This window comes from Glutamicibacter sp. NPDC087673 (assembly GCF_044743255.1).
Lineage (GTDB): Bacteria > Actinomycetota > Actinomycetes > Actinomycetales > Micrococcaceae > Glutamicibacter.
In genome coordinates this window covers 1-115,053 of record NZ_JBIUWB010000007.1, presented here as the reverse complement: position 1 = coordinate 115,053, position 115,053 = coordinate 1, and the positions used below count along the sequence as shown (strand labels likewise).

The 115,053-nt window shown below is 60.6% G+C and carries 96 protein-coding genes, 1 tRNA gene, 4 pseudogenes and 1 riboswitch (1 of these 102 only partly in view); of the genes and pseudogenes, 53 read left to right on the top strand and 48 right to left on the bottom strand.

What is annotated here, in order from left to right:
- Positions 1-54, bottom strand: partial view of an NUDIX domain-containing protein gene (locus tag ACIOTL_RS16230; RefSeq protein ID WP_105659133.1) — the beginning only. The gene continues 357 nt to the left of window position 1, outside the view; the window shows 54 of its 411 coding nt (coding positions 1-54); it begins with the start codon at positions 52-54; the stop codon falls past the left edge of the window.
- A gap of 187 nt (positions 55-241) precedes the next feature.
- Here ACIOTL_RS16230 and ACIOTL_RS16225 point away from each other — a divergent pair, with 187 nt between their 5' ends.
- Entirely contained in the window at positions 242-1,471 is a 1,230-nt protein-coding gene (locus tag ACIOTL_RS16225; RefSeq protein WP_105661599.1) for an ROK family transcriptional regulator, read from the top strand.
- A 121-nt stretch (positions 1,472-1,592) separates the two neighbouring features.
- Here the strand turns inward: ACIOTL_RS16225 and ACIOTL_RS16220 are convergent.
- Positions 1,593-1,666: transfer RNA gene (locus ACIOTL_RS16220), tRNA-Arg, on the bottom strand.
- A 67-nt stretch (positions 1,667-1,733) separates the two neighbouring features.
- On the bottom strand, positions 1,734-2,396 hold the full coding sequence (locus ACIOTL_RS16215) for a hypothetical protein (protein WP_133833228.1): 663 nt from the start codon (positions 2,394-2,396) through the stop codon (positions 1,734-1,736).
- Between the two features lie 83 nt (positions 2,397-2,479).
- On the opposite strand from ACIOTL_RS16215, the gene pcrA reads away from it, so the two are divergent.
- The 4 genes from pcrA to ACIOTL_RS16195 all read left to right on the top strand — a co-directional run bounded on the left by pcrA (position 2,480) and on the right by ACIOTL_RS16195 (position 7,973).
- Positions 2,480-4,858, top strand: a complete 2,379-nt coding sequence (pcrA, locus tag ACIOTL_RS16210; protein WP_105661600.1) for a DNA helicase PcrA — start codon at positions 2,480-2,482, stop codon at positions 4,856-4,858.
- Between the two features lie 242 nt (positions 4,859-5,100).
- Positions 5,101-6,273, top strand: a complete 1,173-nt coding sequence (gene sucC, locus ACIOTL_RS16205; protein ID WP_105659137.1) for an ADP-forming succinate--CoA ligase subunit beta — start codon at positions 5,101-5,103, stop codon at positions 6,271-6,273.
- A 16-nt stretch (positions 6,274-6,289) separates the two neighbouring features.
- Positions 6,290-7,192: a succinate--CoA ligase subunit alpha gene (gene sucD, locus ACIOTL_RS16200; protein ID WP_133833227.1), complete on the top strand. Its 903-nt coding sequence runs from the start codon at positions 6,290-6,292 to the stop codon at positions 7,190-7,192.
- Between the two features lie 391 nt (positions 7,193-7,583).
- Complete coding sequence (locus tag ACIOTL_RS16195; RefSeq protein WP_388024964.1) at positions 7,584-7,973, top strand: hypothetical protein; 390 nt, start codon at positions 7,584-7,586, stop codon at positions 7,971-7,973.
- Between the two features lie 78 nt (positions 7,974-8,051).
- On the opposite strand, the gene ACIOTL_RS16190 is transcribed toward ACIOTL_RS16195, so the two are convergent.
- The 3 genes from ACIOTL_RS16190 to ACIOTL_RS16180 form a co-directional block, all read right to left on the bottom strand.
- Positions 8,052-9,593 (bottom strand): MFS transporter, encoded by a 1,542-nt coding sequence (locus ACIOTL_RS16190; protein WP_388024966.1) that lies wholly within the window; start codon positions 9,591-9,593, stop codon positions 8,052-8,054.
- A 575-nt stretch (positions 9,594-10,168) separates the two neighbouring features.
- On the bottom strand, positions 10,169-10,453 hold the full coding sequence (locus tag ACIOTL_RS16185) for a hypothetical protein (RefSeq protein WP_146112257.1): 285 nt from the start codon (positions 10,451-10,453) through the stop codon (positions 10,169-10,171).
- A gap of 162 nt (positions 10,454-10,615) precedes the next feature.
- Positions 10,616-13,963 carry a DEAD/DEAH box helicase gene (locus ACIOTL_RS16180; RefSeq protein ID WP_105657314.1) on the bottom strand — a complete coding sequence of 1,116 codons (3,348 nt, stop codon included), beginning with the start codon at positions 13,961-13,963 and terminating at the stop codon, positions 10,616-10,618.
- 86 nt (positions 13,964-14,049) lie between these two features.
- On the opposite strand from ACIOTL_RS16180, the gene ACIOTL_RS16175 reads away from it, so the two are divergent.
- Positions 14,050-15,240, top strand: coding sequence for an LOG family protein (locus ACIOTL_RS16175; RefSeq protein ID WP_400343654.1), 1,191 nt, complete (start codon positions 14,050-14,052; stop codon positions 15,238-15,240).
- Between the two features lie 63 nt (positions 15,241-15,303).
- Here the strand turns inward: ACIOTL_RS16175 and ACIOTL_RS16170 are convergent, their stop codons facing one another.
- From ACIOTL_RS16170 to ACIOTL_RS16160, 3 genes are all read right to left on the bottom strand, one after another.
- A complete protein-coding gene (locus ACIOTL_RS16170) occupies positions 15,304-16,407 on the bottom strand; it encodes a VIT1/CCC1 transporter family protein (protein ID WP_388024969.1) in 1,104 nt (367 codons plus the stop codon).
- A gap of 55 nt (positions 16,408-16,462) precedes the next feature.
- Positions 16,463-16,729: a hypothetical protein gene (locus ACIOTL_RS16165; RefSeq protein WP_388024970.1), complete on the bottom strand. Its 267-nt coding sequence runs from the start codon at positions 16,727-16,729 to the stop codon at positions 16,463-16,465.
- Positions 16,730-16,745: 16 nt separating this feature from the next.
- A riboswitch (SAM riboswitch) is annotated at positions 16,746-16,859 on the bottom strand.
- A gap of 67 nt (positions 16,860-16,926) precedes the next feature.
- The gene (locus tag ACIOTL_RS16160; RefSeq protein WP_388024971.1) at positions 16,927-17,514 is read right to left on the bottom strand and encodes a DinB family protein; all 588 of its coding nucleotides are present in this window, start codon (positions 17,512-17,514) and stop codon (positions 16,927-16,929) included.
- 136 nt (positions 17,515-17,650) lie between these two features.
- On the opposite strand from ACIOTL_RS16160, the gene ACIOTL_RS16155 reads away from it, so the two are divergent.
- The 3 genes from ACIOTL_RS16155 to ACIOTL_RS16145 all read left to right on the top strand — a co-directional run bounded on the left by ACIOTL_RS16155 (position 17,651) and on the right by ACIOTL_RS16145 (position 20,407).
- The gene (locus ACIOTL_RS16155; protein WP_400343651.1) at positions 17,651-18,217 is read left to right on the top strand and encodes a helix-turn-helix domain-containing protein; all 567 of its coding nucleotides are present in this window, start codon (positions 17,651-17,653) and stop codon (positions 18,215-18,217) included.
- A gap of 137 nt (positions 18,218-18,354) precedes the next feature.
- Entirely contained in the window at positions 18,355-18,771 is a 417-nt protein-coding gene (locus ACIOTL_RS16150) for a hypothetical protein (RefSeq protein WP_400343649.1), read from the top strand.
- A 106-nt stretch (positions 18,772-18,877) separates the two neighbouring features.
- Positions 18,878-20,407, top strand: coding sequence for an APC family permease (locus ACIOTL_RS16145; RefSeq protein ID WP_400343646.1), 1,530 nt, complete (start codon positions 18,878-18,880; stop codon positions 20,405-20,407).
- Positions 20,408-20,462: 55 nt separating this feature from the next.
- Here ACIOTL_RS16145 and ACIOTL_RS16140 read toward each other — a convergent pair whose 3' ends face one another.
- The gene (locus tag ACIOTL_RS16140) at positions 20,463-21,998 is read right to left on the bottom strand and encodes a PucR family transcriptional regulator (protein ID WP_400343644.1); all 1,536 of its coding nucleotides are present in this window, start codon (positions 21,996-21,998) and stop codon (positions 20,463-20,465) included.
- Between the two features lie 81 nt (positions 21,999-22,079).
- Here ACIOTL_RS16140 and ACIOTL_RS16135 point away from each other — a divergent pair, with 81 nt between their 5' ends.
- From ACIOTL_RS16135 to ACIOTL_RS16125, 3 genes are all read left to right on the top strand, one after another.
- Positions 22,080-23,438, top strand: coding sequence for an aminotransferase class III-fold pyridoxal phosphate-dependent enzyme (locus tag ACIOTL_RS16135; RefSeq protein WP_400343641.1), 1,359 nt, complete (start codon positions 22,080-22,082; stop codon positions 23,436-23,438).
- A gap of 196 nt (positions 23,439-23,634) precedes the next feature.
- On the top strand, positions 23,635-24,621 hold the full coding sequence (gene speB / locus ACIOTL_RS16130) for an agmatinase (RefSeq protein ID WP_133833217.1): 987 nt from the start codon (positions 23,635-23,637) through the stop codon (positions 24,619-24,621).
- Positions 24,621-26,264 (top strand): thiamine pyrophosphate-binding protein, encoded by a 1,644-nt coding sequence (locus tag ACIOTL_RS16125; RefSeq protein ID WP_133833216.1) that lies wholly within the window; start codon positions 24,621-24,623, stop codon positions 26,262-26,264. The genes speB and ACIOTL_RS16125 overlap by 1 nt, the downstream gene beginning before the upstream one ends.
- A 92-nt stretch (positions 26,265-26,356) precedes the next feature.
- Here the strand turns inward: ACIOTL_RS16125 and ACIOTL_RS16120 are convergent, their stop codons facing one another.
- The gene (locus tag ACIOTL_RS16120) at positions 26,357-26,569 is read right to left on the bottom strand and encodes a hypothetical protein (RefSeq protein ID WP_133833215.1); all 213 of its coding nucleotides are present in this window, start codon (positions 26,567-26,569) and stop codon (positions 26,357-26,359) included.
- Between the two features lie 76 nt (positions 26,570-26,645).
- On the bottom strand, positions 26,646-27,506 hold the full coding sequence (locus ACIOTL_RS16115; RefSeq protein WP_133833214.1) for an inositol monophosphatase family protein: 861 nt from the start codon (positions 27,504-27,506) through the stop codon (positions 26,646-26,648).
- 100 nt (positions 27,507-27,606) lie between these two features.
- On the opposite strand from ACIOTL_RS16115, the gene ACIOTL_RS16110 reads away from it, so the two are divergent.
- The 7 genes from ACIOTL_RS16110 (at position 27,607) to ACIOTL_RS16080 (ending at position 35,313) form a co-directional block, all read left to right on the top strand.
- Positions 27,607-28,113 (top strand): MarR family winged helix-turn-helix transcriptional regulator, encoded by a 507-nt coding sequence (locus ACIOTL_RS16110; RefSeq protein ID WP_105661610.1) that lies wholly within the window; start codon positions 27,607-27,609, stop codon positions 28,111-28,113.
- Positions 28,106-29,665: an MFS transporter gene (locus tag ACIOTL_RS16105; protein WP_133833213.1), complete on the top strand. Its 1,560-nt coding sequence runs from the start codon at positions 28,106-28,108 to the stop codon at positions 29,663-29,665. The genes ACIOTL_RS16110 and ACIOTL_RS16105 overlap by 8 nt, the downstream gene beginning before the upstream one ends.
- 44 nt (positions 29,666-29,709) lie before the next feature.
- Entirely contained in the window at positions 29,710-30,429 is a 720-nt protein-coding gene (locus tag ACIOTL_RS16100) for a GntR family transcriptional regulator (protein ID WP_105657328.1), read from the top strand.
- Positions 30,430-30,562: 133 nt separating this feature from the next.
- Positions 30,563-31,708: a CaiB/BaiF CoA transferase family protein gene (locus ACIOTL_RS16095; RefSeq protein ID WP_400343638.1), complete on the top strand. Its 1,146-nt coding sequence runs from the start codon at positions 30,563-30,565 to the stop codon at positions 31,706-31,708.
- 27 nt (positions 31,709-31,735) lie between these two features.
- On the top strand, positions 31,736-32,914 hold the full coding sequence (locus tag ACIOTL_RS16090; protein WP_105657330.1) for an acyl-CoA dehydrogenase family protein: 1,179 nt from the start codon (positions 31,736-31,738) through the stop codon (positions 32,912-32,914).
- 35 nt (positions 32,915-32,949) lie between these two features.
- Positions 32,950-34,407 carry an aldehyde dehydrogenase family protein gene (locus ACIOTL_RS16085; protein WP_400343635.1) on the top strand — a complete coding sequence of 486 codons (1,458 nt, stop codon included), beginning with the start codon at positions 32,950-32,952 and terminating at the stop codon, positions 34,405-34,407.
- Between the two features lie 36 nt (positions 34,408-34,443).
- Positions 34,444-35,313, top strand: a complete 870-nt coding sequence (locus tag ACIOTL_RS16080) for a 3-hydroxyacyl-CoA dehydrogenase family protein (protein ID WP_400343632.1) — start codon at positions 34,444-34,446, stop codon at positions 35,311-35,313.
- A 72-nt stretch (positions 35,314-35,385) separates the two neighbouring features.
- Here ACIOTL_RS16080 and ACIOTL_RS16075 read toward each other — a convergent pair whose 3' ends face one another.
- Positions 35,386-35,820, bottom strand: a complete 435-nt coding sequence (locus ACIOTL_RS16075; protein ID WP_105657333.1) for a pyridoxamine 5'-phosphate oxidase family protein — start codon at positions 35,818-35,820, stop codon at positions 35,386-35,388.
- A gap of 96 nt (positions 35,821-35,916) precedes the next feature.
- Here ACIOTL_RS16075 and ACIOTL_RS16070 point away from each other — a divergent pair, with 96 nt between their 5' ends.
- From ACIOTL_RS16070 to ACIOTL_RS16060, 3 genes are all read left to right on the top strand, one after another.
- Entirely contained in the window at positions 35,917-37,002 is a 1,086-nt protein-coding gene (locus ACIOTL_RS16070) for an App1 family protein (RefSeq protein WP_105661617.1), read from the top strand.
- Between the two features lie 2 nt (positions 37,003-37,004).
- Positions 37,005-37,472: a thioesterase family protein gene (locus ACIOTL_RS16065; protein WP_105661618.1), complete on the top strand. Its 468-nt coding sequence runs from the start codon at positions 37,005-37,007 to the stop codon at positions 37,470-37,472.
- A gap of 63 nt (positions 37,473-37,535) precedes the next feature.
- A complete protein-coding gene (locus ACIOTL_RS16060; protein WP_105657336.1) occupies positions 37,536-38,390 on the top strand; it encodes a siderophore-interacting protein in 855 nt (284 codons plus the stop codon).
- A gap of 326 nt (positions 38,391-38,716) precedes the next feature.
- Here ACIOTL_RS16060 and ACIOTL_RS16055 read toward each other — a convergent pair whose 3' ends face one another.
- Both ACIOTL_RS16055 and ACIOTL_RS16050 read right to left on the bottom strand, forming a co-directional pair.
- Positions 38,717-39,562, bottom strand: coding sequence for a DNA-3-methyladenine glycosylase family protein (locus ACIOTL_RS16055; RefSeq protein ID WP_400343629.1), 846 nt, complete (start codon positions 39,560-39,562; stop codon positions 38,717-38,719).
- Positions 39,563-39,566: 4 nt separating this feature from the next.
- Complete coding sequence (locus ACIOTL_RS16050; RefSeq protein WP_105657338.1) at positions 39,567-40,160, bottom strand: DNA-3-methyladenine glycosylase I; 594 nt, start codon at positions 40,158-40,160, stop codon at positions 39,567-39,569.
- An 81-nt stretch (positions 40,161-40,241) separates the two neighbouring features.
- On the opposite strand from ACIOTL_RS16050, the gene ACIOTL_RS16045 reads away from it, so the two are divergent.
- The 5 genes from ACIOTL_RS16045 to ACIOTL_RS16025 all read left to right on the top strand — a co-directional run bounded on the left by ACIOTL_RS16045 (position 40,242) and on the right by ACIOTL_RS16025 (position 45,352).
- Positions 40,242-40,613: a helix-turn-helix transcriptional regulator gene (locus ACIOTL_RS16045; RefSeq protein ID WP_105657339.1), complete on the top strand. Its 372-nt coding sequence runs from the start codon at positions 40,242-40,244 to the stop codon at positions 40,611-40,613.
- 2 nt (positions 40,614-40,615) lie between these two features.
- Positions 40,616-41,542: a cation diffusion facilitator family transporter gene (locus tag ACIOTL_RS16040; protein WP_400343626.1), complete on the top strand. Its 927-nt coding sequence runs from the start codon at positions 40,616-40,618 to the stop codon at positions 41,540-41,542.
- A gap of 122 nt (positions 41,543-41,664) precedes the next feature.
- On the top strand, positions 41,665-42,414 hold the full coding sequence (locus ACIOTL_RS16035; protein WP_105657341.1) for an ABC transporter ATP-binding protein: 750 nt from the start codon (positions 41,665-41,667) through the stop codon (positions 42,412-42,414).
- Positions 42,415-42,417: 3 nt separating this feature from the next.
- Entirely contained in the window at positions 42,418-44,913 is a 2,496-nt protein-coding gene (locus ACIOTL_RS16030) for an ABC transporter permease (RefSeq protein ID WP_400343623.1), read from the top strand.
- Positions 44,914-45,007: 94 nt separating this feature from the next.
- A complete protein-coding gene (locus tag ACIOTL_RS16025; protein WP_400343621.1) occupies positions 45,008-45,352 on the top strand; it encodes a DUF6176 family protein in 345 nt (114 codons plus the stop codon).
- Between the two features lie 73 nt (positions 45,353-45,425).
- Here ACIOTL_RS16025 and ACIOTL_RS16020 read toward each other — a convergent pair whose 3' ends face one another.
- The 3 genes from ACIOTL_RS16020 to ACIOTL_RS16010 are packed head-to-tail and all read right to left on the bottom strand — an operon-like array spanning position 45,426 to position 50,899.
- The gene (locus tag ACIOTL_RS16020; RefSeq protein ID WP_400343618.1) at positions 45,426-48,752 is read right to left on the bottom strand and encodes an ATP-binding protein; all 3,327 of its coding nucleotides are present in this window, start codon (positions 48,750-48,752) and stop codon (positions 45,426-45,428) included.
- Between the two features lie 3 nt (positions 48,753-48,755).
- Positions 48,756-49,442 carry a DUF4194 domain-containing protein gene (locus ACIOTL_RS16015; RefSeq protein ID WP_400343615.1) on the bottom strand — a complete coding sequence of 229 codons (687 nt, stop codon included), beginning with the start codon at positions 49,440-49,442 and terminating at the stop codon, positions 48,756-48,758.
- Positions 49,439-50,899, bottom strand: coding sequence for a DUF3375 domain-containing protein (locus ACIOTL_RS16010; protein ID WP_400343612.1), 1,461 nt, complete (start codon positions 50,897-50,899; stop codon positions 49,439-49,441). The genes ACIOTL_RS16015 and ACIOTL_RS16010 overlap by 4 nt, the downstream gene beginning before the upstream one ends.
- 245 nt (positions 50,900-51,144) lie before the next feature.
- On the opposite strand from ACIOTL_RS16010, the gene ACIOTL_RS16005 reads away from it, so the two are divergent.
- Positions 51,145-52,383: a polysaccharide deacetylase family protein gene (locus ACIOTL_RS16005; protein WP_400343735.1), complete on the top strand. Its 1,239-nt coding sequence runs from the start codon at positions 51,145-51,147 to the stop codon at positions 52,381-52,383.
- 21 nt (positions 52,384-52,404) lie between these two features.
- Here the strand turns inward: ACIOTL_RS16005 and ACIOTL_RS16000 are convergent, their stop codons facing one another.
- Complete coding sequence (locus ACIOTL_RS16000; protein WP_400343609.1) at positions 52,405-55,860, bottom strand: TM0106 family RecB-like putative nuclease; 3,456 nt, start codon at positions 55,858-55,860, stop codon at positions 52,405-52,407.
- Between the two features lie 77 nt (positions 55,861-55,937).
- The gene (locus ACIOTL_RS15995) at positions 55,938-56,258 is read right to left on the bottom strand and encodes a hypothetical protein (protein WP_105661629.1); all 321 of its coding nucleotides are present in this window, start codon (positions 56,256-56,258) and stop codon (positions 55,938-55,940) included.
- A 157-nt stretch (positions 56,259-56,415) separates the two neighbouring features.
- On the opposite strand from ACIOTL_RS15995, the gene ACIOTL_RS15990 reads away from it, so the two are divergent.
- Complete coding sequence (locus ACIOTL_RS15990; RefSeq protein WP_105657350.1) at positions 56,416-57,135, top strand: M50 family metallopeptidase; 720 nt, start codon at positions 56,416-56,418, stop codon at positions 57,133-57,135.
- Here the strand turns inward: ACIOTL_RS15990 and ACIOTL_RS15985 are convergent.
- Positions 57,127-58,260 carry a YihY/virulence factor BrkB family protein gene (locus ACIOTL_RS15985; protein WP_166650682.1) on the bottom strand — a complete coding sequence of 378 codons (1,134 nt, stop codon included), beginning with the start codon at positions 58,258-58,260 and terminating at the stop codon, positions 57,127-57,129. The genes ACIOTL_RS15990 and ACIOTL_RS15985 overlap by 9 nt on opposite strands.
- Positions 58,261-58,923: 663 nt before the next feature.
- Here ACIOTL_RS15985 and ACIOTL_RS15980 point away from each other — a divergent pair.
- On the top strand, positions 58,924-59,667 hold the full coding sequence (locus ACIOTL_RS15980; RefSeq protein ID WP_105661631.1) for a transglycosylase family protein: 744 nt from the start codon (positions 58,924-58,926) through the stop codon (positions 59,665-59,667).
- Positions 59,668-60,263: 596 nt separating this feature from the next.
- Positions 60,264-61,148: a CoA transferase gene (locus ACIOTL_RS15975; protein WP_400343606.1), complete on the top strand. Its 885-nt coding sequence runs from the start codon at positions 60,264-60,266 to the stop codon at positions 61,146-61,148.
- On the opposite strand, the gene ACIOTL_RS15970 is transcribed toward ACIOTL_RS15975, so the two are convergent.
- Together ACIOTL_RS15970 and kynA are read right to left on the bottom strand one after the other, a co-directional pair.
- Positions 61,145-61,864, bottom strand: coding sequence for a PaaX family transcriptional regulator C-terminal domain-containing protein (locus ACIOTL_RS15970; RefSeq protein ID WP_400343605.1), 720 nt, complete (start codon positions 61,862-61,864; stop codon positions 61,145-61,147). The two genes, ACIOTL_RS15975 and ACIOTL_RS15970, sit on opposite strands and share 4 nt — an antisense overlap.
- Positions 61,865-61,973: 109 nt before the next feature.
- A complete protein-coding gene (kynA, locus tag ACIOTL_RS15965; protein WP_400343604.1) occupies positions 61,974-62,840 on the bottom strand; it encodes a tryptophan 2,3-dioxygenase in 867 nt (288 codons plus the stop codon).
- 152 nt (positions 62,841-62,992) lie between these two features.
- Between kynA and ACIOTL_RS15960 the strand changes: the two genes are divergently transcribed.
- The 4 genes from ACIOTL_RS15960 (at position 62,993) to ACIOTL_RS15945 (ending at position 66,886) form a co-directional block, all read left to right on the top strand.
- Positions 62,993-63,676, top strand: a complete 684-nt coding sequence (locus ACIOTL_RS15960) for a CE1759 family FMN reductase (RefSeq protein ID WP_400343602.1) — start codon at positions 62,993-62,995, stop codon at positions 63,674-63,676.
- A gap of 236 nt (positions 63,677-63,912) precedes the next feature.
- Positions 63,913-64,698 carry a 2-oxo-hept-4-ene-1,7-dioate hydratase gene (gene hpaH, locus ACIOTL_RS15955; RefSeq protein WP_105657357.1) on the top strand — a complete coding sequence of 262 codons (786 nt, stop codon included), beginning with the start codon at positions 63,913-63,915 and terminating at the stop codon, positions 64,696-64,698.
- On the top strand, positions 64,683-65,492 hold the full coding sequence (locus ACIOTL_RS15950) for an aldolase/citrate lyase family protein (RefSeq protein WP_105657358.1): 810 nt from the start codon (positions 64,683-64,685) through the stop codon (positions 65,490-65,492). The genes hpaH and ACIOTL_RS15950 overlap by 16 nt, the downstream gene beginning before the upstream one ends.
- A 62-nt stretch (positions 65,493-65,554) precedes the next feature.
- Positions 65,555-66,886 carry a DUF6350 family protein gene (locus tag ACIOTL_RS15945; RefSeq protein WP_286172070.1) on the top strand — a complete coding sequence of 444 codons (1,332 nt, stop codon included), beginning with the start codon at positions 65,555-65,557 and terminating at the stop codon, positions 66,884-66,886.
- A gap of 18 nt (positions 66,887-66,904) precedes the next feature.
- Here the strand turns inward: ACIOTL_RS15945 and ACIOTL_RS15940 are convergent, their stop codons facing one another.
- Complete coding sequence (locus ACIOTL_RS15940) at positions 66,905-67,543, bottom strand: hypothetical protein (protein ID WP_400343598.1); 639 nt, start codon at positions 67,541-67,543, stop codon at positions 66,905-66,907.
- 105 nt (positions 67,544-67,648) lie between these two features.
- Complete coding sequence (locus ACIOTL_RS15935) at positions 67,649-68,179, bottom strand: DinB family protein (protein ID WP_400343596.1); 531 nt, start codon at positions 68,177-68,179, stop codon at positions 67,649-67,651.
- Between the two features lie 146 nt (positions 68,180-68,325).
- Here ACIOTL_RS15935 and purN point away from each other — a divergent pair, with 146 nt between their 5' ends.
- The 3 genes and pseudogenes from purN to ACIOTL_RS15920 form a co-directional block, all read left to right on the top strand.
- A complete protein-coding gene (purN, locus tag ACIOTL_RS15930) occupies positions 68,326-68,895 on the top strand; it encodes a phosphoribosylglycinamide formyltransferase (RefSeq protein WP_133833195.1) in 570 nt (189 codons plus the stop codon).
- Positions 68,896-68,927: 32 nt separating this feature from the next.
- Positions 68,928-70,442, top strand: a complete 1,515-nt coding sequence (locus ACIOTL_RS15925) for an SDR family NAD(P)-dependent oxidoreductase (RefSeq protein ID WP_400343593.1) — start codon at positions 68,928-68,930, stop codon at positions 70,440-70,442.
- A gap of 30 nt (positions 70,443-70,472) precedes the next feature.
- A pseudogene (locus ACIOTL_RS15920) lies at positions 70,473-70,553 on the top strand (hypothetical protein); the annotation flags it as partial.
- Positions 70,554-70,638: 85 nt separating this feature from the next.
- Here ACIOTL_RS15920 and ACIOTL_RS15915 read toward each other — a convergent pair.
- Both ACIOTL_RS15915 and ACIOTL_RS15910 read right to left on the bottom strand, forming a co-directional pair.
- Positions 70,639-73,659 carry an alpha-mannosidase gene (locus ACIOTL_RS15915; RefSeq protein WP_400343590.1) on the bottom strand — a complete coding sequence of 1,007 codons (3,021 nt, stop codon included), beginning with the start codon at positions 73,657-73,659 and terminating at the stop codon, positions 70,639-70,641.
- A 109-nt stretch (positions 73,660-73,768) separates the two neighbouring features.
- Positions 73,769-74,437, bottom strand: coding sequence for a histidine phosphatase family protein (locus ACIOTL_RS15910; protein WP_400343588.1), 669 nt, complete (start codon positions 74,435-74,437; stop codon positions 73,769-73,771).
- Between the two features lie 207 nt (positions 74,438-74,644).
- On the opposite strand from ACIOTL_RS15910, the gene ACIOTL_RS15905 reads away from it, so the two are divergent.
- Complete coding sequence (locus ACIOTL_RS15905) at positions 74,645-75,214, top strand: TetR/AcrR family transcriptional regulator (protein ID WP_400343586.1); 570 nt, start codon at positions 74,645-74,647, stop codon at positions 75,212-75,214.
- Between the two features lie 49 nt (positions 75,215-75,263).
- Here the strand turns inward: ACIOTL_RS15905 and ACIOTL_RS15900 are convergent, their stop codons facing one another.
- Positions 75,264-76,601, bottom strand: coding sequence for an MFS transporter (locus tag ACIOTL_RS15900; RefSeq protein ID WP_332504607.1), 1,338 nt, complete (start codon positions 76,599-76,601; stop codon positions 75,264-75,266).
- Between the two features lie 187 nt (positions 76,602-76,788).
- On the opposite strand from ACIOTL_RS15900, the gene ACIOTL_RS15895 reads away from it, so the two are divergent.
- The 3 genes from ACIOTL_RS15895 to ACIOTL_RS15885 all read left to right on the top strand — a co-directional run bounded on the left by ACIOTL_RS15895 (position 76,789) and on the right by ACIOTL_RS15885 (position 79,784).
- Positions 76,789-77,526, top strand: a complete 738-nt coding sequence (locus ACIOTL_RS15895; RefSeq protein WP_400343584.1) for a hypothetical protein — start codon at positions 76,789-76,791, stop codon at positions 77,524-77,526.
- A gap of 97 nt (positions 77,527-77,623) precedes the next feature.
- Positions 77,624-79,294: a bifunctional phosphoribosylaminoimidazolecarboxamide formyltransferase/IMP cyclohydrolase gene (purH, locus tag ACIOTL_RS15890; RefSeq protein ID WP_332595201.1), complete on the top strand. Its 1,671-nt coding sequence runs from the start codon at positions 77,624-77,626 to the stop codon at positions 79,292-79,294.
- Between the two features lie 358 nt (positions 79,295-79,652).
- Positions 79,653-79,784 carry a hypothetical protein gene (locus ACIOTL_RS15885; protein WP_400343582.1) on the top strand — a complete coding sequence of 44 codons (132 nt, stop codon included), beginning with the start codon at positions 79,653-79,655 and terminating at the stop codon, positions 79,782-79,784.
- 56 nt (positions 79,785-79,840) lie between these two features.
- Here the strand turns inward: ACIOTL_RS15885 and ACIOTL_RS15880 are convergent, their stop codons facing one another.
- The 3 genes from ACIOTL_RS15880 to ACIOTL_RS15870 all read right to left on the bottom strand — a co-directional run bounded on the left by ACIOTL_RS15880 (position 79,841) and on the right by ACIOTL_RS15870 (position 84,074).
- Positions 79,841-82,456 carry an FtsX-like permease family protein gene (locus ACIOTL_RS15880; RefSeq protein ID WP_400343579.1) on the bottom strand — a complete coding sequence of 872 codons (2,616 nt, stop codon included), beginning with the start codon at positions 82,454-82,456 and terminating at the stop codon, positions 79,841-79,843.
- A 296-nt stretch (positions 82,457-82,752) separates the two neighbouring features.
- Positions 82,753-83,478, bottom strand: a complete 726-nt coding sequence (locus ACIOTL_RS15875; protein WP_400343577.1) for an ABC transporter ATP-binding protein — start codon at positions 83,476-83,478, stop codon at positions 82,753-82,755.
- Positions 83,475-84,074, bottom strand: coding sequence for a PadR family transcriptional regulator (locus tag ACIOTL_RS15870; RefSeq protein ID WP_400343574.1), 600 nt, complete (start codon positions 84,072-84,074; stop codon positions 83,475-83,477). Before ACIOTL_RS15870 ends, ACIOTL_RS15875 begins: the two co-directional genes overlap by 4 nt.
- Positions 84,075-84,299: 225 nt before the next feature.
- On the opposite strand from ACIOTL_RS15870, the gene ACIOTL_RS15865 reads away from it, so the two are divergent.
- Together ACIOTL_RS15865 and ACIOTL_RS15860 are read left to right on the top strand one after the other, a co-directional pair.
- Positions 84,300-85,517, top strand: a complete 1,218-nt coding sequence (locus ACIOTL_RS15865) for an NRAMP family divalent metal transporter (RefSeq protein WP_400343571.1) — start codon at positions 84,300-84,302, stop codon at positions 85,515-85,517.
- A 13-nt stretch (positions 85,518-85,530) separates the two neighbouring features.
- Positions 85,531-86,340 (top strand): putative hydro-lyase, encoded by an 810-nt coding sequence (locus ACIOTL_RS15860; RefSeq protein WP_400343569.1) that lies wholly within the window; start codon positions 85,531-85,533, stop codon positions 86,338-86,340.
- Positions 86,341-86,393: 53 nt separating this feature from the next.
- On the opposite strand, the gene ACIOTL_RS15855 is transcribed toward ACIOTL_RS15860, so the two are convergent.
- The 8 genes from ACIOTL_RS15855 to ACIOTL_RS15820 all read right to left on the bottom strand — a co-directional run bounded on the left by ACIOTL_RS15855 (position 86,394) and on the right by ACIOTL_RS15820 (position 96,796).
- Positions 86,394-87,389, bottom strand: a complete 996-nt coding sequence (locus ACIOTL_RS15855; protein WP_400343566.1) for an adenosine deaminase — start codon at positions 87,387-87,389, stop codon at positions 86,394-86,396.
- A gap of 394 nt (positions 87,390-87,783) precedes the next feature.
- Positions 87,784-88,458, bottom strand: a complete 675-nt coding sequence (locus ACIOTL_RS15850; RefSeq protein WP_400343564.1) for a GntR family transcriptional regulator — start codon at positions 88,456-88,458, stop codon at positions 87,784-87,786.
- A 52-nt stretch (positions 88,459-88,510) separates the two neighbouring features.
- A complete protein-coding gene (locus ACIOTL_RS15845) occupies positions 88,511-90,250 on the bottom strand; it encodes an acetyl/propionyl/methylcrotonyl-CoA carboxylase subunit alpha (protein WP_400343561.1) in 1,740 nt (579 codons plus the stop codon).
- Between the two features lie 9 nt (positions 90,251-90,259).
- A complete protein-coding gene (locus ACIOTL_RS15840) occupies positions 90,260-91,864 on the bottom strand; it encodes a carboxyltransferase domain-containing protein (protein ID WP_400343558.1) in 1,605 nt (534 codons plus the stop codon).
- Entirely contained in the window at positions 91,861-92,619 is a 759-nt protein-coding gene (locus ACIOTL_RS15835; protein WP_400343555.1) for a LamB/YcsF family protein, read from the bottom strand. The genes ACIOTL_RS15840 and ACIOTL_RS15835 overlap by 4 nt, the downstream gene beginning before the upstream one ends.
- A 225-nt stretch (positions 92,620-92,844) precedes the next feature.
- A complete protein-coding gene (locus tag ACIOTL_RS15830) occupies positions 92,845-92,994 on the bottom strand; it encodes a hypothetical protein (RefSeq protein ID WP_181149023.1) in 150 nt (49 codons plus the stop codon).
- A 165-nt stretch (positions 92,995-93,159) separates the two neighbouring features.
- Positions 93,160-94,845 (bottom strand): formate--tetrahydrofolate ligase, encoded by a 1,686-nt coding sequence (locus ACIOTL_RS15825; protein ID WP_400343552.1) that lies wholly within the window; start codon positions 94,843-94,845, stop codon positions 93,160-93,162.
- A gap of 490 nt (positions 94,846-95,335) precedes the next feature.
- Positions 95,336-96,796, bottom strand: coding sequence for an MDR family MFS transporter (locus ACIOTL_RS15820; RefSeq protein ID WP_400343549.1), 1,461 nt, complete (start codon positions 96,794-96,796; stop codon positions 95,336-95,338).
- A gap of 147 nt (positions 96,797-96,943) precedes the next feature.
- Here ACIOTL_RS15820 and ACIOTL_RS15815 point away from each other — a divergent pair, with 147 nt between their 5' ends.
- From ACIOTL_RS15815 to ACIOTL_RS15800, 4 genes are all read left to right on the top strand, one after another.
- Entirely contained in the window at positions 96,944-97,537 is a 594-nt protein-coding gene (locus ACIOTL_RS15815) for a TetR/AcrR family transcriptional regulator (protein ID WP_400343547.1), read from the top strand.
- A 212-nt stretch (positions 97,538-97,749) separates the two neighbouring features.
- On the top strand, positions 97,750-99,972 hold the full coding sequence (locus ACIOTL_RS15810) for an NADP-dependent isocitrate dehydrogenase (protein WP_400343544.1): 2,223 nt from the start codon (positions 97,750-97,752) through the stop codon (positions 99,970-99,972).
- 760 nt (positions 99,973-100,732) lie between these two features.
- The gene (locus ACIOTL_RS15805) at positions 100,733-100,849 is read left to right on the top strand and encodes an NADP-dependent isocitrate dehydrogenase (protein ID WP_400343732.1); all 117 of its coding nucleotides are present in this window, start codon (positions 100,733-100,735) and stop codon (positions 100,847-100,849) included.
- Between the two features lie 138 nt (positions 100,850-100,987).
- Positions 100,988-102,013: an RNase H family protein gene (locus ACIOTL_RS15800; RefSeq protein ID WP_400343541.1), complete on the top strand. Its 1,026-nt coding sequence runs from the start codon at positions 100,988-100,990 to the stop codon at positions 102,011-102,013.
- Between the two features lie 19 nt (positions 102,014-102,032).
- On the opposite strand, the gene ACIOTL_RS15795 is transcribed toward ACIOTL_RS15800, so the two are convergent.
- The 4 genes from ACIOTL_RS15795 to ACIOTL_RS15780 all read right to left on the bottom strand — a co-directional run bounded on the left by ACIOTL_RS15795 (position 102,033) and on the right by ACIOTL_RS15780 (position 106,904).
- Positions 102,033-103,565: a deoxyguanosinetriphosphate triphosphohydrolase family protein gene (locus ACIOTL_RS15795; RefSeq protein ID WP_400343538.1), complete on the bottom strand. Its 1,533-nt coding sequence runs from the start codon at positions 103,563-103,565 to the stop codon at positions 102,033-102,035.
- Between the two features lie 144 nt (positions 103,566-103,709).
- Positions 103,710-104,651 carry an ornithine cyclodeaminase family protein gene (locus ACIOTL_RS15790; RefSeq protein WP_400343535.1) on the bottom strand — a complete coding sequence of 314 codons (942 nt, stop codon included), beginning with the start codon at positions 104,649-104,651 and terminating at the stop codon, positions 103,710-103,712.
- A 29-nt stretch (positions 104,652-104,680) separates the two neighbouring features.
- Positions 104,681-106,066, bottom strand: a complete 1,386-nt coding sequence (gene brnQ, locus ACIOTL_RS15785) for a branched-chain amino acid transport system II carrier protein (protein WP_400343534.1) — start codon at positions 106,064-106,066, stop codon at positions 104,681-104,683.
- 163 nt (positions 106,067-106,229) lie between these two features.
- Positions 106,230-106,904 (bottom strand): GntR family transcriptional regulator, encoded by a 675-nt coding sequence (locus ACIOTL_RS15780; RefSeq protein ID WP_332731548.1) that lies wholly within the window; start codon positions 106,902-106,904, stop codon positions 106,230-106,232.
- A 179-nt stretch (positions 106,905-107,083) separates the two neighbouring features.
- Here ACIOTL_RS15780 and ACIOTL_RS15775 point away from each other — a divergent pair, with 179 nt between their 5' ends.
- Positions 107,084-108,301 (top strand): NAD(P)/FAD-dependent oxidoreductase, encoded by a 1,218-nt coding sequence (locus ACIOTL_RS15775; protein ID WP_400343531.1) that lies wholly within the window; start codon positions 107,084-107,086, stop codon positions 108,299-108,301.
- Here ACIOTL_RS15775 and ACIOTL_RS15770 read toward each other — a convergent pair.
- Positions 108,298-109,215 carry an NAD(P)-dependent oxidoreductase gene (locus ACIOTL_RS15770; RefSeq protein WP_400343529.1) on the bottom strand — a complete coding sequence of 306 codons (918 nt, stop codon included), beginning with the start codon at positions 109,213-109,215 and terminating at the stop codon, positions 108,298-108,300. The two genes, ACIOTL_RS15775 and ACIOTL_RS15770, sit on opposite strands and share 4 nt — an antisense overlap.
- A 138-nt stretch (positions 109,216-109,353) precedes the next feature.
- Between ACIOTL_RS15770 and ACIOTL_RS15765 the strand changes: the two genes are divergently transcribed.
- On the top strand, positions 109,354-109,557 hold the full coding sequence (locus ACIOTL_RS15765) for a hypothetical protein (protein WP_400343526.1): 204 nt from the start codon (positions 109,354-109,356) through the stop codon (positions 109,555-109,557).
- Between the two features lie 43 nt (positions 109,558-109,600).
- On the opposite strand, the gene ACIOTL_RS15760 is transcribed toward ACIOTL_RS15765, so the two are convergent.
- The 3 genes from ACIOTL_RS15760 to ACIOTL_RS15750 all read right to left on the bottom strand — a co-directional run bounded on the left by ACIOTL_RS15760 (position 109,601) and on the right by ACIOTL_RS15750 (position 111,674).
- Positions 109,601-109,870, bottom strand: a complete 270-nt coding sequence (locus ACIOTL_RS15760) for a YdeI family protein (RefSeq protein ID WP_400343523.1) — start codon at positions 109,868-109,870, stop codon at positions 109,601-109,603.
- A gap of 126 nt (positions 109,871-109,996) precedes the next feature.
- Entirely contained in the window at positions 109,997-110,170 is a 174-nt protein-coding gene (locus tag ACIOTL_RS15755) for a hypothetical protein (RefSeq protein ID WP_400343521.1), read from the bottom strand.
- Between the two features lie 205 nt (positions 110,171-110,375).
- Positions 110,376-111,674, bottom strand: coding sequence for a LuxR C-terminal-related transcriptional regulator (locus ACIOTL_RS15750; RefSeq protein WP_400343519.1), 1,299 nt, complete (start codon positions 111,672-111,674; stop codon positions 110,376-110,378).
- Positions 111,675-111,895: 221 nt separating this feature from the next.
- Here ACIOTL_RS15750 and ACIOTL_RS15745 point away from each other — a divergent pair.
- Both ACIOTL_RS15745 and ACIOTL_RS15740 read left to right on the top strand, forming a co-directional pair.
- Positions 111,896-112,234 (top strand): annotated as a pseudogene (locus ACIOTL_RS15745) (SIS domain-containing protein); the annotation flags it as partial.
- 149 nt (positions 112,235-112,383) lie between these two features.
- A pseudogene (locus ACIOTL_RS15740) lies at positions 112,384-113,662 on the top strand (ISL3 family transposase).
- Positions 113,663-113,693: 31 nt separating this feature from the next.
- Here the strand turns inward: ACIOTL_RS15740 and ACIOTL_RS15735 are convergent.
- A pseudogene (locus ACIOTL_RS15735) lies at positions 113,694-113,853 on the bottom strand (recombinase family protein); the annotation flags it as partial.
- 289 nt (positions 113,854-114,142) lie between these two features.
- Between ACIOTL_RS15735 and ACIOTL_RS15730 the strand changes: the two are divergent.
- Positions 114,143-114,973 (top strand): SIR2 family protein, encoded by an 831-nt coding sequence (locus tag ACIOTL_RS15730; protein WP_400343517.1) that lies wholly within the window; start codon positions 114,143-114,145, stop codon positions 114,971-114,973.
- Positions 114,974-115,053: the final 80 nt, after the last annotated feature.

Sequence of the window (115,053 nt, the reverse complement as noted above, 5' to 3'; positions counted from 1 at the left end):
TTCTCCTTGGTTGTTGATTAAACACGCCGCTGAGATCGTCAAATTTTTCTTCACTAAAACACAATATCGCGTGTTTACAGGAGTTAGAGATGGTAACGTGCTTAATTGGATCTCCAACGGTTTTAGTTCTAGTTCACCATGGTTACTTTACTCGCAGTATCTAACCGAAGTATTGATGACTACCGAAAACGTTGGAATTGAAAGATCGATCCATCAACTTTACAGATCTATGGAGCAATAAATGCGACGGGGTACAAATCTAGGACGCTTGGGAGACTTCAACCAAGCCGTAATTCTTGAGTCAATTCGACGGGCACCAGAGGGAATTAGCCGCGTTGAACTGGCCGGTTCGACTGGTCTGTCGCCACAGACCATTTCCAACGTTGTCCGCCGCTTGCTGGATGACGGAATCGTCCGAGAAGACCGCACGATCGTCTCCGGACCAGGCAAGCCTCGCACCGTTCTGGAGCTCGAAGGCAACCGTCTCGTTTCCATTGGCATCCACCTAGACCCCAGCGTGCTGACCTTCGTCGCAATGAACCTGCGCGGCGAGGTCCTGCGCGAACGCCGCATCGAAGTTCCCAACCTCGAAGTAGCTACCGAAACTGTCCAGCTCATGGCAACTACCGTTAAGGAACTCATTGCCGAGATCCGCGTGCCGAAGAAGCACATCGTCGGTGTCGGCATTGCTGTTCCGGGTCCAGTAAACGTCGAAGAAGGAGTGGTGCTGAACCCGCCACTGCTCGATGGCTGGGCAGATGTTGAACTGGTGAACCCGCTGCGCAAGCTCTTGCGCCTGCAGGTCATCATCGAAAAGGACACCATCGCTTCAGCAGTTGGCGAACTGTGGCAGTCCAAGGAAGAGAAGAACAACGACTTCGTCTTCATTTACTGCGGTCACGGCTTCGGCGCTGGCCTTGTATTCAACGGCGATGTCCACCACGGTGCAAGCAACAACGCTGGCGAAATCGGCCACTACTCAACCGGTTACAAATCTGTGGCCTGCGAACAATGCGGTGCGGAGGATTGCCTCGCTTCCGGCACCTCCTACGAATTCATCGCCGCGCAGGCCAAGGAACGCGGGCTGGAACTGCCAAGCTACGAAATCGTTGGCCCGGAACAGCGGGCTGCCGGAATGAACCGCCTCTACGAGCTGGCTCACGAAGGAAACAAGGTCGCCAAGGAACTGGTCACCGAAGCCATGATCAAGGTTGGCGAAGTTGCCGGCCAGCTTGCCAACTCGCTGGACGTTCGCGAAGTCGTCTTCGGCGGTCCACAGTGGGAAAAGGTATCCGAACTGGTCGACGATCAAGTCCGCGACGCCATTGGCCGCCGCTTCGCCCTGCGCGGAGTGCATGAAATCGAAACCCGCACCTCCGAGCTCGGCTCCAACGTCGGCGCCATCGGTGGCGCTTGCGTGGTCATGGACGCTTCGCTGTCGCCAAAGGCGACCGCATTGCTGCTGCGTTAATCGAGACTCATACTAAGCACTGCGGGTACGTTCCAGATGGAACGTACCCGCAGTGCTTAACGCCGTAGTAACGACAAGAGCCTTGTTTCCCGTCCGAGGACTGGAAACAAGGCTCTAGTTGTGCCCCTGGCCGGAATCGAACCGACGGCCTACCCTTTAGGAGAGGGTCGCTCTATCCTACTGAGCTACAGGGGCATGGGCGTGAAAACACCAACAACACTATCTTACTAGGATGTCCCGGGTGTAATTCCCACGCACTGGCTTAGGCAGTACCCTCACGAATTGCGAGCATCTTTGCCTTGAGCGCACGATTGGCACGGATAGCGCCAAGACCCACAACAAGACCCGCAGTGATGATCAGCAGTGCCCAGCGGATGGTCGTGAGGATCGATGCCAAAACGACAGCTCCTTCACTGAGGTCTCCAGTGAACAGGGCATCAATTGCGAAGTTCTCCCAAATATCGATTGCCGCGAAGCCCAGCGGGGCAACCCAAGCCAGCCAACGCGTCTGGCGGTGAGGAATCCAGCGGATGAACAACAGCATGGAGAAGACCGCAGTAAACATCGGGAAGAGGAAACCAGCGGTCTTGTGCAAGTAGTTGAGCTGGCCAACAGCATCTTCATCCATGGCGCCACGCAATGCTTCTATGTCGCTTACGGTGTAGCCGAAAATACGCTGATCGGGCATCGCCAGGGAATCGCTGAGGTCCTGCATCTGCACCATCGTGAGCAGATGGTAGTACGCGAATAGCGCAGCGCATATGATCAAGCCCACCGAGATCAGCAGCATCGGGTTCGAACTGTTCTCGTGGGAGGTGCTTTGCACCTTGCCTGGCCCCATGTTCATGCCGCGCGGCGCGTTCGGCGCCTGGGCGAACTGCTGGGGCTTGCGGTATTCCTTGGTTTTCCTGACCTTCTTTGCCATATCTTCTATTATGCCCGGCCAATAGCGTGGGCTTTCCCGCTCACACTGAAAGTGTCCGGCGCTCCACGTAGACTGGCTACATCATGGATTTCCTTTTTGACGATTTCGCCCCGGATACCGCACAGCAGGTCATGCCCACTGCTGAGGAGCTTTTGGTCGGCATGAACCCGCAGCAGGAAGAAGCAGTTCGTTATGCTGGGGGTCCGTTGCTGATCGTGGCCGGCGCTGGTTCAGGAAAGACCCGTGTGCTCACGCACCGCATTGCCTACCTCCTGGCGACCGGACGTGCTCGGCCGCACGAAATCCTGGCGATCACCTTCACCAACAAGGCCGCTGCCGAAATGCGCGAACGAGCCGCTGAGCTTATTGGCGACGAGCAAGCGAAGAAGATGTGGATCTCTACTTTCCACTCCTCATGCGTGCGTATTTTGCGTCGCGAGGCGGCCACCATTGGAATGAAATCCAACTTCTCAATCTACGACTCCACGGATTCCTTGCGCCTGATCACCTTAGTCGCCAAATCTTTGGAGATCGACCCGAAGCGTTTCACGCCCAAGGCAATTGCCCACAAGATCTCCTCGTTGAAAAATGAGCTGATAGATGATGAAGACTACGCGGCGACGATCAATACCAATGATCCGTTCTCGCGAGCCGTTTCCGAGGTCTACCGCGGTTACACCCGCCGCCTGCGCGCTGCCAACGCCATGGACTTCGACGACCTGATTGGACAGGTCGTCTACATGTTCCGTGCGTTCCCGCGAGTGGCCGATAACTACCGCCGCCGGTTCCGCCATGTGCTTATTGACGAATACCAGGATACTAACCACGCCCAGTACTCGCTGGTGCGTGAACTCACCGGTGCCGAAGGTGATACCGTCCCAGGCGAACTGACCGTTGTCGGCGACTCCGACCAGTCGATTTACGCTTTCCGCGGTGCCGATATCCGCAACATCGTCGACTTCGAAAAGGACTATCCGAACGCGGCAACCATCAAGCTGGAACAGAACTATCGTTCCACCCAGACGATTCTGTCCGCGGCCAACGAGGTCATCAAGCGAAACCCCGACCGCAATGACAAGAAGCTGTGGACTGCCAGCGGCGACGGCGAGAAGATCACCGGTTATGTTGGGGAGTCAGAATCCGACGAAGCACGCTGGATTGCCGAAGAAATACTTCGCTTGAACGATGACGAGGATGTCCGCCCGGGCGACGTGGCGATCTTCTACCGCACTAACGCCCAATCGCGTGCACTGGAAGAACAGCTGATGCGCGTGGACCTGAAGTACCGCGTAGTCGGCGGCACCAGGTTCTACGACCGCAAGGAAATCAAGGACGCACTGGCCTACCTGCGCGCCTTGGTGAACCCGGATGATGACATCAACGTCCGCCGAATCCTCAACGAGCCCAAGCGCGGCATCGGCGACCGTGCCGAAGGCGCCGTGGCAGCGTTGGCTGAACGGGATCGCGTTTCCTTCATGGACGCATTGCGCCGTTCGGATGAAGCACCAGGCTTGGGAACCCGCGGAATCAAGATGACTGCTGCGTTTGTCTCCATGATGGATGACTTGAAGACCGTGGCGGAAGGCTCAGGGCCGGCAGAGGCCCTTGAAGCAGTGCTGGAGCAGACCGGATACCTGGAGACCCTTCGGCTCTCCTCGGATCCGCAGGATGAGTCGCGGGTGGAGAACCTCGCCGAATTGGTCGCCGTGGTCCGGGACTACGTGAACGAAGAACCGGAAGGCGGTCTCGAAGGGTTCCTGGAGCGCGTGGCGCTCGTAGCCGATGCCGACCAGATTCCAGAGGCTCCCAGCGATGATGAGGGAGCAGCAATGGCCGTGCAGGAAGGCGTGGTCACCTTGATGACCCTGCATACTGCCAAGGGCTTGGAATTCCCGGTGGTCTTCCTGACGGGCATGGAGCATGGTGTCTTCCCGCACCAGCGTTCCATGACCGACGAAAAGGAACTGGCCGAGGAACGCCGCCTGGCCTATGTCGGACTGACCCGTGCCCGTGAACGCCTGTACCTGACCCGTGCCGAACAGCGCAGCCTCTGGGGGCAGGCCCAGTACAACCCTGCGAGCCAGTTCCTGGAAGAGGTTCCGGGCGAGCTGATCGACTGGAAGAGCGAGGGCTCTGGCGGTGGAATGGGCTTCGGTTTCGGTAACGCAGCGGTGAATTTCGCCACGAGCAGATATGAACGTGGCAGCCACTGGGGTGCAGGTTCGGCATCGGCGCAACCGGTGCGAGGGCACAACGCCGCCCCTATTTCCAAGACGCGAGTTGTGCAGAATAAGGACATTACCATCCCTGAAGTCGGGCAGAATGTTAAGCATTCCTCGTTTGGCTTGGGCACTGTTATTGCTTTAGAAGGCGCAGGCGACAAGACGGTGGCCAAGGTGCAGTTCCCGGACTCCGAGAAGAGGCTATTGCTGCGCTATGCACCGCTAGAAATCGTGGACTAGCCGACGGGCCCTCCGTGTTTCCTGCGTCACCTTCGGCTGCTTTGATGCAGGACCCGCGAGTTTCTCTACGTGTTGTAAAAGTGGGAAGTTTGCGAAAGTCGGGATAGTCTGAGAGGTGCGCACGGGCTACGGCGCCTAACGACGTCCCGGTAGTTGCGGTGCGCTCTCTTTGGCATGGCATGGATTTCGGTCTGTGGCCGTGCCGCGAGTCAGCATGAACTTCGAACGAAGGACACAAACCCGTGGACCTGTATGAGTACCAGGCGCGCGATCTATTCGAGGCACACGGCGTTCCCGTGCTTGCCGGTATCGTCGCTTACACCCCGGAAGAAGCAAAAGCCGCAGCTGAGAAGATCGGCGGCGTTGTTGTAGTAAAGGCACAGGTCAAGGTTGGTGGCCGTGGCAAGGCTGGCGGCGTCAAGGTCGCTAAGACCGCCGACGAAGCTTTCGAGCACGCTTCCAACATCCTCGGTATGGACATCAAGGGCCACACCGTAAACAAGGTCATGATCGCTCAGGGCGCCGACATTGCTGAGGAATTCTACTTCTCCGTACTGCTGGACCGTGCAAACCGCAACTACCTGGCCATGTGCTCGGTAGAAGGTGGCATGGAGATCGAGGTGCTCGCAGTTGAGCGCCCGGATGCTCTGGCGAAGGTTGCCGTTGACCCAATCGTCGGCATTGATGCCGCGAAGGCCGCTGAAATCGTTGAGGCAGCTAACTTCCCTGAAGAGCTGCGCGCAAAGGTTGCAGACACCATCCAGAAGCTCTGGGTTGTATTCAAGGAAGAAGACGCCACCCTCGTAGAGGTAAACCCACTGGTGAAGACCGGTGCCGGTGACATCGTTGCACTGGATGGCAAGGTTTCCCTGGACGACAACGCATCTGAGGTTCGCCACCCGGCTCACGAAGAGCTCGAGGACAAGGGCGCAGCCGATCCGCTGGAAGCCAAGGCAAAGGCCGCTGGCCTGAACTACGTCAAGCTGGACGGCGAAGTGGGCATCATCGGCAACGGTGCTGGCCTGGTCATGTCGACCCTGGACGTTGTTGCCTACGCTGGCGAGAACCACGGTTCGGTCAAGCCTGCTAACTTCCTTGACATTGGCGGTGGCGCATCGGCTGAGGTCATGGCTAACGGCCTTGACGTCATCCTGAATGACCCACAAGTCAAGTCGGTCTTCGTCAACGTCTTCGGTGGCATCACCGCATGTGACGCTGTCGCAAACGGCATCGTTGGCGCGCTGAACACCCTGGGTGACGCAGCGAACAAGCCACTGGTTGTCCGCCTGGACGGCAACAACGTTGAAGAGGGTCGCGCCATCTTGGCCGAGGCCAACCACCCGTTGGTCACCCTGGCAGCAACCATGGATGAGGGCGCCGACAAGGCTGCCGAGCTCGCCAACGCAGCGAAGTAAGAGGGATAAGCGAACAATGAGCATTTACCTGAACAAGGACTCCAAGGTCATCGTCCAGGGCATCACCGGCGGCGAAGGCACCAAGCACACCGCCCTGATGCTCAAGGCTGGCACCAACATTGTTGGCGGCGTTAACGCCCGCAAGGCCGGCACCACCGTGACCCACGGTGACAAGGACATCAAGGTTTTCGGCACCGTGGCTGAGGCCAAGGCCGAGACCGGCGCAGACGTATCGATCGTCTTCGTCCCACCTAAGTTCACCAAGGACGCAGTCGTTGAGGCTATCGAGGCCGAAGTTGGCCTCGTTGTAGTCATCACCGAAGGTGTTCCAGTACAGGACTCCGCTGAGTTCTGGGCTCTGGCACAGTCGAAGGTTGACGCCGACGGCAACCAGATCACCCGCATCATCGGCCCTAACTGCCCAGGCATCATCACCCCAGGTGAAGCACTGGTTGGCATCACCCCGAACAACATCACCGGCAAGGGCCCAATCGGCTTGGTTTCCAAGTCAGGTACCCTGACCTATCAGATGATGTACGAACTGCGCGACTTGGGCTTCTCGACCGCAATCGGCATCGGCGGCGACCCAGTCATCGGCACCACCCACATCGATGCCCTGGCTGCTTTCGAAGCTGATCCAGAAACCAAAGCCATCGTCATGATCGGTGAAATCGGTGGCGACGCTGAAGAGCGCGCTGCTGATTACATCAAGGCCAACGTCACCAAGCCAGTTGTTGGCTACGTGGCTGGCTTCACCGCTCCTGAGGGCAAGACCATGGGCCACGCAGGCGCCATCGTTTCCGGTTCGGCTGGCACCGCCCAGGCGAAGAAGGAAGCACTGGAAGCTGCAGGCGTCAAGGTCGGCAAGACTCCTTCGGAGACTGCTGTGCTGCTGCGCGAAGTTTACGCAGCTCTCTAAGCTGACGCTGAACCAGGGCTGACGCCCTGGAGCATACGCCGGAAACGAACGGTCGCCGCTTCTCCTGAATCTTCAGGAGAAGCGGCGACCGTTTCGCATTCAATTGAAACTTCTAGTCAAATCGCTGATGCACTCATAAGCTGATTAGAATATATGGTTCCAGGGTCTTGAAAAAGGATTGCCGATGATGCGGAGAAGCTACTGGGCAACACTAGCGTGCTTATCCCTGGCATTGGCATCATGCACGAGCCCGGAGGCCGGCGAAAGTGCGGGGCCGTTGCCTTTGAGCCCCGAAAAGGCAAGTTCCTGCGATCGACCGTACATTGCCAGTGGCGGTCAGTTGCGTGGTGCACCGCAGCTGATCCGGGTCGACCGGTTCCATGATCAGCAGATGCGCCAAACTCTGATCGACGCACCCGTCGGCTCGACTATCAGCTTCAGCCCTCGTCCCAAGTGGGACAACGTCAATGAAGTGCTCATGGCAGCCAGCGCCGTCTCCGAAACCACTGTCGCCGAAGAGTCCTACGATGCCAGTGACGGGCTGGAATCGTTGATCAGAAGCTCCGACCAGTCTGCGGGGCTTCTAGGCTACTGGGCAGCGCGTCCCGTGACCCACACGTATAGCGTTCAATGCCTCAACGAGCAGCAGAGCCGCTACACGCTGGTCTACGAGACCTGGTCCGACTCCGAATTCGGAATCCTTGACTGCAAGCTGAGGCTGGATGCGATGGCTCAATGGGCTGCGCAAGCAGCCTATGAATCCTACTGCCAATCCTCCTAGCCGTTGAGCCGGATACAACAATGGCGGGGCTGGTTCCGCTTGGAACCGGCTCCGCCATCGCTTAACCCTATTGCGAGGCTATCTAGCTTGGGACTGCTCCGCCTCGGCGTCTGCAATCTCCTGCTGGTAGTTCATTTCCAATTCAGGAACCTGCTCGAAGAGCGCTTCGACATCGAGGTCAGGGTTCTCGTCCTGGGTTTCAACTAGCTCAATGGCTTCCGCTTCCGACGCGACCGAAGGCAGCGAGCCGGGCAATGGCTTGCGAGCGGATTCGCGCAGGTAGCAGACCGCAATGAAACCCGCGACCGAGGTGCCCATAACCCAGAAAGCCGGAGCCAGGGAGGATTTGGTCAGGGTCACCAACGCCTGCATGATGAACGGCGCGAAGCCACCAAAGATGGCTACGGCGAAGTTGTACGAGATGCCCATGCCACCGTAACGCGAGGCGGTTGGGAACAGCGCTGGCAACGACGAAGCCAGATTGGCAACGTAGAAGACTACCGGGACTGCCAGTAGCGCAAGGCCAAGCAGGGTGGACCAGATCTGGCCATGCATCATGAACAGGAAGGCAGGGATAGCCAGGACGATGGCCGAAACCGAACCAATGAACAGGACCTTGCGACGGCCCACGCTATCGGAAAGCTTGCCCGCCAAGGGGATGCACAAGGACATGCCCACCAGGATCGGCAGGGTCAGCAGATTGCCGTGCACCGGATCGTATTCCAGCGTCTCGGTGAGGTAGGTAGGCATGTAGCTGGTCAGTGCGTAACCGGCGGTGTTGGCCGCCGATACCAGTACGAAGCCGGTGAGCAATTCGCGCCAGTAGGTCTTCACCAGGTCGATGACGCCCTTCGGGGCATCAGCAGCGCTCCGTGCGTCCTCGCTAGCGCGGTTAGCGGCTTCCTGGGCTTCCTTGAAGGCTGGAGTGTCTTCGATCTTGGCGCGGAACCACAGTGCGATAACACCCAGTGGAAGGGCCACCAGGAATGGAATGCGCCATGCGAAGCCTTCCATGACGTCGTCGCTCAGGGTCAGCTGGAGGATGGAGACGAAGGCGGCACCCAGGGCGAAGCCCATGTAGGAACCTAGATCCAGCAGCGAGGCGAAGAATCCACGCCGCTTGTCCGGGGCGTATTCGGTAATGAACGTAGTAGCACCGGCGTACTCGCCGCCAGTGGAGAAGCCCTGGGCAAGCTTCAACACGACCAGGAGAATTGGTGCTGCTACACCCCATACCGAGTAATCCGGGAGGATTCCGATGCCAAACGTGGCCGCTGCCATCATGAGCAGGGTGAAGACCAGAATCTTCTGGCGTCCTACTCGGTCACCCAGCTGGCCCAAGATCACGCCACCAAGCGGGCGCGCGACGAAGGTGACAGCGAATACGCCTAGGCTGAACAGGGTTTGGATTGCAGGCTCGACGGTGTCGGGCATGAAGAGCTTGCCGATAATTACTGCAAGATAGCCGTAGACACCTACGTCGTACCATTCCATCAAATTGCCAACGACGGTACCGCCGATGGCTTTCTTGAGCATCGAATTATCGACGACGTTGACGTCTTCTACCTTCAGGCGGCGTTTCCTCAGGAATCGCTGCTTCCGTGTGTTTTTTGCTTCCATAGTTTCACTCCTCATATCTTTCTTGATCTTGTCCCGGTGCCGGCGACCATATTCATCCACAAGAATGAGGAGCGAAATAGCTGCTCCTTGAGCTGGTTGCGGTCGCCGTGTGACTCGTCGAAATCGATAGATTTCTACTCAAAAATCCGGCGAAAAACCGGCATTGAGCGATGAAACGCTTAAGCGGACAATCATTAAGTTTACCAAAAATTGGATTAATTCCCTGATCGAGGGGCTCTCCAGGGGCGTATGCGTGCCCATGGGAGCAGTCGAATCCTGCGTGGACCTACCGCCGAATACCCACGGAAGCATGGGGCAAACGAGCCATTGGCCAAGTTGTGGATCGAGGTGCGCGAAAAGCCGAAATTGTGTCGAAGGACTCGGAGCGTCAGGGGTTGGAAAACAGCGAAACAACGCGAAAACGGTGCCCTTGAAGGTCCTGAATCCGGTGGCAAATGGGGGCTTCCGACGGTAAAAAACGCACGCTGTTCAGCAGCGGTTGGCGCTCAGTCCACAGGGCATAAAAATGCCCCAAGATTGCTGGTGGGCAGCTTGGGGCATGTAGTCGAAGCAGGCTAGCCGCGGAGGCCGGCAGCAGCTTCAGTATCAACTCTCAGGAATGAAGAGCCGATGGCAGCGAACGCGCCCGGAATCAGGAGCATTCGGTGCTTCGGGTTATAGAAAATCTCTTCGAGCGGAGACGCCAGAACTCTGCGAATCTTTTCCAGGAGCCGGTCGTTTTCCAGGGACAGGCGTTCCTGTTCGGTTTCAATCACCACACGATCGTTGTTGATACTCACCGATGCACTCATCCAGTCATCATCGGGGGTACTGAGAGTCTCCGATTTAATCAGGGACACGGTTATTACCGCCTTTGTCGTTCGTATCGCCCGGACGAGGATCCGTCTGGGCGCTTGTCCGATGAACGCACTATGTGTGGCGTAGCGCACATCATCGGTCACTTCGAATATACAGGGTTTTACTGAGCGCCGCCTGCTAATACGGCGGATTTAATCAACCTGTTACTCAAGCAGTCCTCGGATATCTTGGGCGGTCAAGGCCTTGGAGAATCCATCGGCTTCATCCATCACCGTCGAGATAAGCTTGCGTTTGCTTTCCTGCAGCGCCACAACCTTCTCTTCGATGGTGCCCTGCGAAATCATTCGGTACACCATCACCTGTCGCGTCTGGCCGATGCGGTGCGTACGGTCGATAGCCTGGGCTTCCACGGCTGGGTTCCACCATGGATCCAGCAAGAAGCAGTAGTCCGCTTCGGTCAGGTTCAAGCCGAATCCGCCGGCCTTCAAGGAGATCAAGAACAGCGGCGCTTCGCCTTCCTTGAACTGCTCGATGACCTTGGCGCGGTTGCGGGTATTGCCGTCCAGGTAAACGAACTTCACGCCACGCTCGGTCAGCTTGTCGGCCAGCACCTTCAAATACGAGGTGAACTGGCTGAAGATCAGCGCACGGTGGCCTTCGCCCACCACATCATCGAGCTGGTCGAAGAGTGCTTCCAGCTTTGAACCAGGTACGTCCGACAGCGCTGGATCCACTAATGAAGGCTCCAGGGCCAGCATGCGCAGATGGGTCAGCGACTGGAAAATGGTGAAGCGGTTGCGATCCAGATCTTCAACCAGGTGCAAGATTTTCTGGCGTTCGCGGTTCAGATGGGTGTCGTAGACATGCTGGTGCTCTTCGGAAAGGCGCACCAGAAGCTGTTGCTCCTGCTTGGCCGGAAGATCCAGCACCACGGATTCCTTGGTGCGGCGCAGCATGAATGGCTTGATGCGACGCTGCAGCAATGCAAGGGTGTCCTTGTCGCCCAGCACTTCGATAGGGCGGGCGAATTGGCGATTAAAGCGTGTTGTGTTCAGGAACAATGCCGGAGCAACCAGCGACAGCAAAGCACCGAGCTCGGAAAGGTTGTTTTCCATCGGGGTACCAGTGACAGCCAATTTGAAATTGGTCTGCAGGTTCACCGCGGTGCGGTGGGCCTTGGTGGATTTGTTCTTCACGAACTGCGCCTCATCGAGGATCAAGCCGGCAAAGCGCTGCGCCTCGTAAATCTCGTCGTTCAGACGCAACAGGGTATAGGTCGTGAGAATGACATCGTAATTCTCGGCCAGTTCCCTCAGCTGCCGTGGCGAAGGCAAGGTGCCCTCGACGCTGACTACCCGCAAGGATGGGGCGAACTTGTTGATTTCCATTTCCCAGTTGGAAACCACCGAGCTCGGGGCGACGACCAAGAACGGCAGACGGGTGCGCTGGGTTGCGGGCAGCTGAGCACATGCCTGCGGATCGGCCCAGAGCTTGTGGGCATGGAGAATCAGGGCAATCGTTTGCAAGGTCTTGCCCAAGCCCATGTCATCGGCGAGGATTCCGCCGAATCCGCCTTCGTACAGGCGAGAGAGCCAGTGGAACCCTTCAACCTGGTAAGGGCGCAATTGGGCGTTCAGCGTGTTCGGCACCTGCGCGTGGTGGGCTTCAGCGACCTTGAGCAGTGAACGCATGCGTGCGATAAACAAGTCCGCGCCGTCAATGCCTTCAGCCATCTCATCAAGTTCTTCGAACAATGAGATTTGGAAGACCGTAAGCTTCAGGTCTCCCTCCTTCGGCTTGTCATTCATTGCCTGCGCCTCGTCAACGAGCGCCTTGAGCTTGGCGAACATGGGGTGGTTCAACGAGAACCAAGTGTTATCCGGCAGGCGCAGCTTCATCTGGCCATTGCTCATGGCCTCGACGATCTGCGAGAAAGGAACCTCGTGGTTGCCCACGGTGATCAGCAAGCCAAGGTCCAGCCAGTCGGTCCGTTCATGATTCACGGCATTGATCTTCAGCTGAGGAAGTTCACGCAGCTGACGGAATTTCGGCCGGGTACCCTTCTCAACCAGCTTGACTTCAGGAATGCGTTCCAGCGCGGGGAGGATCTCGGTGACGAAATCGATGGTGTCATCGCGGGCGTAGAACTTCGGCGACAAGTTGGGATTGCCGCTTTCTTCATGGACCAGGAAAACTTCATGCACTGCGGCCTGAAGCAGTTCCTCGGCCTCAAGGTCATACACTTCCTGGTCGCCAGGGATCCCCGGGTAGAGGATCTGGAAGTCCAGCGCGGCGGTGTCGTTCGGTTCGTTATTCTCGTTGAATTCGCGCTTGTAGACCACGGTCGCCTGCACATAGGGCGGTTTCAAAGCAGGCAATTCCAGCTCGTCGCTAACGCTACGCAGCTCGAAACGGCGGGCCAAACGCGGGTAGGAGGATTCAAAGAAATCGTTGATCTCCGGCCTAGGCACGGTGACCGGACGGCGGTCAACATACCAGCGGCGGTGCGCGTCAGGAATCGGCTCAACACTTGGCGCGAGCCAAATCTCATCAGGCTGAGCCAACTGGGCATAGAAACCATGCTCGGCGATGACACCGCTTGGTGCCTCCGGATCGAGAATGAGATCCTGGTTTGCAATGTGCAGGACACCGTCCAATTGCAGCCGTTGCTCATCCAGGGAGGCCTGCATGCTGAAGCTGGCTGGAGCAACGATGCGCACGCGCTGCTCGGATCGGGTCGTGATCAGCGGAATTCCCAGCTCATCAGCTTGGTCAAGCAGTGGCCAGAGCAGCTCGGAAGCGTACTCGTCCAGGAACAGCCAGTCTTCATCCACCTTGAACTGCAGCTGGCTGTCGCTGCGCGCCATGGAGGCAAAGCGGGTAAACCAGTGGTGCTGCGCCCGCAGCAGGTTCCAGCCGTAGGTCTTGAAGCCCAGGGTGGTCCAGCGAAGCTGGCCACGAACCCAACGGCCTTCGGTGTTGCGAACCATAGGGCGCACTCCCAAGCGGAAGCGCTTATTACGGGTCGGGTGCGGGATGGTTCCGGTCGGCATCCATTGTTGCTGCTGGGTGGCGTCCTTCGAATCGAAGAGCAGGAACTGAAGCGCCATCGGCACTACCGGATCGTGCTGCGAACCAAGCAGGCCATCGGCCGGGCCCGGCTCGGACTCTTCAAACCATGAATCGATTTGCTGCGACCAAACTGTGTTCGGCTTCTCTTCCCGGGCAGGCACGGGGCGTGGCTGGGAAGCGATCTTGTTGGAGACAATAGCCAGTGCCGCGATGTGCGAGCAGATGCCCGGTGCGTCGCAGGTGCACTCGCACGATTCGATCTTCCACTCTCCACCGTCCATGAGGACCTGGATCATCGGAGAATATTCTTCGCCAGAATCGGTGACGGTGCCTTCGATCTGGTGGGTGCTTTCGTCGAATTCCACGTCAACCACGGAATTTGCTTCTGCAGCCAGGTTCTTTCCATAGAAGAAAGGAACGTTGCCCAGAAAAGCCAATAAGTGGCGGGCATCAATGGTTGGTGGAACAGATTCAATCATCCTCTCATCGTTTCACGTTCCGGGCCTTCGCGAAAGTTGAAGGGCCTTTCTGTGAATAATCACTATCTATGACGTAGCGTTGACGCATGTCCCAAGTGTGGCCCTACCTTCCAGCACGCGCAGTGAACATAACGACGCTCGTTGAATTCGACCGTCTCGCAGCCGAAGCGCTGGCTTCCCACCGCGCACGCGGAAAAGGCTGGCGAGTGCACCGTGTTGATCTGCGCGAACGGGATACCGTGCTGGAATCCTTGGATCTTTCCGAAGCGCTATTCATCGATTGCCAGTATTCCGCGCAAGGAGCGCAGATCGTGCAAGCCACTGGCGGGCTGTGCATGAGCTCGGGGGAGGAGCTTCCCTTCGAGACGGTGGCTCGCGGCTTGTATTCGCCGCATGAGTTGTACTCGGGGATCCGGACGCAGACCTACGAGCATGTGCCTGATGCCAAGATCTACGCGTACTCCCAGCAGCATGCAGCGGTGAATTCCGATAGCGATAGCAATGCGCTGGCAAGAACCCTGCATGATCACCACATTGGCCAGGCGCTGGTCTCGGCGGTGTACGAGGGCACGTTCAAGGAAACCCCGATTATCGGGGTGATGGGCGGGCATGCGATGAGCCGGGGCACTGCGCAGTATGCGCAAGCTTTGGAGCTTGGGCGCATGATTACCCGGGCCGGCTACGCGGTCGCCACCGGTGGAGGCCCCGGCGCAATGGAAGCCGCCAATGCCGGTGCGTGGCTGGCCGATTACGGACCAGAAGATGTCGCTACGGCATTGCAGATGCTGGCCGAAGCGCCAGATGCGATCCATCAGCGCACCGGCTGGGCGAGAACTGCGCTGATGGTCAAGGAGCGTTTCCCGAGCCAGCGGCAGTCCCTGGGCGTGCCAACCTGGTTCTACGGCCATGAGCCGCCGAATCTGTTTGCCACCCAGATTGCCAAGTTCTTCACCAATTCCATTCGTGAAGCGATTCTGCTGGAGCAGTCCAACGGCGGGCTGATAGTTCTGCCCGGGGCCGCCGGCACGGTGCAGGAAATCTTCCAGGATGCCTGCGAAAATTACTACGCTACCGGTGCTCGCGTGGTGCCGATGGTGCTGATCGGCAAGGACTATTGGACTAGGGATCTGCCTGCTTGGCCGCTGCTTCAGGCCCTGGCCAAGGACCGTGTCATGGAACAGAAGATTGCTCTGGTGGAAACCGCCGAAGAAGCGATGGAGTTCATCCAGAGCATGCAAACCCTGCGCCGGCGTACCCGGCGGCCGGAGAACAGCTAGAGCACGGCATGGAAAATGCCGGTACAGCCAAAGCTGTACCGGCATTCGATTCGCAGCAGGCTGCTATCCGATGCTGACGTCGAAGATCAGGCCCAAGCAGTAGGTTATGGCCGCTGCGCCCCAGCCGATGGCTAGCTGGCGCAGGCCGCGCTTGAGCGGGGAGGCCCCGGAAAGCAGTCCCACGATCCCTCCGGTGATCATCAGGGCCACGCCCACCAGGACTACCGAGACGATGATCGCGGTCATGCCGGACAGGCCAAGGATATACGGCAGGATCGGCACCACAGCACCGGAAGCAAAGAGGAAGAACGAGGTGGCCGCCGCACCGGTGGCCGAACCCAGCTCCTGGTGCTCCTTCTCAAGTTCTTCGCCGCGACCCTCTGGGTTCAGCGAGAAGTCGGGGTTGCAATCGCAGGTGAACAGGCCCATGCGTTCGGCGGCCCGGTGCTCGGCATCTTCATCGCTCATGCCGCGGGCCTTATAGATTAGCAGCAGCTCGTTGGCGTCCAGATCAAGGTTCGGGGCCGCTGTCAGCGTGACCTGGGTTGGGCGTGAAGCTGTCAGCAGCTCGCGCTGGGAACGCACCGAAACGTATTCGCCAGCTGCCATGGACAGTGCACCGGCCAGCAAGCCGGCAATGCCGGAGAACAGCACGAAGGTCGCTGAAACACCGGTCGCACCGATGCCCATGATCAAAGCGAGATTGGAAACCAGCCCGTCGTTGGCGCCGAAGACCGCAGCACGGAAGTTGCCCGAAAGGCGCGCACGGCCTGCTGTAGCAAGCGCGCGAACGACTTCTTCGTGGACCTGTTCGTCGGCCGCCATCTGCGCGGTGGCGTCCTTGTCATCGCGGTAGGGCGAACTGCTCTCGGAGCGCTGGGCCATGGCCAGGACGAAGACCGAACCGAAATGCAATGCCAGGAAACGCAGCATGGTGCGGCGCAGCGACGGGCGGACTTCCTTGACATGTTCGCCGAGCAGGACGCGCCAGTGGGATTCGTGGCGTGCTTCCGCCTCTGCCAGGCCCAGCAGGATTTGCCGTTCCTGCCCGGTTTTCTTTTCCGCGAGGGCCCGGTAGATGGAGCCTTCTGCGACTTCATCAGCGAGATACTTGCGCCATCGCTGGATCTGCGCTTTGGTAGGTTCGGTTGCTGAGTGCTGTGGCATCGCGAAGATGACTCTCCTGGAACATGGAGTTTCCCAATGAAACCCGTGGATCGGATCAACTACCCAGTTTAGTCAGGGCTCCTGCACTTGGGAATTTGGCAAGACTAAAAGCAAATCGCTTGCCCGCAGGATCTCCGGCGACTGGCACCACCAGCAGCAATTCAGATGTGGCCGGATCGAAGGTCGGCCGGCGGGCACAACGAGCAATGAGCTGTTCGAGCCTGAGCGGATCTGCAACGTAGCGGGTGCGCCAGCGGCCTTCGGCCTTGAACTGCACTTGGCCGGTCTGGCGGTCGATGACGGGCAGAATCGGATATGCCATGGGACGTCAACTCTCTTGCGAGCTCTTGCCCGTGCACCTGTTGATGCGCGGACCGCTTCCTCATCCGAACCACCCATGAACTTGGGGTTGGTGCGCGGCCAGTCGGAGCTTGGCGCCGCGTCTCGTGAAGCAACATTTCCGATGGTACCGCCGGCGGCAGGGCCCGGTGAAGTCAGAATGCGTAATATGACTGCGGGTCAGCTGCCCGGGGCAAAGGCATCGGCCAGTTGCTGCAGCTTCTCGCGTTGTTCCGCCCATTGCCCAGCGGTGTAATCGGGCAGCAAATCCAGTTGCGCGGTCCAGCCAGCACGGCCATCGAGCTGCTCGCGAATAATGTCCAAATGCCCTGCATGGCGGGAGGTCTCGGCGAGCGCATGGATGAGCAGGTGATCCAATGTGGTATTCCCGGCTGGCCCCCACCACGGTACCTCTACGGGGCTGTCCAGGGGCAGGGTGCTGATGGCCTCATCGGCGAAGGCGATGGCTTTCCGATAGAGGCCGATCAGCTGTTGCGCGCGCATGTCTGCTGGCGGAAGGAAATCCGCGTCGGGATCATGCGGAGCTATGAACTCGCGAACGTAGCGGTCATTGGCCTTGCGCTTGAGGCAGGTGCCGAAATATTCGTATTCATTGATCGCCAAATGGTGCAGTACACCCAGAATATGGGTGCCCGTAGGGGTGAGCGGGGTGCGGGCCAGGTGCTCGGCGAGGCCTTCTGCCTTGAAGATCGCATTCTCGCGTGCGTCGTTCAGGTACCCGCAGAGCTTGTCCTTGGTGCTGTCCATGGACAGAGTCTAGTGACCGTGGTGGGTCCGCGGTAGGGGCGCCGTGTGTTTACCATTGGTAAACTTGCCCCGCAGGCCTTGAAGCCAAAGTGGTTGCGGTTGTAGTTGCTGCAAAAAACGTCGATGGAGCCAAACGATGAAAACCTTGCCAGTTGAACCAACCGGTGCTGCGATCAACATCGGTGCGAGGCTGCGCGGGGTGCGCCAGACCCAGCGCATGACCATTGACCAGGTCGCCGAGCTATCCGGACTGACCAAAGGTTTCCTCTCACGTGTCGAGCGCGACCTGACCAGCCCTTCGGTTTCGACCCTTTTGCGGTTGTGCGAAGTGCTGGGCATGGAAGTAGGTACCCTCTTCGAGGTTCCAGAAACGAAACTGGTCCGCCTGGAGCAGGCTCCCCGTGTTTCCCTGGGCGGCGACGGCATCACGGAGCAGCTGGTTACGCCACGCAGCGAGAAGCGGGTGCAGATGATTCGCGCTGAGATTGCGCCCAAGGGCACCGGTGAAGCAGAACTGTATTCGGTGGATTGCGAGCTGGAAGTGCTGCACGTGATCGCGGGAAAATTCATCCTGGTATTGCCAGATCAGCGCGTAGACCTCGAAGCAGGCGATACGATAACCTTCCCCGGGCGTGAACCGCATAGCTGGGAAAACGATTCTGATGAGGTAGCTGTGGTTACCTGGACGCTGATCCTCTCATGACGCCAAGCCCATGCGCCTGCTGCCAGGGCACGGCATGAGCGGTGCGGCTGCGCGTTCGTCTGCGGGGAGATGAACCGCGTATTCTAGGAACGATGCGTTGTTTCGGGGCGCTCGGAACGATGAGTGATGGGAGAGGCGTGAGGACAGGCGAACCAACCGCTGCGCAAGATCAACTGCGCAGTATCAGCTGGTGGGCTTCGATACTTTTCGGCGTTCTTATTGGCACCACCTTGACCTGGATCCGCACCCAACGCAATTTCTTCTTCATTGGCGCAGCGATTCTGGCCGTCGTCATTGTCACCATTGGCGTGCGAACGATTCGCCGACGTGCACGCTTCCCGCTGATGGCGCAGGCGCGCACCTCGTGGGTGTATGTGCTGTGGACCGGTGTCCTGCTCATCCTGGCCGGACCGATCCAGCTGGTGTACGTAGCCGATGACCTTTCTGAACTGACGATCAAATCGCTGGTAATGTCCGCAGGCTTCTGCCTGGGCATTCATGAGGTCGATCGCGCGCTGGTGAAAGCCAGCAAGAAGCGCTCCGGTGAGGCCTAGCCTTCCGATTTGGGCGGAATAGCCTGAAATGTAGTCAAAACATCCAATACCCTTTGGCGCGATTTTGCATAGTGTGATCCTGATCAACTTTCCAGAAGGGGTTGCCATGTCAGGAAAAACCGCGAAGAACCACACCGCAGAACCAGGCCTCAAGAAGGTCCTCGGCCGCTGGGATGCCTTGGCCATAGGCGTTGGCGCGATGATCGGCTTTGGCTGGGTCGTGCTCACCGGCGACTGGATTACCACCGCCGGTCCGCTGGGAGCCACGCTGGCTATGCTGGTTGGCGGTGGCATCATGGCGGTAGTTGGCCTGACCTATGCCGAACTCGTTGCGGCCATGCCGAAAGCAGGCGGTGAGCACAACTACTTGCTGCGCGCCATGGGCGCCCGCTGGTCTTTTGCCGGTTCGTGGGCCATCGTCGGCGGCTACATTGCGATCGTGGCCTTTGAAGCAGTGGCACTGCCCAAATCCGTGCTCTATCTCTTCCCGGAGCTTTCGCAGATCAGATTATGGGAGATCGCTGGCTCAGAGGTCTACTTGACTTGGGCGCTGGTCGGTGTCGCCGGTGCGATAGCGATCACCTGGATTAACATCCGGGGCATCAAGACCGCCGGTGTAGTGCAGACCTTCGTGGTGCTCTTCCTCTTCGTCATCGGCGCAATGCTGCTTGCTGGCGCATTCACCGGGGGCGAGAGCAGGAATATGGAACCATTCTTCGAAAACGGGGTGGCCGGCTTCTTCGGCGTGATGATCGTGGTGCCGTTCATGTTCGTCGGCTTCGACGTGATCCCGCAGTCCGCCGAGGAATGCGACATCGCCCCGCGAAAAATTGGCAAGTACGTGGTGATTTCGGTGCTGATCGCCACCGCCTGGTATGTGGGGATCATCCTGGCCACCGCCTCGGGAATGGGCGCTTCGGCGCTTTCCGGATCCGAACTTGCCACTGCCGACGCGATGGGGGCACTGTTCAATTCCGAAATCATGTCAAAGGTGCTGATCGCCGGCGGCATTGCCGGCATCCTCACCTCGTGGAATTCGTTGCTGATGGGTGCTTCGCGACTGATGTACGCGATGGCCAGTTCCGGGATGCTGCCACGCTGGTTTGCCTACCTGCATCCGAAGCACCGCACACCGAGCCATGCACTGCTGTTCATTGGCGGCCTCTCCATTCTGGCTCCATTCTTCGGCACCGCCATGCTCGGATGGTTGGTGGATTCCGGTTCGCCGTCGATCGTGATCGCCTACCTGCTGGTGGGCGTGGCGTTCTTGATTCTGCGCCAGCGCGAACCGCAGATGCAACGCCCGCTGCGCGTGGGCGGTGCGGGAAACGGCGGCAAGGTCATCGGCGTACTGTCGGTGGTCTTCTGCGCCGGCCTGATTTCGCTGTATCTTCCGGGAATGCCGGCGGCCATCGGGTGGCAGCCGTGGCTGCTCTTCGCCGCTTGGTGGATCCTGGGCATGGCCTTCTTGCTGCGGGTGCCACGCGGGATTGCGCCGGGCGAATTCGCGGAAGAGGAATTGCTGCAGAAGCTGAGCATCCGCCAGCAAGCCAAGCTCGGTGCCACCGGCCCGGACGCCGCAGCAACGCGACGCGCCAGTGCGCCGCACGATAGCCGGACTCGGCTCAAGGGCTGACGGCTGTACCTAGGGCACGCCGCGGGATCTGGCTATTGCAGAGACTGCGGCGTGCCTATTTCTGTGCCCGGCGCAGGGCCAGCCAGAGCGAGGCGGCGGCATCCGGATCATCGAGATTGGCGCCAAGCAATTCCTGGGCCACGGTGATGCGGTGGCGCAAGGAATTTCGGTGGATGCCCAATTCGCGGGAGGCTTCTTCCCAATGGCCGCGATGGCGCAGGTAGGAGGTGACCGCGGAGAGCAGATCGGCGCGCGCGTACGCTGCGAGGGCCTTGACCCAGGTCTCTGCGCTGGCATCGAAGCCCGGGGCGCCGCAGGCCATGGTCCCGAACGGGACAGCGTCCAGCGTTTGGCGCAGGGCAGGCAAATTGGCAGGGATCTCGGCCAAGTTCAATGGTTGGGAGAGTACGGCGTGGACTTCGGGTGCGGGGGAATCAAATCGCCCGCACGCCATCGGGCCCGTTGCGGTTGCAGCCTGCGGTGCCACTGCCTCGCCATTGCCGGAACTGTCTGCGGGTTCGGGAAGTATCAAATAATGTTCGGCGCCGTCCTCATAGTGAAGCTGGCACTCGCGTACCGCTGCGGCGACATCGGGCAAGGCGGCGGGGCGCGCCAGCGAGGGCAGCGCATGAAGTGCGGTTGCTGCATCGGTATCGGCACCTGCCCGGTACAGCAGGATTCGCACACGAACAGGTATTCTGCCCAATCCGGCTTCTTCCCCGACCAGGCGTGCCGCCTCGGGCTGGCCATGCAGCAACAATTTTGCGGTGGCCGAGCTGAGCGCGTTATTCGTGCTGGCAGCCAATTCCCGTTGCCTGGCGCGCAAGGAGAGCAACGTGCAGGCCGTCATGATGATCTGCCGGTCGGCCTTGGTCGGCCTGCGCCCGGCGGAAACTCCGAGATATCCGTGGATCGTGGTTCCGGACAGGATGGGATAGAGCGCAACTTCGTGGCCCTGGACCTCGAAGGTGGACGCCGAGGGCATGCCATTGCGCCGAAAGCGCATGGACTCGTGGCGGAGTTCGCCCAGGAACGCTTCGGCGGATGCCGGGTAGCAGGCCGCCGGCCGGGAATCGACGGAAAGATAGGCGGCCCAGCCGTTCACTGCCTCAGCCAAGCCCCGCACGACTGCATTGATGGCATCCGGGCGTACGGCGGCACGCGCCAAGGCAGTCTGCGTGCCCAAGGAACCCATCAGGTTCGAAGCCTGATCACGTGAGGCCAGGCGCCAGTATGCCCGTGAAATGTTCTGGAAGGGCACCTGGTCCGGGACGATCCCCAGCTCTATGCCGGCAGCGTCGCAGGCGGCGATGACGTGCTCGGGCACCGTGCGAAGCCATGGACCCAGCCCCAGCCCCAGGGCGCAGACCTTTTTGTCCTGCAGCCGGCGCATGTATGCGCGGGAAGCTTCCTCGCTCGCGGCGAATGGCATGCCGGTGGTCAGCAGCAGCTCGCCGCCGTCCAGATAGGTGGTGGGATCTTCCAACTCAGAGACATGCACCCCGCTGACCGGCTGGGCACGGAAGGTTCCGGTGCTGGCAGGGAAGAACTCGGTGCCCAACTCCGCGCCCAGCTGCAAAAGCGTAATCATTGGGTAAATTATCCAAGAAAGATGCTGGACTTGGATGCAATGACCAATGACGCGTGTCACGGGGATTTCTAGGCTTGAGCCATGACTGAAACCCTTGCTTCCACCGACGCCCCAACCTTGTCCCAGACCAGGCACCTTGCCACCAGCATCCCCGGCCCGCGCTCTGCGGCCCTCCATGAGCAGCGGGTGCAACAGGTCAGTAGCGGTTTTGGCGTCACCTTGCCGGTCTTCGTCAGCCGCGCCGATGGCGGGATTATCGAAGACGTCGACGGAAATCGCCTGATCGACTTCGCCTCGGGGATTGCCGTGACTTCACTGGGTGCCGCGAACCGCCGCGTGGCCGAACGCGTGGCCAAGCAGCTGGCGGACTTCACCCATACCTGCTTCATGGTCACCGAGTACGAATCCTTCACCCAGGTGTGCAGCTGGTTGAACCAGCACACCCCCGGCGAGTTCGAGAAGCGCACAGCGCTGTTCTCCACCGGGGCCGAGGCCGTGGAGAACGCGGTCAAGATCGCCCGTGCTGCCACCGGACGCGCTAACGTGCTGGTCTTCGACGAGGCCTACCACGGCCGTTCGCTGCTGACCATGGGCATGACTGCCAAGATCAATCCGTACAAGATGAATTTCGGCCCGATGCCCGAGCATATCGTGCGCGCCGCCTCGGCCAACCCGTTGCGGCCCTCTGGGGGAGCGGCCACCGTCGAAGCGGTCCTGGCGTCCGTCGAGCAGACCTTGATGGACTACGGCCCCCAGACTTTCGCCGCGATGGTGATCGAGCCGATTCAGGGCGAAGGAGGTTTCGTTGTCCCGATGGCCGGGTTCATCCCGGGGCTGCGCAAGCTGGCCGACAAGCACGGTATTGTGCTGGTCATCGACGAGATCCAGGCCGGCATGGGGCGCACCGGGAAGCTATTCGCTTCGGAGCACGAAGGCGTGGCAGGTGACCTGATCCTCACGGCCAAGGCCCTGGCCAACGGAGTTCCGCTGTCCGCGGTGACTGGGCGCGCCGAGCTGATGAATGCCCCGCACGCTGGCGGCCTGGGCGGCACCTATGCTGGCAACCCGCTGGCTTGCGAAGCGGCGCTGGCTGTATTCGAGCAGTTCGAGGATGGGATGCTTCTGGATAACGCCCAGCTCATCGAGCGGGTGTGCCGCGAGGTTCTTGAACCACTGATGCAGCAGAGCCCGGTGGTTGCCGACGTCCGCGGCCGCGGAGCCATGCTGGCTATCGAGTTCGCCGACCGGGGCAGCTTGGCGCCGCGCGCCGATGCAGCCGCGGCGGTTTCCAAGGCCTGCCATCGAGCCGGGGTGCTGACCCTGACCTGCGGTACGCACGGCAATGTGCTGCGCCTGCTGCCGCCGCTGGTGATCGGCGAAGCACTGCTGCGCGATGGATTAGAGGTGCTTGCCCAGCAGATTCGCAGCGTCGCCAGCTGATCGCCCTGCTGCAGTTTCGGCCCATGCCGCAGCCCGTTCGCGGGTTGTGGCATGGGCTATTTCTGCCTGGATTCCCGGGCTGCGCGATAAGTGAATCTTGACGTGACCCAGCAGACAAAATAGCATAATGGAAAACTGAAGTTTCATATTAGACAACTTGGACTTTCGTTCTTGGATGTCTGGGGAGGAAGTTGCGATGAAGGAAATCCGCATCGAGGAAAACGGGCATCTGGGACCCATTAATGCCGCGGTGATTCCACGCTATGCAGGTGGTGGCACCTACGCCCGGCTGCCGCGACTGGAGCAGGTGGAGAAGGCCGACATCAAGATTGTTGGCGTGCCTTTCGACACCGGTGTCTCCTACCGGCCCGGCGCCCGCTTTGGCGCCAACCACGTGCGCGAATCCTCGCGCCTGATCCGCCCCTACAACCCAGCCACCGACACCTCGCCGTTTGCGCAGAGCCAGGTGGCTGACGCGGGGGACATGGCGGTCAACCCGTTCAACATCAACGAGGCTATTGAGACCATCGAGCACAACGCACTGGAGCTGACCAGTGACGGCTCCACCCTGGTCACCGTGGGCGGAGACCATACCATCGCGCTGCCATTGCTGCGTGCCGCCTCGCAACGAGCCGGTGCTCCGGTAGCGATGCTGCACTTCGACGCGCACCTGGACACCTGGGACACCTACTTCGGTGCCGAATACACCCACGGCACCCCGTTCCGCCGTGCGGTCGAGGAGGGAATCCTGGATACCGAGGCGATCTGCCACGTCGGCACCCGCGGTCCGCTCTATGGCAAGAAGGACCTGGAAGACGACCAGCGCTTCGGCTTCGGCATCGTCACCAGCTCGGATGTCTACTACCAGGGCGTCCGCGAAATCGTGCACAAGCTGCGCGACCGCATCGGCAACCGCCCGCTGTACATCTCGGTGGACATCGACGTGCTGGACCCAGCCCACGCCCCGGGTACCGGAACCCCGGAGGCCGGCGGCATCACCAGCCGTGAACTGCTTGAAATCCTGCGCGGTTTGCGCGGGTTGAACATCATCGGCGCGGATATTGTCGAAGTCGCCCCCGCCTACGACCATGCGGAGCTGACCGGCGTGGCCGCCTCGCATGTCACCTATGATTTGATCAGCCTGATCAGCGACTTCCGCGCCAGCAAGGGGATGAATAGCTAATGAACGAGCAACCGCAACGCAACGGCGGCGATCTGGTCATCGAGACCCTCACCGCGCTCGGTGCCAAGACCGTATTCGGGATCCCCGGGCAGCACGCCCTGGGACTCTTCGACGCCCTCTCGCGCTCAAGCTTGGAGTTCATCTCCTCACGAGTGGAGAACAACTCCGCCTTCGCCGCCGATGGCTACTCCCGCGCTACCGGGGAAGTGGGCGTGCTGTTCCTCTCCACCGGCCCGGGCGCGCTGACCTCGCTAGCGGGTCTGCAGGAGGCCTACGCCACCGGCGTGCCCATGGTCGTGGTGGCCAGCCAGATTCCGCTGGACGGCCTGGGAGCCCGCCGCAAGGGGATGCTGCATCAGCTCGATGACCAGAAGGCCTCGGCCGCCAACGTCACCAAGTTCCAGCAGACCGTGCATCATGCATCGGGCATCCCCTCGGCGATCCAGGACGCGTGGGCCCGGGCCATTACCGTGCCGATGGGGCCGGTGTGGGTTGAGGTGCCGCAGGATGTCCTGCTCGCCCCGGTGATGGTGCCACCGGTACAGGATGCCCTGGCCGAAGCCTACGAGCATCCCCCGCGCGAAGAGCTGATTCGCGAAGCCATGCGCTGGCTGGCCGAAGCCAAGCGCCCGGCCATCATCGCCGGCGGCGGTGTGCGCCGGGCGGGGGCGCAGGCTGAATTGCTGGCCGTAGCCGAAAAACTGCAGGCCCCCGTGCTGTGCAGCCCCGGCGGCAACGGAGCCTTTGGCTGGAACCATGAGCTGTCCTTGCAGTCGTGGGCGGAAGACCGCTATGTCTCGGACGTCATGGAAGATGCCGACGTGCTGGTGGTGATCGGTTCGGCCCTCGGCGAGGTCACCAGCAACTACTTCACGCTCGAACCCCGCGGCAAGATGATCCAGATTGATGCCGAGCCGCGCGTGCTCGAGTCCAACACCCCGGCCCTGGGTATCCGCGCCGATGCTCGTGAAGCCTTGAAATTCCTGGACGAAGAAATGCGCGAGACAGGCTTCAAGGCCCAGGCATCATGGCACGGAAGCACCCCGCAACAGGTGGTGGCCCAGACCCTGGCAAAGGTGCAGGCGCGCCTGGATGCCCAGGACCTTGGCAAGGAACGGAAGTTCATGGCGGATATACGCGCCGCAGTCCCGGCAAGCATGCAGACCTTCTGGGATATGACCATCGCTGCCTACTGGGGCTGGAGCTGCTGGGACGCCAAGGAGGGCGAATTCCATTCCGCGCAGGGTGCAGGCGGCCTCGGCTTCGGCTTCCCCGCCGCGATCGGTGGCGCCATCGGCTCCAAGCAGCGCGTGCTGGCAGTCAGCGGCGACGGTTCATCGATGTACTCCATTGCCGAACTGGCCACCGCCAAGCAGCACCATGCGCCGGTCACCTGGTTGATCGTCGACGACGGGGGATATGGCATCCTGCGCGAATACATGGAGGGAGCCTTCGGAAAAGCCACCGCCACCGAACTGGCCCGGCCGGACTTCGTGGCCCTTGCGCATTCCTTTGGCATCCCCGCCCAAGCGGTCGATCCCGAAGGCATCGGTTCGGCGCTCGCCGACGCCTTGGAAGCAGATGGCCCCAATGTCATTGTGGTCCGGACCCTGCTGAAGATGTTTGCGCCTACCCACCTGTAAAGCGCCCGAACGCACGCACGGCCTCGGACCTGTTGCTCCCACGAGCGATGGATCCGGGGCCGTTGCGATTAGTGGATGAGGAAAAGTGCGGGTCAGTGGGTGAAATGGAACACCACACCGAAAAGCACTGTCGAGATGCCCAAGCTAATGCCGATGAGCAGTGGCTCCCAATCCAGGGATTGAGCTGCCAACATCACTGCGAAGGAAGCGAAAAGCAGAATTGCTCCGATTCCTCCCAGGATCACACCTCCGCCTCCATGGTGCCGCGCGGCGGAGTGCGCGGTCCGTTGAAATCGTGGTTCCATGCCGCCATGGTACGTCCGAAAGCGGCCAAAGCCGAGGGGCAGGGCCAACTACTTCGATATTGTCAGATTTGTTGGCTCAGCGGCCCGTGCGCAGCTGATGGATCCGCTCGGCTGCGGTTGCCAAGGAAGGATAATCGGCGCCGGGCCCTTGCGCGATGAAACCGGGGCAGTAGTGGTCGGCGAGTCCTGCCTGTCCGTAGGACAAGCCGCGGAACGTGCCCTGGGCCATGCGCACCAGATGCGCTCCGGCAGCCACATCCCACACCTTGGTATCGAACCCGATGGTGGCGTCGCACCAGCCTGCGGCAACATGGGCTAAGGCCAGCGCCGCGCAGACCTTGCGGCGTACCGTGGCGAAGTCCTGGATCCACTGGCCAAAGAGTTCCAAGGACAGATCCCCGTCCTTGAGCATGGATTCTGCTCCCGGGTAATCCGTCATCAGGTTGGCGCGGGACTGCTCGGGACGGGAACCGGGCTCAAGGACCTGCCCGTTGAGGAACGCGGCAGTCGAATTGGCGCTGAATTCATCACCAGAAACCGGATCGAGGATTGCGGCGGCCATCAGTTCTCCATCGATGGCTGCGGCAATCGAGATGCAGAAGAATGCCACGCCGTGGACGAAGTTGCTGGTGCCGTCAATCGGATCGACAATCCACTGCACCTTCCCGGCGGCCTGCCGTCCTTGATCGCCAGAGACCTGCTCTTCGCCGAGAACCCAGGAATCCGGGTGGGCCGATAGCAGTGAGGCAGTGATGAGCCGCTGGCTCTGCCGGTCGATGTCGGTGACCAGGTCATGGGTGTTGGTTTTATGCTCGGCTACCACGTTGCCGCGGAAGGAAGCGCGCAGCAGCTCGGCGGACTGGCGAGCTGCCTTCAGCGCGGAAAGACGTAATTCTTCGGCGTATTGCGTGCTGGCTTGGACTCGCTGATCATTCACAACACCAGCTTACCGCCGTGGCAACAGGCAAAAACGTTGACTGGAGCAACGATTCGAACTTACATTGGTGGAAACACAATAGATAGGCAGCCGATAGATCGTGGACAAGTCTCCAGATAGCCCTTCGGATTCTGAACTCAAAATCCTGCTCGACGAGTTGGCCCGCAGTTCCAGGATCCTTCGCGTGTTTTCGCATATGGATCAGACTGACCCCGAGGTATCAAACGCCTCCCATCACGTGCTCAAGACGTTGAAAACCCGTGAACCCACGCATGCTGCCGACCTTGCGCAGTCCTTGGGGATCGGCACCGCGGCGATGAGCCGGCATTTGGCGGAACTGGAGCAAATGGGCCTGGTAGCCAAGCAGCCCAGCAAGATCGACGCCCGCCGCCACGTGCTCTGGGTGACCGAGGCGGGTTGCGAGCGGCTTGAATTCCGCGACCGCTTGCGCCTGGAGCGAATGCGGGATGTCCTTCCGGACTGGGATGCCGAGCGCTTGGCCAGCGTCGCGCACGCGCTGAGCGAATTGAACGCGACGATGATCCGCGGCATCCAATCCCAACGGACCGAGCAGTTCGGCAATGCGGAGAATTCCGACCTTGGATAAGAGCATGCCGGAAAAGGAACGTCCCACTGACCTCACCGAGACAGCGGCAGACCAGCCGCAGATGAATCAACGCGAGGTGCTCAAATCCATCGCTGGCGTCCTGGCATCCTTCTTCGCTGCCATGCTGGCGGCGACCATTGTGTCTATTGCGCTGCCGACCATCATGGATGTCCTGGGCGGCTCGCAAACCGACTTCAACTGGGTTTTGAGCACCACGCTGCTGGCTAATGCCGCCACCACTCCCATCTGGGGGAAAATGGCGGATCTCTTCGACAAGAAGAAGCTGCTGCAAGCCGGAATTCTGGTGTTCGTGCTCGGCTCGTTGCTGGCCGGACTCGCGTGGTCCATACCCGTTCTGCTGTTCGCCCGGGTCATCCAGGGCATCGGCATGGGCGGGCTGACCGCCATGGGCATGGCAGTCATCGGCACGGTCATCCCGCCACGGGAACGTGGACGCTATTCGGGATATTTCGGTGCCGTCATGGCTGTATCTACCGCAGCAGGACCGCTGCTCGGCGGATTCATCGTGGACTCGCCCCTGGGCTGGCGCTGGTGCTTCTTCTTCGGCATCCCGATCAGCCTGCTCTCCATGCTCTTGATCCACCGGACCCTGCACCTGAAGCACCTCAAGCGTCCGGTGCATATCGATTGGGTCGGCGCGGTCCTGTTGACCACCGCCGTCTCGATCCTGCTGATCTGGGTCTCCTATGTAGGCAAAGCCGACTATTTCGGCTGGAATTCGTGGCAGACCTACACGATGGTCTCGATGTTCCTATTGCTGGTTGCCGCGTTGCTGCTTGTTGAATCACGGGTTCGTGAACCGATCATTCCGCTGAAGATCATTTGCACCCGAACAACGTCGCTGGCGATTCTCGCCTCGATCTCGATTGGCGTGGGGATGTTCGGCACCGGCGCATTCATCGGCCAGTACTTCCAGATCGCCCGCGAAGCGACACCGACCATGGCCGGCCTCATGACCTTGCCAATGATCGCGGGCAACTACTTCGGGTCCGTCTTCTCCGGGCAGATGATTACCCGCTTCGGCCGTTGGAAGATCTATCTGCTCATCGGTTCGGTCCTGAACATCGCCGGACTCGGCCTGCTCGGGCTGATGCGCCAGGATACCGAATACTGGCTCTTGGCCTGTGGCATGTTCCTCAACGGCGTGGGCATGGGATTCATGCTGCAGAACTTGGTGCTCTCGGTGCAGAACACGGTGAAAGTTACCGATATCGGGGCGGCAAGTTCTTCGGTGGCGTTTTTCCGTTCTGTAGGCGGCTCAGCAGGTGTGGCGGTGCTCGGCGCGCTGCTTTCGCGCAATGTGGCAGATCTTATTACCGAATCATTAGCGGCCAAGGGGCAGCTGTCCTCAGCCCCGGCCACCGGGGATTCCTTGAATCTTTCCGGGATGCCAGATGCGTTACGGCAGGTGGTGGAATCGGCGTATGGCGAGGCGACAGGGATCGTCTTCATCGTCTCGGCGGCCGTAGCCGTGGTTGCCTTCTTCTGCGTATTGCTCATCAAGGAAGTGCCATTGCGCAAGACGATCTAGTACCTGGCCTTGCCGCCGGGTCGAATCAGGATAAGCTTCAGACCATGAGTAGCATGCAACCGATTAAGCCGAAGGTATCTCTTACCGAGCAGGTGACCACGATGATCCGTGCCGCCATCGTTGCCGGTGAGATGGCTCCGGGGGAGCACTACTCGGCCATTGGCATCTCGGAAAAGCTCGGCGTCTCGCGAACTCCGGTGCGCGAGGCCTTGCAGCTGCTGGAAAAAGAGGGAATCGTTACCGTGGCGAAAAACCGCGGGGTGCGCGTCAACCAGATTTCATTGGAGGACATTGTCGAAGTCTTCCAGCTGCGTTTGGCTATCGAGCCTCCAGCTGCCGCACGTGGCGTGCGGAACGCGACCGAGGCTGATATCAACCAGCTGAAGTCGTTGCACCAGCGAATGCTCGCAATCGGCGAAACCGGTGATGGCCGGGCGACGCTGGAAGCGGACAAGGAATTCCACCTGTGCCTTCTGGGGCTGGCCGGAAATGCGAAACTCGACAGCGTGGTGGGGGAGCTGCGCAACCTTGTCCTGGCCCACGGGCAGACCACCGTGCCCTTCGCCCGCTCCAGCCAGGACCTGGCCGGGGACCGCGAGGAGATCATGGAGGCGATTCTGGCTAAGGACCCCGACGCCGCCGCGCTGGCCGTTCGGGGCCACGTCATGCGCACCGCGCAGATGCTGATCCGCTCGGTGTGTTCGCGGACCCCGGGACTGGACGCAGAACCGTTCCTGGAGCGGCTGGACGCCTTGATTTCCTAGGGCATTCCGCGCCCCCTGCAGACCCAAGAAGCGAAACATCCTGAAAATCCTTGCCAAGGGTGATCCGGACAACATAGAGTTGCATGCAACATGTAACTAAGCAATTCTGTGCGGATTGAAGGTGTGGAAGCAAATGAGCCAACCGCTTGAAGGGGTCAAGGTCATCGACCTCTCGCGCATCTTGGCCGGGCCGCTGTGCTCCATGACCCTGGCCGACTTCGGAGCCGAAGTTCTCAAGGTGGAGAACGCTGCTGGCGATGAGACCCGCAGCTGGAAGCCTCCGGTCAATGCCCAAGGCATCAGCACCTACTACTGGTCGGTGAACCGCAACAAGCAGGCAGTAGTCGCCGACTTCGCGGACGCGACCCAGTTGCAGGCCCTGCGCGGATTGATCCGCGACGCTGACGTGCTGGTGGAGAATTTCCGCCCCGGCGTCCTGGCCAAATTCGGGCTGGACTACGAGAGCCTGCGCGAGCTGAACCCGGCACTGGTCTATTGCTCCATCTCGGGCTTCGGCGAAAAGCAGGGTGCAACCTTGCCCGGCTTCGACCTGCTGGTGCAGGCAGTGGGCGGACTGATGAGCATCACTGGAGAACCAGACGGGCCTCCGAGCAAGGCCGGCGTTGCCCTGGTGGACGTATTGGCGGCGCAGAATGCGGTTGCCGGCATCCTGCTGGCCATGCGCGAACGCGATGCCAGCGGTATCGGCCAGCGGGTGACCGTCAACTTGCTCGGCTCGCTGCTGGCCGGACTGACCAACCAGTCCAGCAGCACGCTGGCTACCGGAAAATCCCCGGAACGCATGGGCAACGCGCACCCGAGCATTGCCCCCTATGAAACCTTCGCGGCCAACGACGGCGTGGTGGCCATCGCCGTGGGCAATGACCGCCAGTTCGCTGCCTTGGCCAAGCATCTTGGCCAGCCGGACCTAGCCCAGGATCCGCGCTTCAGCAGCAATAGCGCACGGGTGGCCCACCGCGAAGAACTCAAGGCAATCATCGAAGCGGCCACCGCCTCAGCCACTGCCGCGCACTGGGCGAATGCGCTGATGTCCGCGGGAGTGCCCGCCGGAAAAGTCAACTCCATCGCCGAGGCCATCGACTTCGCCAAGGAACTTGGCCTGGATCCCGTCGCGCTGATCACCGATCCGGACACCGGGGAAGCGACCGAGCAGATCGCCAGCCCCATCGGGCTCTCGCGCACCGGCGCCCAATACCGCACCATCCCGCCGGCCCACGGGGAGCACCAAGCGCTTCTGGGCACCCTGGCAAATAGCTAATCGCAAGAACTTTCAAGGAGACTTAATATGAGCACCGCAGAACGCCTTCTGGATCCGGCCGACCTGATCAATTTCGATTCGCTGCTCTCGGCGGAGGAACTGGCCCTGCGCGATACCGTGCGCGGTTTCGTCAACGAGAACATCAAGCCGAATATCGCCAAGTGGTACAACGACGCAGTCTTCCCGCTGGAGATCGTTCCGGAGATGGCCAAGCTGGGCCTGCTGGGCATGCACCTGGAAGGCTACGGCTGCGCCGGCCGCTCGGCCGTGGAATACGGCATTGCCGGCGCCGAGCTGGAAGCCGGCGATTCGGGGCTGCGCACCTTCGTTTCGGTCCAGGGATCGTTGGCCATGAGCGCCATCTACAAGCACGGCTCCGAGGAGCAGAAGCAGCAATGGCTGCCCAAGATGGCCGCCGGCGAAGCCATTGGCTGCTTTGGCCTGACCGAACCAACGGCAGGTTCCGACCCGTCGAGCATGAAGACCTTCGCCCGCCGCGACGGCGATGACTGGGTGATCAACGGTTCCAAGCGCTGGATCGGGCTGGCCAATGTGGCGCAAGTGGCGGTGATCTGGGCACAGACCGATGAGGGCATCCGCGGCTTCGTCGTGCCAACCAGCACCCCGGGCTTCACCGCCACCCCGATCGAGCAGAAGCTGTCCATGCGCGCCTCCATCCAGTGCGAAATCGATCTGGTCGATGTGCGCCTGCCTGGTTCGGCGGTATTGCCGAATGCCAAGGGCCTGAAGGGGCCGTTCTCCTGCCTGAACGAAGCCCGCTACGGCATCTTGTGGGGTTCCATGGGGGCCGCCCGCGATTCATTCGAGGTGGCATTGGCCTACTCGCAGGAACGCCTGCAGTTCGACAAGCCGCTGGCCGGATACCAGATGACCCAGCAGAAGCTGGTGGACATGGCCCTGGAAATCAACAAGGGCTTCCTGCTGGCCCTGCACATCGGCCGGTTGAAGGATGCCGGGAATTTGGACCTGCATATGATCTCGGTAGGGAAGCTGAACAACTGCCGTGAAGCCATCGCGATCTGCCGCGAAGCACGCACCATCCTGGGAGGCAACGGCATCACGCTGGATTACTCGCCATTGCGCCACGCCAACAACCTGGAATCGGTGCGCACCTACGAGGGCACCGACGAGGTGCACACGCTGATCCTGGGCAACAAGCTCACCGGCGTGCCGGCCTTCCGCTAAGCCGCGAAGCCAAGGAAGACGGGAGAACCAAGCAAATGAACCTTTCCACAACACTTGCCACCCTGGAGCACTGCATCAATGGCGCATGGGTGCCTGGCGAAGGCCGCCGCATCGATTCGAAGGCGGCCGCCGACGAATCCATCGTGCTCGCGGAGGGCACCGCGGCCAGCGTGGACCAGGTGGACGCCGCTTTCGGCGCCGCCCACCGGGCCAAGAAATCCTGGGCGTCCACTCCGATGGCCGCCCGCGGGGCGATTCTGGCCAAGGCCGCCGGATACCTGAAGGAGCATGCGGAGGACTTCGGAGCGGAACTGGCCGCCGAAGAGGGCAAGACCAGAGCCGAGGGAATCGGCGAGGTGCTGCGGGCCGCACAGATCCTGGCCTACTATTCCGGCGAAGCGGAGCGCGCTGCCGACACCGTCTTCCAATCCCCGCGCGCCGGGGAACAGATTCTGGTTACCCACAAGCCGCTGGGGGTGATCGGGGTGATCACCCCGTTCAACTTCCCGATCGGGATTCCGGCTTGGAAGATCGCCCCGGCGCTGGTTTTCGGCAATACCGTGGTGTTCAAGCCGGCCAGCCTGGTGCCGTTGCTGGCCATGCGCTTTGTGCAGGCCCTGGAGCACGGAGGGCTGCCCGCTGGCGTACTGAACCTGGTCATCGGCCCGGGCGCGCTGGGTGATGCTTTCATCGCCAATGAGCATTTGGACGGGCTGACCTTTACCGGTTCCACCGGCGTCGGGCGCAAACTCTGCGCGGCAGGTGCGGCCCGGGGGATTCCGGTGCAGGCCGAAATGGGCGGCAAGAATGCTTCGGTAGTGCTGGCCGACGCAAACCTGGACCTGGCCAGCGAGCAGGTGCTTTTCGGGGCCTTCCGCTCCACCGGCCAGAAGTGCACGGCCACCAGCCGGCTGATCCTCGACGAGTCCATCGCCGACGCATTCTTGGCCAAGCTCACCGAAAGGCTGGAGCAGTGGGTGACCGGGGACCCGCTGGACCCATCAGTGCATATGGGACCGCTGGTGGATGCCAAAGCGGCGAACTCGGCGGCACAGGGGATCGACCGGTCGCTGGCACAGGGCGCAACACTGCGCTATCGCGGGCTGGCCCCGGAAACCGGCAGCTTCCTGGCACCTACCATTCTGGAACTTCCGGAGGGGGAAGCCGGGCGAGCCAACTGCGCATGGCAGGAAGAATTCTTCGCGCCCATCGTGTCCGTCCGCCGAGTCAACGGGTGGAAGGAAGCTTTCGAGGCTGCAGAAGACTCGGAATACGGTTTGAGCCTGGCATTGTTCACCTCGAATCTTGCGCTGGCCCTGGAGGCGCAACAAACTCTCGACGTGGGTATTCTGCATGTAAATTCGGAGTCAGCCGGAGCTGACCCGCACGTGCCTTTCGGCGGTGCGAAAGCTTCGGGCTACGGACCGAAGGAACAGGGGGCAGCAGCTCGCGAGTTCTACACGCACACCACGACGACCTACCTGCGCGGCTAAAAGGCGCAGGCCAGGACTCCAGAGAAAGAATGGTCAATGAGGATTGAACGTATTTTGGTGATCGGTGCCGGCACGATGGGCCGGCAGATCGCGATGAGCTGCGCGCTGGGCGGCTACGCCACCGTGCTGCAGGATATCTCTGCCGACGCGTTGGGCGCAGCACGCACCGAGCTGGAGTCCTGGGCTGCCGGCCGCGTGGCCAAAGGCAAACTCGACCAGCCCGCGGCAGCTGCGGCGCTGGGGCGCTTGAGCCAGAACACCGACTTGAACCAGGCTGCTTCCGCAGCCGACTTGGTGATCGAGGCTGCTGTGGAGCGCCTGGACATCAAGGAGCAGATCTTCGCCCAACTGGGCGAGCATGCACCGGCCCACGCCATCCTGGCGACGAACTCCTCGACGCTGCCCTCCTCGAAGCTGGCCCAGGCCAGCGGCCGTCCAGCGCAGGTGTGCAATATGCACTTCTTCAACCCTGCATTGGTCATGAAGTGCGTTGAAATAGTCCGCCATGGGCAGACCAGCGATGCCACGATTCAGGCTGTTACCGAGGTAGCCAACCAGCTGGGGAAGAACCCGGTGCTGGTGAACAAGGAGATTCCGGGTTTCATTGCCAACCGCATGATGGGTGCGATCAACGCCGAGGCGCTGAACCTGGCTCACCAGGGAATCGCAAGCATCGAGGATATCGATACCACCGCGAAGACCGCTTTGGGCCACCCCATGGGTCCGTTCGAGCTGATGGACATGGTGGGCCTTGATGTTATCGATTTCATCGCCCAGGCGACCTACGCCGAGACCGGTGACGAGGCCGACCAGCCGCACCCGATGATCACTGAAAAGGTGGCTGCGGGCAAGCTCGGACGCAAGAGCGGAGAAGGGTTCTACCCTTATTCCCAGGCATCTGCTTAAAGCTGGAAACGCCGCTGCCAGCCCGATGGCCATTGGGCGGGCGGCGGCGTTTGCCGTGCAGATCGCAGAGAACTATTCAGCGACCTCTGGTTGCTCGCCGAGCTCGAAGTGGCGCCCGGAGACCGAATCAATGTTGACCCGAATCCAGAAATCCTTCTGGGTGGGGATCCAGGGAGTGACGCCGCTTTCGCGAGCCTCCTTGATATCGGCCTCATGCTCCAATACTTCGGCGCTGCCGTGCACGACAACGGACCAAGCTTCATCGGAAAGGATGCCGTCGACCTCGAAAGCGATCTTTTCATTGATCGCCATGGCCGCAAGCTTATTTCCGGGCGAGGTGCGCAAGAACAGCTTCCCGTTGTGCACCGCGTAGTTCACCGGAACAATATCGATCAACCCTGCAACCGAAGTTGCTACGCGTCCGTGGGAGCTGTGCGAGAGCAGCTGCCACGATTGGTCCTCATCCAATACCAGGACCGGACTATTGAGCTCGTGTTCGAATTTCATAGCACCAGCTTTCTACTCTTTGTAGAAAAAGGCAAGGGCTCGAGACACAAGTTGTCGTTTTCCCGTGCTTGGCGGTCGACATGAAAGACTGGGGCTATGAGTCATATTTCGGCTGATGGCGATGCCCGGCATGTAGCTTCGCGAATGGAAGACGGAGTGCATCGTTGGCGTGCACGGCGCGCCCTGGCCAACGGCCACCAAGCGGTAATCCTTCCCTATGTGGGATATGGCTCTACCGGACCGAGCGGCGGCTGGATTCGCGTCTTCGCCCGCGTTGTCCTGGCCAAGCCCGGCGCCTTTGAAGACGGGCAGCACCAAGCCCAGGTCATTGCCGATGGCATTCGCGGTTTCCGCAATTTCATTTCCCCGATCCTTCCCGGCGGCAAGGTCAGCATTGACGTTGGCGACCAGCGCTTCGAGGTCCAGGCTGACCGTGGCGGCGTCATCGATGTGAAGCTGGTAGTCGACCTGCCCGCGGGCTGGAATGAGATCCGGCTTCATGCCCACAACGGCGATGCCGCGCAGGCGAAGATTCTCGTTATCGACCAGGCGCAGAAGTTCGGGGTGATCAGCGACGTGGATGACACCGTCGTGGTCACCGCGCTGCCGCGCCCCATGCTGGCGGCGTGGAACTCCTTTGTGCTCTCCGAGCATGCCCGCGTGGCGACCCCCGGGATGGCGGTGATGCTCCAGAAGGTGCTGCTCGAGCATCCGGGAGCGCCGACCATCTATCTTTCCACCGGCGCATGGAATGTCGCGCAGACCCTGCAGCGCTTCATCTCGCGCAACCTGTACCCGAAGGGGCCGTTGCTGCTCACCGACTGGGGGCCAACAGACCGTTCCTGGTTCCGCAGCGGAATGCAGCACAAGGTTGACCAGCTGCGCCGCCTGGCCGAAGAGTTCCCGCACATTTCGTGGGTGCTCATCGGCGATGACGGCCAGCATGATCCGGCCATTTATGCCGAGTTCGCGCGCCGCTATCCCGAATTGGTCCGGGCTATTGTGATCCGCCAGCTGACCCCTTCGGAAGCGGTGCTAGCCGGCGGACGTTCGCATGAGCTGCGCCGAACCACCCCCGGGGTGCGTTGGGTCTACGAGCCGGACGGAGCCCGGATCCTTCGGGAGCTGGCCAAGTTGGGGATCGTGGGCAATGACGGCGCAAACCTGCTGAAGGAAGATTAGCCATGGAAGAAAGCATTCTGCGGGTGCAGGTCCCTATGCGCTGGGGCGACATGGATGCTTACGGCCATGTCAATAATGTCAATCTGATCCGGTTAATGGAAGAAGCGCGAATCGCCGGCTTTGGCGTGCCCGGTGGCACCGGCGCGCCAGGCTCGCAGCCGCAGGCCGATATCTTCTCTGCAGTGCCTGCCGGAACCCAGATCCTCGTTGTCGAGCATCGGGTGCGGTATTCCCGCCCGTTGGAATACCGCAACGTGCCGGTCAATGTCGATCTCTGGGTTGCCAATGTCAAGCCTGCCAGCTTTGATATCTGCTACGAGTTCCGTGACCCGGTGGAGGACTATTTGTGCGTCAAGGCCTCCACTACGTTGGCTTATTTCGACCCGGTGTCCTCGCGGGTGCAGCGTTTGAGCCCCGGAGAACGCGCGGCGCTCAGTGCATATGAAGGTCCTCCGACCTTCCCGAAGTAACCACTTGCGCTCCCGTCAATTAGGATTGATCTATCTACCCTTATTAAGACAGGAAGTGATTTTGTGTCCCAGCCGGCTGGTGATCGCCCGCAAACTGGAGGCCGACCTGCGCGCCCCCAGGTCCTCCTGCAGGTCCTCAAGCGCGAGAATATCGCACCTCATCTGGTGCGGCTCACCCTTGGCGGTCCAGGCATCTGCGATTTCGCAGACAAGCCGGTGACCGACCGCTACGTGAAATTCCTGTTCGCGAAGCCGGAACTGGGCCTTGAATTGCCTTATGACATGGAAGCGCTGCGTGAGCGGCTGGCTCCTGAGGATCTGCCGGTTCGCCGTACCTATACCGTGCGCCGCAGCGATATGCAGGCGGGAACCATCGAGGTCGATTTCGTGGTCCATGGCGATGAGGGCCTAGCAGGTCCTTGGGCGCGTGACGCGCAGATCGGCTCATCGATCTGCTTCTCGGGCCCGGGCGGAATGTTTGTCCCCAAGGATGAATTCGATTTCCACTTCTTTGCCGGAGATGAAACTGCCATTCCCGCCATTGCGGCCTCCTTGGAGTCCATGGCCCCGCAGATGCGGGGCCTGGTGGTCATCGAAGTTGCCGACGAGGCTGACGAAATGCAATTGCAGGCGCCGGCTGGCGTGGAAATTCGCTGGATTCACCGCGGTGCCGAATTCTCCCCTGAAACCACGATCCTGGAGTCCGTGGTCCGGGGGATTCCATGGCCCGAGGGCCGGGTGCAGGTCTTTGCCCACGGTGAGCGCGAAGTCATGAAGAAGCTGCGCGCATACTTCTATGACGAGCATGGCGTGGACCGCCGCGACATGTCGCTCTCTGCCTACTGGGCCTTTGGCCGTGCAGAAGATGCATTCCAGGCCGAGAAGCGTACGGAAGTTGGCAAGATCTTCGCCGACTAGTCTTTTGGCGCGGACAAAATCGAGCAAGTTAGAGCGACCTAAGAAATAAATCGAAAAATTACGCAAACAGGGCTTGACGTTATTACTGGTTCTTAGGATATGCTTATTCCAGAGCTTCTCCCGTGTGTGGTCGGGAGAAGCGTCAAGCTTGACCGATATTTATCGGCTAGTTCGCTGCTTGCCGGGGCTGCTCACCTCGAAGCAGCGAGCGGCGTAGCCGGCTTGAATAAGGGGAATGGAGAATCGGCTGACTTGCTCAGTCGGCCGATTCGTCGAAAAGGGAGCTTATCAGGATTGCACACCTTGATAAGCTCCCTTTCTCGTTGCTATAGCTTGGCGGCGTCGAAGGACCACAGCAGCAACGTGGCCAGGTAGCCCGCACCCTTCGGTGGAGGCGCCACAGTGACGCCGCGATCATGAAGCTTGCTCATGGCTCGGCGAACTACTAGATCCGACTCCAGGAAGATCTCTGGATCCCGCAAACCCCGCAGGGCAAGGTAATTGCGCGTCCATGGCCCCACGCCGCGCAGCACTTGGAGCTGCTCCAGGAATGCCGGCACGTCTCCGAGCAGGAACTTTCCACTGTGCTCGAACCATTCGGCTACCGCGTGCAGCGCCGTTGCCCGCGGCAACGGGCAGCGAATGATTGCGCGCAATTCCCCAGGCGTGCAGGCGGCCGTTGAGGCCGCTGTGGGGAAAGCCCGAAGGCCCGAGCCCTGCTGCTGGCCCAATGCGCCGACGTAGCGCCCGCCGAGGGTCCGTGCCGCCGCCAAGGACACCTGCTGTCCAATGATCGTGGTGGCCAGGGCCTCGAAAATATCCGGGTAGCTGATGAGCCGCAAGGAGGGGGAAGCCATCGCGAGCGGCTGGTAGCAAGGAAGGGCCTGGAGCGCTTCATAAGCAGCTGTGGTATCTTGCTGCAGTCCAAGCCAATGGTTGATGATCTCCGTGAGGCGCGCAATGGATTCAGTCGGGGCGTCGTGGGTGAGCGATACGCCTGCAGGATCCAGGCTCAATGAAACTTCAACCAGGTTCCCGTCCAGCTGCAGGACGCGGTGCAGCTGGGCCGCAGCGGCATCCAGCCGCTCCTGGGCAGGCAGCGAATGCAATTCCAGGACTGCCAGTGCGTGGCCGACGTCCAGAATTCCCGTTGCCGGTAGGCGCAGTTCCATGACCTCAGGCCCAAATGCCGGAAGTGCCGCGGCGGTGCGATCCGACCAGATGGGTATCGACCATGCCGATGGCTTCCATCAACGCGTACATGGTGGTCGGGCCCACGAACTTGAAACCCCGCTTCTTCAGCGCCTTGGCCAGTTCCTTGGACTCGGGGCTTTGCGTGGGTACTTCAGTGAAATTACGCGGAGCCGGGGTCTGTTCCGGCTTGAAGGACCACACGAAATCCGAGAGGCCGCCCTCTTCGCGCAGCATCAGGGTCGCTTCTGCGTTGGCGATCGTTGCGCGGATCTTGAGCCTATTGCGCACGATCCCGGCGTCTTCCATCAGGCGATTGAAATCATCCTCGGTGAACAATGCGACCTTCTCGGGATTGAAGTGCTCGAAAGCGCGGCGGAACGACTCGCGCTTGGAGAGGATGATGGCCCAGGACAGGCCTGACTGGAAGCACTCAAGGCTCAGCCGCTCGAAAAGTCCCTCTTCGGAGGTGATCGGCATGCCCCATTCGGCGTCGTAGTACGTGCGGAGCATGTCATTCGAGGCGGCCCAGCGAGGGCGCGCCAATCCGTCTTCGCCAACGATGAGATCTTCAGTCATATTTTCATCTTGCCATCCATCGCGATGCGCAGTTGGCCATGCAACGTTCCGTTTCGCGGCAAAGTCACCTATCATCGTTATATGGCGATAATAGAGTCAGATATCGATGCATCGGAAATCCGCAGCGGCAAGCTGCAGTTCGCTGCGCTCTTCCACGCGCTCGCTGACCCGGCACGGCTGCTGATCCTGGACCATCTGCGCACCGGGGAGCATAAGGTCAGGGAACTGACCGAGCATTTGGGCCTTGCCCAAAGCACGGTCAGCGCGCATCTGTCCTGCCTGAAGGACACCGGCCTGGTGCACGTCCGAAGCCAGGGCCGGGCCAGCATCTACTCGCTGGGCCAGGGCGAAGCACTTGACGCATTGACCGCTGCCGCCTCGGCGCTTCTGCCGCAAGAGGCATCCCATCACCATTGGGAAGAAGCGCACAGCATGGATCCGAAGAAAGGCTGAACTTGGGACACGATCACTCTCACGGGCACTCCCATGATCATTCCGGAGCAAACCGAACCCGCCTGGCCTGCGCCTTCGCCATCACCGCTACAATCCTCGTCGCCGAGGTTGTTGGCGCTATCGTCACCAACTCGCTGGCCTTGCTGGTCGACGCAGCGCATATGCTGACCGATACCCTGGGGCTGTTGCTGGCTCTGACCGCTGCCAACCTGATCATGCGCAAGCCGACGACCAAGCGCACCTGGGGATTCCGCCGCGCAGAAGTCCTCTCCGCCACCTTCCAATCGGCATTGCTGCTGGCTGTGGGCATCTATGCGGCCATCGACGCCGTGCGGCGGCTCTTCACCCCTGCAGAGGTCCAACCGGAGGGACTGCTGGCCTTCGGCATCATCGGCCTATTGGGCAACGTCATCTCCATGTGGATCATTTCCGCCGGGCGCAATAGCAACCTCAATATGCGTGCGGCTTTCCTGGAAGTAGTCAACGACGCGTTGGGCTCGGTTGCCGTCATCATCGCCGCGCTGGTTATCACCTACACCGGATGGATGGGCGCCGATTCCGTGGCCGCCCTGGTGATCAGCGCCCTGATCGTTCCCCGGGCCATGAAATTGCTGGGGGAAACCACCCACATCCTTCTCGAATCCACGCCTAGGGGCCTGGACCTGCTCGGGGTCAAAGCGCATTTGGAGGCATTGCCCGGGGTGATTGCGGTGCACGATCTGCACGCCAGCCAGATTGCCTCCAACCTTCCGGTGCTCACCGCCCATGTGGTGGTCGAGGACTCGATGTTCTCCGCTGGGGTAGCCGGTGGGCTGCTGCGGGATTTGCAGCAGTGCGTGGCAGATCATTTCACCGTGAGCGTTGAGCACTCGACCTTCCAGATTGAGCCGGCATCGCACCAGGAAACCGAACGCGAACATGGCTGCTAATCGGTAACCTGCGGGGGCAGAGCGTCCGCGGATTTGCTCATACCTTGGTATGACGCACCCCCGGGAAACTAGGTCCTGATGGTGGATACGGGTTTGGCTAGGCGCTTTGTAGTATTTCTAATATGACTTCTGAGACTCTGCCAAAAACCGAAAATGCGGTCGCTGCCCGCGGCTTGACCAAGACCTACGGGCATGACAGCACCCGTGTTGAGGCCCTTCGCGACGTAAACGTTTCCTTCGAACGATCCCGCTTCACCGCCATCATGGGCCCATCGGGCTCCGGAAAATCCACGCTGATGCACTGCCTGGCCGGACTTGATACCGCCGACTCCGGTGAAATCATCATCGGCGGCAAGAACCTGCTGGAGCTGAGCGATGACCAGCTGACCGAGATGCGCCGCGAGCAGATCGGCTTTGTCTTCCAGTCTTTCAACCTCGTGCCAACCATCACCGCCAAGGACAACATCCTGCTGCCATTGTCGCTGGCCGGCAAGAAGCACGATCGCGACTGGTTCAACACCGTCATCCAGGCGCTCGGCCTGGGCGACCGCCTGAACCACAAGCCGCATGAACTTTCCGGCGGCCAGCAGCAACGTGTCGCGGTAGCCCGAGCACTGCTCACCCGGCCGGAAGTGGTCTTCGGCGATGAGCCAACCGGCAACCTCGATTCGCGTACCGGCGCCGAAGTGCTGTCCTTGATGCGCACGTCCACCCGTGAAATGGGCCAGACCATCATCATGGTCACCCACGACCCGGTGGCCGCGTCCTATGCAGACAATGTCTTGCTGATGAAGGACGGCACAATTGTCGGATCCATCCAGGAGCCAACCGTGGCTACCGTAACCGAGGCCCTGGCCTCCTTGGCGGAGTAAGCAATGCTGCACGTAGCACTTTCGAATATCAAGACCTATGCACGTCGATATATCGCCGTCATCCTGGCTGTGGCCATCGGCACCGCCTTTCTTGCCGCAACGCTTTCGGTGAACTCATCCACCCAGGCGACACTGAAGAACTCGCTCGGAGACGCCTACAAGAACGCCGATCTGGTGGCCTACCCCGATTGGGACCTGGTTCCCGGCGCCGAGGAATTGACCGAGCTGAGCCTCAAGGACATCGCAGATGTCCGGAACCTGCCTGAAGTTTCCACCGCCTATGGCCTGGCCTACGCCGATGGCCTGCTGCGCACGGCGGACAACAGCTACGGCGTGTCCGCACAGCCAGTAGATCCCGACCAGGGGCTGGGCGGCATGGAATTGATTGAGGGCCGGGCGCCCCAAGGTTCCAACGAAATCATTATTGATGCTTCCCACGCCAAGGAAATGGGCGTGTCCATCGGGGACGTCGTGGCTCTGGAAAATGGCGCGATCTCGCCGGCGAACTACAACATCGTGGGCATCCAGCGCTCGACCACCAACCCGCGGACCTCGGCCTACGCCTTGGCCGGCATGAGCGAGAAAGCGTGGCAGCACTTTTCCGGCGGCCAAGCGCTGATCACCGAAATCGTGGTCAATGGCGACGGCTCCGACGAGTCATTGAAGGCAGAGCTGGAGAAGCTGTTTGCCGGCAAGAAGATGGCTGACATGGCGGTGGCGACCGCCGATGAGAAGGTCTTGAACGAAGTCGCCCAGTTCACCGGAGGCACCGACCAGCTCAGCGTGATCCTGCTGGTCTTCGCACTGATTGCACTGGTGGTCACCGGGCTGGTTGTGGTCAATACCTTTGCCGTAGTCATTGCCCAGCGCACCCGCGAACTGGCACTGCTGCGCATCCTGGGCGCCAAGCGCAAGCAGATTCGAAGCTCGGTGCTCATCGAAGCACTGCTCATTGGCATTCTTGCCTCGATTCTCGGTGTCTTGCTCGCCGTCGCACTGATGGCGGGCCTGATCCAGCTGCTGCACGTGATGGTGCCGGAGATGTCCTATGCGGCGTTGGCCCTGACCCCGCAGGGATTGGCCATCCCAATTCTCGTCGGCGTGCTGATGACTGTGGTCGCAGCGAGCCTGCCGGCTCGACGGGCGATGAAACTCGCACCGCTGGCGGCCTTGCGCCCCTTCGACGCTGCCAGCGTGAAGAACCGTGCCGGCAAAGCCCGGATCATCTTCGGATCGCTGTTCGTGGTGGCCGGCGCCAGCTTGCTGGCCTACGGCGCGATCCAGGGGGATCTGGTAGTCGCCTTCCTGGGCGGCCTGGTTTCCTTCCCGGGGATCCTGATGCTGGCTTCGCTGTTCGTGCCGAGCAGCGTTTCCGGGATCGGCAAGGCCGTGGCTGGCAAATCGACGGCGGGAAAGCTCGCGGCCCTGAACGCCGTGCGCAACCCGGGCCGAACCACCGCGACGGCAACGGCACTGCTGATCGGCGTGACCTTGGTGTCCATGATCATGGTCGGCGGCCAGACCGCCAAGGCCAGCTTGAACAACGCTGTGGCCGCAGAATTCCCGGTCGACATGATGGTCTCCTTCTATGACCGCCAAGTTTCAGGCGCCGAGACCAAGAGCATGCTTGAGCAAATCAATGGCGTGGACGGGATTACCGCCAGCTCCAGCTTCACCTCCGGATATGCGGATGTGGACATGGGAACCGATGAAATGTTCAACGCCGAGATCATGTCCGTTGATCCCACGAGCTTCGCTGACGTTGCACTTGATCCGAATATCGTGCCGGCAGATGGCGAAATCGTCTATGTGCTGGGTAGTCCCGAAAACCCGACGGTGGAAGTTGGCGGGCAAACGCTGGCAGTGAAGAATTCCGAGGCAATGCTCTCAGGAAATATCGTCACCGAGCAGACTTTCAGCAAGCTGGAAATCGATGAAGCCAATCAGTACTCGGGGATCCTGATCAAGGTGGATTCCGACGTCAATGCAGCGGGCGTCAACGAACTGGTCACCAAGGTTTCTGCCATCACCGGCGTTGAATCATCAATGATCAATGGCGGTGTGGTGATGAAGTCGATGTTCTCCCAGATCATTGACGTGTTGCTGATGATTGTCTCTGCCTTGCTGGCAGTGGCCGTGCTGATCGCCCTGATCGGCGTAGCCAACACGCTCAGCCTCTCGATCCTGGAACGCACCCGGGAGAATTCCCTGCTTCGTGCCCTGGGCCTGAAGAAGAAGCAGCTGCGCGGCATGCTGGCAACCGAAGCGGTACTGATTGGCGGCGTCGCAGCCCTGCTCGGCTTGGTGCTGGGCGTGGCCTATGGCCTGCTTGGAGCCCGCTCGGCACTCGCGTCCATGGGAACGATGACCTACGAGATCCCATGGTGGCAGCTCGCACTGGTCCTGCTGATCAGCATCGTGGCAGCGCTCTTCGCATCGGTGACTCCGGGCCGCCGCGCCGCAAAGTTGTCGCCGGTTGAAGGATTGGCCGTCGAATAGCCGGTAGCCAGCCAAAGACAGTGGTCCTGAAAGCCAAGGCTTTCAGGACCACTGTCTTTTCCGCAGGTGCGGCTCAAGCCCATAGGCTGTAGACATGAAAATTGAACTCACTCGATTCCGAGTTCTGCCAGGCAAATCAGCGCTAGCTGATGAATGGCTGGAATTCCTGAACAGCAATATGCCCGCGGTGCTTGAAACCCTGGAAGGCGAAAAGATGTACGTGGAGACGATCTTCAGCGAAACCCTGGATGGCGTCGACTACCTCTACTGGCACAGCATCCAAGGCGAGGGCGGCGCCGCGGTGCAGGACTCTGCACATGAAATCGACAAGGTGCACCTCAGGTATTGGAAGCAGTGCATCGATCCAGGCTTCGCACCCCAAGAGCTGTCCCCGCGGGTGGTCATGATCCCTGAACGCGTGCAGCGCAGCATGGTCTAGAGGCGAAGCACCAAGGCACGAGGTCCAGAACTCGCTATGGCGAATTCTGGACCTCGTGCCTTGTTCTGGATGTTCAGCTGCGCAGGGTAATCGTTGTGGCCATGGCCGGGGAACGGCCGGTGGTCACGAAGCCTGAGATATTGGAGCCAGGGTGCTTGATGATATCCGTGATGGATCCCAGATGGCGGCTCAAATCGATCTTGTCCTCGGGGGCCGCGAGCACCAGATGGAAACCGAACTCCTGCAACGCGCGTATGCCTGCCGCTGCATATTCGGAGTTGGCTTGAATGAACGCCTCGTCGATCATCACCGTGCCGTAGGAAGTGAACCCGGCTGAAGCGAAGCCCAGCTGGTAGGCCAGGGCAGCACCCATGATGAAGGATGTGAAGCGCTGGCCTTCGCCGCCGGAGAGCGTCCCGGGTTCCAAGCCGGTCTCAATCTCCCCATTGGGCTTGTGCTCATTGCAGCTGATCATCACATGCTGGCGGACATCGAGCACGGTCGAACGCCATGAAGCCATCGCCGGGTCGCTGAGTGCGGTAACCAGTGCCTCCAGCGCTTGGTAGGAGCTGGCCAGGGTGGATTCGTCCTTGGTGGTGTAAGCCTCCTGCAATGCGTCCTTCAGGTCCTTGCGGAAGGTACCGGCCTCAACTGGAATCGCATTTACTGCTTCCAGGCGAAGGACCGACCCATGCTCGAAAGTCACCTCTGCCAGAATCTGGTTCAGCGGCTTGATGCGTTCGGAGATCATCCGGCGCTCTTCATCCAGCAACTGCAAGAGGTCGCTGAAGCGTTCATAGGAACGGTTCGCGAAGTATTCGCGGAACTGCGCCTCATGGTGCGGCAGGCCGTCGGCCACGATCTGGTCGTGCAGCTGCGCGTAGTGCTCAGCTGCTTCAGCGGTGGTGCCATGGGTTTGCGCATGCGAGGTGCCGAATTCACGGGCAAAACGACGGAAGGTTTCGCTCAGTGCACCACCGATTTCCTGGCGCTGCGACTGCAAGGAATTGACCTGGCTGCCCAACTGGAGCTTGACCTCGGCAAAGGCTTCGCTGATTTGTTCACTGGCAGGGCAGTTCCCTGCAACCACTTGCTGGAGAACCGGGCCAAGCAGCTGATGCTGGCGCAGCGCGGACGGGATGCTCTGCTCCCATCCGGTCCCCAAGTCATCGCTGGTGGACAGGATCTGCTGTGCACGCTGCACCTGCAAGCCAAGATCTGCAATGCGTGAACGAACCAGTGCGAGGTCCCCGACCAGGGTTTCTGCCTCGGCCTTCGCCGTTTCGATTTGCTGGCGAACCCGGGAGGAGTCCCCGGACAATGCCAAGGCATCGCCGAGCTTCTGCTCGCTGCGGCGCAACGCTTCCAGTGCCTCGGACGCGTCGAACTGGCCAAAAGTCCGCTCATCGGCAATGAGGGCCTGCAAGATCTGGGTTTTGGCCACGATCTTGTTCTTCGCCGCACTGCGTTCATCGGCAGCCTGGTGGGCCTGGACGATTTTCTCATCCAGCCGTGCTGCCTTGGACTGCAACTCGGCAATCTTCGACTCGTTGGTGAAGCCCAGCAGGTACTCGGAAGCAGGCAACGTGCGGGTATCGCGCTCGAAGCTTCCGGTTCCGGATTTGATGGTGCCGGCCGGGGTTATCGCCTTGGGGTGCACATGCATGGCTGCATCGTTCTCAACACAGGCCAATGGGTAGTCGGCGGTGATCTTCGCCTTCAGCCAGGTTCCGGCTTCGCCGGGCGCGAAGTCCAGCTTGGCCACCAGGTCTGCCGGGCCGGCTTCAGCGGTGCGCGGCGGCTGGGAAATGTCGCTCCACCGCACGCGGCCCAAGCCGTCGAGTCGATCAATGGCGTGGGTGACTTGGGTGAGCAGCTCCCCGGGAACCAGCAGCGTGCGGGCCAAGGAGTGCAAGGCCTTTTCAGCGGCCAAACGCCAGGTACCGGCATCGGCCGAAACATCCATGAGCTCGCCAGCGAAGGGAAGCTGTTCTTCCTTGAGTGAGCAGGCCGAAGCGATGGCACGGCGGGCGGCAATCGAACGGTCATCGATATTGCTGGCCCGGCGCTGGTAGGAGCGGATCTGGTCAGCCAACGTTTCTGCGCGCTTGCGCAGGTTGACCAAGGTGGCCATGGCCTCGTACTCAACGGTCTGGGCATCATGCGTAATCGAGCTGAGCTGCTGCAAGGTACGTGCCGCGTTGGCCCGCAGCTCATCCAGGCCGGTGGCTGAGAATTCGAAGGCCAAGCCAGCATCCGAGGCCTGCTGCTGCAGGGTCCGGATGACGTTCTCCTTCTCGCTCAATGCCTTGCGAGCCACATCGGCCTCGCGCTCCAGCAGCATCAGGGAAGCAGAGCCCGCAGAGTCGTGGGCAGCCTCCAGCGACGCCAGCTGGTCATCGAGCTTTTCCTTGCGCTGCCGCAGCTCGGCCTCTTCGGCTTTGAGCTTGGCCAGTTCCGTTTCGTGGGAGTTCAGGTCATTGCGCAGCACCAGCTGGCGGACCTGGGTTTCCAGGGTGTGCACGTCGCTTTCCAGCAATTGCCGGGCGGTGGCGATCTGTCCAGCCAAGGAACGGTAGGCCTGATCCTGCTCCGGCACCTGCGCGAGCACGTCACGCTGGGCGCGGGCGGTATCCAGCTGGCGGTAGATGCCACGCAAATGGGCAAAGTCTTCCACTGCTGCGGACGCGGCCTTCAACGTGGCTGGTTCTTCCAGCACTTCGTGGCGGAAGAACTGGTTGACGCCCTTGGCCAGGCCCTTGCCATTTTGCAAGGTGCGCAACAGGGCAAAGGCCTTGTCGCTTTCGACGCCTAAACGGCGGCGCAATCGCTCGATGAACGCCTTGTGGGTATCGAATGCCTCGCTCGGTGCCAGGGCCTTGGACAGCGAGGACACGGTGAAGCGGCGCGGGCCGTGGTTTTCCAGCTCCGCAATATTGACCTTGCCTTCGCACAACAGATAGTGCTTGGAGACCTGTCCTTCCAGGCCGGCATCGGGCAGATCGAAGACCGCGCCGGCTGTAACGGTGTTGCCCATGCCATCGTCGTAGCTGAGCACGATGGCGCTCCACGTCGCGCCGGGGCGCTGGTAGACAGTGCCGGCGCTGGTTTTGAACTTGCGCCCGCGCATGTAGGAGAACGTGGTGCGGCGGTCTTCGCGGGTCGCCGCGTCATTGGCCGATTCGTTCAGGCGGGGCGTTGCAAAGAAGACGTGGCCCATCGCATCGAACAAGGTGGATTTGCCCACGCCTGGATGGCCGGTGACCAAGGTGCCGGCGCGGTCCACGGCCAGATCATGCAAGCCGTGGAAGGTTCCCCAGTTAACTATCTGGACCCGGCTCAGACGATGCTGGCCTGGGTTGAGTGCCCCGCCCAGCGGGAGAGTCATTTCAATGCTCATCGGTTACTCCTGCACCAACTCGGGGGTCTGCTCTGCGAGGTCATCAGCTTCTTCGGCTCCCAGGCTGAAAGCTGGATCATTAGCGTCGATTGCCGCGATGTAGCGTGGTATGTCCTGGATATTGGTGATCGGCAGCGACATCGCCAGGGCCGGGGAAATGCGGAACTCGTTCTCCAGCTCGGTGCTGGTCAGCAGGCGCAGAGCCTGCAGGCGGGTGACCGCAGCATCGCAGGATTCGGCAAAGCGCTTGTCATCGCGGTCTGAGGTCTGGCGGTGCTCGGCCAGGATCTCGTGCATGCCCGCACGCGAAATCACGGCATCGCTGCCGCTGCCCGAATGCTGTTCGAGCAACAGCCGCAGCCGCAGGGCGAGCAGGGTTTCATCACGCTTCAGCGGACGGCGCGGAGCGATAGGGGAAGTGTGGACCTGTTCAATCTGGACGGGGGCAAGCATGGCGATCTTGCGGTCCATGTCCAGCTGCAGTGCCAAGAAGATCTCGGAGAAGTAATCGCTGATGCTCTGCTGCTGGTCCAGCAGCAGCTGCCAAGCCGAGGCATCGATGGACCCATCAAGGTACGGGCCGCGCAACAACCGGACCAGCAGCTGGCGCAGCGGCAGCGGGAACTTCCCGGTATCGCCCTCGAACAACGGTTCAGTGATCGGTGCGGCGTATGAATCGCTCTTGGTCATAGCGGCTCCTTCGTAAAGCTTAACGCGGGCAGGATTGCGGTTCGCATCGAACCATCGAGTTGCTGGAAATGGATGCTGAGCAGATCGCTCTCGTTCAGCGATTCGCCATTGGTGCGCCCGATTTCCACGAGGGCACGAATGGAATTCAAGTGCCGCTGCTCGGCATCCAAGGATTCGAAGACTTCATCCAACCGGATCGAGCCGGAACTGGACTGGCCCAGATGCCGGGTGATCGATGCACGCAGCAATGGCATGTCCGCCTGGGGCGTCGAGGGATTTCGTACAATGTCGGCTTCGCTGAATTCTGGCGCTTGAGCCAGCGGAGGCGGAGCCACATGCTCGGATGGGTCGTAGATTCCAAGACCGGAAAGGGTGACGAACTGCGGAGCGAAGAGCTCCATCGGGGCCAAGCCGCTGCGGGGTTTCAGGCTCATGGACTTGCTGATCGCCAGTTCAGCTTCGCGGACCGCTTGGCGCAATAGCTCGGCCTGCTTGTAGTCCTCGGACTGCACGAATGCGTGCAGGGATTCAGAGAGCTTGCCATAGGAGGCATGGACTTCAGCTGCCTGGCGGCGCAATTCACGCAACAGGTTAGTGAGGATCTGGCGTTCGGGCGTTTCCAGATCATCTACGAAGTCGCGGTCCAGGACTTCGGCCAAGGCGGCGCGGAAACGCTGCTGCGCTTCCGGGGAGTTCAGGAATTCAGTGAATCCGCTGAAGGTTTCGCCTTCGGCAGTGGAACGCAACTGACGGTCAGCTTCAAGAACCTGGCCCACAGCTACGCCCTTGGCTGTGGAGGCATCCAGAATGCCTTCACGCAATGAATGGAGCATATCCTGGACGCCGTCGCGCATGCGTCGGAAATCTGCTGGCAAACTCGATGCCAGATCGAGTACGGAACGGGTTGCCGACAACGCGGTCGTGCGAGAAAGCACCGCCGGGTCATCCCCGCTGCGCAGCTGGTCGATTTGGGCTTGGCGCAGCGCGATCTGGGATTCGAGGGCACGGATACGTGCTTCGGGGTCTGGATCGGTTTCGTGGGCCAGCGATTCCAGGGAAGAAAGCAACGTGTTCAGGCGCGACGAGTTCAAATGCGAATCGTCGGTGGAAAAATCCGCCAGGTAGCGCAGGGTGCGCAGGGTCTGCGCACTGGGTTCATACACGAAGCGCCCATCAATCAGCGGACGAGCCAGAATTCCCTGCTTGACCCATGTCTCGGCGAAATCCTGGGCCGAATACGAGGCGGGAATCTGGTCATCGCTCTTGCGCGCTTGCTTCAGGAAGGAATCCAAGGAGGCATGGAAAAGTTCCAATGCGATCCGTGAACGGTCTGCGGTGAACTCTGCGCGGATGAAGGCCACAGCCCACGGCTGGGCGGTCAGAAGCCGATACGCTGCCGAGCTTTTGAACTGCTGGGACTGAAGCCACAAACTATTCGCGCGGTGCGAGGGCTGCATGTACTTCCTTGATCTTTGGGACGCCTAACCAATCAATTCTAAATCATTGGACTCCTTCCAAAATGTGAGCTCCCTAAAAGCTGAATGTTAGACATCGCTCAAGTTCGGTAATTCATCATGAAAGGGTGTTGCCTCCAGCGCTACCTGTGTAGGGTCGAAATAACCAGATGACAACTCGTTTTCTTCCGGCCTGGCGGGCACGGTGGAGGTCACGGAGGTCGCAGCCATTGAAGAATCTACGATTGGTGATTTCGCTCGGGTTGGCGCTGGGCCTTGCCGGGTGCAGTGCTGCACAGGAGCCGCCAACGGCGGCCCCGGATCCTGCTGCCGTTGAAAAGGCTGAGCAGGAAGAAGCACGAGTGGACGGCGTGAGAGCCGAGATCAACCGGCTAGCTGACGGATACGACTATGACGCGGCGATTAAACTCGCCAAGAATGACAGCGCCGAACAGCTGAACCAGATGGCCAGCGGCCTAGAGGAAGAGAAAGGGCAGGTTTCAGCTTGGGAAGAGCCGAAGAACATACCTCACCTGTTCTTCCACTCGCTGATTGTCGATCCCGGCAGGGCCTTTGACGAAGGCAGCAGTTCGCAGGGGTACGCCGACTACATGGTGACCCAAAAGGAATTTGCAGCCATCCTCGACGAGCTGTATGCGCGTGATTATGTCCTGGTCAACCCGGAAGATTTCGCCTCGCTCGACGACCAGGGGCAGATGGAGTATCGGGATATCATGCTGCCCCAGGGCAAGAAGCCAGTGGTGCTGTCCCTCGATGACCTGAGCTATTACGAATACATGGAAGGTGATGGCTTCGCCAGCAAGCTGGTGCTGGATAAGGACGGCAAGGTCCGCAACGAATACGTCGATGCGGAGGGCAAAACGCAGGTTGGCGCTTTTGACGTCACCACGATGGTCGATGACTTCGTAGCTGAACATCCCGATTTCACGTATCGGGACGCTCGCGGCCTGATCGCAATGACCGGATACAACGGCGCATTCGGCTACCGCACCTCTGCCAGCCAGTATCCCCAGAGCAAGACTCTGGAAGCTGACCAGAAGAAGGCGGCGGAGATCGCAGAAGCGATGAAGAACAGCGGTTGGGTTTTCGCGTCCCATTCGTGGGGGCACATTGCCACCGGGACGGTCAGCATGGATCGGCTCAAGCGGGACACCAAACTGTGGAAAGCCGAAGTGGAACCGATCGTGGGAAAAACCGGGCACTACATCTATCCTTTTGGATCGGATATTGCCCGGACCCAGCGTTACGCGGGGGACCGGTACCAGTTCTTCAAGGACCAGGGGTTCGATTACTTCTACGGCGTTGACGGTACGACTCGCACATGGATGCAGCAGGGTGATGAGTACCAGCGGCAGATGCGCATCAATGTCGATGGGTTGCAGTTCGCCAAGGAACTGCGCGGTGACCGGCCAGTCCTGGGAAGTTTCTTCAAAGTCGAGGATGTGATTGACCCGGCGCGCGAATGACCGGGCCAATCCATCATCAAGCTACAAAGCCATGAAGGCACCGAGCTGCGAGAGCGCCGATGGGTTGGAAGGCAGATAATCGGTGAGCCTTTCGCTGCGCACGATGATGGCCTTCCATTGGCCGCGGGAAATCGCAACGTTGATGCGATTGCGGTTAAGCAGGAATTCGATGCCACGCGATGCATCGGTGGCGCTGGAACATGCCATGGTCATCAGCACAACTGGTGCTTCCTGTCCCTGGAACTTGTCAACCGTACCCACCTTGACCGCCGATAGCCCTTCAGCTTCGAGGACATCGCGCACCAGATTTACCTGGGCATTGTAGGCAGCAACTACCAGGATGTCAGCGGCGCCCAAAGGACGGGCAGGCTTGCCTGCCCCCGGACTCCACATCATCCCCAGATGCTCGCGGACCAATCGGACAATAGCCCCGGCTTCTTCGGCGCTGCTGACCGTATTGCCTCGATGTTCAACGAACACCGTCTCGACCCCGGCCGGTGTGCCTTCGAGCTGCCGCAACCCGGCGGCGTCTGCCGAGAACAGCTGGTGGTCATAGCTCAATGCCGAAACCTTGGCGCAAAGCGCTGGATGCATTCGCCATGAAGCTGCCAGGAAGTACCCTAATTCGGCTGGCAGCACGGGTTCGCCGCCGGAAAGCCAGCCGAGCGCCGATTCGTCCACCGGCTGAGGATGAGTGCCCTGGGTTACCTGGGGCAACTGCTGGGGATCACCGAGCAGCAGCAAATTGCGGGCTGCTCGTGAAACCGCCAAGGTATTGGCCAGTGAGAACTGCCCGGCCTCATCGATCACCAGCAAATCCAGGCTATCCGCGGGGACTTTCGAACCGGTCAGCGTCCAGGCAGTACCTCCAATGAGCCCGCCGCCCGATGCGTGGAGAACTTCAGTCAAGGAATCCTTGGACGTGCCGGCCCAGGGGACCGGATCATCGTGCTTGACTTCCTTGGCTACTGCCTCGGGATCGACCCCGGCCTCCACCGCTTTCCGCAGGACGTTTTCAACTACTGCATGGGACTGGGCAACCACGCCAATCTTCCATCCGTAATCAACGAGTTCACGGATCACATGCGAAGCGACGAAGGTCTTGCCGGTCCCCGGAGGGCCTTGTACCGCAAGATAGGAATTATCAAGATCCTTCAACGTCTCGACCACGGCAGGATAGATCTGCGCCTGTCCATCAACCAGGGCTGGATCCACCGGTGCCGCAAGGGTTTTCAGGCGTGGCGGAATCCGCCGCAGGATGTCGATGCCCGGCCGTTCCGGAAGCACCGGTACGGTGGAGCCCACCCGCTGGGCGATCTCCTTGAGCGCTGCATCGATGCTCATCGTCGCCAACGGCTTATCCGGAGCCAATGCGCATGGATGGGCACCGTAGGCAGGGATCTTGCCGCTGGTTTTCTCCGCAATGGTAATCCAGCCCGGGCCGAGCTCGACTACGGTGGCGTTGAATGCGCCGCCGCGCACGGAGTCGTCAACGGCCATGCCTTCAGGCAACGGAGCATCAAACATGGCGAACACTGATGAGCCGGGGGAGAGCAGGGATCCTTCCGCCAAGGTTCCCTGCAATCTCGTCACGCGCGTAGAGGTGCGCGCCCGAGGGGTGGCCTTATGCCAATCCTCGAGTACTTCCGCAGTGTCCACAATGAACACTCCCCGGGCGTCGCTCCAATCATCCATTGGCGCGGACAAGCGGTCGAAGTGTTCCCACCAGAACTGCTTCTTTTCACGCCGGTTGTAACCGGTCGCAGCGGCGACCATCGCGATCGCGCGGTCATCGTTGCTCAGCGCGTGGGCGTGGGGAAGCTGCGCAAGGTAGTTTTGCAGCCGAAGCTCTTCGGCGGTGGGCTCGTATTCGTCTGCGGCCGGGCCTGGCACAGGCATATCCGGCAGGGTGCCAGGCGCCTCATCGCTGAGCGAAAGCAGCCAATCCCGCAAGCGCAAAGTGGAAAGGCAGTCGTACTCGTTGTAATCGGCAATCGACTCGAGGATCGCTTCAGCGGCCCCGTCGTTCTTCGAATCCCGCGCCAGCATGTACTGGGCATAGGCGACCACCGATGCTCCGGCATCGGTGACATCCCCGGAGCGAAGGTGCTCTCCCATGTACAACGGTTCAAGCTTCTTGATGGAGTATGAGCGGGTGGAAACCACCAGGGCGTTACGCACGGTCTCGTAGAGATCGACAAGCAGGTTCTCACGCAGCCACTGGTCGACTTCGTCCTCACCGGCGATATGCACCTGCGAGAGCTTGCGCAGGGCAGTTTTCTCATAGGGCGCATAGTGGTAGACCTTCATGCGCGGGAACCGCTGGCGGCGTTCTTCGACATAGGCAATGAAGTCCAGGAAGGCTTGGCGTTCTTCGGCGCGGCTATGCGCCCAGAAGGGTTTGAACACCGGCACCCCGGTGTCATATTCGATGACGCCGAAGAGGTATTCCAGGCCCCAGGAGCCGTCGGAAGGTTCCTGGTAGAGCGGGTCGCCCTCGAAATCGAAGAAGATGTCGCCTTGATCAGGCCGCGGCAGCGAAGAGATCGGGCCTTCGTTCTTCACCCGGTAGGAGACGCCGTGGACCATGCCATCGCTCTGGGCCAGCCCCAGCTGCATTCTGGCCTGCTCCGCGGCACGGTGCAGCGAGGTGCCTGGTTCAGCTTCTAGCCCGGCGAGCTGGTCAATGGTGGAAATGCCGCGGGCGCGAAGTTTTTCTCGCTGCACCATGGACATGCCAGCGACCAATAGCAGGTCGCGGGTTTCCTGGGCCTGCTCTTCGCAATAATCGCAACGGCCGCATAAGCGCAGTTCATCGGAGTTCCACCGAACTGGCTGGTTGGCCGCACGGTGTTCCTGCACCATCTTCACGAATCGTTCACGCTGGGCCCGGAAGACTGGCAGCACTTCATCAACCCGATGCACCGAATGCGTCCCGTCGCCGAGGACCAGCGTTGCCGAGGTGGACACGGGGAGCCCTTCTGCCAGCATCTGATCCGCGTAGGCTGCGATCTGGAGCAGGGCACTGACCCTTGCATGGCGGGCGAGCTTGGTATCCCATACGGCCCAGGTGCCGTCCTCCTGGCGGACCAGGAAGTCGGCAAAGCCAATGAAAGCCCCATCGAAGAAGGTGGCCTGGAAAATGACATCGGCGCCGTTGCGAAGCACGTGCATGGTCGCCTCGTGGGCTGCCCGAAGACCGGCCGCAGACATCTGTGGGCGATCAGTGAATTGCTTGACGCCGGTTCCCGTCGCCGGGTCGTATTCGCCATAGGCAGCTATCAGGTCTTTGAGGACGTTCTGCTCATGGGCGTCGCCGAGCACCGCTGTTCGTTCCAGCATCTCGTCTCGTGCCTTGTCAGGCTTGGGACGCAGGCCGAGTTTCACGTCCAGCAGGTACAGGGACTGGTAATTGCAGTCAACGGAGACTGACAGGTCACTCGCTGAGAAGATGAACGCATCATCTAGAAAGAACACGGGGCCTGGGCCTTTCGTTGACTTGTTTCCTACCTAGTCAACGTAGCACCAGACCCCGACAGATTCGCTGATGCCGCTTAGGACAGCTCGTCTTTGTTCTTCTTGGGGCCGCCAAGAACGAGCGAGAGAATGGCAACGCCGGCAGTCACCGAGTTCACCGCTGGCCACGCACCGATTTTCTTGGCCAGCGGATGCGAAGCGCCGAAGCCTCCGAGATAGGCGCTGATCAAGGCAATGGCTTTAGCGGTTCCAGCATCTTTCTTCCAAAGCAGGAAGGCGCCGGCACCTGCAGCACCGAGCACAACGGCAGCCAGCGGGCGCTTCTTGGTGGCACGACCGGTAGCGTAACCGCCCACTAAACCGGTGGTGGCCAAGGCGGTTGAAACGATGCGAGACATGAGACTCCTCCAGATATACGGCACAGTGTTCCACTTTGCAGACTATGCCCGTCACCTGTGATGTTTCCCAGAAAGTCGGGAAATGCACTCGCCGGTCACTTTGTGGCCGGTGGGGCTTGCAAGAATGAGTAATACCGAACGCCGATGAGGAGCAGGAATGAATCTAGATATTGCCCAGGCCTGGGAGCGGCTCTCGCAGCCGGTGAACGTGGCCCTGAACCAGTGGCAGTGGCTGATCGTTGCGTTCTTGATCCTGCTATTGGTGGTCCCTCGTCCGGTCTGGCGGATCACCGGCTTGTACTCCACGCTGATTCATGAGCTCGGCCATATCATCGCGGCTTTATTCACGGGCAGATACGTGGCTGGCTTGCGGCTGGGCTGGGATCATTCCGGAGAAGTGCGGAGCATTGGACGGGGCAAGATTTCTGTCATCATCTCCGGGATTTTCGGGTACCCCGCACCGATATGGGTTTCAGCTTTGATGCTGTGGGGCATATCCACGGGCTATTCCGGGCGGGCGCTCGGCATCTACGCGTTGCTGTTCCTGCTGGCGCTGATCTTTGTCCGAAATTGGCCGGCCTTTATTGTGTGCACTATTAGTGCACTCGTGGCATTGGCAGTAGTCTTCTTTGCGCCGGTCGAAGCGTACCTGTACCTGGCTTTGCTTATCGCCGGGTTCTTGCTGCTGGCTGGCCTAAAAGACTTCGTCAAGCTTCTTTCGGTACATGTTTGGAGACGCCACGATATTGCCCAGTCCGATGCGTACCTGATCGCCGAGGCTACCCGGACCTTCGCCTCATTGTGGGTTGTGGTGATTCTTGTTCTGGGTTCCGGCGGCCTGTGGTGGGCACTGCAGAGCTTGTCGGGACTATTCTGAGCCCCTGCGCAGATCGCGTTTGGTTTTCATGCGGCTAGCGGTCCAGGCCGCCACGGCAACCAGCCCCATGGGGAGCAATTTCGTCTTGCGCTTAGGCTTCGTGGATGGATCCCTCTCCATATCTTGCAGCGGGTCGCCACCGTGCTTGATACGGATTTCCTGGGCCTGGACGAGATCCTTGTATGTTGCCAATTCCTGCTTGGCTACCAAAGTGTCATCACGCAGTGGAAGAAGTACGTCATCTATGGCAGGCATGCCCGTGCGAAGCTGGCGGAGGCGGATGAATTCGATATCCACCAAGGCTCCGAGGAGCAAAGCGATGTTGCTGATCCAGCAAGCAAGAATCAAGATGATCACGCCGCCAATGGTTCCGTAGGTGGCGGAGTAGCTGGCGAACTGCGAAACATAAATACTGAAACCGAATACCGACAGTCCCAGGATCACCAGAGCTGTCAGTGTGCCGGGCGAGAACCAGCGGAATTTCGTTGGCTTGACGTTGGGGGTGAAGTAGTAAAGCAAGGCTAGAACCAGGAGCAGCATAATGAGCATCAATGGCGGCTTGGCGATATTCAGCACGAGCACAAAGCTGTCGCCCATGCCAATAATATTGCCGATTCCGCGGGCGACGGAGCCAGAAGCGAGCAGCAGCACCAGGGTCACGACGGCAACCAGCATGATCAGCACGGTAATCAGGAACATCTGAGGACGGCGTTTCCACTGGGGGCGGCCTTCCGGTGCCCCATACAGCCGGTTCAACGCGCGGCTGAATGCCGTGACATATCCAGATGTACTCCACAGCGCGCCGAGTGAACCGGCCAGGATTGCCCAGAACGTTCCGCTAGCTTGGGATGCCAAGCCAGCGAGCAACTGTTCGGCCGTGTCGAGCAATTGCTGGGAGTCGCTACTTGCAGATTGTCCGTTCGGGGCGAGGCTCTGCTCTAGCAGCTCCATAATCCATTTGGTGCCGCTTTCGCTGGCACCGGCCAAAGACAGGAGCGAGATCAATGCCAGTAATCCGGGGAACATGGCAAGAACCATGAAATAGGACAGGGAAGCTGCAACGTCTAGTCCATCGTTGCGAAAGAATTCCCGCAGGGCCCGGGGGTAGCAGGTCAAGGATTCCATGAATCGGTCTTTGCTTGTGCTGCCTCGTACTGGCATTGAGTTCCCCTGTCTGACTGATGAAATCAAACCTACAGCGCTGGCTTCTTGAAACAAATTACCTCAGGGCAATTCAGCTGTCCTGTCGCTTGAACGTCGCGGTGTGTCCATCGCCCGGGAGGCCTTGCAGGTGGTAGCGAGGAAAAGGCCGTCTGCCGGAGAAAAATTGCCCCTTCGGATTGCCCGACGCCTTGGGTTTAGGACGCAGCTATTCCAGCTTTGGCGAAGGCGGAATGCAACCTTGAAGGGAGCTGGGCACGGCCCAGAAATGTATTGCAAGCTATATCACAGCGAGCTGAATAATCTCCACTTTTGGAAAGTAACATTTTCGTTGCTTGATATGGGGATCATGGTGATTTTCCGACCGATTCAAAATTTCTTTCTGGCCAATTGACCTGTATTTACGGGGTTTCTGACCGTTTCCTGAGTTGCGAGGGTGGTGGGTTGGTGCGTTATGGTCATTCATAACGTTTCGATAACACTCGCAGTGTTATGGGGAAACAGGTACTGCCGGGACTTCCAAACCACTCACCAGGGCAGTATTTAATCAAAGTCGAAATGCGACGCTGAGTGGTGCACGAGGATGGTCTAGGAAGACCTGAGCGCGGGAAGAGCAACTGGAGAATCATGATCCAGCAGAAGACCAAGAACTTGATCCGCCGCGGTGGAGCCTCGCTGGCCGCCGTTGCAGTTGCCGGCACCGCAATCGTTGCAGCTTCCGCACCAGCTAATGCCGCAGGCACCTGGGACAAGCTGGCTCAGTGCGAGTCCGGTGGCAACTGGTCCATCAACACCGGCAATGGCTACTACGGTGGCCTGCAGTTCTCGCTGTCCACTTGGAAGGCGTTTGGCGGTTCGGGCATGCCTCACCAGGCTTCGAAGGCCGAGCAGATTCGCGTTGCAACCAAGGTCCAGGCATCCCAGGGTTGGGGCGCATGGCCAGCATGTACCGCAAAGCTGGGCATTAGCGGTTCCCCTTCGGGTTCCGCGACTCCGCAGAAGCAGGCTCCTCAGCAGCAGGCAGCACCAAAGCAGCAGGCCGCTCCTAAGCAGCAGGCCGCTCCTAAGCAGCAGGCCGCTCCTAAGCAGCAGGCCGCTCCTAAGCAGCAGGCAGCTCCGGTCCAGAAGCAGGCTCCTAAGCAGCAGGCAGCTCCAAAGCACGCAGCTCCAGCTCCAAAGGCACCAGTGTTCAACATTGACGTGACCGATTCGGGCAAGGACTACACCGTCAAGTCCGGCGACACCTTGGCTAAGGTTGCCGACCAGCTTGGCGTCAAGGACTGGCGTGGCCTGTTCGTCTTGAATGACGACCAGCTGAGCAACCCAGACCTGATCATGGTCGGGCAGACCCTGAACGTTCCAGCCAACTAATTCCGCAGAGCTTCAGATAACCCGCGTCGTGTATTTTTACGCGACGCGGGTTTTCCGTTTACCGACTGCCTGGATCGAAGTGGTGATTTTCCGCGTATAGGCTGAGGTTCATGCTGCATTCCGAAGATGAACGCGTGGCCGAGGGCCATATCCTGGGTTCGGGGTTTACCGCACACCGATTGCTCGAGACGGCAGGTGATTGCCCTGTTACTGGGCCCGCGGTTTGGTGGGCTGGTCCGTTGAACGCGGAGAAGCTCGCAGCTCGATCCGTTGGCTTGGTATGTTCCGCCCTTAATGATCTTGCCGCTGCCTCACCATGGCTCGCCACGGCGACGCCGGATATCGCAGCTGCCTTCGCGTCCTCTGCCCACTTGCGCATCGCGGGGCAGAAACCACAAGGTTTTGCTCGATATTCGGGATTCTACCGAACGGCCGACGGCTGGATCAGAACCCACGCGAATTACCCTCACCATGAACGCTCGCTCCACTCTGCATTGGGAACATCTTCGGGGATTGACATCGCCGACGCAGTGGCAAGCCTTTGTGCCCACGATGCCCAAGAACGCATTATTGCCGCTGGTGGAATAGCCGCGCAGGTGCGATCCCGTCAACAGTGGCTCAGCTCGGCAGAGGGCCAAGCGGCCGGCAGCGGGCACTGGGCTCAATTCCGCATGCGCCCAACAGGTTCGGCTCCGGTCTGGAAATTTGACCCGCGTGCAGCAATGCCCCTTCGAGGGTTGAAGGTTCTGGACCTCACACGGGTCATCGCTGGCCCCACCGCAACCAGGGCGTTGGCAGCACTTGGCGCCCAGGTCTTGCGCGTGGACGGACCGCTGCTCCCCGAATTGCCTTGGCAATATGTTGATACCGGATTCGGCAAGCGCAGCACGCTGCTGGATTTGAAAAACGCAGCAGGGCAGGCGCGGATCCACGAACTGCTGCAGGATGCTGATGCCGTCCTCTTGGGCTATCGCCCCGGGGCTTTGGCCAAGGCAGGGCTTGGCGGGGATGAATTAGCCCAGCGGTACCCGCAGCTCGTTGTTGCTGAATTAGGTGCGTGGGGCTTCGAAGGACCCTGGGCCCAACGGCGCGGGTTCGACAGTATCGTGCAAGCTGCCACCGGCATCTCGGAGGCTTACCGTGGTAACGGGCAATCACCGGGCGCATTGCCGGTGCAGGCTTTGGACCACGCCACTGGCTACGGGCTCGCTGCTGCCGTCATCGCTTTGGTTCGGGCGCGCAGTGTCCAAGGGCGTACCGGGTCGGTGCGATTCTCCTTGGCTCGGACCGCTCATGCGCTGTTCGCCTTCGACGCCCCGCAACGCCCCGCTCAATTCGACGGTGGCGTGCGGCTGAAGCGGGTGGAAAGTACTTTCGGCACCCTTGAGTATGTCCCGCCGCCCTTCAGCATGGCAGGCCAGGGGCTGGACTACCCTGGTCCGCCTGCTCCGTATGGAGAAGATGAACCAGTCTGGAACTAGGAAGCCAGAAGCGAGCGTGCGAAGAGCAAGGCCGATTCCTGGAATGCGGTGGACAGTGCCAAGAAACGTTCCCTGCTCTCATCGCCAGGCCAGTGGGCGGGCAGCATGAACTCCGGCAAGCCGGGGTCAAGGTAGGGCAGAGCACGCCATGAATCGACCATCGTGACATACCCCCGATAAGCACTGGGCGGAGCAATGTCGCTGGAATCCAGGGAAGCGGTGCTCTCCAGGAACGCTCGATGCAACGTGCCCAGGCGCTCAAGATCCCACCACTGCCCGGCAGCCTGCTGCGGTGTTCCGGGGAAGTATGGTTGCTGGGCGGTAAAAAGCGTCGCGTGTTCCCTGGCTCCCAGGGCATTGAGCACCGCCGATACTTCCTCTCGCAGGTACTCGGGGAAAATCCATAATCCGGAGCCGAGCGTGCCGCCGCCAAGCTGCACGAAATGCTTGCGTACCTGGTGGCGCAGGGAGCGCAAGGTCTCCGGCAGCGAGTAGGCCACCAGGCACCAGGGATCGCTGCCTGACATTTGGCGCGGGGTGAATATTCTTCTGGTGCCACGTTCGAACATCTGTTGCGCCGCGCTCGAAACGCGCAAGGTGGAAGATTGCGCTGCTTCCAGCACTTCCCGGTCAATCAGTCGGGAGATGGCGGTTTGCGCCGCAGGGACCGAAACTCCGGCAGCATGTGCCAGTTCCACTATTCTGGTGCGCGCCACCGGAGTTTTCTCATGCCGTATATAAAGGCCGGTAATCGTGCGGATAATCGAGGTGGCGCTTCCGCATCTCGCCTCGAAGTCATCGAGGCTCAGAGCCGTGAGGGAGGTGCTACTTGCCAATTTCGGTACGCACCGCGAACAGCTCTGGGAAAAAGGTCAGGTCCAGGGCGCGTTTGAGGAAGTCAACGCCCGAGGAGCCACCGGTGCCGCGCTTGAATCCGATGGTGCGCTGGACAACGCGCATGTGGCGGAAGCGCCATGCCTGGAAGTTGTCCTCGACGTCTACCAGGTCCTCGCAGGCTTGGTAGAAGCCCCAGCGGGTGTCCTCGGACTCGTAGATATCCTTGAATATTGGCACCAGTGCCTCCTGGAATGCCCAAGGCTTGGTGACGTCCCGTGCAAGCACTTCTTCGGGAATGTCGTAACCGTGGCGGGATAAGGCGGCCAGGAACACATCGTAGAGACCTGGCTCGTGAAGCAGTTTGGACAGTAGCTCGTGGGCCTTTGGATCTGCCTCGTGGACCTTGAGCATGCCTTCATGCTTGTTGCCCAGAATGAACTCCACGGCGCGGTACTGGAAGGACTGGAAACCGGAGGAGGAGCCGAGGAAGTCGCGGAACTGTGCATATTCGCGCGGCGTCAAGGTCGCCAGGACCGACCACTGCTCGGTCAGGGTCTTCTGGATGTGCTTTACACGGGCAAGGCATTTCAGGGCCTTGCCGAAGTCATCGAGGCCCAGCAGGCGGCGTGCTTCGAGGAGTTCATGGAGCATGAGCTTGAGCCACAGTTCGCTGGTCTGGTGCTGGATGATGAAGAGCATTTCATCGTGGTGCTCGGGAACGCTGACCGGATGCTGCGCTGACAGGATGCGTTCCAGATCAAGGTAGCCGCCGTAGGACATCGTGTTTTTGAAGTCAGTGCGGACGCCATCTTCAATCGCGCGCTGATTCTCGGTCTGTGGCTTCGGAGTGCTCATATGCAGATATTATCAATAAGATTGCGACCGTCACAATAGTGAAAAACCGAATTGAGCCGACGAGGCGAAAAGATCTGCCGATGCCGGGAATACGTCCGGCGCCCCCGCTGTTGATACATGCATACGCATATAAATAGTGAAAGGCAAGAACAGTGAGCAAGTCAGTAGTCGTCATCAGCGGTGGGCTGGGAACCCCATCGAGCTCCTCGCTGCTGGGCCAGCAAATCGGAGAGAATATTGCCGCGCAGCTAGCTGCCGCCGGCGTGCAAGCCGACGTGAGCAATATCGAACTGCGTGAGCATGCTGGTGAAATCACTAATAATATGCTGACCGGTTTCGCCGCCCCGGGCCTGCAAAAAGTTATCGACGCAGTGGTGAATGCCGACGTGCTCGTTGCCGTCACCCCGGTCTTCACGGCCTCGGTCTCAGGCCTCTTCAAGTCCTTCCTCGATATCCTGGACCCTAAATCGCTCAACGGCAAACCGGTCGTGCTCGCTGCCACCGCGGGAACCCAGCGGCACCAGCTCGCGGTTGACTACGCCATGCGTCCGATCTTCTCCTACCTCAGGGCGCACATCATGCCGACAACGGTTTTCGCGGCTTCGGAAGACTTCGGGGGACAGGGGGTGACCGGCACACTGGCAGATCGCGCTCGCCGGGTTGCGCGAGAAGTCGTCCTGGCGCTGACCCTGAACGAAGGGGAATTCTCCGCTGATGCGGATTTGGGGGATACCCGTTCCATCGCTCCCTCGGTCAGCGAATTCGCCGACCCCGATGATGAACTCTCCTCACTGCCCTTCGAAGCGTTGCTGGCAAACCTCAAATCCGGATCCTGAGTCGGCCGTTCCGCCAGGTTGCGCCCACGGCCATGCACCCGCACCGGGGCGCATGGCGGTGGGCCAAATCTTTTGCGAAAAGGAGCCCGAAGGACCACGAAAAGTCGAGCAGAATGTTAGTACGATGTGCCTTCAATCTCGAACCTCGGTACGATCAAGAACCGTGAGCTAAGTCATCTCTTCGAGATGGCGGCAGCCCCAAGAGGTTTGAACAGTAGTGAAAGGTGTAGCCGTCGATGCTATCCGAGGAAACAATCACGGCCATTGCCGATGAGCTGGTCCAGGCCGGCGAGACACGGACTCCCGTGCCGCGTCTGACCGCACGCTATCCAGAAATGACGGTAGAAGATTCCTACCGGGTCCAGAACCTGTGGCGCCAGCGCTCCGAAGCCGCTGGCCGCGTGCTGGTCGGCCGCAAGATCGGGCTGACCTCCCGCGCCATGCAGATGGCTACCGGAATCACCGAGCCTGACTACGGAATCATCTTCGATGACATGGTCTACGACTCCGGCGCGAAGCTGAAGTGGGAAGACTTCACCGGTGCCCGCGTGGAGATGGAGCTGGCCTTCAAGCTCAAGAAGGACATCGAAGGCCCGAGGGCGAACATTTTCGATGTGCTCGAAGCTACCGAATACGTCATCCCCGCTTTGGAAATCCTCGATGCCCGCGTGGAGATGGAAGGCCGCACCATTGTGGATACCATCAGCGACAACGCCGCCATGGGTGCCATGGTGATCGGCGGCAACCCGGTCAAGCCGGAGAACATCGATTTGCGTTGGGTCTCCGGGATCTTGTTCAAGAACCAGACCGTCGAAGAAACCGGTGTCGCAGCCGGTGTGCTGAACCACCCTGCCGCTGGCGTGTACTGGCTCGCCAACAAGATTGCCCCGCACGGCGACAAGCTCAAGGCCGGGGAAATCATCCTGGCCGGATCCTTCACCCGCCCGATGTGGGTCAATGCAGGGGATACCGTCTTTGCCGATTACGGACCGCTAGGAACTGTGACATGTCATTTCGAGTAGAAGCGGATCCGTCGCTGAAGGATGCGCTCAAGGACGCCGACCACTCGTTGGCAGGCATCTGGGTCTGTTCAGCTTCCCCGCTGATCGCTGAAATCTGCGCAGGTGCAGGGTTCGATTGGTTGTTCATCGATGGCGAGCATTCGCCCAACGACCTGCAGAACATTTTGGCCCAGCTGCAGGCCGTGCGCAGCTACCCGGTCGTTCCAGTGGTCCGCCCTGCGGTCAACGATCCGGTGGTGATCAAGCAGTTCCTGGACCTGGGCGTGCAGTCGCTGATCATCCCGATGGTCAATGATGCCCAGCAAGCCGCCGCTGCCGTCGCCTCCTGCCAGTACCCGCCCAAGGGCGTACGCGGTGTCGGTTCCGCCCTGGCCCGCTCGGCTCGCTGGAACCGCATCCCCGAGTACCTGACCCGCGCTGATGAGACCATCACCATCATGGTTCAAATCGAAGCGGATGAAGCGGTGCGGAACGTCGAGGAAATCGTTGCCACCGAAGGTGTTGACGGGATTTTCATCGGTCCATCGGACCTGGCCGCCTCCATGGGCGTCATCGGCCAGCAGAGCCACCCGGACGTGGTCGCTGCGGTGATCAAGTCCATCAATGCCGCCAAGGCCGCAGGCAAGTATGCCGGGGTCAACGCCTTCGACCAGAAGAGCGCCCGCGAATACATGGCCGCCGGCGCGGATTACGTCGGCGTGGGTGCCGACGTGGCACTGCTGGCGCGTGCCACCGAAGCACTGGCTGCAAGCTTCAATTCCGAGGCCCAAAGCGCTGCTCCGGACAGCTATTAGCCCAGTGTTCTAGGCAACCCTTCAGGTCATCATTGCGCGTCGATCGAGGCCGGTCGGCGCCAATGATGGCAACATTGAAGATGATGAGCCGCGAAAAGAAACCCATGAAGGCAGTGATGTTGCGCCTGCGCAACGGCTGGCCAATGCCCCTGGCGTTGCAGGGGGTCTTCGAGATACTGCAATCCGTGGTCTTTTGCCTTGCCCTGATCACCCTGCCGCTGGTCGCCGTCTATTTCAGCGGAGGCTTCCTCGAAGACTCGTTTGAGGCCATCTTGCAGTTCGGCGGCCTCATTTGGCTGCTTATCCACGGCGTGCCGGTGGAGATCCTGAATCTCGGCCCCGAAGCTGACCCCAGTTCAGTGACCGGATGGGTCACGCTGATCCCGTTGGGACTATCGCTGTTGCCGTTCTTGTTCTGCTTGCGTGCAGGACGGCGCATCGCTCGCGCTTCCTACACCGACCAGCTCTGGCAAGGGCTGCTCGGCGCCTTCGTGGCCTACGGGGCCATCGGTACCGGTATCGGGTTCCTCGCCAATAACGCGCATGCGCGGGTCAATATCATCGCGGCGACCTTCATTCCGCTGATCATCGCGCTCGTGGGCCTGATCATTGGCGCGCGGCGCGAAGCAGGCTCCTGGGCTCGCCTTTTCGGTGTCGATACGGCCGCCTATATCCAGCGGATCTCACCGCATCGCCGCTGGGCCGGATCCTACGTATGGCATGTGATCGTGGCCGGGTTCCTCGGCTATGTCGCTGCCGTGGGAATCTCCGGATTGCTGCTGGCCATCAACCTGGGCGTGCACTGGACCGACGTCGCCAACGTGTCGCAGGAGCTGCGCCCCGGCCCGATCGGCTCGGCCGCGCTGACCACGGTGCAGTTGTCCTTCATCCCGAACGCAGTGTTCTGGGTCTTGTCCTGGATCAGCGGTGGCGGTTTCAGCATCGGTACCGGCAGCACCCTGTCCACCTTGGAAACCACGGTGGGTCCGCTGCCGTCGATTCCGATGCTGGCTTCCCTTCCTTCAGGAGAGATGGCCCATCAATGGCTGTTCCTGCTGATTCCCGTGGCCGCGGGCATCGTGGCCGGCTGGTACTTCTTGCGCGTTGGCGAGAACCACCTCGAAGACTGGTTTGCCCGTCGCATTCCGTTCAATGCCCTGTCGCTGGCGGCATCGACCGCGTCCTTGGCGGTCTTCACCGGCATTGTCTGCGGGCTGCTGAGCCTGATCGGTTCCTGGCTGTCATCCGGCTCCCTGGCCATTGGGCGACTGGTTGAGATCGGCCCGAACATGTGGGCGACCGCAGGTGCCTTGGCACTGCAAATCGGTGTGGGCACCGCGATCGGCTACTTGATTGCCCCGCTGTTCGAGACCGACCCGGTACTCGAAGGCTAGAGGCTTGCCGCTGTTGGCCTAGGTCAGGCTGGCCAGGACCAGCGGATCGCCATCGGGGCGGTTGATGGTGATCGTCCCCAGCGCACTGGCAGTCGACTCCTCCATCACCAGCAGCACCGAATCATTCTCGGCAACTACCTGGATATCCTCGGCTTCAAGTTCGGGATGCTTGGCGCGAAGCTCGGAGATGGAGTTCTCCACCGTCACGTCGCTGATGCCAGCCGGCATCAGGTAAGTGACGGTCTTGAAGCTGTTTTCACCGCCATCGACCTTGAGCGGAATACCGTTCTGGACCACATAATCCATCGTCGGGCAGGTGGTCCCGGCGATCTCGTAATCGCCATCTTCTTTCACAGGCTTGGGAACGGCGATCATGCACAGCTGGCCTTCGCTGCCTACGGCAACGTAGTGCCTGCCGAAGTCCGAGGTGGCCAGCAGGTGGCGGGTTTCCGCGTCGTAGGACTCGGTATCCTCAAAGCCTTCGGGAAGCTTGTCATCATCATCCTGCGTTTGCACCAGAAGCGGCATGTATTCTTCAGCCGATGGGACTGGAGCAGCGGATTCACCGGTCTGCGGAATCCCGGCAGAACACGCGGTCAAGGACAGCAGCCCGGTGAAAGCCAGTGCAGAAATTTTCCCGAAATATGCCTTGGGCATGACTGCCTGGCTCCTTATGTAGAACTGTTTTCGCGCGTACGCCAAGAAGTCTAGCCAAAGGGCAGTGCACCTGCCATTTGGCCCCTTCGTTTGTGTCGGGCGCGCCTAGCTGGTCTGCGGAGCCAGATCCCACAGATGATGCATGACGTCATGCCAGGCATACTGATTCAGCGTTTCAATGGTAAACGCGGCACCGTTCGAGCGCAGGCCGCGGCGGGAATACTGCGCCGGGTCGATGCTCGACAGCTTCGCGGCGTAGCGGGCGGCGCTTTCTCGCAACAGCTCGGCGACCTGCCCTGCAGGCAGCGAATTGTAGTTTCCCTCATCGGCGGCCCGGTCCTGGTCCCAGTTGGGGAACGTCGGGTCATCGTGCTCAAGCATCAGGTCCAGGCGCCCGCTCATCACCTGCAGCATTTCGGCGACGTGGGCCACGTACTCCTGGTCGCTCCAGCGGGCAGGGTTCGTGCGGGTCTGGGCATCGGGGCGCGCGAGCACCTCGATATAGCGGTCCACGCACACCGGAAGCTGGGTCATGGCATCGCCGGGCGAGATGCCGCGCACATCGACGGCGCACTGCGCGCACACCGCCTCCAGGACAACGGTCCAGTCCTTGCCGTCGGGAACTATCTGGCTCATCAACTTCTCCACTTCGAATGGCGCTCTTACGGCCAGTCTAGGGCCGGCGCGGCAACGGTGCCGGGAAAAGGCCTGCGGATCGAAACGCCATGCAACATTGCGTCCGGGATGAAGCGCCGGACCCGGCGAACCGTAGAATTGAATTCATGCGCATTGTGGTTTTGGTTTCAGGTACCGGTTCTAATCTCCAGGCAGTCATCGACGCAGTGGCCGACGGCCAGCTGGACAATGTCGAGATTGCGGCCGTGGGAGCGGATAAGCACGGCACCTACGGCGTGCAGCGTTCGGCTGAAGCCGGAATCGAAACGTTCGTCGTGAACTTCAAGGACTACGCGGATCGCGGCGAATGGAACCATGCGCTCACCGGAAAGTGCTTGTCCTACGCCCCGGACTATGTTGTCTCCTCCGGTTTCATGCGCATCGTCGGCGAGGAATTCATCAACGCCTTCGACGGCACCTACATCAACACCCACCCTGCGCTGCTGCCGTCCTTCCCCGGCGCCCACGGCGTGCGCGATGCGCTGGCCTACGGCGTGAAAGTCACCGGCTGCACCGTGCACATTGCCGATGCCGGGGTTGATACCGGTCCGATCCTGCGCCAGGAAGCCGTGCCGATTGAAGAGCACGACACCGAGGAATCGCTGCATGAGCGCATCAAGCTCGTCGAGCGCCGCCTGCTCATTGCCACGCTCGCCGATCTCGCCAAGGGAAAATAGGGCGCTGCCCACCGCGTAAAATTGGTGGGGAGATGACTGAACCTACGCCGCTGCCTTTGCAGGCACCAGAAACCGAACTGTTTACCGAAGCAGAACTATCCGCCGCTTTGAAGGTCCTGTCGGTGGTGCACCAGCTGGATCCCGAGGATGAACGGCACATTGCCGTGCGCAGGGCCACCAGCAACATGTTCAAGGCGGCCAAGCGCTACCGCAAGTCCCAAAAGCGTGCCGAGATCAGTGCCGCGGACAGGGCCGTGATCGAGCGCACCGCCACCGGCTCGCCGCAACGGCTGGATGACGAAACCCTCGGCCTGGACCTGAGCAGTTCAACCGGAAGCGCAAGCGCCGGGGAATTCCGCAAGCCGCGTGGCTGCTACATCTGCAAGCAGCGCTACACCACCGTGGATGCCTTCCACCATTATCTCTGCCCTGACTGCGCCGCACAGGGACGCGAACGCAGGGACGCGCGCGCGGACCTGAGCGGCAAGCGCGCCTTGCTGACCGGCGGGCGAGCCAAAATCGGCATGCACATCGCGCTGCGGCTGCTGCGCGATGGAGCCCACACCACCATCACCACGCGTTTTCCCAAGGACGCCGCACGGCGCTTCGCGGCACTGGAGGACAGCGCCGAATGGATGCACCGGCTGCGCATTGCCGGCATCGACTTGCGCGACCCGGCACAGGTCATCTCCCTGGCCGACCGCGTCGCTGCCGAAGGTCCGCTCGATATCCTGATCAACAACGCCGCGCAGACCGTGCGGCGCACGGCCAACTCCTACCAGCATCTGGTCGAATCCGAGCAGCAGCCCCTGGCCGCGCAGTTGCTGCCGGGCAACGGGGGACCGGAGCTGTGGGGCGAAGCGAACCCGCCCTCCGAGCACCCCAAGGCCCTGGCCAGTGCCTTCCGCCTGGAAGAATCAGCCTTGCTGGCCCCTGCGGCATCGGAAAGCTACGATGCGCAGCAGCTGGCAGATCTGGCCATGCGGGCCGGCTCCGCATCGCTGGAACGAATCGCAGCGGGAACCGCAATCTATGCCGGGGGCTTGATCCCGGACGTGGTGACGGAGAATTCCTGGACGCAGATCCTGGGTGATGTTGATGCCCTGGAAATGCTCGAAGTGCAGCTGTGCAATGTCACCGCCCCGTTCCTGCTCGCTTCGCGGCTGCGCCCGGCCTTGGCCGCCAGCGGGGCCCGGCGCAAGTACATCGTGAACGTCTCGGCGATGGAAGGCCAGTTCTCCCGCCGCTACAAGGGGGCCGGGCACCCGCACACCAATATGGCCAAGGCCTCGCTGAACATGCTCACCCGCACCAGCGCGGAAGAGATGCTGAAGACCGACCGGATCCTCATGAGCGCGGTGGACACCGGGTGGATCACCGATGAGCGCCCGCATGATGCGAAGGTCCGGAAAGTCGCCGACGGTTGGCACGCCCCCTTGGACCTGATTGATGGCGCAGCCCGGGTGTACCAGCCGATCGTTGACGGGGAACGCGGCATTGACCTGTATGGCTGCTTCCTCAAGGACTATGAGCCATCACCCTGGTAGGGATCGGCGGAAATCCTCCCCGTCTAGGACGCCAAGCCCGGTGATACCAACGGCCAGGGCGTAGGCGGGGTCTGGTATGCGGTTGCTCCGGACGGGAGACTGATCCAGTGATTCCCGCAAGCCAGGACCGTGGATTGCAGCGGGGCTGGACCTTCGCACGCCATGGCGTGCGAAGGGCCAGCCCCGGAACCCGCGGTTACCTGGCCAGGGCGAAGCGCAGGGTGCGCACTTCGAAAGCGCCCAGCTTCAGCGGCACAGCACCATCGGAAAGCTCGATGGCCTGCCCCGCCAGCTCATCTTCCAGCAGGCTCGCGGTGGCTGCAGACAAGGCCTGCGCGTTGACCAACAGGCTGCCGCTGGCACGGCGCCCCAGGGATTCATAGACCCGCACCACCAAATCGCCGGAGTGGTCCGCAGCCAGCTTCACGCTGGAAATCACCAGGCCTTCACCGGTGACCGATACCAGCGGGTCCACGCCGTGGGCGCCATGGACGACTCGCTCTGCGCTGTTGAGCAAGGCACCGGCTTCTGTTGCCATGGCCACGTCCGCGCCGATGACCAAACCGTAGCGGTGGGCCTGCAGGCCTTGGTCGGTTTCAGGATCCGGGAAGCGCGGGGCGCGCAGCAATGACAGGCGCATGGTTGTCGTGACGGCCGCGTCCTTGGCATCGCGGGTGACATCGAATCCGTAGATGGAATCATTGACCAGTGCCGCGCCGAAGCCGGGTTCCTCGGCTAGCACGAAGCGGTGCATGGAAGTTTCGAACTTCGCCGCTTCCCAGCTGGTATTCACGTGGGTAACGCGCTTGTGGTAGCCGAACTGGGTTTCGGCAATTGCATGCTCGGCACGGATATCCAGCGGGAAGGCGACCTTGAGGAATTTCTCTGCCTCATGCCAATCGGTACTCTGCGAGATCTGCACGGTCCGCGAGCCTGGCGCCAGCGACAGTTCCTGGACCAGCGTGGATTTGGAGAAGCTGCGGGCAATCGTGATGACCTGGCTGCCGTCCTCGCGAGAAGACAGCTCCAGGCTATCGAGCTCGCGCAGATCGGTGACCTGGTTGCGGTAGTACTTGTCCACGTCCCAGGCGTCCCACATGTTCGGGAAGTCCTGGTGCAATTGCAGCAGGTTCGCTTCCTGGCCCTCGGCGATAGTTTCACGGCCGGTAGCCAGATCCACCGCGGAGGCAATCAGGCCCTGGGCATTGACCGCCACCCGGATGACCGAGTTATCCAGGATGTAGCCGCCATCGGCTGCGGTTGCCCTGACCGCGGAAACAGGAACGGCTTCCACTTCCCTGGCCTGGCCGAAGGCCAGGTTATTGCGCGTGAACGCCGCACCGTTGAATGCAATAGGGGTGGACCCTTCGCCAGCCAGCTGCTGCTGGGCGGCGCGGATCAGCGCTTCGGCCTGCTCGATGACCTGGGCGTAGCGTGCCACCACTTCGCGGTGCACCCAGGCGATGGAGGTGCCGGGCAGGATGTCATGGAACTGGTGGAGCAGCACGGTTTCCCACAGTTCGTCGAGCTGCTCGTACGGGTATTCGGCCCCGGTGCGGATGGCTGCGGTGGCTGCCCACAGTTCGGCCTCGACCAGCAGCTGCTCGGTGCGGCGGTTGCCCGACTTGGTCTGGTGCTGGCTGGTCAGCGTGGCGCGGTGCAGCTCCAGGTAGAGCTCTCCCACCCATACCGGAGGGTTGGGCAGCTCGGCCTTGGCCCGGTCGAAGAAGTCGTTCGGGTGTTCCCACCGGACTTTGGCACTGCCTTCCAGGTTGGCCAGGCGCTTGGCTTTGCCGGTCATTTCCCGGGTGGTGCCGCCGCCGCCATCGCCCCAGCCGACCGGTGCGATGGAGTTGTTGGCAAGCCGGGCTTCGCGGAACTGGCGCGAGGCCTTGGCGACTTCCTCCCCGGAGAGCTGCGAGTTGTAGGTGTCCATCGACGGGAAGTGGCTGAATACGCGCGAGCCGTCGATGCCTTCCCAATCGAAGGTGTGGTGCGGGAATTTGTTCTGCTGGTTCCAGGAGATCTTCTGGGTGAAGAACCATTCGAAGCCGGCCCGGCGCATCAGCTGGGGCAGGGCAGGGGAGTATCCGAAGGAATCGGGCAGCCATACGCCCTTTGAAGCGATGCCGAATTCGTCGCGGAAGAACTTCTGGCCGTAGAGGAACTGGCGGACCAGCGATTCACCCGAGGGCATCACGGTATCGGACTCGACCCACATGCCGCCCAGCGGCAGGAAGCGCCCGTCGGCAATGGCCTTCTTCACCCGATCCCAGACCTCGGGGCGATGGGTCTTGAGCCACTTGTACTGCTGGGCGCTGGACATGCCGTAGAGGAATTCTTCCTCGTCGCCCAGCAGCTCCACCATCGAGGAGCAGGTGCGGGAGACCTTGCGGATGGTTTCGCGCAGCGGCCACAGCCAGGCCGAGTCGATATGCGAGTGGCCAATCGCGGAAATCTGGTGCGCACTGTGCTCGGCTGGGGCGGCCAGGACCGCTGCCAGCTCCTTGCGGGCGGCCTGCGCGGTCTCGGTAATCCGCTGCAGGTCGAGCACGTCCAACGCGTTGTCCATGGCCTGCAGGATCTGCATCTTGCGCGGGCCGGCCGGCAGCTGCTCTTGCAGATCCAGCAGCACTTCCAGATCCAGCGACAACTCGTGTACTACGGATTCAAAGACCGCCAGGTCCATGCGGCGGGTGGTGTACAGCCGGCGCGAAGACGAGGTAAGGATATCGCCCTGCTCGGTGGGAAGGAACGGGTGGTAGTCCAGCAGCACCGGATTGGATGCCGCTTCCAGGTACAAGTCGATGACCTCATCGCCTTCGGCCTGACCGGCAACGGGCACCCACTGGTTGCGCGGGTTGATCGCCTTGATGGTGATGCCGTCCGGCCGGTAAACCAGGCCCTCGCACTGGAAGCCGGTCATGTTGACGTCAAATCCCAGATCAATCACGGCTTCCACCCGGCGTCCGGCCCAATGCGCCGGAACCTGGCCCTGCAAATGGAACCATGTGGTGCCCCAGGCCGCGCCCCACGGGGTACCAACCTCTGTGGGCTGGTAGTCCAGTGCAAGGCCCTGCGCAGGAGCTACCGGCTCTCCCGGCAATTCGTGCCAGGAGAGGGTCAATGGCATGGTTTCTGAATATATCGCTGGAAGGATACGTTCGGTCAGAACGCGGCGGACGCGTCCGGTGGTCAGGGAAATGTCGTCGTGCATGAGGGCCTTCCGTTTGTGCGCTCAGCGGAAAATGAGCTCCCCTGCCAGACTACCGAAAAAAATAGATGCTGAGTTGGTGCAACTCGCGATCCCCGGTGGAGCGGGGTACTCAAGGGATACCGTCCTCGCCACCCGTCACGTCCTCGGTGAGAACATCGCGAACGAAGTCGCCACCGAGCGGTTCTGGATTCCACCGTTCCAAGGCCCACGTTCCGCCGATGCCCAATTCCAGCAAGGAGCCACCGGTATTCTCGATATGCAGCTCTGCGGCATCGGCAGGCGCCATCTTCGTAGCCCATGCGCTGAAAACGCGAATGGCGGCACCATGGCTGAATACCGCGACCGTGCCGGAGTAGTCCTGTGCCCGGACGATGGTTTCCAGGGCCTTGGAATATCTTTCAATGAAGTCGTAGCCGTTCGGCCCGCCGGGCATCTTCTGCTCCCAGTCGCCATGCATCCACGAATGCAGGCACATGCCGTAGGCATAGCGTGAGGCCTCGTCGGCCTGCATCTCCAAGGTCCCGGCTGAAATCTCCTCGAGGCCGTCAATGACCTGCAGCTTCTGTCCGGTGGATTCGCTCAATGGCTGGGCCGTCAGCTGCGTGCGGTTCAGCGTCGAGGCATAGATGGACTGCAGCTGCCCGCCACTGAATGCCTGCGGCAGGGCACGAGCCTGGCGATTCCCCAGCGGAGTGAGGCTGGCACCCGGGTAAGCGGTATCAAGCTGCCCGGCAACATTCGATGGGGTTTGTCCGTGCCTGATGAGCTGAAAACGCATATCCGAGGATTCCTTGGCCTTGAGGTTCTAGATCCTAGGGATAGCACGGTTTCTGGAAATGCGGAATGGCTGGGCGCGGGCGCGGGGAGCAAACTTTTCGTTCTGGAAAGTTGATTTCCGCTTCGTCAGAGCACTGCCTGTCCGCTATCGTGAAATCGTCAGGTGGCAAGTCGTGCGCCAGAATTTCCTTCAGATCGGATTCCACTCATGCGTTCAGATGCTCTTCGGCGACGTGAGAACATTCTTCGAGCAGCTCGTGAATTATTTGCAGAACACGGCGCCCAGATTGCGATGGAAACTATTGCAGAGGCCAGCGGAGTGGGCATCGGCACACTGTATCGAAACTTCGCTGACCGGAATGCGCTGGTTGAAGAAGTCACCCTCGGCACGCTTGGGGATATCCGAATCGCTTCCCAATCAGCGGTTCAGCGGCTTGAAGACGGTGACACGGACGCTTGGGAAGTTCTGCTTGGCACGCTGGTCCAGCAGAATCTCGGGGCACTGAGCGAAGCGCTCGGGCTGCAATTGCCACGGAAGATCAGCCCCGGCATTCTGGAGGTCCAGGCAGAGGCCGGCCAGTCCCTGCACTCCGCCTTGGACTTGGCCAAGAACGCGAATTTGGTCCGCAAAGACGTAACGGAGATAGAACTGATTGCCACCATCGGGGCCATGACCCGTCCACTGCCGCGGGCCTTCAGCAAGAGCCAGCCTGGTTTGGAGGACCGCATCGTGCAGATCATGCGCGATGGCTTGCGCCCGCAAACTACGCAGGACTAGCAAATGCCAGCACCAGAAGGTGCTGGCATTCGCCGCTGGCAGATGATTCTTAATCCAAACTCATGCCGCGGGTTTCTGGAGCGAATCGCGCCATGAAGACGACGGCTACCAGCACCAGCGCAGTCGCGCCGGCAAACAGCCAGCCCAGCCCGACCACTGGCCACAGGGCCGCGAAAAGCAGGGGACCGAAGCCGGCGGCAAAGCGGGACATGGTCGAAGCCCAGCCGAAACCGCTGGCGCGCAATTCGGTGGGGTACAGCTCGGAAACGTAGGCATACAGCACCGGAATAGCGACCTGGACCACTACGCCGAAGACCAGCACCCAGGCAATCGCGGTCGCTGGGATATGCAGGTTCTGGGCTACGATCACAAGCACGATGCCTGAGATTGGCGCGGAGATCGCCAGCAGCCATTTACGGCCAACCCGCTCCACCAGCAATGCTGCCAGAACAACGCCCACCAGCCCCATCAGGGCCATCACCGCGGTAGCGAAGAACGACGCTGACTGGGCCATTCCGGCCTCGGTCAGAATCGATGGCAACCAGGTCAATGCCAGGTAGTAGACCAGCAAAATGGTCATGAACAGCAGCCAGCTGGTGGCGGTGATCTTCCAGGAGTACCGCCACAGCGAAGCGACCTGCTCCCACCAGCGCGGAGCCTTTTCCAATTCCACAGGTGCAATTACGTACTCGCGCGCAGTGGCCCCGGTGCGTTCCACGAGCTGGTCGATGACCGCACGGGCCTCGGCATCGCGGCCCTTGGCTGCCAAGAACAGCGGGGATTCGGGCATGGAGCGCCGTACCAGGTACACCATGAACGCGGGCAGGATCATGACTGCCAGGATCAGCCGCCAATTATCGGCGGTGGCCATCACCCACCCCGAAACGAAGAAGGACAGTGCCGCGCCCACCGGCCACCAGCCATCCATGGCGGTGAGCACGCGTCCGCGCAGCTTGGCAGGGGTGAACTCGCCGACGAGCGCATAGTCCACCGGGATGCAGCCTCCCAGGCCGACGCCGGCCAGGAAGCGGAAGGCGACGAAGAAGCCGAAATTCGGAGACAGCGCGCCGAGGATGGTGAATAGCGAGAACATCAGAAGCGTCAGGCTGAAGGCGTTCTTGCGTCCATAGCGGTCGGCGATCCCGCCCCAGAGGAAGGCGCCCAGGGCCATGCCCACCAGATTGGAAGTGCCCAGCAAGGCCGCGGTGGGACGGTCAAGCCCCCACTCTTCGGCGACCAATGGAATCAACGCGCCGTTGAGGGTCACGTCCCAGGCATCGAACATGAATCCGAGTCCGCCGATAATGAAAATGGTGCCCTGCACCTTCCATTTGAACGGCAGCTCTTGCACGATCGATGTGCCAGAAGGCAGGGGTGCGGAAGACACAGTGGTGCACCTTTCGGTGTGCGAGCAGAAATGGTTTGTACCGCGTGAAGCATAGCCGAAAACCAGGTTCCAGGTGTAGCTCTCTACGCTTCTTCTCCCGCCACGTCAAGGCCTGTTGTCTGCGCCGGCAAGGGGGTAATCTCTGGACATGGGAGTAGATTGGACCGCTCTCGAAGAGGCTATACGGGTGACTGCCCTTCGACACGCAGCGGAAGTGATAGCTGGACACCCCGACCAGGACTTCTATGCCATTGCCTTGCATGGAGTCAGCACCGAGGAAAGCGAAAGCATCGCCATGCCGTTGCTGGCCTTGAACTCGGTGCAGGCCCTGGAACGAGATCGCCTCACGGAGTCTCGCGAGCAATTGGTGGAACGCGGTGAAGACGCCGATGAGCCTGCCGATTACGAGGACCGTCCCGATGCCGACGGCGATGGAAGCCTTGAACCTGAAACCGTCACATTGGAAGACGATTCGCTGCTGATCACGGATTCCGATGATGAAGACGAAGGCGAACCGGATGACGAGGATTCCGACGGGGAAGATCTCGACGACGTCTTGGCCTCCTTGGAAGCGGATCTGGAAGACAGCGACGAGGAGAGCTTCTACTCGGATAAGTGGGAACCCAGCGATTGGCACTGGTCATCCATTGATTTATGCGAAGATCCCGCGGCCACGCTATGGTCCGAGGCGATGACCGGACTGGCTGCGCGTGATGGCTGGGAACCTACCATCAAGCGCTATTATCACACGTTGGTTGCTGTAGCCCGGTCGTTGCGCGAAGAGTTGGGCGAACGGACCAAGGCGGATCTCGTGGCCTATGTCGCAGATGAAGAACATGCAGAAAAACTTCTGCAGCTTTGCCTGACTGACAAGCAGCTTTCTTCATATTTCCCGCACCTTTCCTCATTGCCGGAAGGGGCTTGACACGAACTGAAATTCCGGTGCCTTCCTTGGTTAGAATGAAGGCGGTGGCCTCTGCGCTGCCCGCCCCATTCATTCTCACCGCCGGGAGAAAAATTTCGTGAGTAAGACCGTGCTGGACAAAGTCGCTATCCGTCGCGCACTGATTTCCGTCTACGACAAGACCGGCTTGGAGGAGCTGGCCGCTGGATTGCACGCCGCAGGCGTGCAGCTGGTATCCACCGGCTCCACGGCCAAGAAGATCGCTGCCGCTGGAATTCCCGTGACCGAGGTCGAGCAGGTGACCGGTTCCCCTGAAATGCTCGATGGCCGCGTCAAGACCCTGCACCCGCGCATCCACGGCGGCATCCTTGCGGACCGCCGCGTCACCGAGCACATGGATACCCTGTCCTCGATGGATATCGAGCAGATCGACCTGGTAGTGGTGAACTTGTACCCCTTCGTGCAGACCGTCGCCTCGGGTGCCTCGCAGGATGAAGTTGTCGAGCAGATCGATATCGGGGGCCCAGCCATGGTCCGCTCGGCAGCGAAGAACCACGCCGCCGTTTCCATCGTGGTTGATCCAGTTTTCTACCCGCAGGTCATCTCCGCAGCAGCCGAGGGCGGCTTCGATCTGAAGACCCGCCAGCGCCTGGCCGCCAAGGCCTACGCTCACACCGCAGCCTACGACACCGCGGTAGCCTCGTGGACCGCAAGCCAGTTCCTGGATGAGGACGGCGACGGCGTCATCGACTGGCCAGCCTACGCAGGCGTGGCCCTGCAGCGTGCCGATGTGCTGCGCTACGGCGAAAACCCGCACCAGCAGGCAGCGCTCTACGTTGACGAAGCCGCTCCAGCCGGCATCGCCCAGGCTGATCAGCTGCACGGCAAGCCAATGAGCTACAACAACTACGTGGATGCCGATGCTGCACTGCGTGCCGCCTACGACTTCGAGAAGCCGGCTGTGGCTGTGGTCAAGCACGCCAACCCTTGCGGTGTGGCCGTCGCTTCGGATGACGCGGCAGATCCAATCGCTGATGCGCACCGCAAGGCGCACGCTACCGACCCGGTGTCCGCATTCGGCGGCGTCATCGCCGCCAACCGCACGGTCACCAAGGAAATGGCAGAAACCGTCAAGGGCATCTTCACCGAGGTAGTTATTGCCCCGGACTTCGAGGCCGAAGCCGTGCAGATCCTCTCCGCCAAGAAGAACATCCGCCTGCTGGCCCTGCCAGAAGGCTACGGCCGCAACAAGAACGAGTTCCGCCAGGTAAGCGGTGGCATGCTGGTCCAGGCCGGCGACAAGATCGACGCCGAGGGCGACAACCCGGGGAACTGGACCCTTGCTGCCGGCGAAGCAGCTGACGCTGCTACCTTGGCAGATCTGGAATTCGCCTGGAGCGCCGTGCGCGCTGCCAAGTCCAACGCGATTCTGCTGGCCAAGAATGGTGCAGCAACGGGCATCGGCATGGGCCAGGTCAACCGCATCGACTCCTGCAAGCTGGCCGTGGAACGTGCCAACACCCTGGGCGTGAAGGTCGAGTCCGGCGCGGATGCAGCCGGTGGCGCTGAGAACGCTGACGCGGCTGCTTCGGAACAGCGTGCCGTGGGCTCCGTGGCCGCTTCGGATGCTTTCTTCCCATTCGCCGACGGCCTGCAGATCCTGATCGATGCCGGCGTGAAGGCTGTCGTGCAGCCCGGTGGTTCGGTGCGCGATGAGGAAGTCATCGCGGCAGCGAACGAAGCCGGTATCACGATGTACTTCACCGGTGCACGCCACTTCTTCCACTAGGAACACTAGGTAGCAAGTCGTATAGACCTCAGGCCATGAACCCTCCACGGGTTCATGGCCTGAGGTCCTTTAAAGTGACAATGCTATTGAATCCTGGCACCGAGCCAGGCGAAATTCTGATGCGTAATCGTCGCCAGGTTCATGGTCCCCGCTTCTACTCCTCGGCGCAGTCCTCGAGCGCCAGGTGGATGGCACAGGTGGTAATCACGGCCCAGATCTTGGCAGCGCTCTGGCCTAGCTCGGTTTCGGGTCCCTGCAATAGTCTCGCCCGAGTGTGTTTTGGAATGTGTGGTGACCCGGTGCAAGCAAGGGTGCCGGGCTGCCGAAAGACGCTGATTCGCCGCTGTTTGGCAAGCTCATGCCGGCACAGGGCCAGGGTTACGGCAGCGCCGACTCGGTGGCCGAGGTTGTGGCCCTGTTGGCCAGTGAGAAGGGCCTCTTCACGACTGGCACCGAAACCGGCAGTGAAGACGGAACCCAATCCAAGTGATCCGCCGGGGCAAAGCCTCAGCCCAGACCACTCAAAGGGTGGCTTAGCCGATCCGGCTAGGCCAGCGTCCTGTGCCGCAATACGTGCAGCCGTCCCTTGGTCAGTAGCCACGCCATCGCCGAACCTGCACAGGGGACTACTAGCAGCATGATCGCCAACTGCGTCCACGGAATGATTAGCGCCATGTCCCTGAAAAGCAATTGCAGCGTCCCTGCGGCAACGATGCCGGCCATGATTCCAAACAACGTGCCGAATATGGAGGTTAAGAACAGCTGGGCCGCTGACAGAGACTTGCGCAGCCGTGGATCCGCGCCGATGCTGGCCAAGACCGAATGGTCTTCGCGCCCATCGGCCAACGCCAACCCGGCGGTAATGCCTGTAGCGCTGAAGGTGACCAAAGCGGAGAGACCGACCAGTTGCCACAAGGCGGTGGCTACGCTGGAGTTCGGGCCAGTTTCCAGCTTTTCTGGTCCGTAGTTTTCTCCTGCCGCTTCAGCCAGTGCGACTAATAGCGTGTCGTTGACGGCATCACTGGGAAGTTCACCCAGGGATAGCAATACCAACCGCTCATCGTAAGGCATCCCAATTCTTGAGGCAGTCTCCGGTGAAATGACCGCGTAGTACGGAATGGGCTTGGCCGGTTCTTCAACGGTGGCCAGCAAGGGGAAACTGCTTTGAGGACTGAATGAAGCACGCTGCGAAGACCATTGCTGGGAGGCATCTGCCGATTCTTGGGGGTCTGCGTCGGCGTCGTAGGAAATCAACGTTGTTGTCTCGTCCTCGTTCAGATACACCGGATTGCTAATCACCGCCCCGCCCGCCCTCAACGTTTGCAGCGCTTCACTGCTAGGTTTTCGTCCGAGCAGAGCTTCTAGTATTTCTTCACCACCGACGACGATGGTGGGAAGGCTGCTAAAACCTGAATCGGACGCCATGGATCCGTGGCAACGCCAATCTTGCAGATCAACAGGTTTCCCATCGGGAGCTACGAAGCATTGATGTCCACTAGGTTCCATAAGAGCCCACGTCGAACAATGCGGAGAATGCAGGATTCCATCGAGCTCAACGGAGTCTGGATCCAGCCTGGTGCATTCCCCCTGGTCGATAGCACCCGGAATAGTTTGGGCACTAGTGCGTGGTCCCAAAGCCTTGACCGCAGCATTCGACACATCCTCGGCGTTGATCCTTCTCGTGGTGAATGGGTCGGCAGAAGCCATCTTCACGGAGCCGACGGCGCTTGGCGAATATTCCTGCACCGACAGCGGCAACGCCATCTGGTTGAGGTTGTAACTCCACTGGTAATTTTCGTTCTCGCTGTGCGAGGCACTCGACCAGTAGATCAACAGCGCACTCGATAGCGTTGCAGCGGCCAGCACTGCGGCCACGGCGGGAACGGTTCTTCCTGTATTCCTAGCCGAATCACGGGTTGCCAAACGCAGCGGCAGCGGAAGCCAAGCGGATTTTGCGGCCACTAGCCTGAGCAACGGGGCGCTGAGCAAGATGAATGCGCTAATCAGTCCGATGCTTCCCGCAATGACCAGGACCAGTGCAAGATAACTGCGAAGTTCAAAATCTTGGATGATGCCAAAGACGGACAGCGAGGCTGATAACGCCAGCAACAGGATCGAAAGTGCCAGCCAGAGGATACCGCGCCGAAGATTCCTGCGACTGTGGTTGCTCGTTGTCCGGCCTGACCTCAGGGCATCATTCAAAGCTTGTTTCGCCACCGCACGGGCGGGAACGTAAGCGGATACCAGGCCGGCGATGAGCGCCAACAGGATGACTCCGAGCATCAGCGGCCACGGGATATGCAACCAGAGCTGGTTTTCTCCGCTGCGGAGTTTGATAAGAACCCAGGCAATGCCCACGCCCGTCCCCGCCAATGCTCCGGCAACTCCACCGATGAGGCCCAGCCATAGGCCGCTGGCAGTCACCACCGATTTGAGGGTGCCCGCTTCGGCACCTGTTGCCGCTAGCAGGGCAAGGTCATGCCGCTGTTTGCGTGTTCCTACCGCGAACGCGGCGCCAGCCAGCAGCGCCACTTCCACCATCGCCAGCGTGGCAATCAATGCGCCAGTCGCGATGAGGTCGAGGCCATTGCCGCTCGGCGCATCCGCGAAGCGATCCTCGGGTGCTCCAATTTGTTCGGCTGTCGGCGGATTGCGCAGCAGTTCAGCAGAGGTGAGAATTGCTCCGTGCTGGTTCAGCTCGGTAGCCAGCGCCCAGGTGGCAGGTTTCTGCCCGAGAAGGTAATACATGGTTTCATTGGGCCCGGGCGCAAAGTTCTCCGGCATGTCGCTCTCAGCGGCAAAGAACGTGGGAATCGAATCATTGGTACTGCTATCGCGTACCGTGCCGACCATGGTGAAATCCCCTGCATTGCTCGAGAACTGGTCGCCTAGCTGCAGGTCGAATCGCTGCATGAAGCCGGGGGTTCCCAGAGCTTCCCTGTTGCCGGTGGCTGCGCGCCCTTCGAGTAGGTTGTATTTCCCATCGAAAGCAGGGTTCAGGACGTCTCCAATGACCGCATTGAAACTCAACGTTGCATCCCCGCGTTCGGTCGCCAGCGGGCTGGAGCTCAGTGGCAGGACGTCGTAGTCGGAGAGTACCAGATCTTTGAAATCATCAAGCGTTCCGTTGCGTTGTTCTGGTTCTGCTTCAGAATCGCTCATAACGCTGCTCAAGTCGCCTTTGGGGCCTTGGGTTAAGCTGGCAAGATCCGAGTATTGGAGGCTGATGCGGCCGGCACTCTGGCCTAGTTCGGTTCTTATAGTTTCTTCGGTGCTGGGCATCTTGCTGAATCCGGCGACAAGCGCTGCCGAAATCATCAAGATGGGCACAGCGATGAGCGCCGCAATGAGTGCTGAGCGGCCACGATTTCTCCTGATATCCAGCCACGCTATGCGAAGCGCGAGTTTCAGTTGCTGTTTTTTGTCGCCGTGTTGTGGTTCTAAGTTCAGTGGCATGATTAGTTCGCGGGAAGCTCCAGCAGCACCGTCGGATCATAGGATTGCGCTGCCTGGTCCACGATTCTTCCGTCCTTGAGAAAATGTACCCTGTCGGCCCACCCGGCATGTCTGGCTTCATGGGTCACCAGGACGACTGCGCATCCGGCATCTGCCCGTTGGCGTAGTGCTTCCATGATTCCGTCGCCAGATGCAGTATCTAGCGCGCCGGTCGGTTCATCGGCCAGAATTAGGCGGCGCTCGCCAACTATGGCCCGGGCGATAGCTACCCTTTGCCGTTGGCCACCGGAGATTTGGTCCATGAAGCGGTCCGCCAGTTTGTCGATCCCCACGGAGCGTAGTGCGTCCATGGCTTGTCGACGGGCTTTACGAAAAGGCACGCCGTCCAGCTCTCTGGGCAATGCGACATTTTCAACCGCCGTCAAAGACGGCACAAGATTGAAATCTTGAAAGACGTACCCGATGGCGCGTCGGCGCAGACGGGCCAGGTCATTGATGTTCAGCGCGCCCAATGGCGTGTTTTCGACGTAGATTTCACCGCTAGTGGCCTTGTCCAAACCGCCGGCCAGAGTCAGCAACGATGACTTGCCAGAACCTGAGGGGCCCATCACCGCGACAAACTCGCCAGCAGAAACGTCTAGGTCGATATCCCGCAGGGCTCCCACGGACGTCGCTCCACTACCGTATGTCATACAGATTTTGCGAAGCTGGAGTACCTGATTGCTCATCGCGTCACCTCTTTCGAGTCATTGAGCGCTTCTGCTGCGTGGACGGCAGGATTTTTCGAGGTGCGGAAGCGGTGCTTCCTCAGCCATCCTTCACAGTGATCGAGCCAGCGGATTTCGGCCTCGGCGGCAAAGACCAATGAATCCAGCACGAGAATCCAGGCAACATCGTGCGAGTCGTTGGAGTCGAACTTCGTTGCTTCGCGACGCTGCCGGGTGTAGGTCTGCAAGTTGCGCATCGAGGCGGTGCGCTGCGCCTGCAGGAGTTTTTCCACGTCCACATTGTCCAGGGTCATTGCCAGGGACAACTTGATGGCCAATTCGTTGCGGGGCGGGTTTGTTGCGACGACGGGATCTGCAAACCACTGGGAAACCTCGGCCTTGCCTGCCGTAGTGATTCGGTAGAACACGTGGCCCTCCCCGTCATCCCCGTCCTTGAGGGCCAAGCCGTCGCGCTCCAAACGGTCAAGTGTCGTGTAGACCTGGCCGATATTCAACGGCCAGGTGGAACCTGTGCGTTCTTCGAACTCGCTGCGAAGCTGGTATCCATACATCGGCTGGTCGTGTAATAGGGCAAGAAGAGAATGTCGGATAGACAAGAGACCTCTGGAGGATGCGATGGGTACGCGAAATGATTGCATACTGAGTATACGTTAAATATAGATACTGAGTATGCGTATTGAATTCGCTGGAATCATGTCTATTGCGAAATGGGCAAATATTGTTCAACAACATCTTGCCAAGGTTGTTCAACAACCTGTAAAGTCTTGTTCATCACATTGACCTTGTGACGGTTGTCACCACTATCGCATTGGAACGTCATCATGGCACTTCCTGAGTCAACATCCCAAAGCAGCAAGGCGCGGCGCACGGCGCTCCTAGGCGCCATGTTCCTGATGGCCACCAGCGCCATCGGACCGGGCTTCATCACCCAGACCACAGAATTCACGGTCCAAATCGGCGCGGCCTTCGCCTTCGCCATTGTCGTCTCCATCCTTGTGGACATCGCGGTCCAGCTGAACGTCTGGCGCGTGATCGGGGTATCCGGAATGCGTGCCCAGGAACTGGGCAACAAAGTCGTCCCTGGCATCGGTTGGGTACTGGCCGCACTGGTATTCATCGGCGGCATGGTCTTCAACATCGGCAATATCGCCGGCACTGGACTGGGCCTGAACGCCATGCTGGGTGTTGACGCCAAAATTGGCGGCGCCATCTCCGCGGCCATCGCCATCCTGGTCTTCCTTTCCAAGAAAGCCGGCATGGCATTGGACCGCATTGTGGTGATGCTGGGAGCCGTCATGATCCTGCTGATGTTGTACGTGGCAATTGTCGCCGCCCCACCGGTGGGCGATGCGATCCGCAACGTGGTACTCCCCGAGAAGATCGATTTCTTGATCATCACCACCCTGATCGGCGGCACCGTTGGCGGCTACATCACCTACGCCGGCGCCCACCGCATGATCGATTCGGGCACATCGGGCGTGGAGCATGTCAAGGCGATCTCCAGCACCTCGACGCTGGCAATTATCGTCACCGGTGTCATGCGCGTACTGCTCTTCCTGGCGATCCTCGGCGTTGTGGCTGGCGGCGTAGCGCTGACCAGCGACAACAAGGCTGCTGAAGCCTTCGGCCACGCCGCAGGCCCCATCGGCATCCGTGCCTTCGGCGTCATCCTCTGGGCCGCTGCGCTGACCAGTGTGATCGGTGCCGCCTACACTTCGGTTTCCTTCATCACCAAGCGCACCACCCCGGAGCGCACCCGCAACCTGATCACCGTGGCTTTCATCGTGGTCTGCGGGATCATCTACCTGTTCCTGGGCAAGGCGCCGGCAACCCTGCTGATCTTCGCCGGAGCCTTCAACGGTCTGATCCTTCCCGTGGGCTTCGCAATACTGCTCTGGGTCGCATGGCGCCGCCGCGACCTGATGAACGGATACAACTACCCCAAGGCCCTGCTGATCATCGGTGCCTTGACCTGGCTGCTCAGCGTCTACCTCGGCTGGAACTCGATTTCGGGTCTGGCAGCCCTCTGGAACGGCTAGGAGCCAAGCAATCATGAAGGACCTGAAGAGTCTCGGGCATTCCGAACGTGCGGCGATGGCCCCAAGCGAAGCCCGCGAATTGTTCCGTGCCGGGCAGGTGCTGCCTACCGCCGGGATCAGCGCTGGATATGCGCAGGCAAATCTGATCATCGTTCCCCAGGAGTTGGCCTTCGATGTGCTGCTCTTTGCCCAGCGCAATCCCAAGTCCTGCCCGATCCTCGGTGTCCTGGAAGCGGGGCAAACCAGCAACGAGTTGCTGGCAGGCGGAGATATCCGCACCGACGTGCCGAAGTACATGGTTTACGAAAACGGGGTCAAGGTGGATGAGCCCACCGACCTGTCAGAGTACTGGCGGGATAATCTGGTGACCTTCATTGTCGGCTGCTCGTTCACCTTCGAGAGCGCACTGATGGAAAGCGGCATTTCCATCGCGCATATCGACCAGGGCGTGAACGTGCCAATGTACAAGACCAATATCCGCTCGCAGTCGGCCGGAGCGATGTCCGGTCCGATGGTGGTCTCCATGCGTCCGATTCCTGCCTCGCAGGTTGCCGACGCGGTACGCATTACCTCGCGCTATCCAGCTGTGCACGGGGCTCCAGTGCATATCGGGAACCCCCAAGAGCTGGGCATAGCAGATCTGGGGTCACCTGACTTCGGAGATGCAGTGCAGATCCCGGAAGGGACGATTCCGGTGTTCTGGGCCTGCGGCGTCACGCCGCAGGCAGCAGTGATGGAGTCCCGCCCGGCCTTGGCCATCGGCCACGCACCGGGGCACATGCTCATTACGGATATCAGGGATTCCCAATACCAGGTTCCCTAGCCCATAGACCGAACGCGGTGGCCTTCCCCCAAGAGGCCGCCGCGTTCCCATGTCTAAAGGCTTTGCCGCTGAACCCAGGCCTGGACTTCGGCAAGCAGTACCTGCTTGGATTCTTCATCCAGGAATGCGGATTCAAAGGAATTCCTTGCCAGCGTAGCCAGCTGCCCGGTGCTGAAGTTGAAGCTTGCCATGAGCGAGGCAAAATTGGCATCCATGTATCCGCCGAAATAGGCAGGATCATCGGAATGCACCGAAACCTTCAGGCCCTTTTCGAGCATCTGCGGCAACGGATGATCGGCCATGGTGTCCACCGCACGCAAGCGGATGTTGGATAGCGGGCAGACAGTCAAAGGCATCTGCTCGTCGACCAAGCGCTGAACCAGCGTCGGGTCGTCCAGGCAACGGATGCCGTGGTCCACGCGCTCAACCTCCAGCAAGTCCAGCGCCTGCCAAATGTAGTCAGCAGGGCCTTCCTCGCCCGCATGGGCAACGACGTGCAGGCCGTGGGCGCGGGCATAGGCAAAGACTTCCTGGAACAGCTCGGGCGGGAAACCCACCTCCGAGGAATCCAGGCCGATGCCATCGATATCGTGCTTCTCGGCGACCAGCACCTTCATCAAGTCCATCGCTTCTTCCGCTGGGGCATGGCGCCAGAAGCACGCGATGAGCTTGTGGGAGATCCCCCAGCGTTCTGCGCCCTCGGCCAGGCCGGAACGGATGCCGGCGATGACCTCGCCCAGGCCCAGTCCGCGCTGGATGTGAGCTTGCGGATCGAAGAACAATTCCACATGGCGCACGCCGGAGTCATGGGCGCGCTGCAGGTAGGCCACGGTGATTTCACGGAAGTCTCCAGCGGTGCGTAAGACCGCCATATTCGCATAGAACAGGTCGAGGAAGGACTGCAGATTGCTGAACTGGTACTTGGCACGCAGCTGGTCAACGGAGGCATAGGGCAGCTCAACACCGTTTTTTGCCGCCAGCGCCATGATCATTTCTGGCTCCAGCGTTCCCTCAAGGTGGATGTGCAATTCGGCTACAGGCAATTTCACGGGTGGTGCGACCTTCCAAGCAGGGGACGAGGGCCTAGGCCGTGATGAAACGGCGGTGGCGCGCAATGGTTTCGTTAAACCATACGTTGGCTATCTATGTGCTTGCTTGGCTTGTCCGTGCGTCGAGGAAACCCGCAGGGCGCTGGGCTTGCGGCTGCCCGCAGCGGCAGGCTGGCGGCGGCGATAGCATCAAGGATTCGGAAAAACCGGTGATCGCCGTGGAAATTCCGCGGGGCAAGCCCGGATTTGGCGTCTGGGGCATCCTTGGAAAACAAGGGTGCACAACCCGATGAGGCAAGCGCTGGAAGCTGGCATTTGCCGCAAAGCAGTGAGGAATGCACGGCGCGGATGAGATGGAAATCGCAAGCGGAATGGGCCAAGCCCTGCTCCATGCCTACTCCGGGCGTTGGGCGATGTGGCTGAGCAATTCAGCTTCAGCGGTGTCGAGATAGCCGCGCAGGGTCTGGGCGGCTTCCAGGCGCTCTCCGGCGCGGAGCATGGCCAGCAGATTCGCATTGCGCTCTACATAGTGCGAATGGAAATCCGGGGCGTCGCTCATGGCGTGGAAGACCAGGCGCATGCGGGCCAGCACGCGGCTCATCAGCTCCTGGAGCAGTTCGCTGTCGGAGGAGGCGACCAGCTGCTTGTGGAAGGCCTGATTGGCATTGGCCATCCGCGGCACGTCGCCGGCAGCCAGACCTGTGCGAGCCTCCTCGATGATCTTGCCCAACCGGTCCAGGTCGATGTCTTGGCCCCACGCCAGGCATGCCGGCTCGACGGTACGGCGCACCGCATAGATTTCCCGCACATCATCCGCATCCGGAGAAGCCACGAAAACACCCCGGTTGGGGATCCGGGTGATGATCAGCTCGCTATTGAGCAAGGTGAAGCTCTCGCGCAAGGTATTGCGCGAGAGCCCCAACGATTCAGCCAGGGTCTGCTCGGAAAGCTTGTCACCGGGCAATAGCTCGCCTTCGGCAATGCGGCGGCGCAGCTCATTGGCAGCCCAGAGCCCGCTGTGCGCGTGTGGGGCCTTGGCCGGATGCGAGGTGCTGCTGGTGGCTTTCATGCTTCCAATTTATCCCAACTGGCTTGCGGGTACGGACTCCATGGCCTGGACGCTAGCCGATGGTGCCCAAGGTGTCGCCGCGGCGTACGGCTGACCCTGCGCTCAAGTCCGCTGCACGGAAGATGCCATCACGGTGCGCGGTGATGGTAGATTCCATCTTCATCGCCTCGACGATGGCAATGCTCTGCCCTTCGGCGACTGTACTGCCATCTTCCGCGGCGAAGCGGACGAGGTTCCCGTCCATGGTGCTGCGTACCGCGGCGGCATCGACCTGGCCGGCAGCATCATCCTGGGTGGCGGCGGCGGTGCCGGCTCCGGGGGTATTGCGCAACGCGTTGGTCAGTGCAGCGGGAAGACCCAGCTGGACGGCCTTGCCATCGAGCTCGATGGTGATGGTTTCACGGCTGGTATCGCGCTGGTCCAGATCCATCTCGTCGCTGGCCTCCACCTCGTTGAGGAACTCGTCCTCGATCCACGTGGTGTAGACGCCCAGGGATTCGCCGTTGAACGCTTCGTGCTCGATGACAGCGCGGTGGAATGGCAGGACCGTAGGTACACCGGCAATGCTGATTTCTTCCAGCGCCAGGCGGGCACGGCGCAAAGCCTGGTTCCGGTCGGCACCGCGCACAATCAGCTTGGCGATCATCGAGTCGTAGAACGGCGGAATGACCGAGCCGCTGCGCACGCCCGAGTCCACCCGCACGCCGGCGCCGGTTGGCGCTTCGAACCGCTCCACGGTGCCCGGCGCAGGCAGGAAGCCGCGAGCCGGGTCCTCGGCGTTGATGCGGAATTCGATGGCATGGCCGGTGGGCTGCGGGTCCTCGGTAATGGACAGCGGCAGGCCATCGGCAATGCGGAACTGCTCGGCCACCAGATCGACGCCGGAAGTCTCCTCGGTGATCGGGTGCTCCACCTGCAAACGGGTATTGACTTCCAAGAAGGAGATCAACCCGTCCTGGGCCACCAGGTATTCCACGGTGCCGGCCCCGACATATCCGGCTTCCTTGCAGATCGCCTTCGCGGACTCGTGGATCCTGGTCCGCTGCTCATCGGTCAAGAACGGGGCAGGCGCCTCTTCCACCAGCTTCTGGTGGCGGCGCTGCAAGGAGCAGTCGCGGGTGCCGACGACCACCACATTGCCGTGGGTATCGGCCAGCACCTGGGCCTCGACGTGGCGCGGCTTGGCCAGGAAACGTTCCACGAAGCACTCGCCACGGCCAAAGGCCACGGTGGCCTCGCGGGTGGCGGACTCGAAAGCATCGGAGATCTCATCGAGCGAGTAGGCGATCTTGATGCCGCGGCCACCGCCGCCGAAGGCCGCCTTGATGGCGACCGGCACGCCGTACTCTTCAGCGAAGGCCCGCACCTCGCCGGCGTCCGCTGCCGGGCCGTCGGTGCCCGGGGCCAGCGGCGCACCTGCGCGCACCGCGATCTGCCGGGCCGTGACCTTGTTGCCCAGTGCTTCAATGGCCGCGGGAGGCGGACCAATCCAGCTCATGCCGGCTTCGATGACGGCGGTGGCGAAGTTCGCGTTCTCCGAGAGGAAACCGTAGCCGGGGTGCACCGCATCGGCGCCGCAGCGCTTGGCAATCTCGATGATCTTCTCGATATCCAGGTAGGTGTCCGCACCGGTGGAACCGTGCAGCGGGTACGCTTCATCTGCGCGGCGCACGTGCAGGGCGTCGGCATCCGGGTCCGAGTAGATGGCTACCGACGAAATATTTGCGTCGGTGGCCGCCCGGGCAATGCGGACCGCGATTTCGCCTCGGTTGGCGATGAGAACTTTTTTCATGGCAATTCCTTAGGCGTCTGATGCCGCGTGGCCGGCAGCGGGATGGAGTTCGAATCGAATTCTGCTTCCGGGCGGAAGCTGCGCGGCTGCGCTGAGGTCTTCGGCAATGACGGTGGCGATCACCGGATAGCCGCCGGTGACCGGGTGATCTGCGAGGAACAGCACCGGCAGGCCGGAGGGCGGCACCTGCAAGGATCCGCGGGCTACGCCTTCACTGGCCAGTTCCCCGGAGCGGACGCGCTGCAGCGGCTGCTGCCCGGTATCCAGGCGCACGCCCACGCGGTTGGATTCGCTGGTGACATCCCAAATCTGGGCGGCGAGCTGGTCCAGGCCCGCCTGGCCAAACCAATCGGCACGCGGACCGGGCATGGCGCGCAGCGTGTACACGCCGTTATCGTCTGGGACCGGCAGGGTGCTCGGTTCGCTGTTGCCAACGATGTGGCCCAGCTGCGGGCGGTTCACCGGCAGCATGCCACCGGCTTGCAGAGGCTGGGGACCGACGCCGGAGAGGGTGTCGGTGGACAGCGAGCCGAGGACCGGTTCCTGCTCGATGGTGCCGCGCACCGCAAGGTAGCTGCGCAGTCCGCGGCCGGCGGGTTCAACCTCCAGGCGCTCGCCGTGCAGCAGCGCGAACGGTGCATTGGCCGCGGCCTGGCGCGGGGTGCGGACCTGGTCGTCTTCGGCCGGGGTGATCCAGAGTTCTGCTTCGGCGCCGGTAAGCGCCAGCACCTGGTCTTGCTCGGCTTCAACGGTGATGCGGCTGCCGAGGTTCTCGATCACGGCCTGGCCTGGTTGGTTGCCCACCAGGCGGTTGGCCTGGTGGAAGGCGGCCGGGTCTGCGGCTCCTGCAACGCCAACTCCGAGGTTGCCATAGCCGATGCGTCCGGCATCCTGGAGCAGGGACTGCAGGCCGGCGTCGATGATTTTCAGGCCACCGGCAAGTGCCTGCCCTGATGCTTCGTCTTGTGCGGCGGGTGCCTGGCTCACCGATATTTTCCGGGTGGCCCGGACGAACTGCACGGTATCCTGCGGCCGGATCAATGCAGGATTTTCGCGCTGCAAATCCCACATTTGCAGATCGGTATGTCCAATCAGCTGCCAGCCTCCGGGGGATTGGCGCGGATAGACGGCCGAGTACTCACCGGCGAGCGCCACCGCTCCGGCGGGCACCTTGGTGCGCGGGGAGTCTCTGCGCGGGACATGCAAGTCCTGGTTTTCGCCGAGCAGATAGGCGAAGCCGGGAGCGAATCCGCCAAATACTGCACGCCACCTCTGGCTGGTGTGCGCATTGATCACAGCTTCGGTGCTCAGCCCGGTCAGCTCGGCCACGGCGGCGAGGTCTTCGCCATCGTAATTCACTGGTACTTCAACCAGCTTGCCCGCAGCGTGGAGTGCAGAAGCTACTTCAAGTTCTGGTAGGGCTGCCATGGCCCGTTCGGCGCTCTGCGCGGAATCGAATTTCAGCAGTACCGTTTGCGCGGCCGCCAAGAGGTCGCGCTGTCCGGACAGGGGAGAGGTTTCCAAGGCGGCGTTGAGCGCCAAGACAGCATCGAGCGAGTCCAGGTCGATGAGCAGATCATGGGAACCTGCCCGGTGAATGGCGCGGATGCTCACGCGAAGCTCCGGATCTGCACGCCGGCATGTTCCAGTCCTGCGCGCACGGCGCTGGCCATGGCCACTGCACCGGCAGTATCCCCGTGCAGGCAGATGCTCTCGGCTTCCATCTTGATGGTGCTGCCGTCCACGGCAACAATGGTGCCTTCGGTGGCCAGGCGGACCATGTTCTCGGTGACCTGCGCGGGGTCGTGCAATACGGCGTTGGATTCGCGGCGGGAAACCAGGGTGCCCTCGGGGGTGTAGTTGCGGTCGGCGAAGGCTTCTGCGACGCCGCGCAGGCCAGCGGCTTCGGCCTTTTGCAGGGCGACAGAACCTGGCAGCAGCAGGACCGGCAGGTCGGTGCCGAAGGCCTTGATGGCATCGATGACGGCCTGGGCATGCACCTGGTGGTGCACGATGGTGTTGTACAGGGCGCCGTGCGGCTTGACGTACTTGATTTCGCTGCCTGCGGAGCGTGCCAGGGCCTGCAGGGCTCCTAGCTGGTAGAGGATGTCATCGGCCAATTCGGTGGCCGAGCAGTCCAGGAAGCGGCGGCCGAAACCGGCCAGGTCGCGGTAGCCCACATGGGCTCCGATGGTGACGTTGGCGTTGACCGCATCGCGGCAGGTCTGGGCGATGGTGCTGGGGTCTCCAGCGTGGAACCCGCAAGCTACATTGGCCGAAGACACGGAGGTGAAGATGGCGGCGTCGTCGCCCATCGTCCAGTTGCCGAACGACTCGCCTACGTCTGAATTCAGGTCTATGTATGGCATTGTGATCCCCGTCTCGTGAAAACCTCTTGGTAAAAGAATGCCCCACTTTCGGTAATTGTTCAACAATCTTGGCAGGGTTTTTGAGTATCGCTTCCAGGAATTCTGCTGGAGCGGTGTTCCTATCTGTCTTCTGATTAGGCGTTTTGCACGTGGAATAGCAAAGCCCGAGGCCAGGAATCCTTGCGGAATCCTGGCCTCGGGCAGGTCTTGTGGCTGGCGGTGCGGCTACTGGCCTTCTTCGCCGTCGGAATCTTCATGCCCGAACGGAATAGGCGCGTTCTGGGCCGCATCCGGATCAGGGACAGTAGTGTTCTTGCCCTCCGGGTCCGGAGTCTGAGCTGGACCTGTGGTTTCGTCGTGGTTTTCGGTTCCCATGGTTATTTCCCTTCATCCGTGCCTTGCTTGATTGCCAGCTATCGGGTGCTGGTTCACATAGCCTAGCCGTGAATCGTGGCGAAAAGCGGTGCGATCAGGGAATTACCATGTTCGCCCGCCGTGGAATCCCGGCACGCCGGCGATCCCCGCGGCCTTGCCCGGCCGCTAGGACAGTCCGATGGCGTTGCCGTGCTCGTCGACATCCATGTGCAGGGCCGCTGGCACCCTCGGAAGTCCCGGCATCGTGGTGAGCGCCCCGGTGATGGCCACGATGAATCCGGCACCGGTCTTGGGGATCAGCTCGCGGACCTGCACGGTGAAGCCGCTGGCGGCGCCTAGCAGCTGCGGGTCATCGGAGAAGGAGTACTGGGTTTTGGCGATGCAGACCGGCAGATGCGACCAGCCGTTGTCGTGGATCTGCTGGAGCATCCGCCGGGCCTTGGGGGAGTACTCGACGCCTTCGCCCCCGTAGACGCCGCGCACCAGGGCCAGGATCTTGTCCTCGACCGGCTGCTGCAGCTCGTACAGCGGGGCAAAATTGCCCGGTTCCCCGATGGTCCGCAGTACCATGTCGGCCAGCTCGCCTGCTCCGGAGCCGCCCTGGCCCCAGACATCGGCGATGGCGCAGGCAATGCCCTGCTGTTTTGCCCAGCCGGTGACCGCTTCCAGCTCGGCATCGGTATCCGTAGTGAAGCGGTTGATGCCGATCACCGGCTGGATACCGAACTTCGAGACGATCGAGGCGTGGCGTTCCAGGTTCGGCAGCCCGGCCCGCACGGCCTCGACGTTTTCTTCCCCCAGCTCATCCTTGGGCACCGAACCATGCATCTTCAGTGCGCGGACGGTGGCGACAATGACCACCGTGTCCGGCGGGCACCCGGCGTAGCGGGCCTTGATGTCCATGAATTTCTCGGCGCCCAGATCGGTGCCGAAGCCGGCTTCGGTCACCACCACGTCGGCCAGTGCGCGGGCGGTGTTGGTGGCGATGGCCGAGTTGCAGCCGTGGGCGATGTTGGCAAAGGGCCCGCCGTGGATGAGCGCGGGAGTGCCCCCGATGCTCTGCACCAGGTTGGGCTTGATGGCTTCCTTGAGCAGCAGCGCCATCGCACCCGCCGCGCCCAGGTCATGGGCGGTGACCGGGGCCTTGGCGTAGGTGTATCCGACGGTGATCCTGCCCAGCCGGGCGCGCAGGTCCGCCAGCCCGGTGGCCAGGCAGAAAACAGCCATGACCTCGGAGGCAGCGGTGATTTCGAAGCCTGTTTCGCGCGGCACCCCGTTGGCGGTACCGCCCAGGCCGATCACCACGTGGCGCAATGCGCGGTCGTTCATGTCCAGCACCCGCTTGAAGGTGATGGATCGCGGGTCGATGCCCAGCTCGTTGCCCTGCTGCAGGTGGTTGTCGAGCATGGCCATGAGAAGGTTGTTCGCACTGGTGATGGCGTGGAAATCCCCGGTGAAATGCAGATTGATCTCGTCCATGGGCAGCACCTGGGATTGGCCTCCGCCCGTGGCTCCGCCCTTCATCCCGAAGCTCGGGCCGACTGAGGGCTCGCGCAGCGCGATGATGGTCTTGGTCCCGGTGGCCGCCAGCGCGTCGCCCAGGCCCACCACCATGGTGGATTTGCCTTCCCCTGCCGGTGTCGGGGACATGCCGCTGACCAGGACGACTTTTCCGGGTCGGCTTCCGTTGGCCGGCAGCAGGGCAGGATCAATTTTGGCCTTGTACTTGCCGTAGGGCTCCAGCGCGTCCTGCGGGATTCCGGCCGCCTCGGCAATCCGGGAGATCGGCCTGAGCACTGCCCGCGAGGCAATGGCCAGATCGCTCATATCGGTTTCCGGCAATGCTGCCATGTTGTGTCCCCTGTCTGGCTGCCCGGTGACCCGGGGATGAGGAAGACCAAGGCTTCTGGTTTTCCCTGATTGGCCTTCAAGCTATCACCTTGCAGGCAAGGCGAGAAGGCCGTGATGGGCAGAACGCGGATCGGTTCTCGGCACGGTCCGAGGGCCGGACAAGGGGTAGCGGCACCCCAAAACCAACTTCTCAAGAATTTAGTTGTGCCCAAGCCGCGGTCGCTGCTTGAAGATCGCGGACCAGGCGGTTTCGTGGCCAGCCTCGCGTTGGGGGAACTTATGAGGTCGCCGTAGCCATGCAACTGTCCAGAACCCAACGGACAAGGAAGCGGCCGACAGCCCGGGGTGCCTCCAAGGACAAATGAAGCCCGAGCGGAGGAATTCCTCCGCTCGGGCTGAACACTATATTTATCCGGGACGCCTGCCGCTTTCCCGGAGGTCAGCGTCTGGGCATCCAGGCCTTGAGGGCCAGCAACGCCGAAGTGGCGCCTCAGTGATTCGCGTGCGGCTTCTCGCCCTTGATCATGAAGGCGAAGACGATCCCGATCGTGGCCAGCACGGCGCCGACGATGAACGAGATATGCGCGCCAGAGAACAAGGCCTCGGCCAGCTCGGATCCGGCGTCCAGCTGGACCTTTGACAGCAGCGACATCACGGTCACGAAGACCGTGGTGCCGATGGCACCGCCCAGCTGCTGCGCGGTATTGAAGATTGCCGAACCGTGGCCGAACAGGCGCGGATCCACCGAAGCCATCGCCGAGGACATCAGACCGGTCATCAGTAACGCCAAGCCGATGGAGAAGATGATGTGGCAGAGCATGAACATCCACAATTCGGTCTGCGCGGTCACGGTGGCGTACATCCACTGACCGGCGGCCAGGAACACGGCGCCGGGGATCAGGACCGGGCGCGGACCGCGCTTGTCGTAGATCCGCCCGAAAATCGGCGAGGCGATGGCCTGTGCCAGTCCGCCGGGAAGCAGCATGATGCCGATCTGCAGCGAGTCGACGCCCTGCCCGGATTCCAGCAGGATCGGCACAATCATCAGCGAACCGAGCAGGGTGCCGAAGGCAATCATGATCATCGCGATCGCGAAGCTGAAGCTGCGCGAGGCAAACGGGGTCAGGTTCAGCAGTTCGCGGCCGCTGGCGGCCAGCTTGACCTGGCGGATGATGAACAGTGCCAGGGCCACCAAGCCGATGGCGAAGCTTGCGATCATCATCGTGGCGTTATCCGCGGCATGCTCGATGCTGGAAATGCCGTACACCAGGAACCCGAAGGCCAAGGCGGAAAGTAGCACCGAAGCGGAATCCACCTTGATCTTGCGTGCACTGGAAGGGATCTTGAAGAAGATGGCGCCCAGTACCAGGACCGCCACGGCGATCGGCAGCATCAGGATGAAGATGTAGTGCCAGCCCAATGCGTGCACGATGGCTCCCGAGGCGGTAGGCCCGATAGCCGGGCCGACGCCGATGACGATCGAGTTCAGGCCCATGATGGTGCCGCGCTGGTGGACGGGCACCAGCGTCAAGGTGGTGGTCATCAGCAAGGGCAGGACGATGGCCGTGCCAACGGCCTGGATAACGCGTGCCAGCAGCAAGAAGCCGAAGCTCGGCGCCAGCACCGCGATGACGGTGCCGAGGATGAAGCTGATGACGGCGAAGAAGAACAGCGACCGGTGCGCGAAGCGCTGCAGCAGGAAGCCGGTGGTGGGGATGACGACCGACAGGGTCAGCAGGAATCCGGTGGTGAGCCACTGGCCGGTGGACGCCGAAATGCCCATGTCCTGCATGATGCCGGGCAGCGCTACCGTGAGCACGGTCTCGTTCAGGATCATCATGAAAGCGGCCAGGGCCAGCGAGGCGATGATGCCTGTCAGGGTTTTGGTGGAGAGTTGCCCGGCGGGCGCCGCGCTTGGCTTGGCGCTGGTTCTAGGGGGATTTGTAGTCACGAAGTCTTCTTCCTGTGGAGTGTCAACCGCTAAATACTGTCACACTCTGCCACTTTTTCGTAAGTGAATCTGTCAGACTGTGACAGGAAACAAATTTGGTGGACGAGGCCTGCGCAGTACAGGCAGTCCGGAGCATCGGAGAGCGCCATGGGGATTCGCGAGGAACGCAAAGAGGCAACGATCCAGTCCATCCGGGCAGCAACCCTGGAGCTGGTGGAACTCCAGGGCCTGGAGTCGGTGACCGTGGGGCAGATCGCTGCCCGGGCCGGCATTTCCGAGCGGACCTTCTTCCGCTACTGCGAATCCAGGGAAGCGGCCATGGTGCCGGCGCAGCATGAATTGATCCAGGCCGTGACCGAATGCCCCATCGCTGACGGATCCACGAGCGCGCAGATTTTCCGGCTGCTGGCCAACGAATGCCGCCGAATCCTTGTTGCCGAGATCCGCGGCAATGAATACCGGCGCATTTCCCGGTTGATTGCCACGGAGCCGAAGCTGCTATTGGCCATCACCCGGCAAGATCAAGCCTTCTGCGCTGCCACCTCGCAGGAGCTGCGCCGCCGCGGGCTGGTGCCGGCCATGCCAGCCTTGATGATTGGCGAAGCCTTGGCCGCCCTCTGGCGCGTGGCCTGGCAGAGCTTCGGCCAGGCGGAAAGCGCCGGGGAGCCTGCAGATCCAGTTGAGCTCTTCGATGAGGCCATGGCGAATCTCGAAGCGCTGGCCGGCGGAAGAGCCGAATAGCGAATAACTCTGTTGAGTTATCGCTGATTAACTTAAATGTGACGAACTGCTTGCAGGCTGTCCAGCCCGGCATTTCGGTGAATAAACGGCGTTGCCGCGCGTATTTCCCGCTGCCGCAAAGTGTGGTGCAGAGCAAAATCAGGTAGATTTGGAACGTTGAGTTCAGGGCGGTAACACCGCTTCCGCACGACGTTCAGGGAGACGCCACACCTATGGCAAAGATTATTTACACCCACACCGACGAAGCGCCTATGCTGGCGACCCACTCGTTCCTGCCAATCGTGGAGGCCTTCGCCTCGACCGCCGGTGTGGAACTTGAGACCCGCGACATCTCGCTGGCTGGTCGCATCATCGCTACCTTCCCGGATTATGTCACCGAAGAGCAGCGCATCGGTGATGCTCTGGCAGAACTTGGCGACCTGGCCAAGACCCCGGATGCAAACATCATCAAGCTGCCGAACATTTCGGCTTCGATTCCGCAGCTGAAGGCTGCCATCGCCGAGCTGCAGGCTGCCGGCTACGCACTGCCTGACTACCCGGATAACCCGACCTCGGATGAAGAGACCGACGTCCGCGCACGCTACGACAAGATCAAGGGTTCGGCTGTGAACCCGGTCCTGCGCGAGGGCAACTCGGACCGCCGTGCACCACTGAGCGTGAAGAACTACGCTCGCAAGTACCCGCACTCCATGGGCGAGTGGGCCGCTGATTCGAAGACCAACGTGGCCACTATGGGCGTTGACGACTTCGCGGCCAACGAGAAGTCCGTAGTCATCGACGCGGACAAGAAGATCTCGATCCGCTTCGTCGGCGAAGACGGCGAAGTCAAGGTCCTGAAGAAGCCTTTCGACGTGCTGGCCGGCGAAGTCATCGACGGCACCGTCATGCACGCCGCGGCCCTGTCCGAGTTCCTGAAGAACTCCGTGGCCCGCGCCAAGGAAGAGGGCGTGCTGTTCTCGGCTCACCTGAAGGCCACCATGATGAAGGTCTCCGACCCGATCATCTTCGGCCACGTGGTGAAGGCCTACTTCTCCGAGCTGTTCGAAACCTACGGCGACGAGCTGGCAGCAGCCGGCCTGAACCCGAACAACGGCCTGGCAGCCATCCTCGGCGGCCTGGACGAGCTGTCCGACGAGGTGCGCGCCGGCGTCGAGAAGCTGATCGCCAAGGGCCTGGAAGAGGGCCCGGCAGTTGCCATGGTCGATTCCGACAAGGGCATCACCAACCTGCACGTTCCATCGGACGTGATTGTCGACGCATCGATGCCGGCCATGATCCGCCTGGGCGGCAAGATGTGGGATGCCAAGGGCGACACCGCAGACACCCTGGCTGTGCTCCCGGATTCCTCCTACGCAGGCATCTACCAGGTCGCCATCGACGACTGCCGTGCCAACGGCGCGTTCGACCCGACCACCATGGGCACCGTGCCGAACGTCGGCCTGATGGCGCAGAAGGCCGAGGAATACGGCTCGCACGACAAGACCTTCGAAATCGCTGGCAATGGCCACGTGCAGATCGTCGACGAGAACGATGCAGTGCTCATCGAGCACCAGGTCTTCGCTGGCGACATCTGGCGCGCCTGCCAGACCAAGGATGTAGCCATCCGCGACTGGGTGAAGCTGGCAGTGAACCGTGCCCGCGCCTCCCAGACCCCGGCTGTCTTCTGGCTCGATGAGAACCGCGCCCATGACGCAGTGCTGATCGCCAAGGTCAACGAGTACCTCAAGGAGCACGACACCGAGGGCCTGACCATCGAGATCCTGTCCCCGGTCGAAGCGACCCAGTACTCGATCGACCGCATCCGCAAGGGCGAGGACACCATCTCGGTGACCGGCAACGTGCTGCGCGACTACCTGACCGACCTGTTCCCGATCCTGGAACTGGGCACTTCGGCCAAGATGCTCTCGATCGTTCCGCTGCTGGCTGGCGGCGGCCTGTTCGAGACCGGTGCCGGCGGCTCGGCTCCGAAGCACGTGCAGCAGCTGGTGAACGAGAACCACCTGCGCTGGGATTCGCTGGGCGAGTTCATGGCACTGGGCGCTTCCTTCGAGCACCTGGCAGTGACCACCGGCAACGCCCGCGCCCAGGTGCTGGCCGATACCCTCGACGCTGCAACCGGCACCTTCCTGTTGGAAGACAAGTCGCCTAAGCGCAAGGTGGGCGAGCTGGATAACCGCGGCAGCCACTTCTACCTGGCCAAGTTCTGGGCTGAAGAGCTGTCAAAGCAGGACAAGGACGCAGAACTGGCCGAGGCCTTCTCCGCAGTTGCCAAGGCACTGGGCGAGAATGAAGAAGCCATCGTTGCCGAGCTGGCCGAGGTGCAGGGCAAGGCTGTCGAGCTGGGTGGCTACTACCGCCCAGACGAAGCCAAGACCGCAGCGGCCATGCGCCCAAGCGCAACCCTGAACAAGGCTCTTGAACTGCTGACCAAGTAGTCCTTGCAGCCAATCAGCTGGCCTCAATCCTCAGTGAGGATTGGGGCCAGCTGCTTTAACGCGCGATGAAGCCTCGGTCGTCAGTTCCTCGCTGGTTGTTCCACTAGCGCGGCAGCAACTTGCGATTTCCCCCGGTGATTCCTGAATTCCCTGGAGCTGACAGTGGACAGGTTAATTCCGTTATCAGGAAATTGCCCGGGCCATTAAGGCGAGGGGAGTGATTGCATGAATTCTGGCGGCAGGCCAGTATCCATAGGGCAAGTCGGAGGCAATGCGAGCTGGTTACCAACTGGCAAGTAGCAGTCGCTGGTACGGCAGTCAAGAATTCTAATGTAAATCGTACATTGCTTCCGTGTAAAAAGTTTCTAATATTCTCTAAATTTGCTCTTGTCAGAACTATGTTGAGTTAGTGTTATACGTGTCGGAACGAGTCACTCGTACCAACACGAAACATAGATAAGACGAAAATGAATGAGGTAATTTGATGTTGAGCGAACTTCTTGCAGCCTTGGTAGAACTTATCCGCAGCCTGGGTCTCTAAGCTTCAGACCTCGGTAAACTTCAGGCCTCGGTCATTGAACCGATGCCATTGATCGCCACTCGTGAAAATGAGTGGCGATCAAGGAATTTAACACGGCAGATAAATGCCTTGCTTGAACGGATATGCCCGATCAGGAGTTCGACTTGCGGGGCGTATTCCTCAATGAATCCTTTTGGCAAAAGAATCCACTATTCAATATGTTTCGCGCTGCACGACTAGCTGGCCGACCCGTTTCCGATGCTGGTACTGGCCACCTCGGCCAAGATCCTGTCGCTCGATCCGCCGCTGGCTCGCCTCGGCCTGTTCGAGACCGGCGCTGGCTACCAGGCGGAGTAACACGGCCGATCCATGGAAACCGAAGTCCGCGATATCCTCACCAGGTGCCAGCACCAGAACATTCAGACCCGGGGCTAAATCGTAGGTGCCAGTCGATAGGATCGCCTGACATCAACAAAATAGGCAGGAGGAATCTCAATGCTGGTGTCAGTTCCACGTCCGCAGATGCCCATTGCGCTCGATCCGGATGGCGTGCGGAGATTGGCCGGTGCACAGCGGCAGCCGCAGCCTTCACGGCTGATCGCCGTTCTCGAACGTTCAGCGTTCATTCGAGATGCCTACGGGAAGAAGCAGCAGTACGTTCCATTTGCGGAGCGGATTGTCGAGGAAAAGCACCTCGCCCAGCGAAGCACGCACGGTCTCCACTTCGATTTTGCGCTGACTTTGTGCGATTTCGTGAACCGTCCTTTGCTGACTCTCACGGGTACTGCTGTCAACGGGGAATTGGACCAGGCCATCCTGCAGGCTATCGCGGAGTTCTCCGGTACCTGCAAAATCTCGCAGCCGTCATCGATCGACCTGTTGGTCCCGGACTATGACGACCTCGGAATGGCAGAATTATCGATGAATCCCGTTTTCTGCCTCAATCCGTCGTGGCAATTCGGGCTGGATCTGGGCGTTGCCAACGAGGCCAATAGCCAGGCGCTGGCCCCGCTGGTACAGGACTACACGGCGAACCTTCCAGTCATTGCCTATACAGACGGTTCGGTGCCGCGGAACAGGAAGTTCCGCAGCGCTGGAGCGATGGTGACCTCGCAAGGCCATTGGGCCTGCGCAATTTCGCCGAAGCACTACGTCCAGGACACCTTGCTGGCAGAAACCACAGGCGCCCTGCTGGCGCTGACCCACGCCCCGCTCGATTCGGTCCTGACCATTTTCAGCGACAGCCGTGCCCTGGTGAAAGCGGTCAATGATCTTGTGCAAGGACGGCAGCGCACTGTGAAGGTGCATCATGAGCTGCGCGAGAGTCTTGAACTTCGTACCGGGCGCACCCGAGCCCACTGGGTTCGAGGCCACGATGGAAATCGGCACAACGAAGCGGCCAACCGGATGGCCATCCTGATGTCGCGGCATTTCAGCGCCCGGATCAATCCGCAACTGACACAGTCAATGATGACAAAGATCGTTCTCGAGGAGCTGTCCCAGCAGGCTCTTGCGGCATGAAACATGCCGCACCCGGCCGCTAGAGTCCGCGCCCGGCTTCCCAGAGATTGTCCGAGGTGCCGGTTAGCAGCGAATTCAACGAGACGGCTTGGGCGTCGGTGAAGGAAGCAATGTAATCGACGATGGCCCGGGCCTGGCCCAGCCGTTGGATCTCTTGCGGGCCGGACTGCGAGAACAGCCCCGGGGTGCTCTCGCGCAGCTGGCGGTATTCCTCGGTGGTAGCTTCCACCGAGTCCAGCAACCGTCGCGGTGCACGCCCTGCATCCTCCGGATCATTGAGCCAGGTGTTGAAGCCTTCTGCCAGGGAACGGATAATTCGCGTTTGCCCGCGCTGGTATACCGCCAGATCTGAACGGTCCAAGACGAAGCGGGCATGGACGAACTTGAGTACTACGACGTCATGCCATGCTTCATCGCTCAAGCGGATATGGCCGCTGCGCACATTAGGCGAGCGTTCAACGGTGATCGATTCCTGCAACCGGTCAATCCATCGCCGAGTGAAGGCGGTAACCGCACGGTCCGCCTGCAGGCCGCCGTCGTAGGGAACTGCGAGCAAGCCATCGACGAGGTCATGGCCGACCCGTTGCACCGAGGCGCGGAATGCGTCTGGATTGGCAATCCAGGGATCCTTCGCCAGGACATGGCGCCACGTAATTTCCAGCGCGTGGCCCGGCTGCCGCTGGTCCAGCTCTGGAGCCTTCAGGGCTTGGAAGCGCACGGACTGATCCAGCCACGCCCGCAGTTCAGCGGAGACGCTGGTGTATTGCAAAATGCCAGCGCGATAGAAATCATCGAGGTCATGAACCGCGTAAGCGATATCGTCGGCGATATCCATAACCGAGCTTTCCAGCGTCTGCTGGTATTTTCCGATGCCCGGGAAGACCGACAGGACGTCATCCATTTCCTCGGCCTCGATATCGTAGGCCGAATACTTCATGGCGCCAGCAGCCGGATTCGCGCCGACGCCGCGGGGGAGCAGCTCTGGAGCGACCGGGGCCTGGCTGCGCCATTCATTGCGCGTCCAGGGGTATTTGAGCACTGCCGCGCGAACCGCGCGAGTCAGGTTCATGCCGCGCGGTGTGGCATCGCAGCTATCGAGGGCGGTGAGGATCCGGAAGGTCTGTGCATTGCCTTCGAATCCGTCGGGAAGCCCCAAGGTATCGCGGGCGACCCGGTCGAGTTCCTGCTCTCCCAGATGCCCGAAAGGCGGGTGGCCCAGATCGTGGGCGGCTGCCGCTGCTTGGACAACTACCGGGTCGCACCCTCCTAAGTCGGAGATTAGTCGCCTAGTAGGTTCGTCACGCCTTCGGAGGCCGATGGCGATGGAACGGGCCACCGCCGAAACCTTCAGCGAATGGGTCAATCGGTTGTGGACCAGGGTGCCTGAACCCGCCTGGGGAATCACCTGCGTCACCGAGGACAGCCGGGAGAAGTACGGGGAGAAGCGGATGCGCTCAATGTCTACGCGGAACTCATCTTCACCGGTGCGATTCCGTTCGGCGATCGCGCGGTCGCGGCCGCCGGTCTGATGTGTCTGTGCTCTAGTTTCCATCGTATGAACTAGCCTAGGCGATCGAGCAAGAGAAGCCACGCGAATTGGTGCAACTTCGTTTCGGGGCGACGAACGTCCAGTGCCGTGGCAGTTGCGCATGTATGCGCAACTGCCCAACGGTACGGGATCCCTCTTCGCTGTCGCCTAATTGGTGAAGTGCTCGTGAACGCCGACAGCAACCACCAGATCTTGCCAGGACATCCCAGTGCCCTTGAAGATGTTAGGCCGGTCATCGCACCGGGTGAATTGGCCTTGCACCAGATTGGCGATGGTGGCCAGGTCATCGGCCAGCAAGGTGCCTTCAGCGATGGCTTGAATGACATCGCCAGCTTCACGCAGAGCTGTAGCGATATCTTCTACCACTACCAATGAGCGGCCAACCAATTCACCATCGAGCTCGCGCGACTCGGGCACATGTGAACCCATCGCGATAACGCATGCTCCTGGCTGGACAAGCGATCCGTCGAACAATGGCTCGCTTGCACTTGTCGCGCACACCACGAGTTGAGCGTTGGCAACGTCGCCAGCTTCCCCAGCTCTGGCAGCCAGTCCGAAATCCTTGGCTTTCGCCACCAATGCATCGACTCGTTCGCGATTGCGAGCCGAGATGATGACCTCGGTGATTTCCCTGATTTCCGACATGGCTTCTATATGTCCCCAAGCTTGCGGCCCGGTTCCGAAGACCATGAGCGTGCATGGGCCTGACGGGGCCAAATGCTTAGCTGCTACGGCCGAAGTTGCTGGTGTGCGCAAAGCCGTGAGCATCGCGCCCTCAAGCAATGCCTGGGTGGACAATGTCTCGGCGTCCATCAGAATGTAGTTCGCCTGGATTCGGGGCAACCCCTTGCCCGGGTTATCTGGGGCAACGGTGGCTACTTTAATACCCGACCATTCGCCGATGGTCGAGGGCATGAGCAGCATTTCGCCGCTTCCGGCAGCGATGCCTGTGCGATCAGGATCTGTCGCTGGATCGAAGCCGTCCCGCAAGGCATTTTCTAGAAGTACGCGCGCGCGGCCAGGACTGACAGCTTCCGCAACTTGCTCGGATGTGTACCAGACAGGTGAAACTTGCTTAGTGAGGTTCATGGATGCTCGTTTCTGTTGTTATGACGACGTCAGGAATTTGACACAGCTTGTTGCGGTTCGCTCGCAGTGTTCCGCTGAGCTTCTGGATACTCACGCTTTGGTTCTGCGCGAAGCCGAGCGACCAGGTAGCCAAGAAGGCCGCCTGCGAAGGCCGGGATAATCCAACCGCCGCCTTGGGCGAACATCGGGATGAAAGCCAAGGCGTTGTCGAAGCCGTCAACAAAAAGACCTGCGGATTTGATTCCATCGAATAGGCCGATCAGCCCCGCGCCCAAGATCGCGCCAATGTATACGGACTGGTATCCGGAAAAGAACCGGTTGAGCATCACAAGGAGAATCAAGGTAATCGACAGGGGATACAGGAACATCAGCAGCGGAATAGCGGTTTCCAGAACGGTTTCCAGTCCGAAATTGGTGAATAGCAACCCGGCCAGCCCGAAGATATATACCCAGCGCCGGTAACTTGCTCGTGGAGTGATGTTGCTGAAATATTCAGATACGGAAGACAGGCAGGCGATGTTCGTGGTGATGCCAGTCAAGAGAACAATGACGCCCATGGCAATGACGCCGCCGGTCCCCAGCAGATAGCGGGAAGACTCGGCCAATACTGCGCCGCCGTTGTCGAAGCGTCCGATAGCTTCAACGCTGGTTGCGCCGATCCAAGCCATCGAAATATGCAATAAGGACAGGCCGATGACAGTGATCACGCCGGCTTTGATGAAGACCTCGGTAATAGCACGAGGCTCAGTAATCCCGATGGCTTTTATGGATTGGATGAAGACGCCACCGAATACGAGCGCTGCCAGCGCGTCCATGGTGAAGTAGCCTTCGGTGAAACCTTTGAGGAATGTGCTGGAAAGGTACGGTTCAATAGGATCTTGCGGGGCGCCCATCGGCGTGAGGAATGACTTGCCGATAATGATGAGCAGCAGCACGGAGAAAACGGGAGTAATCAATTTTCCCAGACGCGCCACCAGCTTTCCCATGTCGAGGGAGAGGAAGATCGTCAACGCGGTAAATGCGGCCGAGAAGGCAAGAAGCATCCAGCGGGCGCCGTCGTCTGATAAGTCAAGGTGCGGCTTGAGAGCGATCTCGTACACCACGGAACCTGTCCGGGGGATTACGTACAAAGGGCCGAGAGCCAGGAACAAGAGCGCGCAAAAGCCTCTGGAAAACCAGGGATGCACGCGGTCCGAAAGCGGCTCAACTCGACCGCCGGCCTTAGCCAAAACGATGATCGCCAGAAGCACCAGGCCGACACCAGTCAGGAGGAACGCGCTCATGGGCACCAAGGAAGACTTGCCGGCTTGCTGCCCGACCAAGGGGGCGAAGATGATGTTGCCGGCGCCTAGGAACATCGCAAATAGCGTCAGGCCGATAACAAGCATTTGAGGTGCTGAAATCTTTGTTTTCATTCGAGTCCTCGAGATTGTTGGGGATCGGGATATCCGATGTCCAAGACGCAACTGTAGCGTGCATCACTTCTATGTTATATATTACACAAAACGTGATTCGAGTCCAATGAAATTCAGCCGGGGCACCCATGGGCGCCCCGGCTGAATGGCGGGTTCGGACGCCCTAAGTAGCTTGAGGTTCGGGGCGGTCGGCCCAAATGCCGCGGCTGTGCGCGAGGTGGCGGGTCATTAGTTCGGCGGACAGATCGCCGTCTCCTGCGGCAATGGCTGCCAGAATCTCCAAGTGCTCTTCGGCGGATTCCGTGAGGTCACCATGGTCAGCCATTTTCTGCAGGCCCTGCATGCGAGCCTGGTCGCGTAGCTGCTCGACGGTCTGCACCAGGCGATGGTTTCCGAGGGTCTCCAAGAGTGCCTTGTGGAACTTGCGGTCGCTGTCCAGGAATCTGCGGACGTCGCCTTCGCGGGCTGCGAGAATGATGTCAGCAGCCAGCGTCTTGAATGGCTCCGGATCGGTGCCATGGAAATTTTCGGCGACTTCGCGCATCGCTGGAACTTCCAGCATGGTGCGGAGCTTGAAAATCTCGTCCAGATCTTGCTCGGTCAGGACCGGTACGCGGAATCCCTTGTTGCGGATGACTTCCACAATTCCCAGGTTTGCCAGATCCATGACAGCTTCGCGGACCGGGGTAATTGACACCCCTAGTTCGGCGGCAACTTTGACAACGCTTTCCACGTTTCCCGGTTGTATTTGCCCCATGACAATCGAGGTGCGAATTGCGTTTCGGGCCTGTTCGCGCAGGCTGATCGCCCTCAAGGGAGTGTGGTTGCTCGTAGTCATATCTACTTGTTTACCACGTTCGAGCAAACCCTCATGGCAGTGTGCCCGCCTGGCGGGAAGTGTGGCTGTATCCGCAGGCAGGATACTAAATAAGGTGTAAGGTATAACACAATACTGATGGGTGCTGGCGTGATGATTTAACCATCTAGCCAGCAAGGAAACGTAGCGCAGGAGCAAGAATGAGCCTAGAACGAGCTGACGTCGCAGTTATTGGTGCCGGAATAATCGGCGCAGGAATTGCCAGCCGGCTGAGCCGAGACGGGCTGGATGTGGTGGTTATTGATCCCGCGCCGGGACGCGGTTCATCCCTGGGCAATGCAGGACTCATCGTCCCGAGCTATTCGACTCCGATGTCCACTCCAGGGAACTTGTGGGAGGGCATTAAAACTTTCGGCAGCCAGCATGCCCCGGTGACGTTTGCGAAGCCATTGGGGTTCGAATCATTGAAGTTCTTGGCCAGCTTTGCATTGAACTGCAGGCCGGGACGTGTCAAAAGGGATACAGCGAAGCTCCATGGCCTGGCGACACTGAGCCAGAAACGATACCAGCAGCTGAGAGAAGACGGATTGGATCTCGGCATGCAAGAGCAAGGCTGGTTGTGGCTATCCACGGATGAGGGCAATGCCGAACGCCTGCATGCGGATGCCCAGCGCATGCGTGCGGCTGGTGCGACCTGCGATGTTGTGAATCGAGAGCAAATCGTTGATCTGCAGGCCGGGGTAGAAGATGCAGTTGCCAGCGGGATCTGGTTCTCCAACGAAGGTTTCCTGGATCCTGAAGAAGCCGCAAGGCGTTGGTTGCAAGATGCCATTGACCATGGAGCCCAGGTCGTAGGTGCGAAGGTCATCGACCACGAAGCTACCGGATCCAACCTGCACACCTTGATCACTGATTCCGGGAGGGTCTCGGCGCGACACGTTGTTTTGGCAACGGGAGCCTCCAGCCGTGAAACCGGCAAGGCCTTGGGAGTCAGTGTGCCAGTTGAGCCTGGATACGGCTGGTCGGTGACTCTGGAAGATCAGGACCGCTTGGTTAGTCGTGCCTTGATGGGGATGGAAGATCATGTGGTTATCAGTCCAATGCCTGGACGTGTGCGAATTACGGGCGGAATGCGTTTTGGCGGCATGAGCAATGCAGTTCCAGCTGATTCGGATATTTCAGCCCTGCGCCAGGGCGCGGAAGCATTGCTGCCAGAGCTTAGGCATTTGCCGGAACTTAGCCGTTGGCAGGGCGCCCGGCCGATGACTGCAAGCGGCGTGCCGATCATCGGGCAACGCAAATACGAGAACCTGACAGTAGCCGCGGGGCATGGACCCCTCGGCGTTACCCTGGCTCCGGTTACCGTCGACAAGGTTCACGAGATTGTCGAGCGTTCCTTGGCGGCAAGCAGGGCCTAGCCAAGGTTGCGGCGAACAATGTTGTGCGGTGCCGAACCGGTGGATAGCAGCTGAACTTGCTGCGCCGCCAAATCCGACACCAACCGCATGAATTCCGAGGTATCACCAGCCATATGCGGCGTAATGATGCAGTTCGGCGCGGTCCACAAGGGATGGCCCGTGGGCAACGGCTCGGGATCGGTCACATCCAAAGCCGCGCGCAGGCGTCCCGAGCGCAGCTCGTCGAGCAGATCCGCGGTGTTCACAATAGGGCCGCGGCCGACATTCACCAGCAGTGCGCCGTCGCGCATGCGCTGGAGGAATGCTGCATCAATAAGGTCTTGGGTCTGGGGTGTATGCGGCAGAGTGCAGATGACGACATCGGCTTCAGGCAGGAGCTCAGCTACATCGCGCAGGGCGACGACATTGGTGCCATCATCCAGGATTCGCGGGGAACTGGCGACTCCGGTGATTCTGGCTGGTTTGAAAGCTTTGAGCCGTTCAATAGTGGCTGCGCCAACACCGCCCACTCCGAGCACCACGACATTGGAGCCGAAAAGCGAGGACGTCCACAAGCGAGGCCATTCCTGCTCTTTCTGCGAGGCCATGGCCGCAGGGAGCTCGCGCAATGCGGCCAGTACCAGGGCGAGGCAGTGCTCAGCGGTGGAGTCTTCCACCGCGCCGCGGGAATTCGACAAGACTGCTTCGCCGGGGAGATGCCCCAGCACCCACTCGTAGCCGAGGGATAGCAGATGCACGTGCTTGAGCCCCGGGATTCTGCTGACTCGCGAGCGATGCGCAGGATCCAACGGCCGCTCGGTAACGAGCACATCAGCTGCTGGAGGCTCGCCATCATTGATATTCCACAAGACGGTTTCGACCCCGGGAATCTGCATGCTGTCGACCAAGCTCTGCCACGGAACTAATACACGCAAACCATGAGTCCAATCGTGAGATGAGATTTTGCCGGGGTTGCCCGGGCGTTGAATTCCACGGTACCAAGGCCCCCGCGAAAATGATCAGTTCCCGAAACCATTTTCCCCAGAGCTCAGCCTTGCGTCTAAACTGGCGATATGACTCAGAGCGTGAAGAAAACTCGACAGGCCGGACTGGGAATGACTACAGGAGCAATGTTCACTGCCTGGACCTTGGGCCTTGTCGGAGTAGTCATGCTGATTCTTGGAGGGGCCACTGCAGCCGCGCTAGTCATTCTTGCGGCAGCGATTCTGCAAGCCGGCGCCATGATCGCCGAAGCGATATACCGTTCCAGAAGCTAGCGCTCAGCAGCACCATCCGCGTAGTGCTGGACCGGACCAAGGATCAGCCTTCCGGACCTCGCTCAAGTTCTGCAACGAATCGGGCCAAGCGGGCGGTCCTCGTTTTCTCCGTTCGGGCAATCATCAGCTGATGCAGGATGTGATAGCGCGGTTGGGATTTCAAGGCCGCAAAGTTCTTGGCCGCCACGGGCGAGCGATCCAGCGCTTCTTGCAAATCCGGAGGAACCTGGGCGGTGGCCTGGCCTTGGTAGGCACGCTCCCACCGTCCATCTTCCTTGGCCTTCTGGATTTCCGCGAAGCCCCGTGGCCGCATGCGTCCTTGATCAATCAATTCCTGGGCGAATTCAGTGTTCTTCTGGGACCAGACAGAGTTCTTCCGGCGGGGAGTGTAGCGCTGGAGGAAGGTCGTCTCATCGCGTTTGCGACGGATGGCATCGATTCATCCGCTGCAAAGCGCCTCGGGCAATGCTTGTGCGACAGCAAGCGACGTGGGGGAAGTCGTTCCCTTCTTTGCCACTACCAGCCAAACGCCATCGCTGGTTTCTTCGTGTTCGTCGAGCCACGCGCGCCAAGCGGTGACATCAGGAAGAATCAAAGCATCTTGTGGATCCATGGAATCTATCCTGCACCTCGTTGCCCATAGTTGCTAGAGCTTGGATTCACCGTCGGGATAATGCCTGCCATTGCTTGCCCGAAGGGCGGTGGGCCGTGGCTGGAGACCGTGGAGCAATTTCCTGCTCCGGTACATCATAAATCGACACGCGACGGATCATGGCGAAGAGCGCTGTCAGCCGTCGGCGTGCATCAATGCCGGCAGGCTACGTGGAGCTGGCCACCCCATGGCTATGCGCCAGCGCGGCAGCTTGGGCGCGGGAGCTGACGCCCATCTTCTTGAAGAGATTGCGCACGTGGAATTTCACCGTGTTCTCGCTGATCCCCAGCGCCTGCGAAATACCCCGGTTGCGGTGCCCCGCTGCCAGGAACTGCAGGACCTCGAATTCCCGGCCACCCAGATTCCATTCGGCGATGCCCGCCGCGTCTGACGGCGGGGCGTCCAGCGGGAGCCTCACCGAGACTTCCGTGCCCGATCCGCCCATGACCTCGATCTCGATCAGTCCGTTCAACGCCTCCACGCGCCGCACGAGGCGGTTCAAGGCCGCCGCGGAGGGATCGATGCTGCCCCGTGCATCGTCGCGGACATTGATCAGCAAATTCTCTCCGTCGCAGTTCCACTGCACCCGGATCCGCTGGATGTCTTCCTGCTCCATCATCGCCAGGGCCAGTCCGCGCACGATGGCACGGGCGGCATGGGCCACCTCTCCGGGCAGCGCCCTGCCGTTCTTGGGCGGTTCGACGAATTGCAGGTCCACACCGCTCAAAGTGGTCAACGGGCGCAGGTCGTCGCGCAAGCGGGTGAAAACCGAAGCGACCGGTTCCTCCACGCTGCTATTGGTGCGGTCATCCACGGTCTTGAGCCCGACCAGGGTCTTGGCCGCAAGGTCGATGGCGGCAACGCGCGCGGCCGCATCGTCCAATTGCGTGGAGCGCAAGGTCGCCAGCAGGATATTGAGGCTCGTCGCATACTGTTCCACCAGCTCGCCGGTGACCCGGACACGCTCTGCCGAGACCGCGCGCGATTCCCGCTGATAGGACGGAGGGGCATCGGCCACCTTCTCGCGGATCCGGTTGGCGGCCAGATTCCACAGGTATCCGATCATCTCTGGCTGGCCACCGGCGGGGCGGGGCTCGATGAGCACCAGCAGCGCGTTGCTGGGCGGGTAGCGCAGGGCGAGAATCTCCCGCGGAGCACCGCCGATCTCGGCACGCTCGCTCCAGCGGTTCTCACCGGGATGGGAACCGCGGATCGAATCCAGTTCCGCAATGCCCACCAGATCCGTGATGCGCTGGTCGCCGGCGAGCTTCCTGGGCCTATCGGTGCACTCCTCGGTGAAAATGGCCAAGGCCGCGCAACGGATTTCCGGAGCCAGGGCATCACGGAGGCGAACGGCGATCTGCGGCAGCGCAGCCGTGGCCAGCAGCGCGATCGATTCGAGCACCCCAGGTGCCGGTGCGGCAGCTTGCAGGCCAGGGACGAAAGAGGAGTCCAGAATGCTCATGCAGGCGAGTGTATCGCAGCTCCGGGGACCAGCCACTATCCGAAAGGATAGGTTCAACTGCCTGTAAATGGCGTAGCGGCCACCCCTTTCTGGCCGGAGGATTGACTCATGCCCATCAAAGCCGATCCGGTCCGCCGGGAGGCGCTGTCGAAAGGAATGGCATGAACACCATGGCCGAACCCCTCACCGAAGCGATATCCCAGCAGGACGTGCTGGACACCATGGACCTGGTCCACTCGGAGATCGAGGCAACAGTGCGGGGCGTGAAGCCGCGGCAGGTCATCGAGCTCGCAGCGCGGCTGCGCGCGGCACCGAGGGTGTTCGTAGCCGGCGCCGGACGCAGCGGGCTGGCCTTGCGCATGGCGGCGATGCGCCTGATGCATCTGGGCCTGGCCGTGCACGTCGCCGGGGATGCCACCACGCCGGCCATCAGCGAGGGGGACCTGCTGCTCGTGGCCTCCGGATCCGGAACCACCGCGGGCGTGGTCCAGAGCGTCCGCACCGCCCAGCGGGCCGGCGCCCGGATCGCGGCCATCACCACCGATCCATCCAGCCCCATCGGGCCGCCCACGTTCTCGTAGAAGTCCCGGCCGCCGGGAAAACTGGCTCTTCAAGTTTTAGCGTGGTGACCCCGAAAAAGAAGTAAGGCCCGCAGTCCTCTGCGAAGATGAGTGTTGTCTAGACATACATCAGCAAGGAACTACGAGCCGTGTTCAAGGATACCGGGCCAATCGATGCTGCGTCGATTCTGTTGAACCTCAATGACTACCGCGTCATCAGCGCCACCCACGAAGCAGACGGACGACAAGTCTTTATCGAGCCCAAAGCTACCGAAGCAGCATGCCCCGCCTGTGGAGTGCTCACTCAACTAATCCAGGCCAGACCAATACATCGGGTGAAGGACGTGCCAGTCGGCGGCACCGACCTGCAGGTATTGGTGCGCAAACGCCGTATGGCCTGCCAGGAATCTGCCTGCGATCGCCGTTCATTCGTTCAAACCACCGAGCAACTCCCGTTCCGGGCCAGGATCACCACACGACTCTCCCAACAGTTCGTGGACGAGATGAGTTCCGAACTCAGGGCAGTGTCCCGGGTCGCTGCCGCGCATGGGGTGTCTTGGCCTACGGTCATGGCCCGGCTAACCACGATCGGTGAACTGGTCGGGGACGTGGACCGCATGTTCATCCGCCGGCTCGGCATTGATGAGCACCGGTTTCGCAAAGTCCGCTACGCACGGGGCCGGACCGGGAAAGTAGTGCGGATTGAGCCGTGGTCGATTGTGTTTACTGATCTGGATACCGGAAAGATTCTGGATATCGTGGACGGACGCCGCGGCACAGCGGTGAAACGGTGGCTGAAGAATCGGCCACGGTATTGGCGCCAACGGGTGCAGTACGTCGCGATCGACATGTCATCGGAGTTCCGCAAGGCGGTGCGGGAGAATCTGCCGAAGGTAAAGGTTAGCGTGGATCATTTCCCCGTGATTCAGCGGGCGAATCTGATGATCACCCAGGTCCGCCGACGTCGCTCCCACGAAGTCTTTGATCGTCGTGGCCGGGCTGCTGATCCGGCTTACAAGTACCGGAAATTATTGACTTGCAATCTGGAGAACTTGTCGATCAAGCAGGTTGAACGGTTGAAGCTGATCTTGGAATCAGACCCGGAACTCGCCAGTGATCTATGCGATCAAGGAGCATGTGCGGGAACTATTGAAAGCTACGAATATCCATGAGTTCCAATCCCGGTGGGCGGTGCTGGAAAAGTCCGTGCGAGCAACAACAATGGTTGAGGCGAAGTCGCTGTTCCGGACGTTGGCCGGATGGCGCAGGGAGTTGCTGGTGTTCGTTAGAACCAGATTGACGAACGCCAGGAGTGAGGCAGCGAATCTGACGGCGAAGAACTTGAAACGCATTGGCCGGGGTTATCGGAACCATGCGCATTACCGCCTTCGGATACTGTTATATACGGCAGGGCTACGCCCGTGCTGAACACTCTGCACCACGCTTAAGTTTTAAGAGCCGCTTTATCCAATCCCGGGCGCTTGGCGAGTGCTCCGGATTGGCCATGATCGATATATATGGTCATCGCGTCGGATGCCGGCGGCGAGCAGGTCTTGGATCTGTCGGTCGGCGTCTTGGGCCTTGGTGGATACGCGGGCGTAGCCGATCAGTTTGGTCATCGGTCCTTCAAGAAGTGTCTCGCAACTAATGGTGTAGACATGAATTTACGTCATTAGTTGCGATACTCAGTTGCGAGAATTTTAGACTGCTGATTTTCCAAGGATTTTCCACCGGGGTAGTGGAGGTCCGTGAGACATCTTGCAACCTATAGGTTGAAAGACTGTATAGGATCAACCGACTTTGACACTGAGAACTAATAGTGAGTTGCTACGATCGTTCAGAGTCATGCCGAAACAGAGCAATTTATGCGTGTGTTTCATCCTAACGACATAAGAGGAGTAACTGGCAGTGTGGATCACGAGCGAGGTCAATCTTCCCCAGAAAGTTATTGATGACCACGAAAACGGTGAATTAGTTCTCTTTATTGGTGCGGGTGCTTCAATGGGTGCACCTTCGAGTCTTCCTTCATTTGAAGCATTGGCTAAAGAACTCGCAAGGCTAGCGGGAGAACCATTCAACAGTAAGGTCGGACTAGACTACTTCTTGGGCTCCCTGCCTGACGGCTTCGACGTCCATCGACATACACGTGATCTCATTGAACGCGAAGAATCGAAGCCGAATAGCACTCATGCTGCGCTGATGAGGATTGCCTTATCTAGGGATCAGCCTCGCTTAGTTACGACAAACTTTGATAGACATTTATCAACTGTATCCAAAAATGACGAACTCGACATTTGGGCTGGCCCGGCCGTTCCGTTAGGACATGATTTTACTGGCATCGTTCACTTACATGGCTCGACCGAGAGGAACCCTCGGTATTTAGTCCTGACAGACAGAGATTTCGGGCGGGCATACCTTACGGATGCGTGGGCAACAAGGTTTTTGCTGCAACTGTTCCAGAAATTTACAGTTCTTTTTGTTGGTTACAGTCATGAGGATCCCATCATGCGCTACCTTGCCTTGGGACTGCCGTCGAGAACTTCTCGATATGCATTCATGGGGGTGAAAGAACAAGATGGGACGAGCACCGACGCTGATAAAGAGCGCAATAAGTGGTCGAGCCTTGGTATCGAAACGATTGAATATCCTGTCCACGGCAACGATCACAAGGCTTTAGTGGCTGCTCTCGAAGCGTGGGACCTGCGAGTTAGGATGGGAGGAACTGTGAACCGTCCCTGATTTGATGCCGCTGTCTTTCGAGAGAAAGATAGCAACCATGCCCAAGAAATACCCTGCCGAAGTTCGTGAACGCGCCGTAG

Excerpts from the sequence above, each read along its gene's own strand:
- ACIOTL_RS16225 (WP_105661599.1), top strand. The coding sequence starts at position 242 with ATGCGACGGGGTACAAATCTAGGACGCTTGGGAGACTTCAACCAAGCC.
- ACIOTL_RS16215 (WP_133833228.1), bottom strand. The coding sequence starts at position 2,396 with ATGGCAAAGAAGGTCAGGAAAACCAAGGAATACCGCAAGCCCCAGCAG.
- pcrA (WP_105661600.1), top strand. The coding sequence starts at position 2,480 with ATGGATTTCCTTTTTGACGATTTCGCCCCGGATACCGCACAGCAGGTC.
- sucD (WP_133833227.1), top strand. The coding sequence starts at position 6,290 with ATGAGCATTTACCTGAACAAGGACTCCAAGGTCATCGTCCAGGGCATC.
- ACIOTL_RS16195 (WP_388024964.1), top strand. The coding sequence starts at position 7,584 with ATGCGCCAAACTCTGATCGACGCACCCGTCGGCTCGACTATCAGCTTC.
- ACIOTL_RS16190 (WP_388024966.1), bottom strand. The coding sequence starts at position 9,593 with ATGGAAGCAAAAAACACACGGAAGCAGCGATTCCTGAGGAAACGCCGC.
- ACIOTL_RS16180 (WP_105657314.1), bottom strand. The coding sequence starts at position 13,963 with ATGATTGAATCTGTTCCACCAACCATTGATGCCCGCCACTTATTGGCT.
- ACIOTL_RS16175 (WP_400343654.1), top strand. The coding sequence starts at position 14,050 with ATGTCCCAAGTGTGGCCCTACCTTCCAGCACGCGCAGTGAACATAACG.
- ACIOTL_RS16170 (WP_388024969.1), bottom strand. The coding sequence starts at position 16,407 with ATGCCACAGCACTCAGCAACCGAACCTACCAAAGCGCAGATCCAGCGA.
- ACIOTL_RS16165 (WP_388024970.1), bottom strand. The coding sequence starts at position 16,729 with ATGGCATATCCGATTCTGCCCGTCATCGACCGCCAGACCGGCCAAGTG.
- ACIOTL_RS16160 (WP_388024971.1), bottom strand. The coding sequence starts at position 17,514 with ATGGACAGCACCAAGGACAAGCTCTGCGGGTACCTGAACGACGCACGC.
- ACIOTL_RS16155 (WP_400343651.1), top strand. The coding sequence starts at position 17,651 with ATGAAAACCTTGCCAGTTGAACCAACCGGTGCTGCGATCAACATCGGT.
- ACIOTL_RS16145 (WP_400343646.1), top strand. The coding sequence starts at position 18,878 with ATGTCAGGAAAAACCGCGAAGAACCACACCGCAGAACCAGGCCTCAAG.
- ACIOTL_RS16140 (WP_400343644.1), bottom strand. The coding sequence starts at position 21,998 with ATGATTACGCTTTTGCAGCTGGGCGCGGAGTTGGGCACCGAGTTCTTC.
- ACIOTL_RS16135 (WP_400343641.1), top strand. The coding sequence starts at position 22,080 with ATGACTGAAACCCTTGCTTCCACCGACGCCCCAACCTTGTCCCAGACC.
- speB (WP_133833217.1), top strand. The coding sequence starts at position 23,635 with ATGAAGGAAATCCGCATCGAGGAAAACGGGCATCTGGGACCCATTAAT.
- ACIOTL_RS16125 (WP_133833216.1), top strand. The coding sequence starts at position 24,621 with ATGAACGAGCAACCGCAACGCAACGGCGGCGATCTGGTCATCGAGACC.
- ACIOTL_RS16120 (WP_133833215.1), bottom strand. The coding sequence starts at position 26,569 with ATGGAACCACGATTTCAACGGACCGCGCACTCCGCCGCGCGGCACCAT.
- ACIOTL_RS16100 (WP_105657328.1), top strand. The coding sequence starts at position 29,710 with ATGAGTAGCATGCAACCGATTAAGCCGAAGGTATCTCTTACCGAGCAG.
- ACIOTL_RS16095 (WP_400343638.1), top strand. The coding sequence starts at position 30,563 with ATGAGCCAACCGCTTGAAGGGGTCAAGGTCATCGACCTCTCGCGCATC.
- ACIOTL_RS16090 (WP_105657330.1), top strand. The coding sequence starts at position 31,736 with ATGAGCACCGCAGAACGCCTTCTGGATCCGGCCGACCTGATCAATTTC.
- ACIOTL_RS16085 (WP_400343635.1), top strand. The coding sequence starts at position 32,950 with ATGAACCTTTCCACAACACTTGCCACCCTGGAGCACTGCATCAATGGC.
- ACIOTL_RS16080 (WP_400343632.1), top strand. The coding sequence starts at position 34,444 with ATGAGGATTGAACGTATTTTGGTGATCGGTGCCGGCACGATGGGCCGG.
- ACIOTL_RS16075 (WP_105657333.1), bottom strand. The coding sequence starts at position 35,820 with ATGAAATTCGAACACGAGCTCAATAGTCCGGTCCTGGTATTGGATGAG.
- ACIOTL_RS16070 (WP_105661617.1), top strand. The coding sequence starts at position 35,917 with ATGAGTCATATTTCGGCTGATGGCGATGCCCGGCATGTAGCTTCGCGA.
- ACIOTL_RS16065 (WP_105661618.1), top strand. The coding sequence starts at position 37,005 with ATGGAAGAAAGCATTCTGCGGGTGCAGGTCCCTATGCGCTGGGGCGAC.
- ACIOTL_RS16055 (WP_400343629.1), bottom strand. The coding sequence starts at position 39,562 with ATGGAACTGCGCCTACCGGCAACGGGAATTCTGGACGTCGGCCACGCA.
- ACIOTL_RS16050 (WP_105657338.1), bottom strand. The coding sequence starts at position 40,160 with ATGACTGAAGATCTCATCGTTGGCGAAGACGGATTGGCGCGCCCTCGC.
- ACIOTL_RS16045 (WP_105657339.1), top strand. The coding sequence starts at position 40,242 with ATGGCGATAATAGAGTCAGATATCGATGCATCGGAAATCCGCAGCGGC.
- ACIOTL_RS16035 (WP_105657341.1), top strand. The coding sequence starts at position 41,665 with ATGACTTCTGAGACTCTGCCAAAAACCGAAAATGCGGTCGCTGCCCGC.
- ACIOTL_RS16030 (WP_400343623.1), top strand. The coding sequence starts at position 42,418 with ATGCTGCACGTAGCACTTTCGAATATCAAGACCTATGCACGTCGATAT.
- ACIOTL_RS16025 (WP_400343621.1), top strand. The coding sequence starts at position 45,008 with ATGAAAATTGAACTCACTCGATTCCGAGTTCTGCCAGGCAAATCAGCG.
- ACIOTL_RS16020 (WP_400343618.1), bottom strand. The coding sequence starts at position 48,752 with ATGAGCATTGAAATGACTCTCCCGCTGGGCGGGGCACTCAACCCAGGC.
- ACIOTL_RS16015 (WP_400343615.1), bottom strand. The coding sequence starts at position 49,442 with ATGACCAAGAGCGATTCATACGCCGCACCGATCACTGAACCGTTGTTC.
- ACIOTL_RS16010 (WP_400343612.1), bottom strand. The coding sequence starts at position 50,899 with ATGCAGCCCTCGCACCGCGCGAATAGTTTGTGGCTTCAGTCCCAGCAG.
- ACIOTL_RS15995 (WP_105661629.1), bottom strand. The coding sequence starts at position 56,258 with ATGTCTCGCATCGTTTCAACCGCCTTGGCCACCACCGGTTTAGTGGGC.
- ACIOTL_RS15990 (WP_105657350.1), top strand. The coding sequence starts at position 56,416 with ATGAATCTAGATATTGCCCAGGCCTGGGAGCGGCTCTCGCAGCCGGTG.
- ACIOTL_RS15985 (WP_166650682.1), bottom strand. The coding sequence starts at position 58,260 with ATGGAATCCTTGACCTGCTACCCCCGGGCCCTGCGGGAATTCTTTCGC.
- ACIOTL_RS15980 (WP_105661631.1), top strand. The coding sequence starts at position 58,924 with ATGATCCAGCAGAAGACCAAGAACTTGATCCGCCGCGGTGGAGCCTCG.
- kynA (WP_400343604.1), bottom strand. The coding sequence starts at position 62,840 with ATGAGCACTCCGAAGCCACAGACCGAGAATCAGCGCGCGATTGAAGAT.
- hpaH (WP_105657357.1), top strand. The coding sequence starts at position 63,913 with ATGCTATCCGAGGAAACAATCACGGCCATTGCCGATGAGCTGGTCCAG.
- ACIOTL_RS15950 (WP_105657358.1), top strand. The coding sequence starts at position 64,683 with ATGTCATTTCGAGTAGAAGCGGATCCGTCGCTGAAGGATGCGCTCAAG.
- ACIOTL_RS15945 (WP_286172070.1), top strand. The coding sequence starts at position 65,555 with ATGATGGCAACATTGAAGATGATGAGCCGCGAAAAGAAACCCATGAAG.
- ACIOTL_RS15940 (WP_400343598.1), bottom strand. The coding sequence starts at position 67,543 with ATGCCCAAGGCATATTTCGGGAAAATTTCTGCACTGGCTTTCACCGGG.
- ACIOTL_RS15935 (WP_400343596.1), bottom strand. The coding sequence starts at position 68,179 with ATGAGCCAGATAGTTCCCGACGGCAAGGACTGGACCGTTGTCCTGGAG.
- purN (WP_133833195.1), top strand. The coding sequence starts at position 68,326 with ATGCGCATTGTGGTTTTGGTTTCAGGTACCGGTTCTAATCTCCAGGCA.
- ACIOTL_RS15925 (WP_400343593.1), top strand. The coding sequence starts at position 68,928 with ATGACTGAACCTACGCCGCTGCCTTTGCAGGCACCAGAAACCGAACTG.
- ACIOTL_RS15915 (WP_400343590.1), bottom strand. The coding sequence starts at position 73,659 with ATGCACGACGACATTTCCCTGACCACCGGACGCGTCCGCCGCGTTCTG.
- ACIOTL_RS15910 (WP_400343588.1), bottom strand. The coding sequence starts at position 74,437 with ATGCGTTTTCAGCTCATCAGGCACGGACAAACCCCATCGAATGTTGCC.
- ACIOTL_RS15905 (WP_400343586.1), top strand. The coding sequence starts at position 74,645 with ATGCGTTCAGATGCTCTTCGGCGACGTGAGAACATTCTTCGAGCAGCT.
- ACIOTL_RS15885 (WP_400343582.1), top strand. The coding sequence starts at position 79,653 with ATGCCGGCACAGGGCCAGGGTTACGGCAGCGCCGACTCGGTGGCCGAG.
- ACIOTL_RS15880 (WP_400343579.1), bottom strand. The coding sequence starts at position 82,456 with ATGAGCGATTCTGAAGCAGAACCAGAACAACGCAACGGAACGCTTGAT.
- ACIOTL_RS15875 (WP_400343577.1), bottom strand. The coding sequence starts at position 83,478 with ATGAGCAATCAGGTACTCCAGCTTCGCAAAATCTGTATGACATACGGT.
- ACIOTL_RS15865 (WP_400343571.1), top strand. The coding sequence starts at position 84,300 with ATGGCACTTCCTGAGTCAACATCCCAAAGCAGCAAGGCGCGGCGCACG.
- ACIOTL_RS15860 (WP_400343569.1), top strand. The coding sequence starts at position 85,531 with ATGAAGGACCTGAAGAGTCTCGGGCATTCCGAACGTGCGGCGATGGCC.
- ACIOTL_RS15850 (WP_400343564.1), bottom strand. The coding sequence starts at position 88,458 with ATGAAAGCCACCAGCAGCACCTCGCATCCGGCCAAGGCCCCACACGCG.
- ACIOTL_RS15845 (WP_400343561.1), bottom strand. The coding sequence starts at position 90,250 with ATGAAAAAAGTTCTCATCGCCAACCGAGGCGAAATCGCGGTCCGCATT.
- ACIOTL_RS15835 (WP_400343555.1), bottom strand. The coding sequence starts at position 92,619 with ATGCCATACATAGACCTGAATTCAGACGTAGGCGAGTCGTTCGGCAAC.
- ACIOTL_RS15830 (WP_181149023.1), bottom strand. The coding sequence starts at position 92,994 with ATGGGAACCGAAAACCACGACGAAACCACAGGTCCAGCTCAGACTCCG.
- ACIOTL_RS15825 (WP_400343552.1), bottom strand. The coding sequence starts at position 94,845 with ATGGCAGCATTGCCGGAAACCGATATGAGCGATCTGGCCATTGCCTCG.
- ACIOTL_RS15815 (WP_400343547.1), top strand. The coding sequence starts at position 96,944 with ATGGGGATTCGCGAGGAACGCAAAGAGGCAACGATCCAGTCCATCCGG.
- ACIOTL_RS15810 (WP_400343544.1), top strand. The coding sequence starts at position 97,750 with ATGGCAAAGATTATTTACACCCACACCGACGAAGCGCCTATGCTGGCG.
- ACIOTL_RS15800 (WP_400343541.1), top strand. The coding sequence starts at position 100,988 with ATGCTGGTGTCAGTTCCACGTCCGCAGATGCCCATTGCGCTCGATCCG.
- ACIOTL_RS15795 (WP_400343538.1), bottom strand. The coding sequence starts at position 103,565 with ATGGAAACTAGAGCACAGACACATCAGACCGGCGGCCGCGACCGCGCG.
- ACIOTL_RS15790 (WP_400343535.1), bottom strand. The coding sequence starts at position 104,651 with ATGAACCTCACTAAGCAAGTTTCACCTGTCTGGTACACATCCGAGCAA.
- brnQ (WP_400343534.1), bottom strand. The coding sequence starts at position 106,066 with ATGAAAACAAAGATTTCAGCACCTCAAATGCTTGTTATCGGCCTGACG.
- ACIOTL_RS15780 (WP_332731548.1), bottom strand. The coding sequence starts at position 106,904 with ATGACTACGAGCAACCACACTCCCTTGAGGGCGATCAGCCTGCGCGAA.
- ACIOTL_RS15775 (WP_400343531.1), top strand. The coding sequence starts at position 107,084 with ATGAGCCTAGAACGAGCTGACGTCGCAGTTATTGGTGCCGGAATAATC.
- ACIOTL_RS15765 (WP_400343526.1), top strand. The coding sequence starts at position 109,354 with ATGACTCAGAGCGTGAAGAAAACTCGACAGGCCGGACTGGGAATGACT.
- ACIOTL_RS15760 (WP_400343523.1), bottom strand. The coding sequence starts at position 109,870 with ATGCGGCCACGGGGCTTCGCGGAAATCCAGAAGGCCAAGGAAGATGGA.
- ACIOTL_RS15755 (WP_400343521.1), bottom strand. The coding sequence starts at position 110,170 with ATGGATCCACAAGATGCTTTGATTCTTCCTGATGTCACCGCTTGGCGC.
- ACIOTL_RS15750 (WP_400343519.1), bottom strand. The coding sequence starts at position 111,674 with ATGAGCATTCTGGACTCCTCTTTCGTCCCTGGCCTGCAAGCTGCCGCA.